The following is a 115,343-nucleotide window of genomic DNA, read 5'->3' on the forward strand; positions in this document are numbered from 1 at the left end:
GGCCGCCTTGAGCTCCGCCTGTACGATTGCCTTGAGAACGGCCGCCTTGAGCCCCGCCTGTACGATTGCCTTGAGAGCGGCCGCCTTGAGCCCCGCCGGTCCTGTTACCTCGTTTCCCGCCGCTTCGGTTGTTTGCTTTTTTATGAGACATATAATCTCCTCCTTATCTGGTTACTACAAGCTATGATCGAATTCTATTACTCGTATGGGTCATTCACTTAATCTCAAATAAATAGATAGTAATCTAGTACCCTGCATATCAGAGATACATATAGATATATTACATATCGTCTCCCATGACAGATGAACCCAATCAAGTATTGGAGGGATGCAAGCTTAGAAAGTAGAGAGGCATTGGTAGATTTCTATCGTTCTGAATGCTAGTTAGGCCGATCAATCAAATACAAGATTACCGGAGGGATTTACTAATGAGAAGTTTTTACCATCACCCGTTTGCAGGTCAATTCCAAATTCAAAGCAACGAGCACAAAAGCAATCAGCACAAAAGCAACCAGCATAAAAGCGGCAATCAAAACAACAGCAATGACCGGGACTGCTTGAAAGACTTGGAAGGGAAAAACGTAAAGATCAATCGCGGAGGACCTGAATCCTTCGAGGGCAAATTGCTTTCTGTTCAATCCGATTACCTCGTATTGCGTACGAAGCAAGGCATCGTCTATGCGGCTACCGAGCATATTAAAAGCATCGCGGAAGAAGGAAACTGCCATAAGAGTGAAGGGCGCACTAATAACTTCATTAAAGCGGCAAACTTTAGAGGCGTTATCAGAGCGTTGAACCAAGAGTTTGTTCAAGTGAACATGGGCGGACCTGAGAAGCAAGAGGGCTTCCTTGCTGAAATCTGCAGAGATTCGATTAAACTGGTGAATGGCAGACAAGTGGTTCAAGTGTTAACTGATCACATCAAAACTATTAAAAAAGAAGGCAAGTCTTGCGGATCCCAAGGGAATCGTACGGGCGGAGCTAACGAAAACAACAATAACAACAAAAGCGGCGGCAACAAAAACAAAAACGAAAACAAGAATGAAAACAAGAACGAGAACAAGAGCGAAAACAAAAATGAAAATAAAAGCAAAAATAAAAACGAAAACAAAAACCGCAGCAACAGCGGCGGCAACAATCGTACGGGGAACGCTCGTACTGGAGGAAACAACCGCACGGGCGGCAACCGCAAGTCTAACGGCAAAAAAACGGGCAAATAACTTGGATTGCAAAGTGGAGTCCGGGCTCGGCATTAGCCGACGCCCGGTTCTCCTATCTTTGCGATGCAAGCGATCGATTCGGATGAAAGGAGGTTGATCGCATGAAAAACCGGCATCCGCTGCTCGAAAGGCAGGTTGAATTAGAAATCTCCGGGAAAATGACGCCAATCCGCGGCAAGCTTATTGAATGCGGCCCGGACATTCTCGTTCTTCACAACGGGGTTCAGTTTCTTTATGTGCCATTGATCCATTTGCAGCAATTAAGACTCTCCTCTCAGGGGGAAGGAACGTTTGAAACGCCCGAGAATCCTTTCGAACCTATTAGTGATCCGATTTCGTATCGGAAAATATTAATGAACGCCAAAGGGATGTTCTCCGAAATTTATATAACCGGCAATCAGTCTATTCATGGATACGTAACGACGGTTATGAATGATTTCTTCGTTTTTTACTCCCCTGTATACCATACCGTCGTCATTTCACTCCATCACTTGAAATATTTGATTCCATACAACCCGAACTCGACGCCATACACTTTGACTGCGGAGCAATTTCCATTGAAGCCTTCACCCCTCACGCTTGCGCGCACGTTCGATCAACAACTGAGGAAATTAATTGGCGAGTTCGTCGTGCTCGATCTTGGGGAGAATCCAAATAAGACAGGCGTGCTTAAAAATGTCGATCAAAGTATGATTGAGCTGGCAAATGCGAGCGGGAACAGTGTTTATCTCCATTTTGACCATGTCAAAACGGTTCATGTTCCTTAGGCAAAATACGTCCTTTCTACTTGCCTCACGGCATGTCGGAGGGCGTTTTTTGTTTGCCTTTCCCGATGCATGACTTTTCTAATCAAGGGGAAAACTGGATCGAAAGGATGTGACTGCTATGGAGCCAACCGCCCTCAAACCTTTTTCTTTATGGCCAGTTGTCATGATGACACTGCTGTCAGTCGGACTCGTCAATCACGTTATTGTCGTTCCCTTGCTGCTTGATGCGGCGAAGCGCGACGCCTGGTTAAGCGTTCCAGTCGCTTTAATTGTTGCCTTGCCCGTCGTTGCCTTGCCGTTGCATCGAGTTTTGATCAAGCTTAATGGCGAACGGATTGACACCTGGTTGAAAAGACGCATGCCGCGTTTTTTCGCTTGGCTGCTAATTGTCTTTTTTATTGCGATATCTTTGCTTGTCGCTTTCGGCACCATGGTCGATGTTGTCAGGTGGACGTCGGCTACCTATTTGCCTGACACGCCGCAGCTCATCGTTTGCTGCATTTTTGGCGGGCTTTGCTTATACGCGGCCGTCTCCGGCCTGCGGGCGATCGCTTATATTTCCTGCATTTTGCTTCCTGTCGTCGTGCTGCTGGGCGACTTTGTCATGTCCGCCAACATGCCGGCCAAAGATTATCATTACTTGCTGCCCATGCTGGAAAATGGATTCTCCCCGGTGCTTCGAGGCGCGCTCAACAGCTTAACTTCGTTTATGGAAATTACGTTTCTTCTGCTCATCCAGCATCACTTCAAAAGCCGGTTCAAAGCATGGCATCTTATGCTGTTGACAGTTGTACTTGGCCTTCTTACATTGGGGCCGACTATCGGAGCCATTACGGAATTTGGACCGGAAGAGGCATCCAATATGCGTTACCCTGCTTATTCGCAGTGGCGCATGGTTAAAATCGGCGATTACTTTGAGCATGTCGACTTTTTTGCCGTTTTTCAGTGGCTGTCCGGCGCTTTTATCCGCATCGCTGTTCCCATATACATAGTGAATGAATTAGGTCCCTTCAGACGTTTGAAGCGGCAATGGATCGGAATGTCCGTTGCTGCGGTGCTCATCGTAACAGGCACTTATGTGATGCTTAAGCATATGCGTTATTACCGGGCGATGCTGGAATTTTATTTTTCCTTTGCGTGGATAGCCTTGCTTGCAGTATTGCTGCTCCTCTGGGCTATACCTGCCAAGGCGGACAGGAAGAAAGCCATTTCGACAGGAGGCCGGAGAAGATGAGCGAAGGATGGACGGGAGAAGGAACAAAGCTGCATGACATCATGCTCACGTTAAAGGATTCCGAGGATGTCCTTATTCAGGATTTCATGACGGATGGCGAGCGGCGGCATAAGTTCAAAATTGTTAGCTGCGGTGGCATGGTGGACATGCAAACGCTGTTTATTGCTTTGCCGCCCAATTTGGACCGGATTGCAATGTGGATTGAGGAAGGGAGAAAATCCGAAGAAGACGATTCGGATGATTTCAAATGGTCAGCCGGCGTTATCGGAATGCGTTTACCGCTTAGCAGCGATAAAGATGTTGAGGGTTTGTATACCTCGTTGTTTTCGGGAAGTGTCATAGCCGTCCATAACGAAAGCGGAATGGTGTTCGGATTTGATTTGTCTGACCAGCCGGGAAGACAGCCCGAGGAGTCGACAATGGAGCTGTCGCTTAAAGGACCGAGGGACGGTTTTATTGAAAAGATTGGTACGAACATTGCATTAGTCAGAAAAAGGCTCCGCACGCCTGATCTGCATTGCCAATATTGGTCGATCGGCAGAGAGACGCACACCGAGGTTGCACTATTGCATATCAAGGGCAAAGCGGAGCCTGGTCTTGTCGAGGAGGCCAGGAGGCGTCTGCACAATATCGATATTGAAGCACTGAACAGTGCTTCACAGCTGGAAGATTTAATTTCCGACCGGCCGTATTCCTTATTCCCGCTTGTCGAGTACATCGGGCGTCCCGACTATGTGGTGCAATCGCTTTTGAAAGGCAAAGTAGCTTTTCTCGTCGACGGTTCGCCTTCCGCGATTATCGCACCAGCGAATTTGCTGCTGCTGACCAAATCGCCGGAGGATTTCCATTTGCCGTATTACTTCGTGTCGCTTGAACGGCTGCTGCGCATTGCAGGTTTGATTCTCGCACTTTGTCTGCCCGGATTTTGGGTGTCGCTATCCGCCTTTAACATTGATCAGATCCCTTTTACACTGCTGGCGACCGTTACAATATCCCGCATCGGGCTGCCTATGTCGGCAACGATGGAAATGTTTCTTATGCTGACCATATTTGAGCTGTTCAGAGAAGCAGGCGTTCGTCTTCCGAGAGCTGTAGGACAGACCGTATCGGTTGTCGGAGGACTGATCGTCGGCGATGCAGCGATTAGTGCGGGATTGACATCTCCAACTATGCTAGTGTCTGCGGCGATAACGGCGGTGGCCACCTTTACGCTCGTCAATCAGTCGCTGAGCGGAACGGTGAGTATTTTGAGGTTCGCTATTCTTGCCTTGTCTTCGATGTTTGGCATTTTTGGTTTTTTTGTCAGCGTATTTGCCACCTTAACCTATCTGTGCTCGCTGGAATCCTTCGGCAGGCCTTATATGGCGCCTGTTGCACCGATAAGCTGGAAATCGCTAATTCCAGCGATTTTGATCAGGCCGTTTAAAGCTCAGGCCAAGGAGGAGTAGCATGGCTGCAACAACCCTTTGGCGAAAATCATCCGTTAAAGCTCCTCTGCTGCTAAAGCTTGTTTTACCTTTAACGATACTCTTTACTGCCACAGGCTGCTGGGATGAGGTTGATCTGCAAAAGGTCAGCTATGCAGCTGCGCTCGGCATTGATTATGTCGATGACAATTATGTGGTATATACGCAGCTGTTGTCGTTTGATTCTATCGCCAAGCGGGAAACTAGTGCAGCCAGCGAGAAGCCGATTTGGATCGGAGCGAAAAAAGGTGATACCCCGCTTGGCGCCTTGTTTAACTTGATGAATACCTCGCAATACAATCTGAGTATGGATCATCTAAAAACGATTGTCATTCATGAGAGGGCCTTTGCACATGTGAAGACGATTCTGGATGGAATTAACCGCATGAGGGCAACACGTTATACAACTTATATCTATGGCACACAAGAGGATCTGGAGAAGCTGTTCACCATCGACAATTTTTTCTCCTCCTCTCCGTTGAACAGCATACTGTACAGCCCGCAAATTACTCACCGGGAGAACAGCTTTGTCTTGCCGATGAGAATGCAGGATGTAGTGAGGCAAGGATTGGAGCCGGGCATGACGACTCTTTTGCCAAGTATAAGAACGAGCAATACGGAATGGAAGAATGACGGAAAGCAGATGGATCTGGACGTAATCGATGGTGTATTTGCCTTCAAAAACTCGCGGTTTGCCGGGTTTTTGCCGCGGAAGGAAATCTCTGGTCTCGCTTGGGGGACTGAAGGCTTCGAGCGTACAATTGTCTCTGTAACTCCAAAAGAGAATCAAGAAGCTACAGTAATCATCGACAATAGCAAAATGAATGTAACGTGGGATCCGCAAACCTCCATTTTCCATCTCCAGACGAATATGCAAGGGCATATCGTCGAGTGGGATACGGATGTAGACCGGGTTCAATTTGTAAAGATGGTGGAGGAGAAAGTAAAGAAAGAGATAAGAGCGACTATTGTGAAGGGGCAGGAGATCGGCGTTGATGTGTACCCGCTGGAGCATGTTTTGTATCGTTATCACCTCAAGCAATGGAAGGAAATTCGAAAGAAGGGCGTATGGAAGCCGAGCATCGACGAGATAAGAATCGATGTGAATTTTACACTGAAATATTCCGGCGAAGTTGAGGTTTTCAAATAAGCCGGGCGCATACATAAATGTGGAAGATAGCGCGGATAATACGTAATGGCTTGGCATTACAGGAAGAAGGAGGAGAGGAAATTGTTACAACCAATTACTGCGAAAGAACTGGAGTATATTGCAGATTCCTTGTCCAATGAAGACTTGCTGATGAAGCAGAATGCCCTTCTGGCTGCTTCGGCCAGCAATCAGTCATTGCGGCAAATCGGTCAGCAAATGCTTCATACACATCAGCAGCATTACCAAACGCTGATGCAATCGTTTCAGCAGCATCAATCCATAGCGCCCACTCAGCCACAGCAATAATAAAGGAGGATGACGACATGTATCAGCAACAACAACAGCAGCAGCAAGCGTTGCCGGACGAGGATCTGGCTTATACGGTATTGTCTGATCTAAAGCGTGTCGTTCGCGAATATGCGACCGCTGCGACGGAATCGACATGTCCGACGGTACGCCAAATGTTCACGAATTTGCTCAATAGCACGCTGAAAATGCAAGGCGATCTGTTCCAAGCGATGCAGGCACAGAACATGTACAGCACCGCTTCTCCTGCCTTGCGCCAGGAGCTGGACAAGCAGATTAAGGAATACTCGCAGACGCAGCAAAAAACGTCGCAATGGCTGCAGCAGCGCCTGAGCGGTTCACAGCAAGGCTTCGGCTCGTTTGCGCCATATCAGCAACAGTCGCAGCAGCATCAAGCGAACCAGCACCAGCCTTACTATAGCTAAGACCTTGCAAAAGGCTTTGGGCTGTCGAGAATGTTTCGGCAGCCTTCTTTGATTTATATGTGGCAATTTTATGCGTTCATACCTCGGGCCCGCTGCGCGTTTCGGTTCGTGCTGCCATTCTTGATTCTAGATTCTTCATCGTATACACGATGAGAAAGGCATAGAATCGGCGAAAAGTCATCCCGAACTCGAAACGCTCCGCTTCCTCTAAATATCGCATATATCGCACAATACATACTGTACAAAAATTCAATCTGTAGTATCGGGCTGGCCGCGTTAGCAAACGACTTTGCTCGTGATTTGACCTTTTAACGAACCGGCTTCGCTATTTAGCGAAGAGGGCTTCGCAAATTTTACGCAGAACGGGTGGATTTAAGCTGTTGTGCGGCATTAACGAAGAGAATTTCGCTGTTGGAGAAGCTAGGTTCTCGAATAGCGAAATTTAGTTCGTTGCAGCCTTTGCTGTGGTGATTTAATGCTCTTATAGCGAACTTTGATTCGCTCTTTAGCGAGGCAGGTTCGCTATAGGCCAAAGCTGCAGTCTGAGGCTCCATTGGGATCTTTTGTTTTTTTCTTTGCAGGAAGTTTCAATTCGTTGTAAAATATTTTTTATAACTACAGGCGCGTTGGAAGGAGTAGGGCGATGAACGAACTGCAATTGAAAGTGCTTGAACTGCTTAAGGAAGACGCTAGACGGGACGCGGAGCTGATCGCGACGATGCTGGACCGTTCGATTGAAGAGATCAAGCAAGTAATCGCTGAGCTCGAGAGCGACCATATCATCGTGAAATACGCGACAGTGGTCAATTGGAGCAAGGTCGACGACGAAAAGGTGACCGCGCTGATTGAGGTACAAATTACGCCGGAACGCGGACGCGGATTCGAAGGCATTGCCGAGCGTATTTATTTATATCCGGAAGTGAAATCGGTTTATTTGATGTCAGGCGCATATGATCTATTAGTGGAGATCGAGGGTAAAAACTTGAAGGAAGTTGCCTCGTTCGTATCGAATAAATTGTCTCCAATCGACAAGGTGCTGTCGACGAAGACGAACTTTATTTTGAAAAAATACAAACAAGACGGCATTATCTTCGAGGAGCATGAAGATGACCATCGTTTGATTATTTCGCCGTAAGATGGGTGATGGCTATGATAAAAGATAAAGAAACTACGACATCGATCCCTCGCAAGGAAATGGCCGATTATTTGTCACCGATGGCCAGAGGGATAAAGCCGTCCGGAATCCGGCGTTTCTTCGATCTGGTCAGCGCACGCAAAGACGTAATTACACTTGGTGTGGGTGAACCGGATTTTACGACGCCTTGGCATGTCCGCGAGGCAGCGGTCTATTCGCTGGAAACCGGCAAGACGCAATACACATCCAATGCCGGTATGCCGGAGCTTCGCGGTGCGATTGGCCAATATTTGAACGATCAATTTGCGGTGGAATATAATCCGGCCGATGAGATTCTCGTAACGGTGGGAGGCAGCGAGGCGATCGATCTTGCGCTTCGGGCACTCATTACGCCTGGAGATGAGATTCTAATTCCTGAGCCTTGCTATATTTCCTATTCGCCGATTACGACGTTAAGCGGCGGAGTCGCGGTAGGCATCGAAACCTTCGCGAAGGATAATTTCAAGCTGAAGGCCGAGTCGCTGCAAGCCGCGATTACACCTCAATCCAAAGTACTTATTCTTTGTTATCCGAGCAATCCGACAGGCGGCATCATGACGTATGAGGACTGGCTGCCAATTGCAAAAATCGTCGAGGAAAACGATCTGATCGTTATTTCCGACGAAATCTACGCAGAGCTCACTTACGGCTCCAAGCATGTCAGCTTCGCGTCTATACCAGGAATGAAGGACCGGACGATTCTCGTCAGCGGTTTTTCGAAAGCTTTTGCGATGACCGGCTGGCGTATGGGTTATGCTTGCGGCCATACTGATCTCATTGCCGCAATGCTGAAAATCCATCAATATACCGTAATGTGTGCCCCGGTTATGGGACAATACGCTGCGCTTGAAGCGTTGTCGCCTCATGGCCTAGAAGAGAAGGACCGGATGATGGAATCCTACAATCAGCGCAGAAGGCTTGTCGTTAAAGGCTTCCGCGAAATTGGTCTGGATTGCCATGAGCCGGAGGGAGCCTTCTATGCGTTCCCATCCATTCAGTCGACGGGTCTGACGTCGGAGCAATTCGCGCAGCGTTTGCTGGAAGAAGCGAATGTCGCTGCTGTTCCCGGAGGCGTATTCGGCCTAGGGGGCGAAGGACATCTTCGTTGCTCTTATGCGACATCCGTCGCACAGCTGACTGAAGCGCTGGACCGGATCGGCAATTTTGTAGCGAAAGTGAAGCAAGGTTCGTAAAAGGACCTGAGGAAGAAAAGGCGGCGCCTCAGTATCGAGGATGCTGCCTTTTTTGCGTCTTCGCTCATAGAGCGGGTCAAAGGAAAATAGAGCCGGAATGCCGAGTGAACGGCTTTTTATGATATAGTAGAAACAGTGAATACCGAAGCGGCCAGTCGCTGGCCGAGGACAGAAAGGGTGGCGAAAGCCAATGAATTTATATACGAGAACTGGCGATAAAGGCGATACTTCTTTAATCGGAGGCCGGGTTCGGAAGGATGATATCCGAGTAGAAGCTTATGGCACGCTTGATGAGCTGAATGCTTTTGTTGGGCAAACGGCAGCCGAGGCGGAGAAGCATGAAGTGCTTCAGGAGCTGGTGGAGGAGCTGATCGTCATTCAGCATGAGCTGTTCGATTGCGGAGCAGATCTCGCTTATGCGCGGCCGGGAGCTCCGCTTAAAGTGAATGCAGAGCCGGCAGCAAGGCTGGAAACGCAAATTGACCGCTATAGCGCGGAAGCGCCGGAGCTGACCCGTTTTATTTTACCGGGAGGAAGCTCTGCTGCAGCTCTGCTTCATGTTTGCCGTACAGTGTGCCGCCGTGCGGAAAGGCTCGTCGTGACGCTTGCTTCAGAGCATCCGGCTAATCCTGAGGTGCAAATCTATTTAAACCGTTTATCGGATTATTTCTTTGCTGCGTCCCGAGTTGCTAATGCGAGACTTGGCGTATCTGATGTCGAATATGTCCGGAGCGCAGAAGTGTTTCGCAAGCGGGATCCAAAATGAGCTTGAATATTGAAGATTACTATAAACCGCTAACGGTTATCGTGGGCCCGGCTGACGAAGGTAAACCTGTGCGCACCGTGCTGGAACGCAGACTTGGTGTTTCCCGCAAGCTTCAGTCACGCATAAAGCTGACTGAGCATGGCATCGCGCTGAACGGGAAGCGGGTTTATACGTCCGATATTGTACATGAGGGCGATGAATTGACGATTCGGATGGAGAAGGAAACGTCGGATGATATTTTGCCGGAACCGATTCCGCTGTCGATCGTTTATGAAGATGATGATCTGTTGATCGTGAACAAGCCCGCTGGTATCGTCGTACATCCTACCCATGGGCATTATACCGGCACGCTGGCGAACGGTGTCGTCCATCATTGGCTGATGAAGGGGGAGCGGGTCCGCTTCCGTCCGGTTCACCGGCTGGATGAGGATACTTCCGGACTTGTCGCCATAGCGAAGACGCCGTACATTCACCAACAGCTGTCCGAGCAGCTCCAAGCGAACGGAGTGATGAAGCTTTATCGCGCTTATGTTTACGGACATCCTCCAGAAGTGGAAGGGACAGTTGACGCTCCAATCGATCGTAATCCCGATGCGCCTCATATTCGTATTGTCACTCCTGAAGGCTATCCTTCTGTGACTCATTACGAGACGGGAGCTGTGTTTGGCGGAGGATCGGCCGCCAGTGTGAGCTTGAAACTGGAAACCGGAAGGACCCATCAAATCCGAGTTCATATGAGGCATATCGGTTGTCCGTTAATTGGCGACGGTATGTACGGCCCGGATAACGGAGGCAGAGCGGAATGGGAAGCTGCGGCAGGCCGGCAGGCGCTGCACGCCGAGACGCTAGGGCTTACGCACCCGATTACGAAACAATGGATGGAATGGAAGGCCGGGCTGCCGCCGGAGCTGATCCGGCTTGAATCGGTGCTGGGCAGCAATACGGAAGAATGAATGATTAGTAAAAGGAGTTTGACTTATACATGGCTAAATTAACGATTTATCAATATCCGAAATGCGGAACTTGCCGCATGGCTGTCAAATCGCTTCAGGCTAAAGGCAATGAGCTGGAGCTTAAACATATTGTCGAGGAAACGCCAACGGCTGCTGAACTGAAAAGCATCGTGGCGAATAGCGGACTTGAGCTCAAGAAGTTTTTCAATACGTCAGGCGAAGTGTACAAGGCGCTTGGACTAAAGGACAAGCTTGGCGCGATGAACGAGGATGAGCAGCTTGCTCTGCTTTCCTCCAACGGCATGCTCATTAAAAGGCCTATCGTGACCGATGGAAGCAAAGTAACAGTAGGCTTTAAAGAAGAGCAATATGAGCAAATATGGAACGGGTAACGGGTGAGGCACAAATGGCGAACAAGGGTTGGAGATCGAAAAGGCTGGAGCAATTAGGTTCCTCGATTTTTACCGAGGTTGGGGCGTGGAAGCAAGCGGCGATAAAGGCGGGCCGAGACGTAATCGACCTCGGTATCGGAAGTCCGGATAAGCCTCCAACGGCTGCTGTCCGGCAAGCGCTAAGTGAAGCTGCTCTAAGAACGGATATGTACGCTTATCCGGGAACGCATGGCAGCGAATCGTTTCGGCAGGAAGCGGCGAAATGGATGGAGCATCGCTTTGGCGTCAAGCTCGATGCCGATGCCGAACTCGTTTCCTTGATGGGCTCGCAGGATGGTCTATCGCATTTGGCGATGGCGATTTGCAGCCCCGGCGACGCAGCACTCGTACCGGACCCAGGCTATCCGATTTATACAGCTGCACTGGCGCTTGCGGGCGTGGAGCCGGTGCTGCTGCCGCTTAAAGAGGAGAACGGCTTTCTCCCGGATCTCGAGGCGGTTCCGAACGAGGTTTGGGATCGGGCAACATTCATATTGCTCAACTATCCGAGTAATCCGGTATCCGCTGTGGCCGATGTTGCTTTCTTCGAGCGGGTATTGGCGAAAGCGCGCAAGCATGGCGTGCTTGTCGTACATGACGCCGCATACTCGGAGATGGCTTTCGACGGATTTGAGCCGCCTAGCATCCTGCAGGCGAAGGGTGCTTTGGATAGCGCGGTCGAGTTTCATTCGTTATCGAAAAGCTTTAATATGGCGGGCTGCCGAATCGGTTTTCTGGCAGGCAACCGGGAAGCGGTCGGCGCATTGCGCGAGCTGAAGGGCAATATCGATTACGGTGTATTCAGTGCCGTTCAGGAAGCGGGCGTCGTTGCACTGCGCGAAGCGATGTCGGAGCAGGCTCCGCCTAAGGCAGGCGTGCTGTACGAGCAGCGGCGGGACGCCTTTGTTGCCGCATTGCGAGCGGAAGGCTGGCATATCGATAAGCCGAAGGCGACGATGTTTCTGTGGGCGCCGCTGCCGAAGATGCAGTGGTCATTGTCGGAAGCGTGGAATTCGCGTCGAATTTCCCAGGAAATACTCGAACGGACGGGCGTCGTTGTGATCCCGGGTGAAGCTTTCGGGGCAGAGGGCGAAGGTTATGTCCGCATTGCCCTTGTCGAAGAGGAAGCACGGCTGCTCGAAGCGGCTAGCCGTATCGGTAAATTTATTCGGGGCGAATTTTAGCTGTCATTTTTTACTGCGCAACTATTGAGCTGCAAGGCAGTCAATAGAATAGAGCCGATAGCTAATTAATTGACCATGACAGATAAATAGAACGAGCAAGGAGGGAAAGCGATGAATAACAATAAAGTGCTGATTGTCGATGGCATGGCGGTTTTGTTCCGCGCCTTTTATGCAACATCCTACAGCGGTTATATCCGCAAGACAAGCGCGGGACTGCCGACCAATGCGATTTATGGCTTTATCCAATATTTTTTTGATGCGATTACAACGTTTCAGCCTACGCATGTCATCTGTTGTTGGGATATGGGGAGCAAGACATTCCGTACGGAGCAGTTTGCCGATTATAAAGGAAACCGGGGAGAGCCGCCGCTGGAGCTGATTCCTCAGTTTGATCTGGTTAAAGAGGTAGTAGCCGAGATGGGAATTCCGAATGTCGGAATTGTCGGCTATGAAGCAGATGACTGCATCGGCACCTTGTCCAAGCAATTGCGCGATGAGGCGGAAGTTTACATTTTAACCGGCGATCATGATATGCTGCAGCTTGTTTCCGACAAAGTGAAGGTTGTCATTATGAAAAAAGGCAAGCTGAATTACGCGGTTTACGATTTGGCTTATCTGCTTGAGGACAAGCAGCTGGCCCCGCATCAAATTATTGATATTAAAGGTTTTATGGGCGATACGAGCGACAACTACCCTGGCGTTAAAGGTATTGGCGAGAAGACGGCGCTAAAGCTGCTTCTCGATTATGATACGGTGGAAGGTGTACTCGAAAATTTGGACAAGCTGCCTAAGGGCGTCCGGACCAAAATCGAAGCAAACCTCGATATGCTGCATCTTTCGCGGGATCTCGCAACAATCCGATTGGATACGCCGGTAGCCTGCGGTTTAACCGAATGCGTATGGGAATTGCAGCTGGAAGCGGCTGTCCGTAAGTTCGAGGAACTGGAGTTTGGCGGGCTGGTTAAGCTTCTTGAGTCTCATGCGAAAACAATAGAAGTTGATTTATTTACGATTTAGAATCGCCTTAATAATTGTCTAGCTGTCGAGAAGTTTCGGCAGCTTTTATTTTGCCTATTCATCAATATTTGCCAATTAACCGATATAGTTAGTTATTATCGACTTCAAGGAGGAAACAAAAGAAATGATTAAGGCATGGAATCAAATTTTGAAAAAAACGGTTCTTGGCACGGCTGCAGCTGCGCTTCTGCTCACGGCGGCATCTACGGGAGCAGAAGGCGGACTCAGGAAGGCTGCAGCAGCAGAAGCTGCAGCTGCCGATAAGCAAGTTAAGATAAGCTATCCCGCTGCTTCGGCGTCGGTGGCGCTGGACAAGCGTCTGCCGCTTGAGAAACAGCTTAAGCTCTCGGAGGATGTTGCTCTCCGTTATGAATCGGGGAACAACGCGGTAGCTCGCGTCAACAGCAGCGGCGTTGTCGTTCCTGTTGCGCCAGGTACGACGAACATAAGAATGCATGTCATTTCGCAAGGTTATTCCGGCAGCTTGACACTTCCCGTAACGGTCAAAGCCGGAACGGCTTCTTATAAAGTAGTTACAGCTGTGAAGAAAGTGACGGTTGGAGGCAAATCCTTCTCCGTACAGACCGTTACGATTCCGAAAGGCATGCCGGTTACGGCTGCTCTTGCTGGAAGAAGAGTAGGGGCGCTTCAGCAGTTGCAGGAGATCGCTCAGTCTTACCGGGCCGATGCAGCAATCAATGGTACTTATTTCGAGGCATATGGCGGCGTGCCTGATCCATATGGAACGGTCATTAGCGACGGTGTCGTCGAACATATCGGCAATACAGGGACAAGCGTCGGCTTCAAATGGGACGGAAGCGCGGTTATGGATACGCTTCGCATTAAAGTTACGGGCGCTACTGACGGATCCTACAAGTTTCCGAACAACTGGTATGTCTATTTCGTTAACCGGACTCCAACGGCGGGAATTGCATCCGCGGTTATGTTCACGCCAAAGAGAGGGAGCAAAGTTGGTTTCAGCTATGGCAAAGCAGTTACCGTTCGTAAAGGAATTGTGACGAAGACCGGCAGCAACCAGAACGCGGACATTCCGAGTGACGGTTATGTGCTCGTGTTTAACGGCTCCGAGGCTAAGCTGGCCGACCGCTTTAAAGTAGGAACGAAGGTGGAGTACAAAGTATCGTACACGAATGCAGCGGGTCAAGAAATCGATTGGAGCGATGTGCATACTGCGATTGGGGCAGGACCGCGGCTAGTGAAGGACGGCAAGCTGGCCGTCGATCCGGTCAAAGAAGGATTCAGCAGTCCGAAAATTTTGACAGACGGCGGGGCGCGCAGCGGCATTGCAATTAAAAAGGATGGAACTGTCATTCTCGCGACCGTGCCAGGGGCAACAATTAAACAGTGGGGCAATATCATGCTCAGCCTTGGCGCCTATCAAGCGATGAATTTGGATGGCGGTGCATCATCCGGCTTGTATGCATCTGGTAAAATTGTGACCATTCCAGGCCGGCAAATTAGCAACTCGCTTCTATTCAGCAATAAGATGAAATGGTAATCGTTGAGCTTTTGCTAGATCCGGTTTAGTAAAAAAAATCCCCATGAGCCTGCTCGATGCCGAGTCAGACGCATGGGGATTTGCTTTGTCATATTCCGCTATTAAGGCTCATCCATTGCATCGGGTATGGAGAGATCTTCATCGTCTCCCGGATAGTGCCTTCCATTCCCTTGGTGAAGGGACTTGTTCTCATAAGAAAAGGGGCCGTTTTGCCGCTGCCCGCTGCGCCAAGGCGTGCTTTTGCCAAGTGACTCCGACTCTATCGTCGCGCCGAGCGGGCCTTCCGGGAACTCTTCACGGGCCAGATCATTGCGCTGCGATTCTACTGTCGACAACTCCGAGTATTCGGCGCTATCCTCGTCTATAAACCGACTCAACTTCTATCGCCTCCTGATTAGGGTAGCCTGCAATCGGCTTGCCTTCTCAGTTTGCCCGCTTTAATCGGTAAAATTCACCGTTCCTACCACAAAATATAAAAATTGTGCCAGTTCGGCTGCTTCCTCTTCCTCCAGCTTGAAGACATGCTCCAGATAGCCTTCTTCTTCGAGATCATCCGCTCCGATGATAGCCGTCTTTCCGGCCTGCAAATCGGTAATGAGCTTTTTCCCGTAAAAGCGGTTCGTATTGGTGATAGCAAGATCAAATCGCTTCAAGCTCGGGGAGATGAAGGTTACGAATCGGGTAGATGTTTCTTCCGTCGTATCGGACATGAAATCAAATTCGGGCAACTGCATACGGTGTAGCCTCCACTCCATTGGTTTCGACCATTATACACCAACAAAACGCTTGTAATAAAGAGACGGTTATGCTAGATTTAAGCTAATCGAATGATCGAACGTAGAGGAAGCACCTCTCTTGCCAACCGGCAGGAGGGGTGCTTTTTGTCGTTTGCGGCCATTCGTCCAAATTTCGGAGTATGGGAGGAGTCAGCAGCATGCATATCGTTTTTTTGAATACGTTCGAGAGACCGGCAGAAGGGGGGCAGATCACCAGCGCCCAGCTGTCCATTTGCGAACGAGAGGGTGTCTGGTCGGTACTATGGGTAGAAGGAGAAGAGCAGCCAGCCGTCTTGTTCGAGGGCACTTCATGGGAGGAGATGATTGTCGCATTTCGCCATGGCATAGCGGTGAGAATGGGAGAGGGCTTTACCCCGGTTATCGATGGCATGCTGGAGGAAAAGCGGGGAGGCGCGGGCAGCTTATTGTCGATGCTGCAATGCTATGGCGAGCTTCATGCCAATGCCGAGCTGTTCGAGGCGTTGCGCGAGTGGCGGAGGACAAGAGCGGGACAGGACAGAAAGTCGGCGTACTTGATTGCGACGAACCGGATGCTGTGGATGATCAGCGCTTACGTCCCGCAGACGCCCGAAGAGCTGCTGCAAATTCCTGGCTGGGGTGAGAGCAAGCATAACGCCTACGGCGAAGAAGTACTGGAGGTAACCGGTAAAGCGTCCCGGACGACCGGTTTTCCTTTGCAATGGGTAGCGGATGAGCTTGACCCTGCCGCCTTCAGACAATGGCTTTACAAGCAGAAGGAAAATAAATATAAAAACGATATGGTGCGTCAGCATCAGAAGAAGAAAATTTTGCATTTCGTCATGGAGGGCGGCTCGCTGGAGCAGCTGCAAACGGAGCTTGAGCTGCCGCGCCGGGAAGTCATGGACCGTATCGAGCAGTTGGAGACGGAGGGCTATGATTTTGAGCCGTTGATCGACCGGGAATTGTCCGATATGCCCGATGAGGAACGTGAACTGATCTGGAAGGCATTCCAGCAGACGGGCGATCGTTATTTGAAGCCGGTGCTGCAGCAAGTTTATGGAGCTGAAGGTGTCAAGGACAGACAAGCCGATGTGCTCTACGAACGGCTCCGGCTCGTTCGTCTCCGGTACCGGAAGAACAGCAAACGGGAAATCTCCTAATAACGCCGCGCAAGAGCGCTCTGGGTACGTAGTTCCAGAGCGCTCTTGCATGCCGAGGGGGTAATTACAGTTTTCCCCTATTTATGACAAAGGTGGTGTATGAAACGCGACTAAGCACATAGGTCTAAAGTTTCAATAATGGCATAAATAGTATACTTGTCCTACAGAATTAAGTATAATAGCAATTAAACAAGACCATGCGCGAATTTTGTCGAAAAGGAGCGTTTCCTCTTTATGAAGGCAGAATATATTAATCCGTTTCTTGAATCCGCAAAAATCGTGATCGAACAAGTGATCCAAATCCGCCCGTCAACGGGTCAGCTTGGCTTGAAAGATATTAAATTTGTCGAAAACTATATTTGGATCCAAATTGGATTGAACGGGCAAATGAACGGTGATATTGTATTCGGTCTCAGTGAGGAGGTCGCGCTTAAGATGGTGTCGGCGATGATGGGCGGTTTCGTGATCTCCGAGATTGATGAGATCGGGCGAAGCGCGATATCCGAGCTGGGCAATATGATCAGCGGAAATGCCAGCACGATGCTGTTCAATCAGGGTGTGCGCGTCGACATTACCCCGCCGAAAGTGATCCATTCCGCGACTGCAGCCGGATTTGTGGCTACGCAAGCTTTAACGGTTCCGCTTATTATGGAAGGAATCGGAGTTTTGGACATTCAGGTACTAGTCGCATCGTAGCTTAAGATCAGGCTCCTTCGGGAGCTTTTTTTTTGCTTAAAGAGACCGAATAAAGTACACTAGACTGGGTGATATGGATGTTGAAAGATAAGGTTGTGCTCCTATCCGGAGCTTCAAGCGGAATCGGCGCGGTGACGGCCAAACAGCTGGCGGAACGGGGAGCCATCCCGGTGCTGACCGGACGAAATTTGGATAAGCTTCGCGAGAGCGCTGAGGCGGTCGCAGGTCCATGCTCTGTGTTTCCGATGGATGTGACGGACATGGATCAGGTGACGGAAACGGTCGAAGCTATCATCGCCAAGCATGGAAAAATCGATATTTTGCTCAACAACGCCGGTTTCGGCAAGTTTGAGAGTTTTATCGATGCACCGATCGGCAGCTTTGAATCGATGATGGATACGAACTATATGGGGATCGTACGCTGTACAAAGGCGGTATTGCCCTATATGCTCAAACAAGGTGATGGCCATATCGTCAATATCGCATCGATGGCCGGCAAGATTGGCTCTTCCAAATCGACGGGCTATTCGGCGTCGAAGCATGCGGTGCTTGGATTCACCAATTCGCTGCGGATGGAATTGAAGCCGCTGGGCATTCGGGTATCGGCCGTTAATCCGGGTCCGATCGATACTTCTTTTTTTGAGCTTGCCGACCCTTCCGGTTCCTATGTGAAAAATGTAAGCTGGTTTATGATGAAGCCTGAATATGTCGCCAAATCGATTGTACGCGTAATGGAGCGCGGAAAGGCAGAAGTAGATTTGCCGAAATCGGCCGCGGCGGGCATTAAGCTGTATCAGCTGTTTCCCCGTGTAGTAGACCGGTTTTTCGGAAACCTGTTCAATCGAAAATAGCGTTATTATAAGTGAGGAATCGACAATGAGTACGATGAATTGGAATGAAATGGGATTATTAAAGCCGCTTGTTGACAAGCTGGCAGCTAGCGATATTAATGAACCGACGGTTATTCAGGCGGATGCCATTCCTGTGCTGCTCGAAGGCAAGGATGTTTCGGCGCGTTCACAGACTGGCACGGGTAAAACGCTTGCTTATTTGCTGCCGATGCTGCAGCAACTGAAGCCATCTTCGAAAGCGGTGCAAGGCGTAATTCTTGCGCCTACACAGGAGCTGGCGATGCAAATTGTTCGTGTAGCGGAAAGCTATGCGGAGCCGCTTGGACTGCGTGTCCAGCAATTGATCGGCGGAGCGGCGCTCAAACGGCAGGTGGAGAAGCTGAAGCTTCATCCGCAGCTTGTCATTGGAACACCGGGACGTATTCACGAGCTGCTGAAGCTGCGTAAACTGAAGCTTCATGACGTACGCAGCGTCGTCATCGACGAGGCCGACCAAGTGTTCGAGCTGGGTTCTACGCGCGAGGTCGAAGCGATTTTATTTGCCATGGGCAGTGAACGGCAAATTGCCTTTTTCTCGGCAACCTATCCGGATCAAATGGCCAGATTTGAAGGACGCTGGATGAATGATCCGATAAGGATTCAAATTGCGCCACAGCACCGGGTATCCGAGACAATTGAGAATTACTTTCTCGTAAGCGATAAACGCGATAAGACAGATACGGCTCGCCGGCTCCTTCGGCTGCTGAATCCGAAGTCGGCGCTGCTGTTCCTGAATGCGACCGATAATATCGCCAACTGGGAGTCGAAGCTCAGCTATGAAGGCTTTAACGTCGAGACGCTTTACGGCGATGCGGATAAACAACGACGTTCCGCGACACTGGCACGCTTCCGCGACGGCCGCTGCCAGCTGCTGCTTGCGACGGATGTCGCTGCTAGGGGTCTTGACATTGAAGGATTGCCGCTCGTTATCCAACTGGACCCTGCTGTTGATGCCGACCATTATGTGCATCGCGCAGGCCGGACAGGGCGGATGGGGAAATCGGGTACGGTCGTATCGATCGTAACGCCGCAGGAACTGTTCATTATGGACAAGTTCCGCAAGCAGCTGGGCATTGAGCTTCCGGAGAAGGCGATGTACCGCGGCAAGCTGACGACGCCGGAAGAGGCGCGAAACGCTTCGGCAACGAGCAGAAGCAGCAAGCCTGACAAGTCCGAATTTGCTTCAGCTGCGAAGAAACCGGTTAGCCGCGAGGCGGCCGCTCCAGTTGAGCGGGACAACGTCCGGAACGAGCCAAAAGCGCGGATTGGAGTTGCTGATACGCAAAAAGCGGCTGTCAGCCGTGCGCCAAAGCAGCCTTCTGCAGCTAAGCAGAAGCAGGAGAAACAGCGTGACAAGAAAAATAAAGGCGCTCCGAAATGGTTGAAAGCGAAGCGTGAAGAGAACGAAAAGCAGGACTAGGACGATTTTCCTGTTTTCCGAAAATTAGACGAGCCACCCTCCCAAAGCGATTTGCCTTCGACGAAACGTATTAGCGAAGGTCAAGCGGAAGCATTTCCGTACAATCGCGATAAGGAGAGTGGCTTTTTTGATGAATACACCGGTTTGGAAAAAGACGATCATTACTTCCATGGCTTTGCTGATGCTCGCAGGAGGCGGGACTTCGGCATTCGCGCATGGCAATAACAATGGCGGGAAAAATGGCAGCCAGCATCAAAATCAAGGCAAGGATGATAAAAAGAAAGAGAAAGAGAAAGAAAAAGAGAAAGAAAAAGAGAAAGACAAGAATAAAGAGAAAGACAAAAATAAGGATAAGAACAAAGTGACCTGGAAATTTGAAGACGAGGATGAGCTGAAATGGGCTCTGGAATACATTATGCGCCTCGCTTCGAAGGGCGTGTTCACAGGCTATGAAGACGGAACCTTTAAGCCGAATCAAAAAATTTCCCGGATCGAGACGCTGGTTGCGGCCGTTCGCTTAATGGGCCTCCGCGAGCAAGCGGAATCGCCGGATAAAATGAAAACGAACCTGAACTTCAAGGATTCCGATAAGCTGAACAAAAAATATCCTTGGGCAGTTGGTTACGTCGCAGTCGCATTGGAAAATGATCTGTTTACAGAGACCGAGTCGGAGATCAATCCGGAGCAGAATGCATCCCGGTTGTGGGCGACGACGATTCTGATCAAAGCGTTGAAGCTTGAGGATGAAGCGAAAGCGTTGAACAATGCGAAGCTGGACTTTAAAGACGCGAAGAACATTCCGGCCGGTTCTGTTGGTTATGTCGCTCTTGCGATTAAGAAAGGCATTATTACCGGATACAACGATCAAACGTTCCGTCCGAACCAGCCGGTATCGAGAGCCGAGCTTGCAGCGCTTCTGGACCGTACTGATTCGGAGATGCCGGATCATGATGCTCTGGCGATTACGGGCAAGCTGAAGGCAGCAGCATCGGGCAACAAAATTACGGTCGTTAAAGCGGACAATAAAGAGCTGACGCTTGATCTGGATGCCAACGTATTTATTTTCCGCGAGGATAAAAAAGCAGCCGTCAGCGCGCTTCGGGCTGGAGATGAGGTATTAGTCCGCACTTATCAAAACCGTGTCGTCTTCATCGAAGTAACGAAAGCCGCAACGCCTCCGGCGTCTACGGCATTCACGGAGCTGGGCAATGTAAATACCGTAACGCTTAATGCGCAGGGCCGGCTTGCAACCATTTCCGTAACGAGAATTTCCAACAATCAGACCTACACGTTTATTTACAACATCGATCCTAACGTTGTAATCACAGGCAATGCATCTTTGCTTACACAAGGCCAACTGGTCGAAGTGAAAGGCGAAAACGGAACGGTCAAAACGATTACAATCAAGTAATAGGTAGTAAAAACTTATAAACAGCTGATATGCATCTTGGGAAGGGCGCATATCGGCTGTTTTTTTGAGTTTTGAGGAAATTTTAGGTATGCTGATAGAAGAAGCATTTCATTTATGGAATTTGAAGGTGAGAAGATGACCGAACCTATATTAAAGGTAGAGAGTTTAACAGGTGGCTACAGCCCAAGGCGGCCGGTGCTTCATAACGTCTCGTTCGACATCCGGCCGGGAGAAATGGTTGGCTTGATTGGATTGAACGGTGCGGGCAAAAGCACGACGATAAAGCATATTTTAGGCTTAATGAAGCCGCATGATGGCGGAGTTCAAGTGAACGGAGTGGCGCTGGAGGAAAACCAGGAGCGATACCGCTCGGCATTCGCCTATGTGCCGGAAACGCCTGTCTTGTTCGATGAACTGACCGTGGAAGAGCATTTGAAGCTGACCGGGATGGCTTACAATGTGGATGGCAGCGTCTTTGAGGACAGAAAAGAGCGGCTGCTGGCGGAGTTTCAGATGACGGCCAAGCGGGGAGCGTTTGCCTCCCATCTGTCCAAGGGGATGAAGCAGAAGGTCATGATCATGAACGCGCTTCTGTCTGAGCCGCCGCTTTATATTATTGACGAACCCTTCCTCGGTTTGGACCCGCTCGGTATCCGCTCCTTGCTGGAGCGTCTTGTCGAGGTGAAGCAGAAGGGCTCGGCGATTCTGATGAGCTCCCATATCCTCGCGACAGTGGAAGCCTATTGCGATCGCTTTATCGTCATGCATCATGGCGTCGTTGCCGCGCAAGGCAACTTGGAGGAAGTGTGCGCCGCAGCCGGAACCGAGATGCGCAGCGGCGGTCTGGAGGACGCATTCTACAAGCTCGTAACCGGTGACCGGTCATGAAGTCTCCGCTTCAAGCTTTGGAAGCGATGTGGGTGAAGCGGGCTGCCGATTACCGCAAGGAAATCCTCCCTTATCTCGGTTATATGGGTCAAAGCGGTTTTTTGCTGGTCTTGTCCTTTATTGCAATTACGTCGGGATTCGGATATATTAAGCTCCTTCGCGATGTGCCGCCTGATTTTCCGTTTACGCTGGTTGGCGTCATTGCCCTAGTTCCGGTATTATGCTGGAGCCCTCTGCGGACATGGCTTGTATCGGCTGATATTGTCTTTCATCTGCCGCTTGAGGCGAGAATGGGCCATTACCTGTTCCGCTCCTTCCGCCGCAGCCTGCTGCTTACTGTTGTGATTGCAGGTCTTGTGCTGCTCTTATACTGGCCGTTATACCGGCATGGAGACGGTTTGGCAGGCGGCTGGTGGCTGCTGCTGTTCGCTGCGGGACTTCGTGCCGTTAATACGTGGGGCGCTTGGCAGGAACGTCTGCTGGCATGGCCTGGCATGCGCGTACTGCTCCGGCTGCTGCGCTGGCTGGCAACAGCCGCTGCTTGGACGGCCATGCTCTCACGCGAGCCGTGGATGGCTGTTGTGTTTGGTGTTCTGATCTTTGCTTTATTAGCTCTCGTGTACCGGATTCCGGCCCGGCATGCCTTCCCTTGGGAACGGTTAATCGAGGAAGAGGCGAGGACGAGAAGAACGACTTATTTATTTTTCGGATTGTTTATCGATGTTCCCTCAATGGCATCCCGTTCGACGCCGCGGCGTTACCTCAGCTGGGCGCTAAGATGGATCCGTTACAGGCATGCGAATACATTCGTATATTTGTACGCTGCTTCCTTGATCCGAACAGAGCTGGGCGGCATTATAGTGAGACTAGGACTTCTCAGTGCTCTCATCGTCTATTGGTTTGCCGAAGCCGTATGGCTGAGCGGCTGGGGCGCTGCTGCCGCGTACGCGGTTCTAATGCTGATCTTAGCGGTTCAGCTTGGCGGACTTCGCCGTGTTCATAGCTTCACAGTGTGGAGACATGTCTACCCGCTGCCGGATGCGAAGAGAACGGAAAGCATTGTACGTGTCGATTCTGTGGTACTGGCCATCGCAGCCTTACTCGTCTGGCTGCCAGCAGGCATTACGCTGCTGATATCCGGCTGTCCGCTGCCGGCGGCCGCTGCTCCGGTAATCATGATTGCGTATGCATGGCTACTTCGCCCGGGCCGGATGAAACGGAAAATCGTCCGCGAGGATGATGAGGAATGAAAAAAGGCTTGGCTGATTCCATGGAATCAGCCAAGCCTTCTTCAATTGCGGGATTAGCGGCTGCTTGTAATTTCCGTTACCGCTTTGTAGATCGTATCGAACAGCTCTTCCAAATTCGGCTCTTCAATGCAGGAGAATGCGACGCGCAGATCGGTTTCGCCAAGAGCAATGGTACCGACGCCGTATTGGTCAAGCAGTCTCGTACGTACTTCCTCAGCCGACACGCCGTTCAGCTTCAGACACATGAAGTAACCGGAGTTGAACGGATAGTAGCCCCATACATCGCCGTAGCGTCCGCTGTCGAGCAGCGACTTCACGCGGTTGGCGCGTTGTTTCATAATCTCGTATTTCTCTGCTTTTTGCGCTTCGAACTCAGGCGACTGCAGCGCGTGAAGGACAAAGGTTTGCGATGGATGCGGGCCGCTTGAAATCGTGGCGCGAATAATGCCCGTCGTTTTTTGTTCCAGCGCAGCCAGCGTTTTATCTGATTGCGATGCATACGTAATGAAGCCTACACGGAAGCCCCATACATATTCCTCTTTCGTCGCGCCGTCTACTTTAACGGCAAGAACGCGGGGATGAAGTTCGGCAAGCTTGCCGAACAGCGATTCATGGACTGAATCTTCAAAGAAGAGACCGAAGTATGCATCGTCAGTAACGGCTACAACGTTGATGCCGGCTTCAGCAGCTTCACGGATGACAGCGACGATTTCATCGCCCTCCTCCGGTCCAGGTGTATAACCCGTCGGATTGTTCGGGAAGTTGAGAATAACGATCGCTTTGCCTTTACCCTTCTGTGCAAGCAGCGCTTCGCGCAGTCCAGCAGCGTTGAAGCGGTTGTTCTCGTTATACAACGGGTATTCTACGATTTCCGCACCGCGGCGGATGCCGAAGGTGAGCTCATAGTTTTCCCAGTTTTTGTTCGGGATAATGACAGCGTCTCCCGCATCTGCGAACAGATCGGCAACGATACTCAGGCCATGTGTCAGTGCGTTCGTCGCAACGGGATTGCTAATTTTTTTGCCTTCAACCGAAGGGTTTTCCTTCAGCATTTTGGCCTTCCATGCCGCACGGAGCTCCGCTTTGCCGGCAGGAGGCGCATATTCATATATATCTTTCGGATCGTATGCACTCAGCGTATCTTGAATGACCTTCAAATGCATCGGCTTTCCGTCTTCGATTGCGATACCGATCGTAGCGTTATATTTCTTGGCTTTTGCCTTCGCTTCTGCGGATTGGCTCAAGATGCCTTCCTTCGGGAAATAAATCGCCTTTCCTAATCCGGACAACATCGCGTAAACGTCTGGGCTTTCCGCTTGTAAAGTCTCGTTCAACTGCCGAGCAAGTGGGTTCATGGACCTCATTCCATCCTTCCGATAATTCAGTTCATTATAGTATTATTTCCTATAGGGATTGCTTATCGGGAGCTATTATAACATTTTTTGCACGGTTCAAACCATCCGAAATTAAATAAATTTAACAAATCACTGAACGGTATGCAGGAAAATGCAAATCGCTCCGTACAGGCTTGCGAAGTCGTTTGGCGCTGTTGTATGATGACGGCAGATGCTTTTATTTCCTCACTTTTAGTTGATTTTTAGAAATCGAAACGGACAGGGTTCAAGCTAAGGCCAGCAGGCTTTTAGACAGCTGATGATTGACGTAATATCATCAATAACTGCAAGCCTTATATCCCTGCAATAAATCGTACAAGCATAGGAGGACTGCCCATAAATGCTGCATATCACTCCGGAATCGCTTATTTTGCTGCCCCCGCTCGCCAAAATCGTATGTGAACCTGGCTGGAGATGGGCTCCGCGAGAAAAGCCAATGCCCAATTTCGATTTATTTTACGTGTGGAGCGGAGAAGGGGAAGTGGAAGTAAACGGGACGATATATCCGGTCGGCAAAGGAAGCTGTTTTCTGTTCCGCCCCGGCGACTTCACCAGCGCAACCCATAATCCGCAAAAACCGCTCGTATTAACCTATATTCACTTTGATACAAAGGATCCTGTGGAGCGGGTGCCGGGACGTTACCGGCAGTTTGTCGACACCGTCGAGTTTGAGCATATGCTTTCCCGTTACGTACGACTTTTCCTTGTGAAGACCTATGCTGCCGAAGAAGAAGCCCAGCTTGTGCTTAAGCAGCTTATCATTCATCTCCTTCGTGAAGATCTGGATCTGCAGGTGCCGCTGGAGAAGAAGGCGAGCAATCAGCTGACGGAGGCAATTCATGAAATTGCCAACTATGTCCGCCAAAATCCAGGTGTTCCGCACAGGGTGGAGGATTTGGCCCATCGCGCCCAGCTGTCGCCACGCTATTTTTCGATGAAATTTAAAGAAATGATTGGAACGCCGGTACAGTCGTATATGATTCAGACACGGATCGAGCGTGCTCAGCACTTGCTGATGTATGAAGGAATGAATGTGACAGAGGTGGCCGACGCTCTCGGCTATCGGGATATCTTTTTCTTCAGCCGGCAGTTCAAGCAGTATACGGGAAGAAGCCCTTCGGAAATTCGTTAGTCGATACGGTGCATGACTTATTATTGTAAAAAAGAACCTCCTTGCCAATCCTCGCTTACTGAAGCGGACCTGGCCGGAGGTTCTTGCTTTTTATTCGCTGCTCCCGTTGTGATAGGGGCAATACTTCTGCATCAGCCCGATCGTCTCGCTGTCCAGCTCGCCGCCGCGTTCCCGAAGTCCTTCCACAATCGGCGCTTTTTCTTCCTCGTTCTTGTTCTGGGCGAATTTGAATTTGGCGGTAAGGTGTTCAACATCGATACGAACGACTGCAACCCCTTTAACATTGCCGCGATAAGCCGGATCATCCGCCAAAATCGGCTTATGGCCGCCTTCCGGTTGAAGCTTAACCATCAACGCTTGCAGGGCTGCTGCCTTTTCTGTTATATCTTCGACGAGTGATGCTCGTCCGGCGATAACGACCGATTTGAAAAAAGCGGTCGCGGGACAAGCCAGCTCCGGATCGGTGAAGTAGGAAGGAATAATGGCATATTCTTTGGCTACACAAAAAGTGACATAGGGCTGTGCTTTTAAATTAGCTATTTTTTCGCCAGCCCGGCTGCCGTGAAAATAAATGTTTCCGTTCGTGTACACATAGTTAAGCGGCGTAGCAGAGGGATAGCCGCTTTCGGCTACCGTGGCGAGAATGCCAAAGCTCATCTCACCCAGAAACTGATCAATCTCCTGCTGCTCGTCGACAGCGAATTCTTTCCTGCGCATGCAGTTCTGCCTCCTTTGGCTATCTATAGGGAATAAAGCTATGTTAGACTGAAGTCTGACAACTCAAAAGATCCAATTTCACTTGTTTTTAATAGACCAATTTATAGAGCGGGACAAGGGAGGCAAGCAGAATGGAGCAGTTAATTACAGCCGCTTATGAAAAGCTTGCCGTTGCCGCACGGGCTGGCACAAAAACGGAGGCTTTGTTTTTGGCGGTGCGGGATCTGATCATAACCGGTGCTCTGCACGGAAGCGAGCGTCTTCCTTCCAGCCGGCGGCTGGCAGAGCAGTTGGAGCTTTCGCGCGGCCTCGTGAACCAAGTGTATGAAATGCTTGTTGCCGAAGGCTTTGCCCGAACCGAAAGAGGCAGCGGTACTTTCGTCGCTTATGTACGGCCGTCCTTACAACATTCCGCTTCCCCGTCTAAGGCAGCAATTCCATTGTCTTCTTGGGCGAAGCGCCTCAGGTCTGAACAGCTAACTACCGGTTCTGGGGAAAAGGCGCACAGCAGGGCGGAGATTGATTTTTCGAGCGGTCAATCGGATGTGTCACTATTTCCTTGGGATGACTGGCGTACGCTCATGTTCGAGCAGGTTCGCCGTCTCTTCGAGCAGGAACGCTATGAACCCTCAGAGCTAGAGGGCAGCCGTTCACTGCGTGAGGCCATTGCGCAAGAATTACGACGGGAGAGGGGAATCGTCGCATCGGCAGGTGACATTGTTATTACTAGCGGCTCCATGTATGCAATCGCGCTGCTGTCGATGCTGCTGATTGAGCCCGGAAGCAAAGTCGTGGTGGAGAATCCTAGCTATGACGGGATACGCCGGGCTGTGGAAGCGGCGGGCGGCCGTCCTCTATACGCGGCTGTCGACGATTATGGTATTGTACCAGAGCCATGGGATGCCAGATTGTTGTTCGTTACACCAAGCCGTCAGTTCCCGACCGGAGTGGCCCTTGATCCTCAGCGCCGAAAACAGCTGCTCGAGTGGGCATCCGCTCATGAGGCCGTCATTATTGAAGACGATTATGACAGCGAGTTCCGCTGGGGCGGCCGCCCTTCCGAACCGCTCAAGGCGCTCGATTATGAAGGCCGGGTCGTATACGTCGGGACCTTCTCGAAGACGATGTTCCGGGAGCTGCGGCTGGGCTATGCCGTCGTGCCGGAATCGCTCAGAGAGCCGATGCGATTGGCCAAGCATTGGCTGGAGCCGCATTCTAGCGGCGTTGCGGAGCAGCGGGCTTTGGCTGCCTTTATGGCAAGCGGCCTATACTCCAGGCATCTGCGGCGTCAACGGCGGTTGTATGGCAGACGGCTGCTGAAGTTTCGTGAGGAGGCTGATCGCCATTTAGGCGGGCTGTTCCGCTTCAAGCCTTCCGACGCCGGGCTGCATCGTTATGCAGAATGGACCGGAGCTGCGGCTGACTTTGAACGGCTGCGGGCAGCATGTCTCCAAGCTAGTGTTAAATGGAGCAGCTGTGAGCCTTATTGGATTGCTGAAACCAAGAACGGGATTAAGGCGAGTGGTGGAAGGCTTGGCGCATTGTTCACCTTTGCCCATTTGGATGAAGCAGACATTGCGGAAGGCCTTCGACGAATCGGGGACTGCTGGCGGAAGCTGGCTGAAACCGGAGAGTAGACCATAGCTGAAAATAAAAGGACCGTCCATTCTCTTCGCGTTAGAGAGTGGACGGTCCTTGCTTATACTTATTAGTCTTGAGGAATCAGTTTGCCCAGACGTTCGCCCATGCGAACCTTGAGACCGACTTGTAAATCGGCGCGGGGCTCGAAGGTGTCGTCCTCAAGCAGCAGCACGACAGTTGATCCGAACTCGAAATAGGCGAGTTCGCCGCCTCTTTCCGCCGTTGGCCGAATAGGTTCAACGTAACGAATGCTGCTTACGTTCATCGCTCCGACCTTCACGACAGCAGTTTCGCCGGCATTATGCTGAATGTAGGTGATTAGACGCTCGTTGCGGCTAAGTACCCTGCGCATGCGGGTGAGACCGAAATCGTTAACCGGATATACTTTGCCGAGCACATGCTCCCGCTCGACGATGTGTCCGCTTACCGGAGAATGAATGCGGTGATAGTCAGTTGGGCTTAAGTAGAGCACGATGTAATAGCCATGTTTGTAATTTTCCATGCGGGGAGAGCGGTTCAGCAGCTCCTCAACCGTATAGTCCTGTCCTTTTACATTGACGATCGTTCCGCTTGTAATAGGACCAGATCCGGTAATGAGAGCATCAACCGGACTGATTAGCGCAGTCGTATCAGGCTCCAGTTCGCGGGCTCCAGGCTTCAGTCTGCGGGTGAAAAATTCATTTAACGTTTTGTATTCTTGAAGCGGCTTCTCGGCCTCTTCTACCTTTATGCCGTACATGCTGGCGAATTTAGCGATAAATAATCGGCTTCCTCTGGATTGCGCGAACCTTCCGGTCACTTTGGAAATCCATTTGCGCGAGCTTAATTCCGTCATGGCACGAAAAAATCGGTCTTTCATGACTCGTACCGCACGTCCTTTCATACTTCGTAGGTTGTTGCTTTTCTCGAACAGTGTGCCATAAGAAGCTGTACAAAGCAATAGAAACTAAAGCGCCTCGAGCCTCATTGGCCCATGGCAATCAAGAGCTGGAACGCGTATGCTAGTGCATCAAGGCTTATGGCAGGAGGTTTCCATAGACAAATGGCATCACCAAAGGTCGCATTCGTTACGCCGGGTTCCTTTCCCATTCCTTCCGGAAACAGCAGCTCTGTTGAGCGTGTCGTTGAAAAATTTGTTCCGCTTTTAAAACCGCATGCAGAGCCTCGAATCTATGGAAAGAGCATGCGCAAGCTGGCAAGAACCGGTTTTGTTAATGGCGTTTATTGCGAAAGATTCAACGCGGTGAACAAGGCATCTTATATTGCGGCAGCCGGGCGGGCGATCGGACGGTTTGTCCCGTCTCATATTCAAGTAGAGAACCGTCCCTTATACGTATTGGCCTTAAGGAGGAGGTTTCCGGGCAAGCAGATTTGGCTAAGCCTTCATTCTTCTACTTTTATAGGAGGTAAATATTTGACTCGGTCCAAGCTGCGGCAATGTCTGCGTGCAGCCGATAAAATTATCGTAAACAGCGAGTTTTTGCTGAGGACCGTCGCTTCACGAGTTCCGGAGGCAAGATCGAAGCTGAAGGTCGTTTACCCCGGAGTCGAGCCTGAACGGTTTCCGTCCCGGTTTTCGGATGAGGGAATGTCCATGCGGTCTTCGATCCGGGATAAAAAAGGGTTAAGCGGCCGGAAAGTTGTTATATTCCTTGGCCGGTTAATTCCGCTCAAAGGGGTGCATCATTTGCTCCGCGTGGCCCCGAAGCTCGCTCAAATCGATCCCGAGCTGCTAATCGTCGTGGTAGGGAGCCCCTTTTACGGCTCGCATCGGACGACAGCGTACTCCCGCAGCCTGCATAAGCTAGCCCGCAAATGTCCACGCAACGTGCGCTTCGTTCCTTATGTGCCGTATACGGAAGTGCCGAATTGGTTCATTGCTTCCGATATTGCTGTCGTTCCCTCCGGCCAGCGGGAAGCGTTTGGCCTCGTCAATGTCGAAGCGATGGCCTGCGGTTTGCCGGTTGTTGCAACGAGTGCCGGAGGTATGAAAGAGATTATACGTGACGGGGAGACCGGGTTTCTCCTTGATCCGGGGCGGGTAGAAAGCGAGCTGGTCGATAAATTGAGACTGCTTCTTCTTGATAAGGAGCTCCGCGACCGGATGGGAGAGGAAAGCCGGAGGCGCGTGGAGCAGATGTTTACCTGGCAGCATACGGCCGACCGCTGGCTGAAGCTGCTTCAAGAAGCTCAGCAGAAAGCAGTTGAAATAACGGATGCCGGGCTCGAATTAGAGACGGAAAATTTCTGAAAAAGCAGTTGGCTGATTCAATAAGAAGGCCGTTCGCCGAGCTTGCCTGAGCTTGACCCGGACGGCCTTCTACTAATTAGCACTTCGTATGGAAAAACAAAGCGGATAATTTGAATTGAATTTGGAATCAAACTTTGATATATTTGAAAACGAGAATCGTTATCAAGTGAATTTATAAGTTACATACAGAAAGGTAGTTGCATCAATGGCACTCAATAATGGAACGGAAGCCAAGCCTTCCGTCAAGCTGCATGCCAGACCGGTCGTTGCGACGATCATCCTCATAGGCGGCACAGCAGCACTCCTGCTTTCCATGGCGCTGGCGATTTCGGTCGGAGCAGCCAACATCAGTCTGGAAACGGTGTGGGAAGCCGTATTTAAATTTAATCCTGAGTTAACGAGTCATCAGATTATTCGTGAGCTTCGTATGCCTCGTGCAATAGCTTGTGCCGTTGTTGGAGCAGCCTTTGCCGTGTCTGGCGCGATTATGCAGGGGATGACGCGAAATCCGCTTGCCGATCCCAGCTTGCTTGGTCTGAATGCGGGCGCAGGTTTTGTTTTGGCGATTTGCTTCGCTTTTTTCCCTAGCCTTTCGTATATGAGCATTATGTTCTTCTGTTTCGTAGGCGCGGCGCTTGGCGTCGCTATCGTATACGGAGTCACCTCTATGGCTAAAGGCGGCTTGACGCCGGTCCGGCTGACGCTTGCAGGCGCTGCGGTCAGCGCATTGTTCGTCGCCCTTAGCTCAGGTATTCAAATTCATTATAAAGTGGGCCAAAACATGGCCTTCTGGTACCATGGCGGCGTTGCCGGCATCAACTGGCAGCAGATTTCCATCATCGCACCTTGGATCGGCGGAGGACTGATCGGCGCGATTATTATATCCCGTGCGATTTCTTTGCTAAGCTTGGGCGAGGATATTGCAGTCTCGCTGGGAACGAGAACCGGTTTAATTAAAATACTAGGTTTGGTCTTTACTCTGGTGCTCGCGGGTGCAGGTGTATCGGTCGCAGGTGCTGTAGGCTTTATCGGACTTATCATTCCGCATTTTGCCCGTTATCTGGTTGGCGTCAATTATCGCTGGATCATTCCGTGCTCGGCGGTGCTTGGCGGTTTGCTAGTCGTGCTTGCCGATATCGTAGCGAGAACGATGAATCCGCCCTCTGAGTTTCCAATTGGCGCGTTGATTGCTTTGATCGGTGTACCGTTCTTCCTCTATCTTGCAGTGAAACAGAGGGGAGAATTGTAATGAATCCAACAAATATATCCGTAACGGAAAGCAGAAGAAGAACTCGTGCCATAATCGTCATGCTGATTTTAACGATATTGGTTATTACAGCTTTTATTATTAGTATGAATACCGGCCATATCCGGCTGTCGCCGCTTGATGTGGTGAAAACGATGTTTGGCGGGGGAACTGACAAGCAGCATCTGATCCTGTTCGAATTCAGGCTGCCGCGAATCATTATTTCGGTCCTGATCGGTGCTGGTTTTGCCGTGTCAGGTGCTATTCTGCAAGGGCTTTTCCGAAATCCGCTTGCTGATCCTGGTCTCCTAGGTATTAATGCGGGTGCCGGTTTGATGGTAACGCTGTACATTTCCTTCTTACGCGACAATTCGTCGGCCAATCTGTTCCTCCTGCCGTTATTGGCGCTTGGAGGGGCGGCAAGCGCAGCGGTTCTAATCTTTATGCTCGCTTATAAGCGTCACAAAGGGTTGCTGCCGACACGAATGATATTAATTGGGGTAGCGGTTCAAGCGGGTATTAATGCGGCGATGGTCGTTTTGACACTCGCACTAGATCCGGAAGACTACCAGTACGTATCGATCTGGCTGGCAGGCAGCATTGCTGGATCCAACTGGAAATATGTTATCGCCTTGCTTCCCTGGATCATTGCGCTTATTCCGTTCGCAATGATCAAATCCCGTTCGCTTAACATTCTTAATCTGGGCGACCAGATGGCGAAAGGCTTGGGTACGCCGATCAATCGTGATCGGATTTGGCTGCTGGCAGCAGCGGTAGGCCTGGCTGGGTCTTGCGTTGCGATCGGCGGCGGCATTAGCTTTGTAGGTCTCGTCGGACCGCATTTGGCCCGTCGACTGGTTGGCCCTCAGCATCAGCTGAACATCCCGACCGCAGCGCTGCTTGGAGCATTGCTTGTTCTTGTGGCGGACACGATTGCGAGATCTTTCTCTTCGCTGCCGACAGGCATTATCGTGGCGATTATCGGAGCGCCATACTTCTTGTATTTGCTTTCCAAAACAAAATAAAAAGGTCATACCCGAATACCCGTTAACGCGGCGGTCCGCGTTAACGGGTATTTTTTGCGCTGTTTTTTAAAGCAGGCCTTCCTGCTCCAGTAACGAGCCTATGGGTAGATGCATATATTACGTATGACATTTCAGGTGGAAGAAGGAGAGGACAATGGCTAAAAGCAAAAAACCGAGAAGCGCCAAAGGGCGAAGACCGCTCTTCTATGTCGACAATCCGAATGCTTCCGAATTAAAGTGGCTGGACGATTTGAATAAAAGAAAAGTCGCACAGCCGTCTAGTCAGGCAATAAATACGCCGGCACCTGCACAAGCAGCTCAGCAATCGCAACCCGTACAGCCGACGCAGGAAACGAGAAGCGTCAGCATTAACGCGATTGGAGTACCGATTGTACCAGAGCCTGTCGATGCAGTCGAAAATGAAACGCCGCCAGCACCAGTCGTTTCACTTCCGATTACTGAGTTTGCACAAACAACAGCAGAAACGAACAGCAGAACTGCCGAGCCGAGCTATGATCAAAAATTAGAGAAGCTGGTGGAGAAGCAGGACTTGTATGAGCCCGTTCCGTTCATCTATACCGATGATTTGGTCGATGGTGCCATTACAGGCGACAAAATAGCTACAGGGGCAGTTGAGGGCGAGCATTTGCGAGCTGGCAGCATCGATTCCAAGGCGATAGCCGACTTTGCGATAGACAGCATACACATCATCAATGGCGCGGTGAACGGAGCGAAAATTAAGCCTGATTCGATTCATACCACTCATTTGATGAATAATTCCATTACCGGGGATAAAATATTGGATCAATCGATCTCCGGCAGCAAGCTTGCAGATGACAGCATTACGTCTGATAAGCTTGCCGACCGGACGATCAGCTCCGATAAAATCGCAGAGGGTTCCATTGAAGCGAAGCATCTGAAGCAAATGATCATAACAGAGAAATTGCTGGACAATCAATCGGTGACGTCTGACAAAATCAAGAGCGGGGCTGTCCGTCCGGAAAACATTGCGAATGAGTCCATCAATAGCTCCAAGCTCGCTGACGGCGCGGTTACCCGTTCCAAGCTGCGGGACGGGGCGGTGGGCAGTGATAAAATCGCAGCGGAGACTGTCGATTCCGTACATTTGAAGCCGGGGCTGATATTAGCTGAACATGTAGCGGTAGGTATTGTACAGGGAAAGCATTTGGCCCCGGGCGCAATCGCAGCAGAACATTTGGCCGAAGGAGCAATAGGGGCAAGGGAGCTGCAGTCCGGGGCGGTAACATCCGGGCATCTGGCGCAAAGCGCAGTAGACGCGTCACATCTTCAACCGTCGGCCGTCCTTGGTACCCACATCGGCCAAAGGCAAATCGAAAGCGGTCATCTCGCTGAGCAGGCCGTCACGTCGGCTAAGCTGCTTGATCAATCGGTGTCCACCATCAAGCTGGTTGATCATGCCGTAACGGTTTCTAAGCTTGCAGAGCAAAGCGTGACTGCTGTAAAGCTGGCGGATGATGCGGTGCAAACCCGGCATTTGAATCGCGGCAGCATCGTAGCGGATAAAATCGCTGATGAACAAATTCAGCAGCGCCATCTGGCTGAAGGGGCTGTATCCGGAAAGCAGCTCCAGTATGAATCGGTTGGCAATGAGCATTTGCTGGATAGCGCGGTAGATGACACGAAGCTTGCAGCAGCTTCTGTCCAGATGAAGCATATTGCAGGCGCCTCGGTGGGAGGCGAGCAGCTTGTAGAGCAATCTGTGTCTGAGGGTAAGCTTGCTGAAGGTGCTGTTAGCGAATCGAAAATTGCTAGCGGAGCTATTTCCACCCGGCATTTGCAGGATGAGCTCGTCACTTTCGAAAAAATCGGACTGGAAGCTGTTCGATCTTATCATCTATCGGCCGGATCAGTAACGGAAGAAGCAATTTCGCCTGAAGCGGTAAATGGACAGCATTTGCAGCAGGCAATCGTGGAGCAGCAGCATTTAGCCCGCCAATCGGTTGGTACGGAAGCGCTGCAGGATGGTTCGGTGACGAGCGGCAAGCTGGCTATCGGAGTCGTGACGGAACGGTATTTGGCCCCGGGCGTAGTGTTCTCGCATCATTTAGCCGACTATGTTGTCAATTCATTGAAGTTATCTCCTGAGGCTGTGTCGACGGATAAAATGGCAGACAGCAGTGTAACGGCTTCGAAATTGGCGGACGGCAGCGTCGGCCGATCCAAGCTGCAACCGGGAATCATAGATGCCTCATTGCTTGCAGATGGCTCGGTTGGTGTGCAGCACCTGCAGACGAAATCATTCGGAGGCGAGCATTTAAAGGAGGGAACCATCGGGAGCCAGCATCTGAAAAAAGCTGCGGTTGGCAGCGAAGAGCTGGCTGACGGATCGGTTGGCTCTGCAAAGCTGGCTTCTGGTGCAGTGCTGACGAAGCATATTGAGGACGAAGCAATTCAGAGCCGCCATATATTGAATGCCTCGGTGCTAGGCATCCATATTGGCGAGAGCAGCATTCGCGACGGACACATTGCCGATGGGGCAGTGAATGCGGCAAAGCTTGCGGCAAATAGCGTCGGATCGGGACATCTGCGTGAAGGATCTGTCAGCAGCTTTCATCTGCAGCCAGACTCTGTTGGAACAGCGCATATTGCAGATTTTTCTGTAACGGAGAGCAAGCTTGCGGAGCTTTCGGTAGGCTCTATCCAATTGCAGCCGTTGTCGGTAAAGGGCGAACATCTAACGATTAGCAGCGTGTCCGAGGACATCTTGCAGGATGAATCGGTAACGTCCGCCAAATTGTCGGCAGCAGCGGTGTCCGGTGAGCATATTCAATTGGAGACAATTGCGGGCAAACATTTGAAGGCGGAGACGGTGCAAGGCTACCATATCCGTAAAGGTTCTATTACATCGGCTCATTTAAGCGGAGAAGTATGGCGGTCGGATAAGGTTGCAGATGAGAGCATTGGCGGAAGCAAGCTGGTGGAGGGTTCAGTAGGTCAACGCCAGTTGGCAGATGCGAGCGTGACGGAAGCGAAGCTGGACGATGCTAGCGTAACGGAGTCGAAGCTGGTCGATGCGAGCGTGACGGAGTCGAAGCTGAGTGATGTGAGCGTGACGGAATCGAAGCTAGGCGATGGAAGCGTGACGGAAGCGAAGCTAGGTGATGCGAGCGTGACGGAGTCGAAGCTGGGCGATGCGAGCGTGACGGAAGCGAAGCTAGGTGATGCTAGCGTGACGGAAGCGAAGCTAGGTGATGCTAGCGTGACGGAGTCGAAGCTGAGTGCTGCAAGCGTGACGGAGTCGAAGCTAGGCGATGCAAGCGTGACGGAATCGAAGCTGAGTGATGCGAGCGTGACGGAAGCGAAGCTGAGCGATGCAAGCGTGACGGAAGCGAAGCTGAGCGATGCGAGCGTAACAGAGTCGAAGCTGGGTGATGCGAGCGTGACGGAAGCGAAGCTTGGTTATGCGAGTGTGACGGAAGCGAAGCTTGGTTATGCGAGTGTGACGGAAGCGAAGCTGGGCGATGCGAGTGTGACGGAAGTGAAGCTGGTCGATGCGAGCGTGACGGAGTCGAAGCTGAGCGATGGAAGCGTGACGGAGTCGAAGCTTGGTTATGCGAGCGTGACGGAGTCGAAGCTGAGCAATGCAAGCGTGACGGAGTCGAAGCTAGGCGAAGCGAGCGTGACGGAAGCGAAGCTTTGTGATGCGAGCGTGACGGAAGCGAAGCTGAGCGATGCAAGCGTGACAGAAGAGAAGCTGAGCGATGCGAGCGTAACAGAGTCTAAGCTGGGCAATGCGAGTGTGACCGAATCAAAGCTGAGCAATGCGAGCGTGACGGAAACGAAGCTGGGTGACGCAAGCGTAACGGAAGCGAAGCTGGGTGCTGCAAGCGTGACGGAAGCGAAGCTGAGTGATGCGAGCGTGACGGAAGCGAAACTTGGTGACGCAAGCGTAACGGAAGCGAAGCTGGGCGATGCGAGCGTGACGGAATCGAAGCTGAGCGATGGAAGCGTGACGGAGTCGAAGCTGGGCGAAGCGAGCGTGACGGAGTCGAAGCTAGGCGATGCGAGCGTAACGGAATTGAAGCTGGGTGACGGTAGCGTAACGGAAGCGAAGCTGAGTGATGGAAGCGTAACGGAAGCGAAGCTGAGTGATGGAAGCGTAACGGAAGCGAAGCTTGGTGATGCGAGCGTGACGGAGTCGAAGCTGAGCACTGCAAGCGTGACAGAAGTAAAGCTGAGCGATAGAAGCGTGACCGAAGCAAAGCTTGGTGACGGAAGCGTAACGGAAGCGAAGCTGAGTGCTGCAAGCGTGACGGAGTCGAAGCTAGGCGATGGAAGCGTGACGGAAGCGAAGCTGGGCGATGGAAGCGTGACGGAAGCGAAGCTGGGTGACGGAAGCGTTACGGAAGCAAAGTTGACTGAAGCTAGTGTAACAGAGTCAAAGCTAGGCGATGGAAGCGTAACGGAAGAGAAGCTGAGTGCTGGAAGCGTGACAGAGTCGAAGCTAAGCGAAGCTAGTGTGACGAAGACGAAGCTGAGCGATGGAAGCGTAACGGAGTCGAAGCTGGGCAATGCGAGCGTGACGGAGTCGAAGCTAAGCGCTGCAAGCGTGACGGAGTTGAAGCTAAGCGCCGGTAGCGTGACGGAGTCGAAGCTGAGCGCTGCGAGCGTGACGGAGTCGAAGCTAAGAGATGGCAGCGTGACGGAGTCGAAGCTGGGCGAAGCGAGCGTGACGGAAGCGAAGCTGGGCGATGGAAGCGTGACGGAGTCTAAGCTGGGCGAAGCGAGCGTAACGGAAGCGAAGCTTAGTGATGCGAGTGTGACGGAAGCGAAGCTGGGCGATGGAAGCGTGACAGAGTCGAAGCTGAGCGATGGAAGCGTGACGGAGTCGAAGCTAGGCGATGGAAGCGTGATGGAGTCAAAATTGAACGACGGAAGTGTGACAGAGTCGAAGCTGGGCGATGGAAGCGTGACGGAGTCGAAGCTGGACGCTGCAAGCGTGACGGAGTCGAAGCTGAGCGATGGAAGCGTGACGGAGTCAAAGCTGAGTGATAGAAGCGTAACGGAGTCGAAGCTTGGTGATGCCAGCGTAACGGGATCGAAGCTGAGTGATGCGAGCGTGACGGAGTCGAAGCTTGGTGATGCGAGTGTAACGAAGTCGAAGCTCAATGATGGAAGCGTGACGGAGTCGAAGCTGGGCGATGGAAGCGTGACGGAGTCGAAGCTGGGTTATGCGAGCGTGACGGAGTCAAAGATAAGCGCAGCAAGCGTGACGGAGCTGAAGTTAGGCGCAGCAAGCGTGACGGAGTCGAAGCTAGGAGCCGGGAGCGTAACGGAATCGAAGCTGAGTGATGCGAGCGTGACGGAAGCGAAGCTGAGCGATGGAAGTGTGACGGAAGCAAAGTTGGGTAATGCGAGTGTGACGGAGTCGAAGCTAGGAGCCGGGAGCGTAACGGGAGCGAAGCTGAGTGATGCGAGTGTCACGGGAGCCAAGCTGAGTAATGCGAGCGTGACGGAAGCGAAGCTGAGCGAAGGAAGCGTGACGGAAGCAAAGTTGGGTAATGCGAGTGTGACGGAATCGAAGCTAGGCGATGGAAGCGTGACGGAATCGAAGCTGGCTGATGTGAGCGTGACGGAATCGAAGCTGAGCGATGGAAGCGTGACGGAATCGAAGCTGGCTGATGAGAGCGTGACGGAGTTAAAGTTATGCGATGAAAGCGTAACGGAATCAAAGTTGAGCGACGGAAGCGTAACGAAGTGGAAGTTAGGTGACGGAAGCGTAACGGAATCCAAGCTAACTGCAGACAGTGTCACAGAACCGAAGCTGAGCGATGGAAGTGTCACGAAACGGAAGCTAGGCGAAGGAAGCGTAACGGAATCCAAGTTAGCCGAAGCCAGCGTGACAGAGTCGAAGCTGAGCAATGGAAGCGTGACGGAGTCGAAACTGGCTAATGAAAGTATAACGGAGTCGAAGCTATGTGATGAAAGCGTAACGGAATCGAAGCTGAGTGACGGAAGCGTAACAAAGTGGAAGTTAAGTGAAGGGAGCGTAACAGAAACGAAGCTGGCTGCAGCCAGCGTGACGGAGTCTAAGCTAGGCGATGCAAGTGTGACAGAAACGAAGTTAGCTGCAGCCAGCGTGACAGAGTCTAAGCTAGGCGATACGAGTGTAACGGAAACGAAGCTAGCTGCAGCCAGCGTGACAGAGTCGAAGCTAGGCGCTGCAAGCGTAACAGAAACAAAGCTAGCTGAAGCAAGTGTGACAGAGTCGAAGCTAGGCGCTGCGAGTGTAACGGAAACAAAGCTAGCTGAAGCAAGTGTGACAGAGTCGAAGCTAGGCTCTGCGAGTGTAACGGAAACAAAGCTAGCTGAAGCAAGTGTGACAGAGTCGAAGCTAGGCGCTGCGAGTGTAACGGAAACAAAGCTAGCTGCGGCCAGTGTTACAGAATCGAAGCTTGCAAGAGCGAGCGTGACGACGGATGCAGTGGCGGACGGAGCCATTACGCTGGAGAAACTGGCCCCGGGCATTATTCCTAGCATCTCGGATATAGGTATCAATGAGGAATATTTCGGACTGTCGAGTCTCACCTTTAACCCCATTACTACCCCGGCTAGCAACGGAACTGTGAAGCAGCAGTTTGGCTTATGTCCGTACAGCTTTACTTCGCAGCGGGATCAGCTCGACATTCTGATCGAGTTCGATGAATCCTTCGAGAACGATGCTTATGTCGTAACGGCGACGAGCGATCATCCTGCCTGCTATGCAGTTGTCCGTTCCAAAACAGCCAGCAGCGTTGTAATCGGTCTAATCCGTACGCGGATTAGTGATGATCCAAGCGGGAGCATCAACTGGATCGCCATCGGAAGATAATGATCAGCGGTCAAACACATTATTAGGCTTTCCTTACGGTCTCCATCGACCTGCGGGAAAGCCTTTTTACTGTGAAATTACAAAAACCAATAGAATAATCCAATGATTCGTGCCTCCAAATCCGTTCATAAACAGGTCTGTACATAAATTTGTTGATTTATCCAAGAAGACATAACTGCCTGCATGTAGATTGCCGGAAGGCTGAAATATAATGTTGCTATAAAGAAATAGAGAGGAGAAACGCCAGCATGACATCGCTTACAGTTAGTCAATCGCAGCCGGTCAAAAAGAAAAAAATCAGCAGGGATGGCAAGCTATTGTTCCTGTTATCCATTCCGTTCGTCGTCTGCATGCTCGTATTCAACTACTTCCCCGTATATGGCTGGGTTTACGCCTTTTTTGACTATAAGCCGGGCATTCCGCTGTCAGCCACGCCATTTGTCGGATTGGAGCATTTTAAAGAAATATTTACTTCCTCCTCCGATTTGGTCAACGCTTTCATTAATACGTTAGCTATGAACCTGCTGAATCTATTGTTCTCGCCGCTAGCCATCGTATTTGCCATCATGGTCAACGAGGTTTCGTCAGGGAAGTACAAGAAATTTGTCCAAACCTTCTCTACGCTGCCCAACTTCATTAGCTGGGTACTCGTTTACTCGCTGGCTTTTGCTTTCTTCTCCGGCGAAGGCCTCATCAATATGGCGCTTGGCAAGCTTGGGTTCGACTATACCGTTCAGCCAATGGCTCACGAGAGCTCAACCTGGATGTTCCAAACCTTCCTTACCATTTGGAAAACATTAGGATGGAACGCCATCATCTATATTGCTGCCATTGCCGGCATTGATTCGGAACTGTATGACGCTGCCAGAGTTGACGGAGCCAGCCGACTGCGTACAATTTGGCATATTACGATTCCGGGCGTTTTGCCGACTTTCCTCGTGCTTACGCTGCTGAACATAAGCAACATGCTGTCCAGCTCGTTCGATCAGTATTTCGTATTCTATAATCCATTGATAGCTGGAAAAATAGAAGTGCTGGACTATTATGCCTATCGGATGGGCGTCATTGTCGGGGATTATCCTTACGCTACGGCAGTTGGCATATTCAAGACGGCAATCAGCATTATTCTGCTGTTCTCGGTTAATAAAATTTCTAAAAAATTACGCGGTGACAGCCTGATTTAAGGTTCTATGGAAAGGAGCTGCTCTGGCATGCTGATAGCAAAAAATCGGACATTCGATATTATCAACTATTCATTATTGGCGTTATGTGTCATTATTTGCATCTATCCCTTTTATTACGTGCTTATCTATTCCATCAGTGATCCGGCGAAGGTGGCGCAAGGCATTTTCTTGAAGCCGGCGGGTCTGGATTTCACAACGTATCAAAGTATTTTGAAATTGCCCTATATGACTAATTCCTTCTTCGTCTCGGTTGCGCGGACGGTGATTGGCACGACGCTTACCGTCATCTGCTGCAGTTTTTTCTCTTATTTGCTAAGCAAACGGGAAATGATGCTGCGCAAGGTCGTATACCGGCTGCTCGTTGTCACGCTCTACATTAATGCGGGTCTTATTCCTTGGTATATTACGATGAAGATGCTTAATCTGAACAACAACTTTCTGTTGTATGTGCTGCCTACTGCGATTTCCGGTTATTTTGTTATTCTCATCAAAACCTATATTGAGCAGCTGCCGGCTGCGCTTGAAGAGTCGGCGATGATGGATGGCGCCGGCTTCCTCACCTTGTTCTGGTCCATCGTATTTCCGCTCTGCAAGCCGATTGTTGCAACCGTGGCGATTTTTGCAGCGGTGAATCAGTGGAATACTTGGATGGACAATTACTTTCTGGTTCAAAATCAAAGCTTAAAAACGCTGCAGCTGATTTTGTATGAATACTTAAATTCAGCAAATGCGCTGGCGACGATGGATGCTTCCAGCATTACGAAAAACGCGCAAAATATCGTGTTGACGCCGGAATCGATCAAAATGTCGACTACGATGCTCGTCGCGCTGCCGATTCTGCTCGTATATCCGTTTATGCAGCGTTACTTTGTAAAAGGAATTATGATGGGCGCGATCAAAGGATAGCTTCCCAAACTGCGATATGCCGCCTTGCTAAAGGTTGTATATAAGAAATAAATATAAAGAGGGGATGATAGACATGAAAAAAAGAAAGTTCACGTTTGCTGCGCTGCTCACGACAACGCTTAGTTTGACGCTGCTGCTGTCCGCATGCAGCGGAAACACAGCCGGAACGAATCAGCCGGGCAATCAAAACTCGGCGACGACCGACCCGGCATCGACGGGCGGAAAAGCGCCAATTACGCTTAAGATCAGCACGGACCAATTGTTCTCGTCCGGAGCGCCGGGTATTCAAAAGAACCCTGTTGCGGATGAAATCAAGAAAAAGCTTGGCGTGACGATGGACATTATTAGCAGTGATCCCGAGAAGATTAACGTCATGCTTGCTGGCGGCGACCTTCCCGACATTATGATCGTTCCGCCTGAGCAAGGCAGAGCGGCTATGAACGGCAAGCTTGCGATGCCGCTGAAAGAGCTTTTGAAAAGCAATGGCCCTGATATTATGAATTTTCAATCTGCTCTGGACGTCATTAACAAGCGTCTCGGCAATACGGATGGCGAATACTACTTTATCCCCTACAACGTCGTATCTGACGCGAAGGAGTATATCAACTATTCGCCATGGATCGGCTGGTTTACGAGATGGGATTATTATAAGGAAGCCGGTTACCCGGAGCTGAAATCCTATGATGATATGATTCCGATGCTGGCGGAAGAATTGAAGAAGCATCCGAAAACCGATGAAGGCAAGAAAGTATACGGCTTATCCGGTTGGACCGATTGGGGTCTGTGGATGTATCACGTTCCGTTTATTTATGCGGAGGGCTGGACGGAAAACACGAAAAACACCGTTACGAAGCCAGATGGCTCGTATGTACACCGTTTTGCAGCAGACGGTCCGCTCTGGAGAGGCGTGGAGTTCTACAACAAAGCGTTCCGCGCAGGTATTTTGGATATGGACGCCTTTACGCAAAAGTACAGCGACTATCAAGCCAAGCTGAAATCCGGACAATTGCTGACGCTTCATATGGGCTGGGAGCTGGATGGTGCGAACGCGTACTTTAAGGCAAAAGGGCAAGAAGACAAAGGCTTTGTCGCTCAAGTCGTTGACGGAGCAACATCTCAAGCTTACGCTCTGCAATCGATCGTTGGCGATAACGACCCGTGGGTCATCATTACAAAAAGCTGTAAAGACCCTGCGCGTGCGATGGAATTCCTGAATTACTTCCGTACGTATGAAGGCGCACGACTGTTGACCAGCGGTGTTGAAGGCCAGCACTGGGATCTGGAAGACGGCAAGCCTGAGCTGAAAGACGAAGTCATTAAAGAAATGACGACAGATACGAACTTTGCAGCCAAAACAGGTATCGGCCTGTATGGCAAATTGAGCGGTCTTGGCGGCAGCGCGATCGATCCGAAGGACGGCGGTTATGTCGACCTGAGAAGATCCGATAAATTTATTACAACGAAGCTTACGCCTCTGGATAAGGAATACAGCGAATATTATGGCGGCACCTACCCGGGCGACGCATGGGATAAGCTGGTTCAGCAGGGCAAAGCGAAAAAACTTAGCGACGCCTACATTCCGGCAATGCCTGCACTGCAGCCGCAAGGCGACGAGGAGCTGGCGAAGAAAGAAAGCAACATCGAGCAAATTCTCATCCGCGAAATTCCGAAAGCGGTTATGACGAAAGACGATGAAGCGTTCCAAAAACAAAAGGACCGTATTATGGAGATGATCAACAAAGCGGGCTTCGAGGAAGTTGACGCTTTCTGGAAACAATCCTACGAGCAAGGTCTCCAAACGTACAAAGAGCTTACAGCAAACGCAAAATAATCTTTTCCGCTGTGCGAAATTGCCGGCCTGTTCCCGTGGAGCAGGCTGGTCTTTTCGTTCATTTTTACGAATGAGCATGGTAATATATTGGGGACATCAACGAGGCGGTGAATCTCTTGTATAAAGTAATGATAGTAGAGGATGAGCTGCTCGTACGAGTAGGACTGAAAAATTCAATCCCTTGGCACCAATATGAGATGGAGGTTGTGGCTGATGTCTCCAACGGACAAGAAGCGCTGGAGCTGTTCCGAAGCCATGAGCTCGATTTAATTATTACGGACTTGAAGATGCCGGTTATGGACGGTTTGGAGCTGATCTCTACCGTACGTGCCGTTAATTCGGATATTAAAATATTGATTTTGTCCTGCATTGAGGAATTCGAGTATGCGCGCAGGGCCGCAGGACTTAATGTATCCGGCTATATGCTGAAATTAACGATGTCACTTGAGGAAATGGGCAAGGTGCTGGAGACGGTTCGTCAGGAGCTATCAACCCGCAAGCCGGTCATTCCCGGTCCTTTGAATCATCCGCTCACGATGAAGATGCTCAAAGGAAAGCTTATTAAGGACAATATTTTTTATGGCGTACACTCTTCAGGCGGTTTTGAAGCTGCCTTAAAGCAATTGGACGGCCGTATCCAAACGGGGAAAATTGGACTCGCGCTGCTGGAGACCAATCAGTACTCGCGTCTGTTAAAGCGGTTCAATGATGAGCGGGGCGAGCTCATTCATTTTACGATCTCCAACATTTTGGACGAAATATTGAATAATCACCATGCAGGGGAAGCTTGGCATGACAGCGATAACCGGTATTTGATCGTATTTTCCTACCCGGCAGAGCTGCCGGATGAGCAAATTTACGATAAAATCAGCGAAGTGTTCGCTCATGTGCAGCGCGCGATGAACGCCTATCTCGACATTCCAGTGTTTATGGGCGTCAGCACAGTGAACGAGAATTGGTCGTCAATGCGGAGTATGTACGAGGAATGCAAATCAATGCTGGAAAACCGCTTTTTCATCGATTCCTCTATTCAGTTCGCCTCCCATCGTGAGCAGAGGAGTCCGGAGCCGTATTGGAAGCGGAGAATGCTGTTGACTTGCGATGTCTGGAAAGGCTTGGGCGAGCTTTATTGCAAGGATCTGCAGGCCGAGATGAGCCGCAGACTGGAGCAGCCGATTCATAATGAATCGGAATGGCGGCGTTTTTTCATCGATATGCTGAACTGGATGTTCGCTTATCTCGGCATTCCTAAGGAGCATGCAGAATTGCTGGAGCTGTCGGGCCTCGAGCGGATTAATGCGGGCTATACGATGGAAGCTTGTGTAGAAGCATGGGAGCAGGAGCTCGCTGAGGCGGCGAAAATGAAAGATATGATCAAGACGGTCAGCCAGGAAGTGGAAAAGGCTGTTCACTATATTCATCAGCATTACGATGAGGATATTTCACTGAAGGACATTTCGGAATATGTACAGCTTAGCCCGAACTACTTGAGTCTGCTGTTCAAAAAAAGCATGGGGCGGAACCTGACGGAATATATGACGGATTACCGGATTGAGAAAGCGAAGGATCTGCTGCTGAATACGACGCTGAAAACGTACGAGGTAGCCGAAAATGTCGGGGTCCCCGACAGTGCTTATTTCAGCCGTATTTTCAAAAAAATGACCGGCATATCTCCGCTTGAATTCCGTAAGAAAAAGGTGCTGTACCGGAGAGTGGATGCCAATGAAGATCATTAAAATTTTTACCGACCGGAACTTCAATCTCAAATTGAAGACACAGCTGACCGCTTCTTTTCTCATTATGATCCTGTGCATCATAACGGTGTTTTCCTATGTCATCTACAGCAGCGTTTTATCGATTCTTAAAAATCAGTCGGAGGAGCTCGTCATCCGGCAATTCCGCCAAGCGGAGTACAACGTACACAATGTCCGCGATCAAATGGAAAAGGTAGCGGAGCTGCTTACGACGAACAAGGATATTCAGAGCTTTCTAGACTATCCTAGCAGCCCGAATAATGCGGAACGGGTTATATTGGCCAATGAGGTTATCAAAACGTTCGACAGCATTCTAGGCACCTATCCTTACACTTATTCGCTGTCGTTATACTGTCTGAGCGGAGAAGCGCTTTCGACAACAGGCAGCAACAGCTGGTACACGACAAGGAAAGAGGATGTCCCTTTTTTCGCTTCCGAATTATACGACAGCATAACGGCTAAGCGCTCCGGATTTACATGGAATGGAGATTATGATTTCTCCTTATTCAATACCGCGGACCGGACGTATGCCTTCATGAAACAGGAGCCGCTTATGACGATGGCCCGTAATTTGAACCTGTTCGGAAGCAGCAGCAAGTCGGCTGTGCTGGTCATCAATATGAAGCAGTCGGATTTCGGCACGATCTATACCGGCGACTGGAACAATAAAGGCTCGCAATATTTGATTAACGATGAGGGCCATATCGTGTCGAGTCTGGATGCCGGATCAATCGGTTCCACCGTTCAATATGCCTCATCCATTGATCGTGACCGGCAATTCGGCAGCTTTGCAGCAAGCAGCGATGGACAAACGAAACAAATTACCTATTACCGGATACAAGGAACAGGCTGGCTCCTGATTAATGAAACGCTGGAAACGGAGTTTATCCGAAATACATCAATTTTGAAAAAAAATATAAGTCTATTGATGGCGATCAGCATCGTGCTCGCTTTCTTATTATCCGTATACTGGATTTATCGGATTACTAGGCCGTTCTCCTATCTCGTTCATGCGATGCGGGAAATGGAGATGGGCAAGATGGGCGTCGTGCTGGACGAAACGCCAAGTACAGAGCTGGGCATTATCGGCAGACGGTTCAACAAAATGTCGCTAAGTCTGGAAGATTTGATGGAAGAGAACAAGAAGATTGAAGCCGAAAAAAGGCAGCTCGAGATGGAAGCGCTTCAGTTTCAAATCAATCCGCATTTTTTGTACAACGCGCTTAATACGATCAAATGGATTGCCATGGTTCGCAAGGAACCTGGCATTGTGGACGCAATCACGACACTTGGCAATATGCTGCGATCCATTTATAAAGAAAATTCACTGTTTACGACGCTTCAGGAAGAGCTGGCCTACCTGGAAAACTATCTTAAAATTATGAACATCCGCTATGGGGAAGGCGTTGACGTCAAATTCGACGTTCCGGAGCAACTGCTATCCTACAAAATTATACGGTTCATCCTTCAGCCAATCGTGGAAAATGCGTTTGTACACGGCATGAGCTCCATTAGCTATAAGGGCAGCATCACGATATCGGTAGAGAAGCTGGAGGAAGACTTGTATATTTCCGTAGCTGATAACGGTAAAGGAATGAAGCCGGAGAAGGCGGAAGAACTCCGCGCGTTTCTGAAAATGAATTTGCCGGTCAATGCTTCCCGGCAAGGCAGCATCGGGCTGGCCAACGTCAACCGGAGAATTAAGACGCAGTACGATGTCAGCTACGGCATGTCGATTCATAGCGAGCCGGAAAGAGGAACGACCGTCGTTATTCGCGTTCCTGCCGTCAAATAACACGGAAATGGCTGCGTATTTACAAGTATCAAGAAAGTAATAAACAAGAGGAATCCGTGAGGAACCTCTTGTTTTTTTATGTTATCATTCCGTTTTTTGATGAAAAGTGTGGAATAGTACATAAAGTCATAGATATATCTATGGGTTTTCGGACTGCGCTTTTTTATACTAACTTTAGCTTTGTGTATTTGAATGAATGGAACAGACGGATATAAGAGACAGGGGGAGACGAAATGAGAAAGCTGCATTTGCTCAGCAACGCGCATTTGGACCCGGTATGGCAGTGGGAATGGGAAGAGGGCGCCGCGGCGGCCGTATCCACGTTCCGCGCAGCAGCCGATTTTTGCGAGGAATACGACGGTTATATATTCAATCATAACGAAGTTATTTTGTATAAATGGGTGGAAGAATACGAGCCTTCGTTGTTCAAGAGAATCCAAGAGCTTGTAAAGCTCGGCAAATGGCATATCATGGGCGGCTGGTATTTGCAGCCGGATTGCAATATGCCTTCGGGAGAGTCCTTTGTCCGCCAGATTTTGTTGGGGCGCTCTTATTTCTATGAAAAGTTCGGCGTGAGACCAACGACAGCCATCAACTTTGATTCCTTTGGCCATACGCGCGGACTTGTGCAAATTATGCAGCAGGCCGGCTATGATTCCTATGTATTCTACCGTCCGGAAAATCTGCCGCAGCTGCCGGCTCACGACTTCGTCTGGAGCGGGTTTAATGATTCCAAGGTGATGGCGCATAAAGTTGCCGACAGCTATTCCTCTTTACTCGGGAAAGCGCATGAGAAAATCAGCAAATGGCTGGATGAAAACCCGAAAAAGGATATCGGCTTGCTTCTATGGGGAGTAGGCAATCATGGCGGCGGCCCTTCCCGTATCGATCTGAATGCGATCGGCGAGCTGATGAAAGAGACGTCTGACATTGAAATTTCGCATTCGACGCCAGAGCAGTATTTCGCTGAATTGAAGGAGCGCAAGTCGCTTCCGGAATTTGCCGGCGACCTGAATCCGCGGTTTGTCGGCTGCTATACGTCGATGATCCGGGTGAAGCAGAAGCATCGCCAGCTGGAGAACGAGCTGTTCATGACCGAGAAAATGCTGGCCGCTGCAGAAGCGCAAGGGTTGCTGACGTATCCGAAGGCGGACCTGCATGAAGCGGTGTGTGATTTGATGACGGCGCAGTTCCATGATATTTTGCCAGGCACGTCGATTCAACCGGCTGAGGAAGCGTCGCTCCGCCAATTGGAGCATGGACTCGAGATTGCCGCGCGGCTTCGTACACGGGCGTTCTTCGCATTGTCGGCGGGACAGCCAAAGGCTGCCTTGAAGGAATATCCGGTACTGGTCTACAATCCGCATCCTTATCCGGTGAAGCACACGGTGGAATGTGAATTCATGCTGGAGGATCAAAACTGGGCAGCGGAGTTTTCGCTTCCAGTGGCATACCGTAATGGCGTTCGTCTGGCCTCCCAGCCAGAGAAGGAGCTAAGCAACCTCAATCTCGACTGGCGCAAGCGAGTCGTCTTTGAAGCTGTGCTTGAACCGTCTTCGATGAATCGCTTCGACTGCCGCATTGAAATGCTCGGCAGCAAGCCGGCTCCGCAGCTCAAAGAAGAGGGAGGACGCTATACGTTTGAGAATTCCAGGCTGCGCGTCGTTATTAACAGCAGCACCGGATTGATGGATGAGTATACGGTGGATGGTGTTTCCCTGCTGCAGAAGGGTGCTTTCCTTCCGCTCGTTATTCAGGATAACGAAGACCCTTGGCGTATGGATACGAATTCATTTAATCAAGTCATCGGGTCGTTCTCGCTGCTTGATCCCGGCCGGGGAACGGATTTCTCGGGCGTTAAGGGCGCACTGCTCCCATCCGTGCGAGTCATTGAAGACGGGGAAGTACGGACCGTTATCGAGGCTGTATTCGGCTACAAGGACTCTTTCATTTGCCAGACCTACAAGCTGCCGAAGAACGGTACGGAAATCGAAGTGCAGCTAAGAGTGTACTGGAATGAGAAGGACAAAATGCTCAAGCTGTCGGTGCCAACGACGCTTACAAACGGTGTTTACCGTGGACAGACGGCCTTCGGCATCAACGAGCTGGCGACGGATGGGACAGAGACGGTTGCGCAGCGCTGGGTTTCGGCTGAAGAGACGGCGGGCCATGAGACAGGCGGCGGACTTGCAGTTACTTGCATTAACAACGGCATCTATGGCTCGGATTTCCGCGATGGCGAGATGCGCTTCTCGCTGCTTCGCGGAGCGGGCTATTGTGCGCATCCGATCGGAGATTTGCCGATTATGGTGCAGGACCGTTTCCTTCCGCGGATCGATCAGGGCGAGAGAAGCTATACGTTCTGGCTGAACGGCGGAGAGCGGAACGACCGGCTGGAGAACGTGGACCGCGAGGCCATGGTGAAAAACGAACGTCCTTATGCGCTGTCCTTCTTCCCTTCGGGCGACGGAGAGCTGCCAGGCTCCTTCATCCAACTAAAAGATGATGTCGTTCAGATGAGCGCCTTGAAGAAAGAGGAGCAAGGTGATGATTATATGATTCGTTTGTTCGAGCCAACCGGTTCGGAACGCTCGACTATCATCGAGATTCCTTCGCTGAATATCGCCAAGGAAGTGCGCTTGAACGGCTTCGAAATTAAGACGTTTGTGCTGCGCCGGGCATCTCGGACGCTTGAAGAAGCTTCCTTATGCGAAGGGCTCTAATTCGCAATCCTGAAAATATAGTTAAAATTGAGAAGGCTGCCGAGAACGTTTCGGCAGCCTTCTCTTATTACATCGAAGTCTATCAACAGCTTGTCAGCCAAACAGTCCGTTTTCCCTCGGAAACGGGCTGTTTGATTTGTTTTGCAAGCCTATCATTATCTTAATGGAATAAAAGGTTGGGCAAGCATCATGGGAGTTGTACATTTGCCGTTGCGCTAGTTAGAGAGACACATACAATGTGATGTAATTCCTTATAGAACTATACCCTTGCAGGGAAAATTTCGAGGTGATTGAAGCGGATGAAACGGGCAAGCCGCAATAAGGATACAGCACCGGTCCCGGCTACTGACGCGCAACCGCTCGTATCGGTCATTATTCCGGTGATGAATGAACGGGCTACGATCCGCCGCGTCATACGGGAAGCCGCCCGCGTCCATCCTCGTACCGAAATAATCGTCGTGGCCAATGGTTCGACGGACGGCTCCGCGGCGATTGCATCGCGGATGGGGGCAAAGGTGCTGCAATTCGCAAAACCGCTGGGACATGACGTGGGAAGAAGCGTAGGCGCCTCGGCGGCAAAGGGAGATATTTTGTTATTCATAGACGGAGATATGGTCATACCGGCCGCCAAGCTTCGTCCATTTATACGTTCGGTGATGGGGGGCGTTGATGCGGCGTTGAATGACTATTCAGGTCCCGTCCGCAAGCAAGTCGTCCATAGCGTCGTATTAGCGAAGCATGCTTTGAATGCGGTACTGCAAAGGCCTGATTTGAAAGGCGTATCGTTTACCGCAGTGCCTCATGCGATCAGCCGGCGCTGCTTGCAGGCGATAGGCGCAGAAGCCTTGTCTGTGCCGCCGCTCGCACATGCAAAAGCGGTCAAGCATGGGCTTAACGTTGCGGCTGTCTATCCCGTCAACGTCGGCAAGATCAACAAGCCGAGACGGCGGAGGGAGAAGCATAATCCGCTAGAGCGGCTGATCATCGGCGACCATCTGGAAGCTGTGCATTGGCTCATCTCCCAGACGGATGAGCGGGGCGGCTACAAGGATCTTTTTCGAAATCGCGAAATGATATTTTGACCGCTATCGGTACGCGCCGAATCTGCTTCGATCTTACCCGTGAACGGAGGCAATCCATCAGTGAAGGCAGTTATTTTGGCCGGGGGAACGGGGACGCGGTTAATGCCGCTTACCTCGCTAATGAATAAACATATGCTCCCGGTGGGCAAGCATCCTATGATTTTTTATGGTATCAACAGCTTGAAGAAGGCCGGCATCCAAGATATTTTACTCGTGACGGGGAGACATGCTCTGGGCATGTTCGCGCAATATTTGGGCAGCGGCTCGTCATTTGGCGTCTCCATTACGTACCGCGTCCAAGAGGAAGCTGGCGGCATTGCGGATGCGCTGCAGCTGGCTCGCCCCTTTATCGCAGAGGGAGAGAAATTCGTCGTGCTGCTTGGTGACAATTTATTCGAGGAGGAGCTGCGGCCTTACGTTGAAAGCTATGCGCTGCAGCCTGGCGGAGCGATGGTGCTGCTGAAGCAGGTAAACGACCCGGAACGGTATGGTATACCGTCATTTCATTCCTCTGGCATTATTGAGCGAATCGACGAGAAGCCGAAAGAGCCGAAAAGCGATCTTTGCGTTACGGGCATCTATATGTACGACTCGCATGTATTTAAATTAATCGAACAAATTACGCCGTCTGGCAGGGGCGAACTGGAAATTACAGATTTGAACAATATTTACGCGAAAGCCGGTCTGTTGACTTATCGCAAGCTGACGGGCTGGTGGACGGATGCAGGTACGTTCGAATCCTTGCAAGAGGCTGCCTCCCAGCTATCGGGGAAATATGAGTAGACAGGAGAGATCAGCGCGATGAGACGAAAGCTGCGGCGTGTCCGCCGTCTCAAATCCAGAGCCTCACGTTCGACGGCAAGAACGCGAAGGCCGGCTGCCAGCGGTTATCAGGCTGGAATGGAAGCGGGCTACAATCAAGGACTGCAAAGCGGATACAGCTGTTACGAATCGCTGTTTGAAGGAACAAGCATCATTATTCCCAGCTACAATCAAGTCGGCTACTTAAAGTCTTGCTTGGAAAGCATCGCCGAAAATACGGAGCTTCCCTATGAGATTATCGTAGTAGATAATGCTTCAACCGATGAATCGGCCGCTTATTTGAGCAGTCTTGGCGGGCAGGTGCGCTATCGCATTTTATCCGAAAATTACGGGTTTGCGGGCGCGGTCAATAGAGGGATGATGATGGCCAAAGGGACGACGATGCTCGTCTTGAATAATGATACGCTCGTGACGGAAAACTGGCTGGAAAATTTGATGGCCTGCTTGAACAGTGATCCGCATATCGGAATGGTAGGGCCGGTTACCAACTATATTAGCGGTGATCAGCAGATCAGCGTCCCCTATCACGATGTCGCCGACATGCCGGAGTTTGCTAGAATGAACAACGTTTCCGATCCGAAGAAATGGCAGCCTATCGATCGTCTTCCAGGTTTTTGCCTGTTGTTCCGCAGAGAGCTGTGGGAGAAAGTCGGCTACTTGGACGAAGGCTTCGAGATTGGCAACTTTGAGGACGATGACTATAACGTTCGGGTCCGCATGCAAGGCTATTCATTGGTCATTGCCCGGGACTGCTTTATTCACCATTTCGGGAGTGTCAGTATGAAAGCGCTAGGCGACCAGCTGGCAGAAGTGAACAATCGCAATATGGTGTTCTATATGAATAAATGGAGCAATCCGTACGAGTGGATCCATCAATTGCGAAGCGGGACGCTGCAGGGCGGCACCCAGCATCCGGAACGGGGCGAAGCATCCTTCTACCCGGAGGGCGTTGCGGTGCAAGGGACTGGCGAGACCGTCTATTGGATCGAAAATGGCCATCGCAGACCCATTGAAGGGGAGTGGCCGGGTCCTGTTATCCGTCTGTCACAGGTTAACATGAAGCGGTGGACGATTGGCGAAACGTTGAGCGAGCAGGAAGCAAGCGCGAGATGGCTAGGCGTACAGGAGACTGCGCAAGGCCTTGATCAGCATGGGAAAGTAGCAAGTGGTCTTGATGGTTTTCTCTATTATATTGAACATGGCTCCAAAAGGCGCATCGTTACTGAAACAGCCGCTAAGGCTTGGGTGCTCCATGAGCGGCCGATAGCTGCAATTACGCGCGAGCAGCTGGCTGATATGCCGGATGGACTTCCCTTGATCTCGCCAGTGAAGCTTCGCCAGCGATTGTAAAGTGTAGTATCAGCTTTCTGAATAGCGCATATGCTGTTACGAAAGGCTCAGGCAGAACGGAGGGAAGGCCATGCAGCATCTCGTAACGGAGATCATGGCACACTTATCGCATTCGCATAGTCAGATGGCAAGAATTGTAGAGTCCAAGCGCGATGTAGCGGTCCGTATGGCTGAGGTAGTAAAAGCAATTCCCGACCAGCAGCCTAATTTTGGAGGCACGGAAGGACTGCTTTCGAATTCGCAAGCCGTACTCGGAAGCGTGGTTTCCTATTTGAATAGCATTGCTGACTTGGAAGAAACGCTGGCCTCTCAGTTGACGTTCATGCTTCGCGAGCTGAGCGCCGAAGATGAAGAGTAATTAGAAGCGGCGAAGGAGGCGGAAAGCGGTGGATCGTGAGCAGGCTTACATGCGCATGCTTGGCGCAACCGCCAACATGCAGTGGAACGTCGCGATTATGCTGGAAGCAAAAGCAGAGGAAGCAGAGAAAGCGCGCAACTGGATCTGCAACCATATTACAGCAGATTCTTTTAACGGCGATCATTTGCAGCTAAAGCAGTCTATTCTGATGCATGATCAGATTATCGAAGTGCTGGATGGCGTCAACAAAATGAGCCAGGGAATTGTTTCAATACTCCGCGCCGTATTGCCTCAAGATTCCAATGATGATGATTCCATGGATTACGGCGGATACGGAGGTTCCGATTGAGCCGCCTTGACATCGCAGAGCGAGAGGTAAAGCTGGAGCTAATCGCTTCAATCGCGAAGAGCCAGCATGCTTTATCCCGTATTCTCAGTACAGTTGCAGATTTTACCGACTGGTCGCCTGAGGCGGCAAAGCATATCGGGGAAAACGTGAGGCTGCTGACCCAATTGCAGGAGTCGATGGCGGGAGCAGTTACCGGGTGGCCGCTGCGGCGAAGTACAAGAAAAACCGGTGAACCGGCTCCCCCTTGGCTGAACACGCAATTGCATTCGGATGACAAGACACGTCAATGAAAAAGCCATCATCGACGGGAGGCGAACAAGATGAAGAAGAAGCGGGGCTCCGTCATCCGCAAACGCCGGACGAAACGCAAGATACGCACCCGTAAAGGAGTGCGCTCGCCGCTAAGAAAACGCGTATCCGGCAGGAAGAGTGGCAAGAGCAGCTTATCCAGACGAAAAGCGTCCAGCCGGAGGAGAATTGCGGCACCGCCGTCCGGGACGTATTTGGAGGGCTTTAATCAGACGTACAATGACGGCTATCACGCCGGATTTGCAAAGGGGTTTGAGGATGGCCACCAGTTGGCCTATGAACAAGCTCCATAAGAAAAGAAGAAGAGTCCAGTTTCTAATCCCGGTTCGATGAACACGCGGATAGGGAACTGGACTCTTTTTTTACAATTCCATTAGCTCAGAAAGGGCCAACGCCAATTTTTATCGACCGTGATAGGTGACGATGTGCGACTGACAGGCCAGGCATATACTGATAGGAATGAAGAGCATCTGAACAAGCGGCAAATGGCCGGGATAACGAAGGAGCTGTCGATTGTGGCTAAAAAATCGCCTTCGCGAAGAAGGCTTACGGAAAATTCATTGGAAGTCGGGCAGGCGGACGGTTTCCGAACCGGCTATGACCACGGCTACTGGTATGGACAATGTGATGCGGTACGCAACAGTATTCAGAAGATTTCGGCCGTATGGCCACAGCACGTTATGTTTGTCGAGACGGGGAAAGGCTTCCCTTACTCTCCCCTTGATGAGGCTGTAGGTTCTACGCTATCCCAAATGGTCGCCAAGCTAACCATCGTCAATGCTGAGCAGCCGGTTGCCGAAATCGCATTGCAAGTAAGACCGGATATCGTCATCGTTCTGGACGGCTTGCAGTTTGATATCAAGCAAGTGATTGCGATGAAGGAAGCGGGCATCCGGACGGCGATTTGGATGACAGATGATCCTTATTACACCGATATGAGCGTCACGCTTGTGCCTCATTATGATGTCGTTTTTACGCTGGAGCGGAACTGCGTCGAACTGTACCGGCAAATCGGCTGTCCATCGGTTCATTATTTGCCATTCTGCGCTTCACCTGAGCAATACCATCCGATAAATCCCGAAATGTCCAGCCGGAAGGAGATTAGCTTTATCGGCTCGGCCTATATGAACCGGGTTCGCTTCTTCAACGGCGCGGCGCAATATCTGGCTACTCGTAACACGCTCATCTCCGGCATATGGTGGGACCGGCTGGATAAATTCGATTTGCTGCGCGATAAAATCAAGCTCGGCAACTGGATGGACCCGAATGGCACTTCCCTCGCTTATAACGCCTCAAAGATCGTAATCAATATGCATCGTGCGCATGATGACCCGGATTTCAACCGGAACAAGCTGGCGATTACGGCGGCTTCACCAAATCCACGTACCTTCGAGATCGCCGCTTGCGCTGTCTTGCAACTATGTGATGTCAGGGATGACCTTGCTTCCTTCTATACGCCTGGCTCTGAAATCGTCACGTATACGTCGCCACAGGATCTTATTGAGAAACTGGATTATTATTTGCATCATGAGCAGGAGCGGCGAGAGATCGCTATCCGGGGCATGTGGCGCACGCTGCGGGAGCATACGTATGCGAACCGGATTCACACCATGCTGTCCGTATTGTTTCCTCATTCGATTCCCGTTAATTAAAATTACAGCGACCAGCGGAGTATGACGCCTACCTGTGTTAACCCGCCGCCAAAACCGTACAGAAGCATGGTGTCGCCCGTTTGGATTTTATTTTCACTTACGGCATCATCAATAGCAAGCGGTATCGACGCAGCCGATGTATTGCCGTATTTGGCGATGCTGCTAAGCGCTTTGTCGGGAGAGATGCCGGTTTTGTCGCACAGTGCGTCAATAATACGCTGGTTGGCGTTGTGAGGCACGAACCAGTCGATTTGAGCGGCCGAGAGGCCGCTTTTGTCGATAAGATCATGGACTCCGGCAGCTACCTGGCTGATCGCCCAACGATAAACTTCCCGGCCGTTCTGCACCAGATTGCTCGTTGCGATAATTTCCTGGCTATTGATGGTGGGGGACAAGCTGCTGCGATAAAGCAGATGGCCGCCCGATCCTTCCGTGCTTGAGCTTGCGGCAATCAGACTGCCGCCTGTGTTCGTCGTATCAGCAACGGCTTCCATCAAGAAAGCGCCAGCACCGTCACCGAACAAGATACATGTAGTGCGATCAGTGTAGTCCGTTACTTTAGACAAGGTTTCTGCGCCTAAAACAATGATTTTACGGTATACGCCTGACAGCAGCAGGCCGTTGGCGAGCTGGATAGCAGCAGTAAAGCCTGCGCAGGCTGCTTGAATATCGACAGTGCCGCAATTTTCGATGCCGAAGGCATCCTGTATGCGCGATGCAACACTTGGCACGAATGAATCAGGAGTAGAGGTGGCGACGATAATATAATCGACGCTGGATAGATCGACAGCATAACGGCTTGCCATGTCACGAACCGCTTCAATGCATAAATCGCTTGTAAATTGCAGCTCGGCTGAAATCCGGCGCTCGCGGATGCCGGTGCGCTGAACGATCCATTCATCAGAGGTCTCCACCATTTTTTCTAAATCAGCATTGCTAAGTATACGATCGGGAATATAGGATCCAATTGCAGTAATGGCAGCATTCGAACGAAGCGTTTGCGTTTGGTTGAGGACTTGTGTCATCGGTAACACTCCCTTAATTTCAAATTTGAAATATTATTAGTACCTGATACTAAGACTTGATAATAAAATACTCCTCTTCATATAAGTTGTCAAGGCTCTTTCGAATAGCTGAACCCTCATCCGTGAAGGCTATAAGAGGGTGCAAAGAGCCTAGGCTGACCAAATTTGAATGCGGAGGAATGCGAAAATTATGCGTAAACCCTTTATTTTATTGTCGGCGGCAAGTATTGCAGTAACGGCGATGTTAGCCGGCTGTGCAACGAACCAAGGTGATTTGGGCAACCGCAATATTCGGCCAAACAGCGTTCGTTATGATGCGAATGGAAACATTATTTCGAATACCGGAATGAACGGCAATTATACGGCAAAACGATTCGCCAACGATCAAATGAATGAAATGAACCGCATCGATGGACGCCGGCTTAACAGCAATAACATCGTAGGCAGTCATAAAAATTATAAAATGGAAATGAGTCAGGAAATCGCGGACCGCATTACCAAATTAGGCACTGTGAAATCGTCTCACGTTTTATTGACGGATGACAATGCTTATGTAGCGGTATCGTTTGAGGATCATTTCAACAAGACGAGCCCAAAAGCTTTAAGCCGTACCCATATGGGCTATACGTCAAACAATCCGGTGGCTGAGACCCATAAGAAATATAGTGCAATGTCGACGGGCGAAACCGCTCTGACAGCCAAATTGAAGCAAGACGTTGCCGATGAAGTGAAAAAATTGCACCCGAACGTTAAAAACGTCTACGTATCCGCTAATCCGGATTTCGTAACCCGTATGAACAGCTACGCAAACGATGTGAAACTAGGTCATCCGATCCAAGGCTTTGTAGCGGAGTTCAACGCCATGGCGGAACGGTTATTCCCGGCAAACGCAGCTCGGATCAACACAAACAATCAGTACCGGAACAATGCGTATAAAGGCATGCAAAGCAAGACCTACAAAAACGATAATCTGATTTATGACGATAATCGTTAATCTAATCGCTTTTTCCGGCTGCATCATAGATGCAGCCGGTTTTTATTTTATTTGTGTAGTATTTTCCAGTTCATTATTGACCGGTCATGACGATTCCATTAAAGTGTTATATGACGGATTGTTATGGAAGGCGGGTCTTATTACATGCGAAAATTATCCTATTTTTTAATTATAGTTGGCATATTGGTTTTAGCTTACCCCAAAGGAAGCGAGTGGTATGCGAATTGGCAGCAGGACAAGCTAATGGAGCAATGGGAGCAGCAAAGCTTGGATGAAACAGCGGAAAATAACGTCATTGACCGCTATGCGCAGCTTAACGATTTGTTCGATCAAGCGAACACAGATACAAACACAGAGCCGATGGCAAGCGAAGCGCCAAAGAAAGAAGAGCCTGAACTGGAGACAATCGGAACGATCTCTATTCCGTCCATTAAAGTTAAACTTCCGATACTGGAAGGGGCTACACAGCATAACATGAAGTATGGTGCCGCTCATCTTAAGGAGACGGCAGCCATCGGAGAGATCGGTAATGCAGCCATTGCGGCGCACCGGGCCAAAACGAAGGGCAGATTGTTTAATCGGCTGAACGAGGTCAAAGTCGGAGATAAAATAACGATCACACAGCAAAACAAGACATTTACATATAAGGTATATCAGACCACTGTCGTGAATCCGACCGACGTATCCGTTCTAAATTATAACAAGAAGGATAAGCTGCTGACGCTCATTACATGCACGCCGCTTGGCAAATCGACGCATCGGCTCATTATTCATGCGAAGCTTCAGGAATAAAAAAATGGACGGTCTGCAGGCCGGTGGCGACCTGACAGACTGTCCATTGACCCGCATGGCTGCGGGTCTGTCCTAGAATGGTATCAACTGTGGGGTTGATATCTTTATTTTAATCAGCAAACCTTAATTCAATATTAAATGTATTTGTCGAATGCTTGTCAAAACCATGACTAAACCGTGAAGACAACAATCCCCTCATTCGCTACCGGAAACGCTTCCTTGTCAAATTATCGGAAACGAACCTCACAACAGCCTCGTTCAGCGCCCATTTTCCCCGCATACAGCACCATTGCAACAGCCCCTTCATACTATAAGTTGACTGTATCCCTTAACCTTGTTAAACCATAAAAACCCGAGCAAGGAGGGGTGACAAACTTTGAAGGGTAGCGACCATAAGAGCAAGTTTTTATTGACTCATCGTGAACGCGAGGTATTCGAGCTGCTGGTGCAGGACAAAACAACGAGAGACATTGCACAGCAATTGTTCATCAGCGAGAAAACCGTTCGCAACCATATTTCGAATGTCATGCAGAAATTGAACGTAAAAGGTCGTTCGCAAGCGGTTGTCGAGCTGATCAAGCTTGGGGAGTTACAAATCTAACATATATAAATCCTCTCCATCCTTGTTGTTTAACCATTTCAAAGCACCTAACTATAACGCGAAAGAGACAGCATAGTCGTCCATGCTGCCTCTTTCGCGTTTTTGTTTTTGTTTGGGAAGGATTAATCAGAAATCTGTATCCTGCAGCTGTTGCTCACCGTTTATTATTCTTGTTTGCTCTGATTTTGAATAGCCTAGGCGGTATGTCTTTTGGCTGCACCACCAGCAGGAACAATGGATTTTTCCTTTGGCTAAGCTGCCAGTATGTTTGACAACCCAACCAAGCTGTAAGGTGAGCAGCTTTTTGCGTTGAATGATTCGCCTTCTGTGATGGCGAATATAGGCTTGCTTTCGATTTGTTCGATAAGGTTTCATAATCATCACGCTCCCTTGGAAAAAGGCTCAGCCCGCAGCAGCATCAAGGGATGAAACTTCTACGGGCAGAGCGTGATGTTTCGTTCATGAAATAAGGGCAGGTATATCACCTCATATAGTAAAAATAATGGCTAAGTGGAGTAATGAATTTGCATAGACTCAAAGTCAGCTTTTAAATTAGCTTCCATCATGAAATCAATGCCCAATATGCCATCAAATCCATAAGGTTCTTCTACTGATCCGAGCTGTATAGGAAATGATCCTAAATGGACATGATCAACTGTCAGATGTGGAATGATTTGTTCGTAACAAATTTCGCTGGTTCCGCCTATTCCATACATTCGTTTGGCTCTGCCGTGAATAAAATCAATGTGGATGCCAATCGGGGCAAGCAAATCTGTATCAAACACAGTTGCCGCACATCCTGTATCGAACAGTACATTAGGCAATAGTACAGATTGGTTATTATACGTTAAGGTTAAAGAGACGATGGGTAAGCCGTTATGAAGACGAATTTTCATACGCGTTGCCGTACACCAGAGAACAATTCTTCGACAACCTCTACATCGGTTCTGCTGGTGTGAAAAACGTATAATTCACGCATTGGAGACATTTTGTGAAAATACTTATAACCGCTCCAGGCTTCTTTAGGATCGTCATAATCTTGAATAACTGCCATATCTTCAAGATTTCGTAATCCGTTGTTGGAACTCGCCCTAATCGCCTCCACTAACACAAAGCGGCTCGGATGCAGTTGCGCGATTTCTTCCCATTTCATCGGCTTCACCTCGCTTGAACGCTTTATTTGTATTATAACATATACAAAATTTTAACAGCGCTTCATCTACCGTTCCTTTTCCCCCAAGCCTTCGACTTTGACAAGCAGCGAGCCGATAGCGGCTATGGCCGCATCCGCCTGGTCACCTTCGGCCATTACAGTAATGGTGTCGCCGAATTTGGCGCCTATGGAGAGAATATGTACGAGGCTTCTGGCGTTGAAGCTCCGTCCCTCTTTCACGAGTGTAATGGAGCAAGGGTAGCCTTTTGCCGCCTCAACGATTTTGCGGGCAGGTCTTGCATGAATGCCCAGCGGATTTCGAATTATGTAGTCATGTTGCATGGTTTCCGCTCCTTTTCCTAAAGCTCATCGCTACAGCAGCTTCATAATATCATCTTTTATCGTCTCTGATCGGGTTCCAAACACAATTTGCACGGCCCCTCCGCCAAGCCGGATAATGCCTGCTGCTCCAAGCGCCCTCAACTGCTTGTCATCAACTGCTTTTTCATTCGTGACGACGAGACGCAGCCGGGTGATGCAGGCATCGATGCCGGTTATGTTGGAAGCCCCGCCAAGAGCCGCCATAATACGGTCAAGCTCGCTGTCGGCTTCAGGTAAGGTTCCATCGGCAGGGGTGACATCGGCAATGTCGTCATCCTCACGGCCCGGCGTTTTGAGATTGAACTTAAGAATAGCGAACCGGAACAGAAAGTAGTAAACGACGGCAAAAGCGAGTCCAACAGGAATAATCAGCAGCGGCTTTGTCGCCAATTGAAAATTGATCACATAATCGATAAAACCAGCAGAGAAGCCAAAGCCATGCTTGACGCCAAGCTCCATCATAATATAGCCGGATAGGCCCATCATTAGAGCATGAAGGCCGTACAGCACGGGAGCGGTGAACATAAAAGCAAATTCAAGCGGTTCGGTAATACCGGTCAGAAAGGAAGCGAAGGCCGTGCCGATGAAGACGGATGCGATCATTTTCCGTTTGGCGGGCTTGGCGGTATGAATGATAGCTAGAGCTCCTGCTGGCAGTGCAAACATCATGATGGGGAAAAAGCCGGTCATAAACATGCCCGCCGTCTTGTCTCCGGCAAAAAAACGCCATAGATCGCCATTGACGATACGGCCTGTCTCATCGGTAAAGCTGCCGATTTGGAACCAGGCAATGGAATTGAGCACATGGTGAAGACCAAACGGAATTAACAGCCGGTTCGCTACGCCGAATATAAAGGCGCCGATACCGTTAAGAGCGACGACATGGTTGCCCATAGTGTCAAAGCCGTTTTGCACCGGTCCCCACACGAGGCCAAGTGCAATAGCGACTACGACCATTACAAGGGAAGTAATAATGGGGACGAATCTTTTGCCGCTGAAGAAACCAAGCCAGTCCGGCAATCGAATGCGATGAAAGCGGTTGTACAAATAAGAGGCGATAAAACCGGCGATTATGCCGCCCATCACCCCCATATTGAGTTCAGTATCGGCACCTACAATACCGCTGAATACAAGGGGTACCTTAGCTTGTACGGTAACCATCACTTGATAGGCGATGACGGCAGCCAAGGCTGCAACTGCATCGCCCGCCAAGCCGATGGCAATGCCGACAGCAAAAATAAGCGGCAAATGGTCGAAAATGGCAGATCCGCCGGCCTCGAGGAAAGGGGCAACATACTGATTCAGCCAGCTGCCAGTACTGCCCATTCCGAAATCTTTCACATAGTCGATCTTGCCAAAGCGCTGCAGCAATGCCGCAGCCGGCAGGGCCGCGACAGGCAGCATTAAAGACTTGCCGATCTTTTGCAAAAAAGCGAGCATCATAATCCTCTCCTCGAGCCGCTCGGGTATCCGTCTATATGTTCATTACGGCGCTTAGGAGACTGTCCCTGCCTGCCGTCACATAATCCTGGGACTCCACTACGATATCGAGCTGCTTGACTTCCTCTTCGTTTGCGATAACGATTGGACAAACGATTGAGAAGCCTGCCTCGGCGATCGCTGCGGAATCGAATTCAATCAGCGTCTGACCCTCCAGGAAAGCATCGCCGGTTTGAACGTGGACGTTGAAACATTCCCCATTCAAGGCAACGGTGTTGATTCCCAAGTGAATAAGAAGCTGCAGTCCGGACGGATGCTCGATGACGATCGCATGATGCGTATAGATCAGATGAGCAACCGTTCCGTCAAATGGTGCAATGAGCTTGCCATCGGCAGGCATGATCGCAATTCCGGCTCCCATATGCATGCCTGCAAAGGCCTCATCCGGAACATTTGCGAGCGGGATGACAGATCCTGTCAGCGGCGAGCGGATTTCAACGGCGTCTGTATCCGCTCCTCTTTTTTTGAAAAACTTGGTTAGCATGCCCAGTGGTTCCTCCTTGCTCCCCAGATGTCGATTCTATGATGATACCGCTCTCATGAATTCTGCTCGGTCTGCTTGACCAGTTGTCCTACCGGAACGTTGTAAATAGCGGAATAGATATGAAAGGTTAAAAAGCCGATTTCGTCTTCAGGAATATCTACTTCAAACTGTTCATTGATCCATTCAGCCAACTGGCAAGCGATATCAAATTCAATAGGAAAGCTTCTTTTTGTTTCATTTAACAGGGGATTAACGATGTCCATACCGTTTCGCAGCCGAAAGACGGCGAATTGAATGTGGCTTGGCAGGGCGAAGTACACTTTAGGACTGACTGCAGCTCCGGTCCGCTGTTTGATTTGCTGAACGGTCTGCTCCGTAATCCGAATAATGGCGGGATCGATATCCTCCAGCAGAGACTGGAAATGCTGAACTTGCTCGGTATCGTCAAGACGGAATTTCTTCTCTATTTTTGGATCCTTGCCATCGATTAACATACCGCTTTTAGCAGTAAAACCGAGGCCCTTGCCGACGAGTACATATTCTCTCTCTGTCTGACTGTCAACCGTTAATAGAACATTGTTGCCAATGACGCGTTCTATCCGAAAAGCACCTGCCATGATGCGATCCCCCCTGTTCAGTAATAGAATACCAAATTCCGACAAAAAGAGCCAAGAAAAGAGAACCGTACCGGCAGTGCCGGCCGGCCGCTCTGTTCTTGGCTCATGCCTTCAAGTTAACATTGAAGTAACACGCCGTTATCATAGGCTGGATACCTTCAATGATAGTAACGTAAAGCTGCTTCGTCAAGGAAAAGGTTAGTAGCCGTCTGTCCGTTGTCCTAACTCTTCGGACAGCTCCATCCCTTCGCGGGCTGCTGGCGTACCTTCATGACTGGACATGGCTTCCGCTTGCTTGATCGCTTCTGCAACGAGCCGTCCATATTCTGGATCGGCTTGCGTGCAATTGGCGGTCATCGCTTGCTGAATGACCGGACTGCAGGTCGCCAGTGCTTCGCCCAAATTGCGGATCAGCTCCTCGCGTTCCCATGGCTCGAATTTACGGAAGGTATCGCCGGCTTGGCCGAAATCATTCGTTCGTTCGATTTTTTGCTTCACCAGGCTGGCGTTGTAGGATGGCTGATGGGGCTTGCCGCCTAGTTCAGCCTCCCGCAAGCCGTTCAGCGACGATGGCTCGTAGTTGATATGCGGGTTTTGGCCTGGCGCAATGTCGACGTAGAAAGCCATTTGACCGTCGCGCTGATTGGTGGCAACGTTCTTCTTCGGCGCATTGATCGGCAGTTGCAAGTAGTTGCTGCCTACACGGTAGCGCTGCGTATCCGAATAGGAGAGCGTGCGTCCCTGCAGCATTTTATCATCGGAAAAATCGAGGCCGTCGACGAGGACGCCCGTCCCGAACGCAGCTTGCTCCACTTCGGCGAAATAATTCGTCGGATTTTGATCCAGCACCATTTTACCGACCGGCACCATGGGGAACTTGTCCGGGTCCCATAGCTTCGTATCGTCCAGCGGATCGAAATCAAGCTCGGGATGCTCGCCATCCTCCATGATCTGAACGGCCAGCTCCCAAGCTGGAAAGTCGCCGCGTTCGATCGCTTCGTACAGATCCTGCGTCGCATGGTTGAAGTTTTTGCCTTGAATTTGTTCGGCTTCATGCTGCGTCAGATTACGAATTCCTTGCAGCGGCTCCCAGTGATATTTGACCAGCACCGCCTGCCCCTCGGCATTGACCCACTTGTATGTATTGACACCGGAGCCTTGCATTTGCCGGTAATTGGCGGGGATGCCCCACGGGGAGAACAGAAAGGTGATCATATGTGTCGCTTCCGGCGTATTGGATACGAAGTCGAAGAAGCGCTCCATGTCCTGCACGTTCGTTACCGGATCGGGCTTGAACGCATGGACCATATCAGGGAATTTCATAGCATCGCGGATGAAAAATATTTTCAGATTGTTGCCGACCAAGTCCCAGTTTCCATCCTCGGTGTAAAACTTAGTGGCAAAGCCGCGGGGATCGCGCAGCGTTTCAGGTGAATGCCCGCCATGGATAACGCTGGAGAAGCGGACGAAAACAGGCGTTTTTTGCCCTTTTTGCTGAAACAGCTTGGCCCTAGTATACTTGCTGATTGGCTCATCGCCATAGGTGCCATAAGCTTCGAAATAGCCGTGAGCGCCAGCGCCTCTGGCATGAACGACGCGCTCTGGCACACGCTCCCGGTCGAAATGCGTGATTTTTTCAATGAAATGATAATTTTCCAGCGTTGCGGGACCCCGACTGCCAACAGTTCTCATGTTTTGATTATCTGACACCGGATGGCCTTGACGGTTCGTTAGCGTTTGTTCCTCATCATCTTGGCGGTTCGTTGACATTATCGAGAAGTTCCTCCTCAATTTTCAAATTCAGGCTGAAATACTTCCGTAATATTCCACGAAACCATTTATTTTATGAGTTTGAGGGAGCATTGATTATTCTCACAAACGTGCCGGTATGCTATTATTAATTAAGATTTACAAAGCATTTTCAGGTTTCCTTATCTAAGTAGGGGGAATATGGATCGATGTCTAAAGTACTGCTTTTCGTTTTTTTAACCTGGCTGACAGGTAATCCATTCATAGCCATTATCGTGCTGCTCGTTATTTTGTATGCGCTCGACCGCCGGTTCGTGGGGCTGACTCCGAGCTTTATGAAACCGCTGCGCAGATCGAGCCAACTGCGAAAGCTGAAGCGTCATATTGCGTTAGCTCCGAATGACACTTCTTCCAAGCTGGAAGCAGCACGCATTCTAATAGAAAAGAAGAAATACCGTGAGGCGCTGGGGCTGCTCGAGCCGATGGAGAGGATGCTGGAGGATTCTGCAGAGTACTGGGATGATCTTGGCCTATGCTGCCTGGAGCTCGGACAACATGAACGTGGTGAAACCGCCATTCATAAAGCGTTGGAAATTAACCCTAGAGTGAAATACGGAGCCCCCTATTTGCGGCTTGCTACCTACTATTCCAGAACAAATACGGAAAAAGCGCTATCTTATATTGCTTCGTTTCAGAACATTCAGTCCTCTTCCTGCGAAGCTTTCGAACGGCTTGCTACGATTTATAAACTAATGGACCGTAAGCAGGATGCCGCCGAAGCGATAGAGGAAGGGCTGCGCGTATATCGTGCTTTGCCGCGTTATAAAAAACGGACCGAGAGAAAATGGGCCATTCGATTGCTCATCAAACGGATAGCTGGCTGAGGGGAAAATATATACATAGAGAAGGAGCTCTTCATGCAGCGCAATATATGGTTTATGGCGATTAGCATCATCGTAGTTATCATTTTATTAAATAATACAGCCTATTATTTTTTGACGAAGCGGTCGCTTGAAGCGGCAATGAATCACGAGATGCAAGCTGTAGCCAAACAAATCGAGCTGTCCGTGGAGCAATCGCGTTTGGGGGCGGAGAAGTTTCAAGAACAAATCGGCCGGGAGCTGAGGTCTGTTGCCGTTGCCGCTCAATATGCGCTGGACCCCGACGTGGAGAAAGTGACGAACGAGGAGCTCCGCGAGCTGAGCAAAAAGCTTGCGGTCGAACATATTACGCTGCTGAAGCGAACCGAAGACAACATTATTATGTATAAATCGTCCGATCCGAATGAACAGTTGGGGAAAGGGACCAAAACATGGGATCCTTGGTACATCGCATTCAACCAATTGTTCGATGATAAGAATGTAAGCATCAAATGGCTCGGGCAAACACTGCCGAATTTCTGGAGCGGACCGTACGAGGTAGCATCCTCCGATCCGAGCAGTATTTACAAATGGGGCTACTACCATGATGGATCAACGAACTATATAATCGATCCTTATGTCAGCTATACGATGCTTGCGGATTACGAGAATTTGACTGGCGTCAATTCGATGATCGAGAAGTCACTTGCAAGCAGCGAATCGCTTCTGGAAGTGACGGTAATCAATCCGAGTACGTTCAGCAAAGGACCATTTGAGACGGTTAATGATGACGGCGAATTGCAGGAGCATATTTTGCAGAAGCCGATTATGTACGGAACCTACGAGTACAAGCTGAGTAAGGACGACGCTAATGTAGCCAAGGCTTATAAGTCGGGCAAAATCGTAACGGTAAACGAGCACATTAGCGGTCAGCATGTGATGAAGATGTTTATCCCTGTTTTCACAGAAGACAAGGGGATTAACATCGTAGATGAGAACGGAAATCCTATTAATAGCTATGTGCTAACGTTGGTGTCCGATTACCAAATTATTCAGAACCAGCTCGACTCGCAATTTATTAATATCGGCCTCATTATTATCGTTGTAACGGGATTAAGTCTGGCGATTGCAGCCATTGCAATGAATTATTATCGTCAATCACGGGAAAAAGCGGTACAGGTGGCGCAGCAAACTTACGTAGATGAAATTAATTCGATGTTTCAGGCGATCCGGGCGCAGCGCCATGATTTTCTGAATCATGTTCAGACGATCCATTCGCTGGCTGAGCTGAACAAATCGAAAGAGCTCATTGCTTATACGAAGGAACTCACTGGTGAGATCCGGTTGATGAACGATATTATCAATATCGGCAATCCGGCAATCGCGGCGTTGATCCGCTCCAAGATTTCACAGGCTGAAAGCTATCGTATTGAGTTTGCTTGTACGTTTAATGGCTTGAACCGATTGGAAATGGGGATCAAGACGCTCGATATGAACCGGATGCTCGGCAATCTCATCGATAATGCGTTTGATGAAGTGTTGAGCTATGTGGAGCAGCGCCGGGAAGTCGATTTAGTTGCCCATCAGGCTGATGGACATTTGGAGTTCAAGATCAGCAACACTTGTAAGGATGCTTCTACTGTGTCGGAGAGCCCCTTGTTCGAAGCCGGATTCTCGACGAAGGACGACGACCATCAAGGCCTTGGCTTGTATATTGTAAAGTCGATCGTGGACAAGTATAAAGGAACGATCCAAGTGTACGCGACCGAGATGGAGCGCATCACATTCGTTATTCGCATTCCGCTATAGCGTTGATAGGACCTGCCGCAGATGAGCGGCAGGTTTTTTTGTTGTGTTTGCGGTGGTTTGGTGGACAGAACGTCGAGATGGTGGGCAATTGCGAAGAGAACTTCACTAAATAGGGGACGTGCTTCCTAGTGTAGGCTGATAGGAAGGCGGACCCCGAATTAGCGATGCGGGTTCGCAAATGAGCGAACCTAATTTCGCAAAAAAGATGATGAGCTGTCTTGCCATGGGCTACAGCGAAGCGATCTTCGCTAACCGAGAACTTAGGTTCACGGATAGCGAAGTTAGGTTCGTAAATTGCAGGACGTAGCTGAAAATGGCAAGCTACAGCGAAGCCAGCTTCGCAAAATAGCGAAGGTGCTTCGTTGTGCGATTGGTTGGATGGCAGGACGCCGAAATGGTGGGCAATCGCGAAGAGAACTTCAGTAAATAGCGAAAGTGCTTCCTTGTGTAGGCTGATCGTAAGGCGGACGCCGAATTAGCGAAGCGGGTTCGCAAATGAGCGAACCCAATTTCGCAAAAAGGATGATGAGCTGTCTTGCCATGGGCTACAGCGAAGCGATTTTCGCTAATCGAGAACTTAGGTTCACGGATAGCGAAGTTAGGTTCGTAAATTGCAAGATGTAGCTGAAAATGGCAATCTACAGCGAAGCTAGCTTCGCAAAATAGCGAAAGTGCTTCGTTGTGCGGTTAGTTGGAGGGGGACGCCGAAATGATGGGCAATTGCGAAGAGAACTTGGGTAAATAGCGAAAGTGCTTCGTTGTGTAGGCTGATTGTAAGGCGGACGCCGAATTAGCGAAGCGGGTTCGCAAATGAGCGAACCCAATTTCGCAAAAAGGATGATGAGCTGCCTTGCCATGGGAAACAGCGAAGCGATTTTCGCTAACCGAGAACTTAGGTTCACGAGTAGCGAAGTTAGGTTCGTAAATTGCAGGACGTAGCTGAAAATGGCAAGCTACAGCGAAGCTAGCTTCGCAAAATAGCGAAAGTGCTTCGTTGTGCGATCGGTTGAATGGCAGAACGCCGAAATGGTGGGCAATTGCGAAGAGAACTTGAGTAAATAGCGAAAGTGTTTCGTTCTCACGGTGGGTTGGGTGGCGGAACGCCGAAAGGGGCGAATAATTAGCGAAATGAACTTCGCTAATTGTTCGCCCTGCTCATACAGGGGGAGTACAGCATTATTGTAAAACCTATAACTTTTGCGCTCCCAAACGGTTCAGGATGAAGCTGAGCTGATGCACATAGGGTCTCAAATCGCTGACGGCATCCAGGAAAGTGATGTATACCCGCACGAGGGTGCTGTTTGGCGCAGATTGCTCAAGCTCGCGCTGAAGCAGACCCATGACTTCAAGCTGCTCATCACGGATACGGTCAGGCTGAGGCAGTTCACGGATTTTGCCGGCAAAAAACGTCAAAAACTCCCCGAGGTTTGTCTGCCGCGTATCTTCGTCTAACGGATTGATATCGTTGAAATAAGCGCTCGATGCCTTGAGTATAGGCTTTGCCCCGCTGGCGATCATATCGCCGATAACCGTATCCATTCGATCCGCAATGAATCCGGCTAAATCTCCCATTGGCACTGCAATGATGGCTTGAACGGTATGCGATAAATATTCTTTCATTATGCCCCGGAAAATGGCTACGGTATCTCCGAGATAAGGAATAATGGGCCCGCCATACGCTTCAGTGAAGCAGTCATGATGCATGGTAAGGAGAGTGGCTCGTTTTTTACGCCATTCCATAAGAAAACTCTCGTTGCTTACGATCGGTAAATTTTTGAATTCACTTGTGAAAAAGTAGTTTTCGAGCATGAATTGCAGCTGAAACGCAATCTTGCGGCGCAAAATTTCTTTGGGCGGAAGCTCTTCTAGTCTCAAACTGCGGTCAAGCGCTGCGGCATCTTCGAATAAGGTCTTGTGAACGTCGACAAAGATACCGGTAAATAAGTCCTCCTTTGAAGGAAACACTTTGTAAATGCTTGCTTTGGCCATGCCGCATGCCTCTGCGATGTCTTGCATAGAGGCGGCGAAATAGCCTTTTTCCTTGAAAATATGCATGGCGGTATCGATAATTTGACGTCTTTTGAATTGTTCCATTTGCATCATCACCTGTACACATTCTGACATGTCCGAATGGGATGGTCAATAAAGGAATTGACGAAAAAACCTATGGGTCATATAATGAACTTACGAGTTTTATTCATCGTCATCGTCATCATTATAACTATTTAGGAGGTGAGCCAGAGCATTAGGCTTTGGCACAACATGAAAATTAACCCCTATATTGAAATGCTGAACATTACCCTTCAAATGGGCGAGAACCAAATGGTCATTCACCCGACGGTTATCCGCGATGAGGATGGTTATGTATTGGTGGATACCGGAATGCCTGGCTGTTACGGCCCTATTACGGAGCTTTTGACCCAAGCGGGTATCGATCCGTCGGCTCCTCATTCCATTATTTTGACCCATCAAGATCTCGATCATGTAGGCGGCCTGCCGGAGTTTAAGGACGAAGCCGTAAATGTGTATGCGCATGAAGACGACCAGCCTTATATCGACGGTTTAAAGCCAATGATCAAGTTAAGTGAAGAATTCAAAAAAGGGCTAATCGCATCTCTGCCACAAAACCTTGCTTCTACATTCGAGACCGCCTTTTCGGGCAGCGTTAAAAATGTAACCCACTCGCTGGTAGATGGAGATCAGCTACCGTTTGGCGGAGGACTAACGGTAATCCATACACCTGGGCATACGCCAGGACATATTTCTTTGTACCATGAAGCCAGCAAAACGCTCATTGCTGGAGATGCCATGGTCGTTGTGAACGGGAAGCTTCAAGGACCTAATCCGTCCGTTACACCGGAAATGGAAACGGCGCTTGCGTCACTCCGTAAATTGAAGGCCTATCCGATCGAAAACGTCATATGCTACCACGGAGGCTTGTTTCAAGGCGACGCTCAAGCCATACACGAATTGATCGAGCGTCTGTAATGGACAGCACAGGGCATTCACCGCAAAGCCTTACTTGGAAGGAAAATAAGTGGATCCGGTTTTTGGTGACTTGCGTCATTGCTGTTCTGGGAGGCTTCTTCTTTCAACTCATCCATATGCCTATTCCTTGGCTGTTGGGCTCTATGGTTTTTGTCTTGATCGGCTCCAAATTGTGGAGGGGTATTTCATTCTATTGGCCTGCACAAATCCGCAATACCGGAATGATTATTATCGGGTATACGTTAGGACTGTCGTTTACGGCATCGACTTTGGTCCAAATTGGACAGCAACTGCCAACAATGATTCTGTTTACAGCCCTGTTACTCTTGTGCGCTGGAGGCATCGCGTTTGTCGTGTCGAAGATCTCCGGCATTCCTTATCCGACCATCCTGATGGGAAGCATTCCTGGCGGGCTTAGCCAGATGGTCTCATTGGCTGAAGAGATGAAGAGCATCGATCTGACGGTCGTCACCTTTTTGCAGGTGTCCCGGCTGATTATGATCATGTTCAGTGTACCGCTGTTGATCTTCAGCCCGTTGTTTCATGTGACCGGCAGCCACAGCGCGGCAATCTCTGACGCAGCCGGAGCTTCGGGCTATGCCGCTTTGTTCCCGCATATATGGCTTTTCGCAGCGGTATGTATACTGCTAGCTGTTGTTGGCCAAAAAATTAAGTTCCCGACGGCATTTCTGCTTGGGCCGATGATCGGCACCATACTGCTGAATTTGTCGGGGTATGAGGGCCATTCCTTGCCGCCGCTCGTACTTGAGTTTTCACAATTGATGATGGGGAGCTATATCGGGCTGCTGCTGAAGCCGGAAAACCTGAAAAATAAGGTTAAAATCGTCCTGCTCGCGCTGCTGAACGGGGTAGCGCTAATCGGTTGCTCGATTATCCTTAGTTTGCTGCTAGAACAACTGCATGACATTACGCTCGCTACCTCTTTCCTAAGCCTTTCTCCGGGCGGCATGGATCAGATGGCTTTCATCGCCAAGGAAGTGAACGGAGATTTATCAGTTATTACGAGCTATCAGCTGTTCCGTACGTTATTTATCTTTTTTGCAGTGCCGCCTTTGTTGAGATTGATCTTTCGGTCGATGTTGATGGGAAAAGAAAGGGCACATTAATGGCATACAATACAAGTCGCATTCAAAGGCGCTGCTCCTCATGGGGCAGTGCCTTTTTGTCTTGGCTGATTCCTGATCATTTCGAGATAGCATTTGCAATCGGCATACCACCATCAGCGCTCCTAAACAGGTGCCAAAAAAAGGACAGGATTGTAGTGAGAATTATTATCAGTTATGATTGGTATATATAAATAACGCATGAGTGGAGAAATTGCAATGCCTACTGAAATAAATATGCTGCATAAGAGCGGATGGGACTATTTGAGTCATGCATGGCTAAAGCTCATCTATGTGGAAAAAGTAGAATACAGCGGGCAAGAATGGACGTTCCGAAAAGATCAACTGGAGCGGCATCGGCTTGTCATTTGCGCATGTCCTTGCCGGGTTATTGTAGATGGCGTTCGAATTTCTGCTGTTTCCGGCACGGTTATCCTTTGCTATCCTGGACAGTGGATCGAGACAGGCGGACCTTCAAAAGAGAAACAGGCCTTGTATGTTCTCGAATTTGAGCAAGGCTCTTTACCAGCCGGAAAAGGGCAGGAAAATATACCAGCCTCATTCCATCTAGACATGCTTGAATACCGGATTGCCGACTCCGTTCGTCTAGGCGATAAGATTCACGAGTATTGGGAGCGATCCCTATCGTTTGCACCGTCGGCATCAGCTGATCAAATGCGGGTTCAGGCAAGCTTTTATGAATTGCTGGCATTGTTAATCGAACAACGACAGCATCGTGATACGGAAGCGTCTGAGATTGTGAAGAAAGAGATCGATCTCCGTTATAGGGAAGGTCTCTCCGTCGATGAGCTGGCTGCGTTGTCGGGAGTGAGCCGTTATCACCTCATGCGCGGATTCAAGGAACGCTACGGCAAGAGCATCGTTGAGTATTTAACGGAGGTGCGGCTGCAGCATGCCAAAAAATTAATGCTGGAGAGCGGCTTGCCGGTAAGCGAGATTGCCGAACGGGTTGGTTTTCGGAGTGAATCGTATTTCCGGACCGTATTCAAAAAGGAGGTTGGCATTGCACCGGCGCTCTACCTTCGCAACCGAAGACGCAAGGTAGCCGCTTACAGCTGGCCGGTGCTTGGACAACTGCTGCCGCTGCAGGTCGTACCGCATGCCGCTCCGCTTGATCATTACTGGACCGATGAATTCAGCCGCAAATATAGCGGCGACATCGAAGTGCCGCTTGGCCATCATTACGAGTTCAATCATCGCGCGTTGCAGCAAGCGAAACCGGATTGCATCATCGGCTTGGACAGCACGATTTCGAAGGAAGAAGCGGCTCAGCTTGGTGAAATTGCGCCAGTCCTGCTGCTGCCTTGGATGGAAGCGGGCTGGCGGCAGCATCTGCGAATGGTAGCTGATTTCCTGGGAATGAAGGAAGACGCTATTTCTTGGCTCGAACATTATGAACAGAAGGCGAAGCTTGTGCAAGAACGAGTTCATAATAGCGTTGGCGATGAAAAAGTGCTGGTACTCAAGGTAGCTGGGAACGAGCTGCAAATATGGGGACGTAAAGCCATGACCGTTCTTTATGATGATCTTGGGATGAAGCCAGCTTCACTGATGGATAACATAGAATGGTACGCACCTGTGGAGCTTGAACATCTTTCCCATTGCGAGGAGGACTGCCGGTTCATCGTTAGCGTGAATGGCGATACCCAATCTCAGGCATATTGGAAGAGGCTGCAAGCGGACAAGCAATGGAGCGGACTTCGGCAAGTCCAAGAGAACATGGTTCACTTGCAGCAGGGGCATCAGGCATGGGTATATCCTTGGTTTGAAAATTCTGCGCTCTATCAAGAACGACAGCTGGAGATGCTGGAGCATCTGATTTTGTGCACCCATCAGTAAACATTCCGCATGATTGTGGATATACAGATGAATAGCTGCTCGCTATACTCAATACAGTAAGAATGATTATCAATTTCAGGGGGCAGCGACTACATGCTTAATGTTAAATCAAACACAAACTATTCAGATGAAAGGTCCCGAAAGCCTCGCATCTTCACGATTTTATCGATAATTACTGCACTAATGCTCGTGCTTGTTCTTGGAGCTTGCGGTAACAATGGCGGCAATGTTTCGGAAGCCACACCGCCTGCGACAGAACAGGCTTCTCCATCACCTGATGCCAACGAATCGGGCAATGGCAGCGAGCAGACAGCAGTGACCGTCAAGCATGACTACGGCGAAACGACAGTTCCGGCAAATGCCAAACGAATCGTATCCATCGGAATGGAAGATATGCTGCTTTCACTCGACGTGCCGCTCGTTCAGGCATTCAGCACGGATGGCTATTATTTGGATGCGCAAATTAAAGAAAAAGGGATTCCGGTTAACAGCTCCTTCGATATCAACCTGGAGGCTATTGCAGCCGTTAACCCTGATCTTATTATTATGAATACGTATATGACCGATCAAGCCGGTTATGAGCAGCTTAGCAAAATTGCTCCAACGATTGCTTTTGTCCGGGATAACTGGCAAACCGGCATTGTTGAAATTGGAAAAGCGCTAGGTAAAGAAGAACAGGCTAAGGCGATAGTTCAAGCGTATCAGGATAAATTGAAGAAAGCGAAAGAGGCCATCGTACAAGCAGTTGGTGAGGATAAAACGGTCGCTTTCGTTCGTCCGGCAACGAAGGATGTGGAATTGGATTTCCCGGAATATGTTTGGACATCTGTGCTCTATAACGATCTGGGTCTGAAGCCGGATCCTCAGGTGCTGAAATTCCAGAAGGAAACCAAGGATACATGGGGAGGTACGATGATCTCACTGGAAAAGCTCCCTGAGCTGACAGCGGATTACTTATTCATGGATTACGGAGCTTCCATGTCTTCCGAAACGGATTTCCAGAAGGATGTCGCTAAAGCGTCTGAGGTGGAGCAAATGAAGGTGTGGAAGGCTATACCTGCTGTTGCAAAAGGAAATGCTTTCAAGGTTTCTGCCCGCCACTGGGCACTGAATGGTCCAATCGCCGATGCGAAAAAGATCGATGACATTGTACAAACGTTGACGGCGCTCAAATAAATAAGTTTTTTTCTGCGCAGCAGTGTCCCTGATAGGGATGCTGCTTTTATATTAGCGGCAAAAAGGGGCTCATGCGAATAGGCATGGGTCTCTTTTTTGCGCTGCAGCATGGGTCTGATTTGGTTCAGTGCGCCATCGTTCCAAAATGTAAAATAGCGGAAGCCACTTGACGAACGAAGAAATCCAATATACGATTAAGCAGTAATTTAGTAAATCAGTAAATTAGTAAACAAGTGAAAGGGACGGAAAACAAGATGAAAATACCGGCTGCATTAAAACATAAGCCTGTTGTCGTAGCAGAAAAATACGAGAAGGTTGACGGCCGACTGGCCAGAAATTCGGACGCAAAAGGTCTTTCTTTAGGACTTGCCCAATGGAACGATAGAGGCAAGATCGATATTTCGGCTAAGGTGTGGAGATATACCGGAGAAAAGTGGTCCAGGCAATCTGAAGAGCTGCCTATCCATCGTGTACTGGACTTGTCTATTCTCATTTGCCGGACTCTGGAACATTTCAGCGAAGCTTATCGCTATGAGCATTTATATGATCCGCAGGCGTCCGTCATTGACCGGATAGGTCTTCAAGGAGATGCGATGACCGTAGCGATATGTACGGACAATGAAAAAATCAATGATGATATCAAACTGTTTAGTCAAGCTCTAAGCGACGACGATGAAATGATCGGCGAACGTTTGCGCGCATTATCAAAAATTTTACAGGATATGGGGTATTGAAGATGTTTTCCAATCGTTATGTAAGAACTATTATTTTCTCCCGGGTGCTGCTGCAATTGGGCATTTGGATCCGGAACTATTCGGTTCTTCTCTATGTTACCGAGTTGACGAATAACAATTCGGTTTACGTATCACTCATATCGGTTGCGGAATTCGCTCCGATCTTTATTTTCGGCTTAATTGGCGGCACCTTCGCCGATCGGTGGCGGCCGAAGCGGACGATGGTCTGGAGTGATTTATTGTCTTCCATATCCGTTATGGCTGTATTGCTTACCGTTATGAACGGGGGATGGATCGCACTTCTAGTCGGATCGTTTATTTCCGCGAGTTTGTCGCAATTTTCTCAGCCTTCGGCCATGAAGCTGTACAAACGGCATGTGCCAGCTGAGCAGCTGCAAGGCGTGATGGCAATGTCCCAAACGATCGTCGCTGTCTTTACGGTTTTGGGTCCGGTCGTTGGTACGTTTATCTTTATCCGATTTGGCATTAACGTCTCTCTGATCCTTACCGCTATTTTGTTTCTCGGCTCTTCGATTATTCTATCGTCGCTGCCTCGTGATGCGGAGGAGAAAAAATCCGCCGATGGTGGAAGCTTCATGAAGGAACTGACGGACGGTTTGCGTTATATCGGGGCTAATAAATCGTTAAGAACGCTCAGCATGACTTTCGCCGCTGTCGGATTAGCTTCCGGTTTGATTCAGCCGTTGCAAATCTTCCTAGTCATCGAGAAATTGGGACAGGACAAACAATTTCTGCAATGGCTCGTTATGGCCAATGGTGCGGCAATGCTGGTAGGCGGGGCCTTCATCATGGGAATAGCCAAAAAAGTGAAGCCGCAGCTGCTGCTTTTAATCGGGCTAATCGTTACGGCTGTCTGTACGATTGGAATCGGTGCATCCTCGAAGATCTGGCTGACTATAACGCTTCTGGTGTTCAGCGGCTTGGTATATCCTTTCATTCAAGGCGGAATTCAAACCCTGCTTGTACGGAACACCGAAGGGGCCTTTATTGGCCGGGTATCTGGAGCGATTATGCCTGCATTTATGGGGATGATGGTAACCGGCATGTTCATAACCGGCTATTTGAAAGAATCATTCTCCTTGTTGTCGGTATATATGGTGAGCGGTTGTTTGACGATTGCCGGTGCGGTCCTGCTGCTTCCTATTATTTTTGAGAAGAGAAAGAAAACGGAGAAAGGTCAAGCATTATGACAGACAGGAGGAGAAAGGCATGACGGAAATGGAATCATATCCATTGTCTCCGGCAAGGCAGCTGACAGAAACGGAAATGAAGCGTGTATGGCAGAAACCGGCATCTCATAAAATCAGCGAAGAAGAACGGCGCATTAGTAAAGAGGTCAGGCGCAATTGGAATCGCGGGGAAATGAAAATCGCCAATATTTTGCTGGAGGGGGATGCGGGTTCTGGTAAAACGCAGCTCGCAAAAGCATTATCGGCAAACTTCGGGCTGCCGTATACGAAAGTGACTTGTTTTGCCGATATGGATAAATCCGATATAATCGGCGCGATTTTACCGGTCATTTCTGCTGAACAATTAGAGAAGCTGGAGCCAGCGGAGCAAACGGTGTTGAAAGCCTTATATGAGAGCGATGGATTTCAGAGCGCTATTGAAATTTTGGTGGATGTATTAGAGATGACGCAAGAACAAGCCGCCGTAAAAATAAAACAATTGCTGAAGCTTGCTTCGGAAGAGAGCGACAGTGTGGAGTATCGCTTTTACCCGTCGGAGATCGTTAGAGCTTATCAGCAAGGATACTTGCTGGAAATACAAGAACCTAACGTGATTCGTGATGCTGCGGTGCTGATGGCATTGAACTCTGCTTTGGAGCTGGATGGCAGCATCAATCTTCCGACTGAAATGATCCGCAGACATCCGGACTTCATCGCGGTCATTACAACAAACCGCAGCTATGCAGGGTCAAGGCCGCTTAACGAAGCGCTGCGCGACAGAGTTCAACATTCAGAGAAGATGGATCTGCCGACCAAAGAAATGATGATGGAACGTGCAATGTCCAAAACTGGTTATCAAGATGAAGAGGTACTAAGTACTCTGGCGGACAGTATTATCGTCTTGGATAAAACAGCCCGGGCTAATGCGATCAAAGGGGTGGCGGGCATGCGTTCGCTTTTCTACTGGACAGATGCAGTAGCCGGCGGAGCCTCCGCCAGTGAGTCTCTATATCATAAGGTCATCTACAAGATCACAACCGATCCAGAGGAAATTAAGATTTTGGAGGACGCTCTCGAAAAGCATGGTTTGATTGCTGGATTAGAAGACATTGCGAATGAAGTAAAAAAAAACGGAAAAATAACGATGCCTTAGAAATGAAGATATGGGGAGAAATAGACACAGCTGATTATGACAATGACGGTCTTGATGATGAAACTGGTATCGCATTGAAAAAATCAGCGGATAGTGAAGAAAGTACTTCCCTAGTATCCGAAGACTCGACCGATATGGAAAGCTCGGATACGGGGGAGGTCGGCTCCCCCCGATATCATCAGTCTAATCCCGAACCTATGCCTGAGGATGTGAAACACAAGGAGCGAGAGTTCCGCAAAAGGCTGAATCGTAACGCAAGGGAAATGGCAGCGGACACTATTCATGCAAAAGTAAAGCTGATCGTACACCGTCCCGATTACGACCAAGGCCATCAACAGGAATACGTCAGTTTGAGCAAGGGGCTGATGCCTGTCGTGAGAGAAATCGCCAAAAAGACGCTTCCGCTCTTGGAGCATGATGTTTCCTCCGAATTTACAAGAAACCGTTACTATGGCAGCAAGTTTCAAGCAGACAGCGTTGCATATAGGGATTACAGGTATTTTGCCAAAAAACGGCCTCCTACGGAATCTCCTTCGTTGATGGTTGGTCTAAGGGTTGATGAATCGGCATCGATGTCCGCTTTCGGAAGATTGGAAGCAGCCAAGCGAGCCGTCATCGCGGTATATGAATTTTGTCAAATTTGTCAAATTCCAATCTCGATCTATGGCGATACGGCGGATGTATCCAGGCTGGAGCAAATGTCGATCTTTGCTTATGCAGATTACGATAAACCGGATTCCAACGACCGTTTCCGGCTTATGGGGATTCAGGCAAGAAGCAATAACCGGGATGGAATGGCGCTTAGAATTTTAGCGGAACGGTTAGCCGCTTCTCCGCAACAGACGAAGCTGCTGATTAGCATTAGTGACGGTCAGCCAAAGGCAATGGACAATTATACGGGAAGCTATGCCGTTGCAGATATGCAGCAAACGATAGAGGAATATGAACGTAAGGGTGTTACCTTTCTTGCAGCTGCAATCGGCCAAGATAAGAACGTCATTAGTGAAATTTACGGTAATGAGCGGTTTTTGGACATTACAAATTTACAGGAGCTCCCTGCAAAGCTAGTACGCATTATCGCCCGGTATTTGTAAGGCTGCTAAACATTCATTAGCCAAGATAAGGAGAGCAACGACATGGATAAGAATAAGCGAAGAGAACTGGTTGAAGAATATAAGAAGATCAAGGTCTATATGGGCGTCATTCAGATTAAGAACAAAGTGAACGACAAAATTTTCATCGACAGTTATCCTAACTTGAAGAACAAATGGTTTACCCTGCAGATGCAGCTGGATATGGGCAAATTTGCAAATGCCGGGTTGCAGAAGGAGTGGAAGGAATTCGGAGCCGATGCGTTTGATTATGAGGTGCTGGAGCAGAAGGATACCGAGAAGGTGACGGATATACGCTGGGAAATGAAGCAAATCTTGAAGCCATGGTTTCAGAAGCTGCAGCCCTTCGAAGATAAAGGATATAATAAGCCGCTCAAAGAATTCAATTAATGAAGCTGAGTTAGAATAAGGTTGAAAAGAAACCCGTCAATTAAAAAATTGGCGGGTTTCAGTGCTTGTTCGCCTATAAAAAAGCCGTAGCATTATGTACGGATTGACTACAGATGCAATCCAAGATAAGATGAAACCGTCTTTAGTAAATTAGTAAACGGGTTAGAGGAAAGAGGGGAACAGATGAAAATACCTACTACGTTAAAACATAAGCCAGTGGTCGTGTCCGAAAATTATGAGAAGGTTGACGGCCGAATGGCCGGGAACACGGATGCGAAAGGCCTATCCCTGGGATTGGCCCAATGGAATGATAGAGGAAAGGTCGATATTTCGGCCAAGGTATGGAGATATACCGGAGAGAAATGGTCCAGGCAATCCGAGGAGCTGCCTCTTCATCGTGTGCTTGATTTGTCCATTCTCATTTGCCGGTCCTTGGAACATTTCCGCGAAGCCTATAGATATGAACATTTATATGACCCGCAAGAGCCTGTCATTGACCGGGTTGGTCTGCAAGGGGATGCGATGAACGTGTCGATCTGTACAGACAATGATAGAATTAATGAAGATATTAAGCTGTTCAGCCAAGCTTTGAGCGACGACGATGAAATGATCGGCGAACGTCTTCGCACGTTATCTAAGATATTGAAGGATATGGGCTACTAATCCATTTCTGCTGGGCTATCAAAGAAACCCGCGAAACCCCTTGATTGTACAAGGCGTCTCGCGGTTTTTTTGAATTTCTCCGTTTATGAATCATGAATGTTGCACAGCCTATATACTCGGCTCCCCTTCCTGCACGAGAAACAAAATGTAAAAGTGCAGGCTGATGAGCTCCAAATGGTCCAAAACGGCGTTCAAAATGTAAAAGTGCATTTGAAATCGCTATATTTCATGCAAAAGGCGGTTTTCGAGCCAATCAACCTGCACATTTGCATGTTGAAGGGGTAAATCGCAGAAAAATTGGCCAACAACCTGCATTTTTACATTTTGACCGCTTTTAACTGGATGCAAACCGGGCAGATAGAGTGAGTAGTAATGTGCAATTCTTCCTAGCGGTTAGCGCTATCAACCGAAAGCGAAATCCCCTTCAACAGCAGCTTGACCGCATTAACATGCAGAGCTGCATATTCATCCCCGCTTAATTTTGTTGACATCGCCAGGCAGAGATGCGTCGCTCCAACCAAGGCAGACATCACACTAAAACCCAACGTTTCCATATCTTCATTGATGAAAACGCCCTGGCTGATCCCTTTTTGCAGCACTTGTCTTATTGCATCATTTGCTATCTCTGTGATTTCCCTTAACGTGGTCAATGCCTCCGATTCACTGGAAAGCGTCTTGGCGTACTCTTCGAGTGCTTGGATCAGCGGGTTTTCACAATCTCTTCCGAATAAATCAGCCATTTCAAGCAATTGTTCGCTGGGAGACGAACCGTTCTTCTCGACGGTGAGCTGCCATTTTTGTGAGGTTTGTTCTGCATGCTGGCTAAGCAAGTGGAGAAAGAGCACTTCTTTATTTTTAAAATGATGGTACAGGTTGCCCTTACTCATCTGTGTCGACGTACATAGGTCATCCATTGTGGCCCGGTCATAGCCTTTTTCAATAAATAACAGCTTGGCATGGTTTAAAATAATCGATTTTGCTTCTTCGGCCGGCAATCGCCTTCTCGTCATAAGCTCCTCCTGGGAACCTTACAGACGGTTCCTTTTATACTTGTAAAATTGAAAAGCGCTATATGAGATAACGATAGCAAAAATCCCGAAGAATGCAAACGGCATATCCAGCGTGTGCCGGGAAACGATGCTTTGCAGCCCCATGTTTTCCACCGTTGATTCCCCGTAGGCCCAAATCGTCATATTAAAAATGTTTGTCGCAAAATGGATTCCGATAGTAGCGGCTATACCATTGGTATAGTAAGCAACGAATCCGAGAAAGAATGCGCCTATCAGGTAATACAACGGTCCCCAGATTCCGTAGTTCATCATTTCAGGGTTTAAGCCATGAACGATAGCAAAGGTCAGGGAGGAGATGAAGACGGACCAGAACGCCCCACCCTTTATTGAACGAAACATCCGGTACATATAACCTCTGAACAAGATTTCTTCAGCTGCGCTTTGCACAAAAATTATAGGTGCGGCAATCAGTAATACTCCTAACCACGGAAGCGGGTCAAAGTGAAACGTAAAGGCTTGAGGATGTACAGTGATATCGAGAATTAAGTACAAGATCAGGGCTAACAGGTACAGCGAAAAATAAATCGCAAACTTGCGGAATTCGGGCCTTCTTCCTTCAAACAAAAAGGTTCGAAAAGGAATTTTAAAGAAAAATTTGGTGATAAGAAAGACACCAAGAATGAGGAACAAAAAAGATGAAAAAAGGGCAACAAAACTAGGAAATCCTGAGGTAGTAGCGGGAATCAGCGTATTAAGCAGCTTTAGCCACACTAATGAGCCGCCTTGCCAAATGACGAAGATGAGAATGAAGCCTGCTATTGATTTGAAGCTGAGCGGTATCCGCGGTTGAAGACCATAATTTTTTTCCATGACACGCACCTGTCTCTCTTAAGAATTATTACCGACTATGTAGTCGGTAGTTAAAATATAAGGTTCGACAATCGATTTGTCAACACGAGCTATGACATATTGACTGAGAAAACAGTAAAGCCCGCGAAAACCTTTGAATTTACAAGGTTTTCGCGGGCTTAATTAAAGTTAAGTCCCTATTTATTATACAGAGTGGTTATTCTGCTTTCTAAGAGGTCTGTAGAAGGCACGAATTTCGTTGGCCATAGCCTCGGGTTCTTCCATAGCCGTAAAATGTCCGCCGGAAGGCATTGTCGTCCAGCGCGTTACATTGAAATGGCGTTCCGTCCACGATCTAGGCGGCGGCAATATATCCTCGGGAAATAGAGCCAGACCGGTCGGAACCTCAATAGGGCCGAGAGGCGGCAAGGAATGTGAATTTTCGTAATACCTATTGGCAGCTGATCCGATTGTGTTCGTCACCCAATAGATCATAATATGAGTCAGCAGTTCATCCATGCTGTACCTCTGGCTGAGATCGCCTTTACAATCGCTCCATGCCCGAAGCTTCTCAATGATCCAAGCAGCCAGACCAGCAGGGGAATCGGAAAGTCCATAGGCCAGAGTATGAGGCTTCGTCGATTGAATGGACATATAGCCTCCCTCACCAGCAATCCACTCAGCTGCTTTTTTCTTATATTGCAGCTCTTCCTCCGACAAATCTGACTCATTCTGTGAAGCCATGAGACTATTTATAATGCCAACATCCGTTAAATGGATACCGACTAAAAGCTCAGGATAATGCGCGGCCAAGTACCTTGTCACACCGGAGCCCATATCTCCGCCTGCAGCGGCAAATTTGTTATAGCCTAATTCTTGCGTCATCAGCTTAGCCCACATCTGAGAGACAACAAAGTTGTTGATGCCAGGGCGGTTAGGGCGGCTGGAAAATCCGAATCCAGGCAAAGAAGGGACAATCACATCAAAGGAATCCTCCGCATTGCCGCCGTAATGGGCAGGGTCTGTCAGGAGCGGAATGATTTTTTCATACCGAAGGTAACTGTCAGGCCATCCATGGGTAAGAATAATAGGCATAGGATCAGGTCCTTTGCCGCGCTCATGTACAAAATGTACGTCTATCCCATCAATGTAGGAATGAAACTGGGAAAAGCGATTTAACTTAGATTCCTGTGCGCGCCAGTCGTACTGATCTCTCCAATAGGCAACGAGTGATTTTAAAAAGTCTAAGTCTGTTCCTCTCTCCCAGCCTGCGTCTTCTAATTGTTCGGGCCAGCGGATATGTTCCAGCCTGTATTGCAGATCGTTAAGGATATCATCGGAGACGTGGATATGATACCGTTCAACAGTCATTATGATTTCCTCCTTTTTTGTTCATTTACCCCCTCATTATATCCGTTGGACTTGTATGTTACACTGGAATAAGTGAAGCAACCAACTATACTATTTGATAGGTGATCGATATGCCGCAAGCGGACAGATACAAAAAACGCATGGTGAATATAGAGTTTGCAGCAGTGGAGGATTTCAGTTGTTTGCCTTATCCGGAACGGTTCACGCTGATTTTTATAACGTCTGGAAGGATAAAGGGGATATTGAACGAGCGTCCCATATCGATTAGTGCTCCCGGTGTTCTCTGCTTGGCAGAAGACGCTCAATTGCGGCTGGATGAAAAGATAAACGTATCGGCGCAATCCTTTCGTTTTCACCCCGAGTTTCTGAACACCGTTAAGCTTTCCGAAACGAAGGATTATTTTCCTTCAGCGCCTAGAATACAAATAGGACTTTCATTATTCGACAGCAATAATCTTTATGCCGGAGTGCCTCGTATAACAGACAAAGCATTCCCTTTGCTGCTGGAATGGTTTTTCCTGCTTGGCATGGAAGTGCTGGCGCAAAGCGATGCGCTTTGGGCGTGCCGAATTAAGAAATACCTCATTCAAATTTTGGGGCTGCTGGAGGAGTTGAATCGCAATCGCGAGCATTCGCCTGTCGATGAGGCGTTGGACTATATCCATACTCATTATTCGCAAAAGATAGCTTTGGAGGATTTGACGAAGTATGCGCATTTGAACCGGGTGACGCTCAACAAGAAATTTCAGGACAGATGCGGGAGTACAGCGATTGGTTACTTGCAGGCCCATCGCTTGAAGGTGGCGTGCGAGCTGTTGACCCATACCGATATGAGTCTGAACGAAATTGCGCTCGCAACCGGATTTGAATACGATACGTACTTCATCAAGCAATTTACAGCCAAGAAAGGGTTGTCCCCGACGACGTACCGGAATATGTCCCGTAAATACTCAAGTGCTCAATAATAAGATATGGAACAAATAGAAATGCAGAAGCGGGTGCTGTCCTGATTAGAGGATAGCACCCGCTTCTGCGTTTATTTATACTTTTAATCCCCGTATTGCAGAGAAATTACTTCGCGATTTTGGCGAAGTATTCCAATGTCCGAACTAATTGAGAGGTATAAGACATTTCGTTATCGTACCAAGCTGCGGTTTTCACTAGCTGCTGGTCGCCAACCGTCAGAACTTTGGTTTGAGTGGCATCAAAAAGGGAACCGAACGTCATCCCCTTAATATCGGAAGATACGATTTCGTCTTCCGTGTAGCCGTAAGTTTCCGGATCAGAGGCTTCTTTCATGGCGGCGTTAACTTCCTCAACCGTTACCTTTTTGTTCAGAACAGCAACCAGCTCCGTTACGGAGCCTGTTGCAACAGGCACACGTTGAGATGCACCATCCAGCTTGCCCTGCAATTCGGGAAGAACTAGACCAATAGCTTTAGCGGCACCGGTTGGATAGGGAACGATATTCTCAGCAGCAGCCCGTGCTGCACGGTAGTCGCCTTTAGGATTAGGAGCGTCAAGTGTATTCTGGTTGCCTGTATAGGCATGAACGGTTGTCATTAACCCGGAATGAATGCCGAACTTGTCATGAAGAGCTTTAGCCATGGGCGCCAGACAGTTTGTTGTACAGGAAGCGCCCGATATAACGGTTTCCGTTCCGTCAAGCGTGTCATGATTCACATTGTAAACGATGGTTTTCATATCGCCTGTTGCTGGGGCGGAAATGACGACTTTTTTGGCGCCGCCCTTTAGGTGAAGTTCCGCCTTTTCTTTGCTGGTAAAGAAACCTGTACATTCGAGAACGATATCTACGCCAAGCTCGCCCCAAGGAATTTCTTCAGGGTTACGGTTAGCCAGCACTTTAACCTCTTTGCCTTTTACAGTGAAGGTTCCGTCATGAACTTCAATGTCGCCCTGAAACATGCCTTGCGTCGTATCATATTTGAGCAGATGAGCCAACATTTTCGCATCGGTAAGATCGTTAATCGCTACAACCTCGATACCTTCGAGCTCTTGAATACGGCGAAAAGCGAGTCTGCCTATCCGTCCAAAACCGTTAATGCCTACTTTTACGCTCATAGTAATCCTCCTGGAATCATTATTTATTCCAAACAGGCAAAAGCCTGTCTTGAAATTAAAGAAAGCGGACTGTACATGTTGCATAAATAAAAAAAGAGACCGATCGGTACTTTTATTGTATCATGAAATTATAGATTGGCAAGGCTTCGGTTGTCTTAGTTTTGATATAATGTTGAATTATAATACGATCATTCGGAGGAACTCATGAAAAAAGGAGATCGGACACGAGAACACATCATTATGAAGTCAGCGGCTATCTTTAATCAGAAAGGATATGCCGGAACTTCCCTAAATGATATTATTGCAGATACTGGAATTAAGAAGGGGGGCATATACCGGCATTTTGTCAGCAAAGATGAGATTGCGATTGAAGCCTACAATTATGCTGCCAGTCTGGTCAGCAGTAAATTTAATGAGGCGGTCGATCAAGAGCAGTCCGCGTCAGGCCGGTTAATTGCTTTTTTTCGTGTTTATGGAGATGTTGTACACAATCCTCCCTTTATTGGCGGATGTCCGATGCAGAATACGGCAGTGGAAAGTGATGATACGCACTCAGAACTTCGTGATCGAGCAAGGCAAGGGCTGCATAATTTCTTGGATTTGATGAAGAGTATTATTGACGACGGAATTAAAGCAGGGGAGTTTAAAGAGGATTTGGATTCCGAGGCCCTTGCTTCATTTGCCTTTTCACTGCTGGAAGGCGGTATTTTGCTGAGCAAGCTGGATGGAGACAACAAGCACATGCAAATGAATACAGCCATCTTCTCGTCCTATTTGCAGCAATGCTGCTTAAAGAGCAACTAGCCTGAGGTGTGGGCATATGCAAATTTGCAATGAAGATAACGGATAGTGTGGACATAGAAACCCGCGAAGGCCCTTGATTTTATAAGGTTTTCGCGGGTTTTATATAGTTGTGTAGAATAGATCATCTTTTTATTGTTCAGTGCATGTATTTCGCTCTCTCCACTGTATAACATAAACCTATCACCTTGCCTCGAAAAATTAGACAGCTATTAGCTACAACCACTGCACGACTGCCATTCCATCATGAGTTTATCCCAAACTCTCAGAATACATAATCAGCCTCCTGGGTGCACGAGTTCAGTTTATCGATTGCTTCTATTCATCACCCCGTTTACAAGTTACTGAAATATAAGTTTATGACACTTGATAAGGATGGTCATTCTTTTAGATCTGATTGTAAGCGTTTTCTTGACTGGAACAGAGTAAAGGAGGTGAGCCATCGTTTAATTTCCTTTCAATAAACTTGTATACGCTTTCGAATGAAGGGGGAATCCCAATCCGTATTTTGTTTTCTAAGCAGGACAATTGAAATAAATAATCCACGGGAGGAATCTTAATGTTAGCCATCAAAATCAAGAGGTTGTCGTTAGTACTCTTACTCATTACTTTGACGGTTTCAGGTTCGTTAGCTTCCTATATTAGACAAGCTCAAGCAAACACCAGCACTTATTTCTATGTCGCTGAAGATGGAAATGATTCGAATCCAGGTACATTGACTGAGCCATTCGCCACACTAACCAAAGCACAATCTGCGATTCGAGCCTTGAAAACGACAAGCGGCCTCCCGGCAGGGGGAGTTACCGTATATTTGCGAGGCGGAGAGTATAATCAATCCGCGACATTTACATTAACACCGGAAGATTCAGGCAGCACAGGCTCGCCGATTGTCTATCAGTCTTATCCAGGAGAAACCGCAATAATTACAAGCAAACAGGAAATATCAGGGTGGAGCTTGCTAGGCAGCTCTTATCCTGCAGGTCTGCCTGCTTCTGCTCACGGTCAAGTGTTTGTGGCGGATATAACGCCTGGATGGAGATTTCACTCCATGTTTGTTAATGATGTTGGACAGCCAGTGGCGAAGTCGGTCCAAAATTCAGATTGGACAGCTTGGCCGAGACTTACTGCAGCGGGCAGTCCAAATCCGTCCGGAAGGTCCATCACCTTCCCGGCAGGAGCACTTAATCATATACCAAGTAACCGAGATGCCGAGATTGCGATGACGACCGCATGGTGGTGGAATATTGTCTCACCTATCGATTCAATTAACCCGGTTAACCATACCGCTAAGCTTCAAAGCAAGGCTCCCGTGCAATATGCGGATCTCCTCTCGCTAGATGGCGGTCATTATAATATACGCAATGCGCTGCCAGTTCTTGATCAAGCAGGAGAATGGGTAGTAGACTCCGCTGCCGGGAAAGTGTACTACTGGCCAACGGATGGAACCATGAGCGGGAAAACCGTCTTTGCACCCCAGTTAAATGAAATTGTACGTTTACAAGGGGATGAGGAAGCTCAGAACTGGGCGAAGCAAGTGGAGTACGTGGAATTCCGCGATCTTCAATTCATGTATTCGGATCGTACCCCGGAAGATCAATACAATCCGGATTGGCTGGTAAGAAACGCAGAAAACCCGGATGCTATGATCTACATGCAAGGCGTAAGCCATATTGTGATGGATAGCAATCTGATTGCGTACTCAGGTTCGCAAGGCATCGCGCTTGATCAGTATGCACAACATGTAACGTTAACCCGTAATGAGATCGCTTATTCCTCTTCCGGCGGCATTCAGATAACGGGTTACGGTCCCGGCGACGTAGATGTAAATAAAAATCATGTAATCGAACGCAATCATATCCATGACATGGGACTAGATTATATGCATTCTGGACCTTTATCCATTTATGGCAGCAATCATAATACAGTGCAATACAACTATTTCCATGGCAGCCCTTACGCGAGTGTCTCCATTGTGGGAATGCCGCATTTTCAAATGAATGATCCCTCAGATATAGACACTACAGACTCGTATGGGAACAATCAGGCGATCTATCAAGCGAGATGGACAGAAGTAGCCGCACATCGGCCCTATGACCAATTTTCGAACATTCCTTATTTGCACTCAGGCGACAATACGGTTCAATACAATATCCTCGACAACTACATGGAATCCATGCATGATGGAGGCGCTCTCTACACTTGGGCAGCTGGGGCGAATAATTTATGGGATCATAACGTAGGTACAAGTCCATTAAACAAAGGGGTTTCTCTTTATTTCGATTTGGCTACCGCCTATCTTACCGCAACGAATAATATCTTCTGGAGTCCTGGTGACTTGCTCTTGGACATCTCCGGAAATTCTACGAATACGTCTGCTAATAATTCGATCATGGCGACGAATAAGCCAGCCGGCTATGATCTGCTGCGAAATTCGATCATTAATGCCGGAAACGCTGCAGGGGGCTGGTTAGGTGCAAATTTAACACCTGTAGATATTCCTGCGTCCGCGACATCGATCATCGAAGCTGAAAGTTATAGCGCTGCACAAGGCATTCAAACAAATAGCGGGGGTGCTGGGACGTATGTAGAGTCGATCGATAGCGGCGATTGGCTGAAATACGACAATATCGATTTCGGTACGGGCCATTCAATTAATCAAATTTATGTGAGTGCGGCTGTTGACCCTGCTGAAGCAGGCAAGCAGCTTGAATTGCGCCTTGACAGCATAACCGGTACGTTAATCGGCACAATCACAATGAACAGCACTGGAGGCTGGAGTACATTCACAACGCAGACAGCATCTATATCCGGCGCTAACGGCGTGCATGATCTGTTCATTGTCCCTAAAGGCAGCGGAGCGGGGTTTGCTAATATAGATTGGTTTACGTTTGCAACAACAGCAACCTCGACAATTCAAGCGGAGAATTACAGCACATCACAAGGTGTCCAATCCGATAATGGCGCTACAGGGAGATATTTAGGCTGGATTGATGGAGGCGACTGGGTAAGCTACAGCAATATCGATTTTGGCAGCGGAGAGCTCAGCCAATTCCAAGCCAGCGTATCCGTTGATCCAGGGTATGCAGGTAAACAAATCGAATTGCGATTAGACAGCACAACTGGTCCGCTGATTGGTACGATTACATTTAGCAATACCGGAGGATGGACAACGTTCCAGACGCAGACCACAGCTGTATCGGGTGCCAGTGGTGTTCATCATCTATTCCTTGTTGCCAAGGGCAGTGGTGTCGGTTATGGGAGTATCGACTGGTTCAGTTTCAAGAAAGGGACCCGATATGAAGCAGAGGATGCCACATTGAACGGCGTCATTATTGAAGATCTCGCTTCCGCATCGGGCGGGCATAACATTGGCTACTTCGACAATATTGGCGATTATGTCAGCTTTACTCCTGTTGAATCAGGAAGCACATTAACGGTCCGGTATTCAAATGGGAATTCATCTGCCAAACAAGCCAGCCTGTACGTAAATGGCAGTAAAATTCAGTCCATCACCTTTCCAACGACAGCGAACTGGGCGACCTATAGTACAGTAACGGTTAATGTACCCGTAAGCGGGAGTGTGAAGTTTCAAATTGACAGTGCGGACCGGACAGTAAACGGAGCGCATTCATGCTGCAATATTGATTATATAGAGATAAGTTAATCCGGCCGGAATCATCGCACCAAGCAGCCCTGTATGTGCTGCTTGGTGCGATTGGTTTTCTTGCAGCCGATGGAGGGGCGAGTTTTATGAGTATCATCAAACAAAAGAGGCAGAGAAAGTTTTTACGAAGCATGTATCTGGGCATTATGCTCGCTATGCTGTTGTTGTTAAGTCTATTTGCCATCGTTACTTACTTCAGCGCTGGGAAAGCTATCTTGAATAATGAATATCAATCCAACAAGAAAATTTTGACGCAAGTCAAATTCAATATCGACTACATGGATGAGATGATTCGCAATTTAGTGTTGTCTCTTTTTTATAATCCAGATGTGCAGACGATTCTATATAGTAATCATTCGGAAATGAGCGAGACGATCAAAGGGATTAATACAGTCAGAACTTCGATTGTGAATACAAATCCATTTCTTCATTCCATCTACCTCTATAATAACTATTCAAAAACCTATTATACGACGGGAGAAGAGCTGCTATTCCAAGACATGAACCTGGATACAATGCTTCGATCCAAAGAGGTATTGCCCATACTGAAGCCTGTCCCGAGACAAATTGAATATTCCACGATTGGCGATAAAAAGAGGTATGAAAACGTCGTTACTTATTTCATGTATGACTTTAAAGATGATCAAAACTCGCCTAACGGTGCTCTAGTCGTTAATGCTAGTGCAAATTGGATCTTAAATAATATCAGGACCATCAATAATACGGATTTAGGCAGTCAGGATCAGATTATCATCTTGGATGGAAACGGGGAGTTAATCGGTGATAGTGTAACAGAAAATCCATTACGATCCCGTGTCAGAGAGACCTTTCTGCGTCAGCATAACGAAGCGGAAGTGAATGCTGCTCAAGAAACGACGGGCTTTTATACAAGTGATATTGAAGGGAAGAAATATCTGATTACTTACGCTTACGTCGAGAACATGAATTGGACGCTGGTGAAAGCTCAATTATACGACGAAGTGTTTCAGAACATTAGCAAACTAAAATATACCTATTTCTTAATCACCGCTGGAACGTTGCTGCTAGCCTTCCTTATCTCTCTGTATTTGTCTCGCAGATTTTATAAACCTATCGATCAACTGGTTAGTCAATTCATTAAGGTTGATGAAGAGAATGGGAGGAGGAATGGAAAAGATGAATTCTCATACTTGAATGAAGTATTCCAGCACTCGATCGACAAGATGAATCAATATAAACATAGAAGTATTACCTCTCAAGAAGTGATGAGAGCCTATTTATTAAGAAAGCTGCTCGTAGACAGCTCTTCGGTGTCGTTAGAAGAATTCAAGCAAGCGCAATCGGATTATCATATTTGGTTAGATAAGGGGTCGGCGTTCCTCATCTGTATTGTAAAGATTGATGATTACGGCCAATTCAAGGAGAAGTACAGTTCGAGGGATCAAGCGCTTTACTTATATGGAATCGAAAACATATCGATGGAATGTATGTCTGAGCTTTCCCGGTGCGAAGTCGTGGAAATGAAAAATGAATATATCGCTTTTATATTGCATGTAAATCCAAATTCCGATTACAAGTCTATGATTATGGAGAGATGGAAGCAGGCGCAATTGACTGTTATGAACTATTATCACATTTCTTTTTCCGTATGTATTAGTGATCCTGTTGAGAGTTATACGGACTTGTCCGAGCAGCATTATGAAACATTAAATAATTCGCTGTATCGTTTGATTTACGGCAATTCCTGCATTTTAACTAGTGAAATGATTAAGACAAATGCGGAAAATCCGCAGCTTGGGTACTCAGCAACGCTGGAGAAGAAGCTGGTTGATGCGCTAAAAAGCGGGAGTCTTCCAGTAGCGGAGGAGACGCTAACCAAAATTTTCCGGGAAATCTCTAATTTGAACTATAACAATGCGCTGTTATCGGTCATGAGCCTGGTCAACATGCTGAAAACGGTAGTCGAGGAAATCAACCGGGCAAAGGTAGAGCCGATCCGTGTGAATTTCAACTTGATTACCAAACGATTATTCGCACTGGAAACCTTAACCGAGCTATATGAATCTCTAGTTCAGTTGATCCGGGACATGATAGCAAAGATGGAAAACGTAGAAAACGATAAACAGTCTATTCTTGTAGAAACGATTAAGGAGCTTGTCGAAGCGAATTATACGGACCCCGGACTATGTCTGCAGTTTGTCGCCAGCAAGCTGAACCTTTCTCCTAAGTCTGTGAGCAAATTATTTAACACCAAGATGAATATGTCGGTTGCCGACTATATAAACGATGTCAGATTAAATAAAGCCATCGGATGGCTAGAGCACTCGGGACTGAATATGAAGGAGATTTTAGTCAAGATTGGCGTTGAAAATGAGAGCTATTTCTATAAGTTATTTAAGAAAAAGTATGGAGCTACACCAAAAGAATACATGTTAAGCGAAAGCATAAAGCAAATATTAAACAATGAATAGCCTGTAAATGGATCATTATGGCCGGGCGTGCACTGTACTTTGCGTAAAAGTACAGTGTACGCCCTTTTTTACAGTCAAAAATGAAGTAATCGGCTCCATTTACACTATATCTCTGTCTTCATCTTCCATAACATGAAGTCATGAGCGGGTGGGAGAACAAAAACTTGTGAATGAAGGAAGGAGACAACATTTAATGGAACATACGTCGCATCGTGCCGTCCGCCGATCCAACAAGAGCGGTGGTTTCTGGCGGGAGCTCAGCCGTAAAAAAGGATTGATTTCGTTAGCCGTCCCCGGCTTGCTATTCGTCACCGTATTTTACTATTTACCGATGTTCGGATTAGTACTTGCATTTAAAGATTTGAATTTTACGAAAGGTATTTGGGGAAGCGACTGGGTGGGCTTCAACAATTTCAAATTTTTCTTTACATCGGATGCGGCATTGCAGGTAACCCGCAATACAATCGTGCTAAACCTCATCTTTATTGCACTAACGAATATCGTCTCTATCGCTCTTGCTCTCTTATTATATGAACTGAGCCGAAGGGCAGTGAAGGTCTATCAAACCACCTTGTTTTTTCCTTACTTCCTGTCTTGGGTAACCGTTAGCTATGTGACCTATGCGTTGCTGAACCCCGAGCTGGGCGTAATCAATCATATTTTGAACCGGCTTGGCTGGGAGAGCATTAACTGGTATTTTGAATCGAAATATTGGCCTTCTATATTAAGCCTAGCTTTCCTATGGAAAAATGTCGGGTACTCGACCCTTATATTTTATACAGGCCTCTTGGGAATTGATAAATCGTACTATGAAGCAGCAGCTATTGATGGAGCCTCTAAATTTCAGCAAATCCGCAATATCTCTCTTCCTCTAGTTACACCCTTAATTATATTGATCGTTCTCTTGCAAGTTGGGCGTATCTTTTATTCCGACTTTGGCTTGTTCTATTTCTTACCTGCCGATTCGGGAGCGCTGTACAGTACAACGGACGTTATTGATACTTATGTATTTCGTGCCTTGCGTGTATCCGGCGATATCGGAATGGCGACCGCAGCAGGGCTGTATCAATCGATCGTTGGGTTTGTGCTTGTTGTGACGGTTAATTTCATCGTACGAAAGGTCAATAAGGAAAATGCAATTTTCTAAAGAGAAGGGAGAAAAGCAATCATGATTTCGCAAAGAAAAAACCAATTATCCCATTGGCTCATCCATGCTTGGTTTATCGTGTTCTCTCTATTCTGTATCATTCCATTTTTATATATCATATCTATTTCTTTCTCAACAGAATCGGATTTGGCGAAATACGGCTATCAGCTCATTCCCAAAACATTTACTACCTTTGCTTATGAGTATATGATTGGCAGCCCTAAGGCGTTAATCAACGGTTATTTGGTTTCTATTACTGTAACCGTATTAGGCACGATACTCAGTCTCGCTGTTACTTCAATGCTGGCTTATGTGTTATCGCGTAAAGACTTTCGCGGTTCGAATTCCTTGTCTTTCTATGTGTTCTTCACCATGTTATTCAGCGGGGGATTAGTTCCGTGGTACATCCTTATTAAAAAGTATTTACACATCGACGATTCGCTGTTCGCCCTGATTTTACCTTATGTGATTATGCCGTGGCATGTTTTGTTGATGAAAGGCTTCTTATCCGATGTTCCGCTCGCCTTAATTGAATCGGCAAAAATCGACGGGGCCGGTGAATGGAGGATTTTTTATAAGATTATATTGCCGATTGCCAAGCCTGCCCTTGCGACACTGGCTCTATTCATCGCATTTGTCTACTGGAATGATTGGTATTTGGCGCTGCTGTATATCGATAATCAGGATTTAACCCCATTGCAATATATGCTGTATCGGATTATGAACAATATTCAATATTTGTCCACTTCCTTGCAGACGGGGAACATCTCCATCGATATCAGTAAAATGCCGAATGAAACGGCACGGATGGCTATAGCTGTTTTGGCGGCAGGCCCGATCCTATTGGTATTCCCGTTTTTTCAGAAGCATTTTATTAAAGGTTTGACGGTAGGGGCAATAAAGGGTTAAAGCGTTGCCTTCTTGACGGTTGTAATCGGCACTGCCGATTCAATATTGATATATACCATACAATAGGGAGGTTTTATTTGTGCTAAAAAGATCAAAAAAAGCAATACCAGTCGTCCTTGCCGGGATTCTCTCGCTTTCGATTTTGTTGTCGGGCTGCGGCAATGCAAATAATAAAGGGGGGAGTTCATCAACACCAGAGGCAACCAACACAACAGAACAGACAACCTCTTCACCTGAGAAATTAGAGAATGTGGATTTAACCTGGTATTTTAACGGAACGCCTCAAGCGGATGTTGCTTCGGTTGAAAAAGCGATAAATGAATATTTGAAGGACAAGCTTAATGTAAATATTCACTTGAAAGCGACGGACTGGGGCAATTTTGACCAAAAGATGCAAGTGCTGAATGCTTCCGGTGAAAATTATGACCTCGCCTTTACGGCGAACTGGGCAAACAACTACTATCAAAACGTGAACAAGGGAGCCTTCCTGCCTCTCGACGATCTTATAGCCAAATATGCGCCAGACATCATGCAGGTTATGCCCGCAGGAGGCTGGGAGGCAGCCAAGGTAAACGGAAAAATATATGCGGTTCCCAATTATCAAATATGGGCAAAAACAGATGTACTCTGGCCGATGAAAGAGATGGCTGATAAATACGGTTTGGATGCTGCTAACGTGAAAGGGTGGGAGGATCTTACGCCATTCTTGGAAAAGGTCAAAGCCGGTGAGCCCAATCTTATTCCTATAGAAAGCAATAAAACAGGCCAATTCGGAAATGTAATTACGCATTATCGATTTGATGAATTCGCGGGCCGCAATGTTCCGGGTGTAGTGAAATATGATGATGCAAGCTTGAAGGTTCTAAATCAATTCGAATCCCCGGAATACAAATCATTTGTAGCACTTATGAAAGAGTGGAATGATAAAGGATTTTTCAGAAAAGATGCGGCTACCTTGGCTGATTCTACACCTGACCGTAAAGCAGCTAAATTGGCCGTTATTGTGGGAGGCACTGTGAAACCCGGCGGCGATACGGAGATGAAAGCATTAACAGGCAAAGATACGCTGATGCTCGGCACGTCCGAATCCGTTCTTACGACATCTGGAATTATTGCTACTATGACTGCAATCAGTAAAACTTCTAAAAATCCGGAAAGAGCGATGATGCTGCTGAACTTGCTTTATAAAGACACAACGCTTTACAACTTAATCGCACATGGTATTGAAGGTAAACATTATAAAAAAATCGATAATCAAACGATAGAAGCGATTAAAGACGGCGGCTATGAGCCGAACTCGGATTGGGAATTCGGCAATCAATTTAACGGTTACTACCGCGCTGGACAAAAAGCCGGCGATTGGGAGGAAACCATAAAAATTAACGAAAGAGCGGTTAACTCCGTATTGCTTGGCTTCAGCTTTGATCCAACGCCTGTAAAAACAGAAGTCGCGCAAATCGCTACTGTAACCGCGCAATATGTGCCATTGCTGGAGACCGGCGCGGTTGATCCGGAGAAATTTCTTCCTGAATTCATTAGCAAGCTGAAAAAGGCCGGCAGTGATAAAGTCATTCAGGAAGAGCAGAAACAAATTGATGCGTGGAAGGCTTCGAAATAATAGCACAAAATATAGCCATTATTAATAATGGCGTATGATATCGAATAAACGAAAGACCCTTCCTATGTGAAGGGTCTTTTATTATATTAACAAAAAGTAAATCAGAAAATCCCAACTTAACTATTAACAGTATTTTACCGATAATTAATTAGTAGAGACAGCAGTTTATTTACATTGGAGGGATAGAATGAACTATTCACAGCTAAGACAACAATTTATAGGCGGGGAATGGAGAGACGGCAAGAGCACTAACACGCTAACTGATATCAATCCCTATAATAGTGAGGTTATCGCATCTTTTCAAATTGCCAATATCGAAGATATAGATGATGCTTATCAAGCTGCACATAAAGCTAAGCTGGAATGGGACAAGGTTAACGCATACAAGAAACGTGATATTCTTGAGAATGCTGTTAAATATATTGAAGCACATGAAGAGGAAATTGCATCTATTATTGTTCAGGAGCTCGGAGGAACTCGGCTGAAGGCTGCCTTTGAGATCGGACTCGTGAAAAATATGATTAAAGAAGCGGCGACGTTTCCGCTTCGAATGGAAGGTAAAATATTGCCTTCTACAGAGGACGGGAAAGAGAACCGGTTGTATCGGATTTCGGCCGGCGTGGTCGGGGTTATCAGTCCGTTTAACTTCCCTTTCTTCTTATCGGTCAAGTCAGTAGCTCCAGCACTGGGTGCCGGGAATGGCGTGGTGCTGAAGCCGCATGAGGATTCACCGATTACGGGAGGCACGCTGATCGGCAAGATTTTTGAAGAAGCGGGTGTACCTAAGGGCCTGTTGAATGTAGTCGTGACAGATATTAAGGAGATCGGCGATGCCTTCGTTGAACATCCGATTCCTCGAATCATTTCCTTTACGGGTTCCACTAAGGTCGGCAGCCATATTGGCCAAATCGCAATCAAGCATTTCAAGAAGCCGCTGCTGGAGCTCGGCGGGAATAGTGCATTCATTATTTTGGAGGATGCCGATATCGATTACGCCGTACAAGCTGCGACCTTTAGCAGATTTACGCATCAAGGCCAGATTTGTATGTCTGCGAACCGTATCCTCGTACATAAGGCGATTTATTCGAATTTTGTGGACCAATATAAAGAGAAGGTCTCTGCCCTTACAACAGGTGACCCAAGCGATCCGGAGACCATTATTGGACCAGTCATTAACGACCGTCAAGCAGTGACACTGGAGAACCTGATTGCCAAGGGGATTGAGCAAGGCGCTGTTCCTCTCGTACAAGGAAAGATTACCGGCAGAATGGTAGAGCCTACGGTGCTCGTCAATGTCACATCTGACATGGATGTAGCGCAAGATGAGTTGTTTGGCCCCGTCGTATGTATAATCCCCTTTGAGACAGAAGAGGAAGCCATCGCGATTGCCAACGATACACGTTTTGGACTTAGCGGAGCCATTCATACGTCTAATATTGAACGTGGCGTAGAAATGGCGAAGAAGGTTCACACCGGTATGATTCACGTCAACGATGTTACGATTAATGATGAGCCGATCGTAGCGTTTGGCGGGGAAAAACAGTCAGGTCTAGGCCGCTTGAATGGACAATGGAGTTTAGATGAATTTACGACGCTGAAATGGATTTCGGTTAACTTTGGTCAAAGGAAGTTTCCATATTAAGGGCTGGGGGATAGAGGATGAGTAACGTGGAAAATGAAGAGCAAACACAGCATGCGTTGATTGCAGCCTTTGTAAAGGTAGCTCCACTGCTGAGAAATCTTACGAATGATGATATTACAATCGGTATTTATGACACGGAAAAGCTGATCATCAACATTCCAGGAAGAACATTTTCGCTGAATGTCAGCCCTGGAGATCCGCTAAGAGAAGGGGACATCGTGAACGATGCGATTAACCATAATAAAACGTTGTCTGCTGTCGTTCCGAAAGAATTGTTTGGATTCCCGCTTGCTGCACGTGCCATCCCGCTGCATGATGAGCAGGGGAAAGTCATCGGCGGCGTAGGCATGGGGACAAGCCTCGAGAAAGCGAATAAGCTGTTTGAGATGGCCGAGAGCTTCTCTGCTATTGTTGAACAGACAACAGCTTCCATTGAGGAAATCAGTCAGTCCGTCACTCATCTTACTAACTGTGTGACTGATGTGTCCAATCAAATGAAGGATGTTAGCTCCAGTGCACAGGAGATTGACCAGATATCTATGGTTGTAAAGCAAATTTCGGATCAGAGCAACTTGCTGGGGCTTAATGCTGCTATCGAAGCAGCAAGAGCGGGGGAAGTGGGCAGAGGCTTCTCCGTCGTGGCTGATGAAATCCGGAAGCTCGCCACAAGCTCGAAAGAAAATGTAAACCAGATTAACGATATTACCAGCAATATTCAGGACCTCCTGCTCCGGTTAAATCATGCTTTTGCCGACATTAACAAGCTGACGGACAGCCAGTCAGGGGCCATTCAGGAATTTGCAGCTACGATTCAAGAGATTAGTGCCAAGTCAGAGGAATTAGCACAGGTTGCGGAAGAATCACTCTATGCAAAACAAAGCAATGAATAGGAACGAATAGGTTAGAAATTGAATAGGCAGAACAAAAAAGAAGAAATACAGGTATGCTGTATTTCTTCTTTCTTCTTTTTCGTGTTCCTCTATTTAAACTTTACCGGAATTTCCTTAAGGCCCCGAACAATCATGCCAGGTCTCCATTCGAGTTCATGAACATCCTCCTGAAGCTGCATATCAGGGAAGCGGCGAAGCAGCGTGCTGATGGCAATCTCGCCTTCCAGACGCGCAAGAGGTGCTCCCAGACAGAGATGAATGCCTTTGCCAAAAGCCAGATGCGGACTTTTCTCCCGAGTGATGTCAAAGACATCCGCATCCTTAAATTTCTGCTCATCCCGATCGGCTGAATCCAGCGCGACGATAACAAGCTCGCCCTTCGCTATTTGGTGTCCATGGAAATCGATATCCTCGGATGCCCAGCGGGATGTACTGAATTCAACCGGCCCGTTATAACGCAGCATTTCTTCAACAGCGTTATGGATTAACTCCGGCTTGCTGATGAGCAGATCGCGTTGCTCGGGGTGCTCCAAGAGGGCGAGTACGCCATTGCCGATCAGATTAACGGTTGTTTCATGTCCGGCTATGATTAGCAGAGCAACAACACTGATCAATTCCTCCTCTGTTAGTTGTTCACCTGCTTCCTCTGCCATCACAAGCTGGCTGATCAGATCATCACCCGTTTCTACACGCGTTTTGGCAAACCAGGCATTCAAGTAATCCGTGAACTCTTGGATATGTTGTTCAAATACTTCGACAGGCACATCGCTTGTCGCATCGATGATGGAGTTGGACCATAACCGGAATTTGTCCTGATCTTCGACCGGTACACCGAGGATCTCACTGATGACAATAATCGGCAAGGGGAAAGCGAACTCATCGATCAGATTCATTTTGTCCGGGGAATCCAGATTATCCAGCAGATCGTCGGCAATTTGCTGAATATGGCTTCTCATGCCCTCAATCGTCCGAGGTGTAAAAGCTTTCTGTACGAGCCCGCGCAGCCGGCGATGATCGGGCGGATCGGCAAACAGCATATTATGCACAAATATGTTTTGTTGATCTGGACCAAAAAGCTTGACCATATCCTTACTGAAGCGATTGTCCTTCAACACTTCTACCGCATCCTCATATCGGGTAATCATCCAGCCGAATTCACCGTTAGGGAACATAATTTTGAAAATGGGATTGTTTTCTCTCAATTTCTCATAGACGGGGTAAGGGTTTTGGGTAAACTCTTTGGTGAATAGCTCAGGCTGTGAAGTTTCATTTGTACGCAACATGGTTTAACTCCTCTCATCACAAGCTCTTCCTATCAGGCATCCTTCTTAGAAGAAGGATGTTCCTGTTCATATATATGCCTATATTAGTAAAAGATTAATCGTTCGATGTGAGCATTCTATGGCATTTTGTCCCATTCATACGATTAAACATAGAGAGCGCGGCTGAAACACTCCTGGTATTTATGAAGGTCGATATCGACCAGCTAGCTAGCTCATGCGCAGTTCTAGAAACAGAAAAAACCCGCGAAAACCTTGGTTGACAAGGCTTCTCGCGGGTTTTGAATTTTACTTGGAGTAATCATCACTCTCTTGCGACGTTCTTAGTAAGCTGCAGCGAATCAAAATGTAAAAATACATGTTGTAAGCTGCTTTTTCGGTCATTTATCGCTTCAACATGCAAAAGTGCAGTTTGATTGGCCCGAAAAGCCTCTATAGAGTGAAATCTGGTGATTTCAAATGCACTTTTGCATTTTGATAGCTGTTTAGAGCCTTTTGAGGCTCATCAGCCTGCACATTTACATTTTGTTTTGACTTAGCACGAGGGATAGCATGTGAGGATGCTTTCACACCGGAAGGGGGCTCGATGTATCAACGCTCAGCAGGCAGCAGAATCTCAATTTTTGTGCCTTGGCACATTTTGGATTGGACATGAATTTCGCCGTCATGCGCTTCCACGATGGATTTGGCAATACTCATCCCAAGTCCGGAGCCATTCGTTGATTCTAAAGTATTCGTTCCCCGGTAGTAGCGCTTGAACAAATGATGCAGCGTTTCCTCATCCATTCCTCTTCCATTATCAATGACCCGGATGTATGCCTTATCGTTGACCATGCCCGCCGAAACGGTGATACTCACGCCTGGCGGGTTATGCTTCACGGCGTTGGACAGCAGATTGTCCATCAGCCGCAGCAGCCAGGTTTCATCTGCCTTGACCAGAACGGCACGCTCCTCTCCAACGTAGAGGAACTGATATTCGGACAGCGTGGCGTCGTTGATATACTTCAATAAGGAGCAGCGAACCAGCTCATCCAAATCGATCTCCCTAAGCTCCATAAGCGAATCGCCCTGCTTGAGCTGATGAACCATGGAGAAATCGGAGATCAGCTCCAGCATATAATCGCCTTTCTCCCTTATCGTCGTTCCCATGATCCGCATCTCCTCTTGGCTCCATTCCTCGGGCAAGCTCTCCAGCATATACCCGTAACCTTGAATCGTGGACAGGGGCGTGCGCAGATCATGGGATATCCCCGACATCCACTCCGCTTGCGATTTCTCCAGTCTCTCGCGTTCCTTCTCGGTTTGTTCCAATTGATGCGTCATCTGATAAAAGGATTCTATAACTTCCCGATAGAGCTTGTAGCTGGGCCGCATCGCGCCATCGCGGCGGAACACCTTGCGCATATCCTTGGCGGTTAACACTTCGTTGTATTGCCCCTTGCGCATGCGATCGAACCAGCCTGCGAACAGAATGAGCGGTTGACCGTAACGGTAGCCATGCCAGATGGAGATTGGAATTGCTAGCAGCAGAATTAGACCTACAAACCAGATGAGTCTGCGGGTTGCCGTATCCATCAGAGGATGCTTCAGCGGACCTCCAGCATCTTGAGCGGTATAGAGGATCCAAGTCATTCCGCTCGGCTTGTCCCGGTAGGTGACAATATTCGTATCATAGTTGCCCGGTGATTGTTGGATGGCCAGAATGTCCAGTGAACGATAAGCCTTCTTTACGTAGGCATCATCCCCGACTCCTTGCACAGCATGACCGGCAGGGTCGATAATCTGCAAATAGCTGCCGGCTTCACGAAGCTTCTGGTCCAGCAGGGAAGTCGCAGCGCTTTGCACCATCCCCTGCTGCCCGTAGGTGCTGAACAAGTTCATAAGCTGGTCAAGATCAGCGTTATGGTAGCCCAGCATATACAGCAGCGGTTCGTTGAACGTAAAATTCAGCTGTGTGTAGACGGCATACTTCCCTAACGCCCGTGTCTCCTGAATATCGAGAAGCTCAGCCGTGGAGTAAGAGGATGGAAGCGCATGGTGAGTTATCGTATTGACCGAGTGGATGACCTCGCCTTCAGCATTGACAACCTGCATCCACATGCCTTTCTCTTCAATGAAACGGTCCCACTTGGAGGAGATCTTAATCACTCCGTCCTTGGAGCTCGCTTCTTGAGAAATGAATTGCAAAGCGCCAACTGGAAAGTTCCGGCGTAATTCATTGTTTTTCGTGTTCTGAAAGTATAGGATGGAGGCGATCAGCGTGAGGGCCACCATGACCAGGGCATAGAAGATCAACTGATACGTAAAGTGGAAAGCCATCCGTTGTTGGATCTTCATTGCTCCTGCGACTCCTTCGCCAGCTTATAGCCGAGACCGCGTACCGTAAGCAGCAGCTTCGGGTTGCCGGGATCGATCTCGATCCTCTCCCGTATGCGCCGGATATGTACCATCACAGTCGCGTCATCGCCCAGGCCATTGATTCCCCATACTTTGTCGTACAGTTGTGTTTTAGAAAAAATGATACCGGGATACTTGCAGAAGTGCAGCAGCAGATGGAACACCTGCGCAGGACAAGGAACAAGATGTCCATCTACGAGCAGTTCACCTTCCGCCTCATTAAGGGTGAAGCGGCTGAACCGGTAAATACCTGATTCTGGCCGTTTCACCGGAGCGGCCGCAGCGGTTGCGGCTTCCGGCTCCAAACGGCGGATGCGGGCCTGAATTCTCGCGGCCACCTCTAGGGGATTGAAGGGCTTCGTAATATAATCATCCCCGCCCATGGAGAAGCCTCGAAGAACGTCGAGGTCAGAAGTTTTGGCCGTTAAGAAGAAAATATGCGGATTCCCGTATTCGCGGAGCTTGGCGCAAAGCTCGAGTCCGCTGCCGTCGGGAAGCATAATGTCGAGCAGAATCATATCAGGAAGGATGCGCTTCGTTAAGTCGAGCGCCTCTGCACAAGTGGAAGCTGAATGCAACTGCTGAAACCCTTCTCTGCGAAGCACCATCTGTAACATGGTAACAATGGAAGGCTCGTCGTCCACGATTAATATTTTTATATCCGATAGATTAGTCATTGTTGTTTTCACCCATTTTCATAGTAGCATTTTCACTTTAACAGAACCTAAACGCGGGAGCAAAATCCAGCTCAGATTCATCAAATCGTTTAGGCTCCGTTTCAATGGGGCTGTTAGGATAGAAAAATGAGCAAGGTAACTTGCATGATTTTCAACAGCCATACCAAACTTCTTCATTAGGAGAGTTTTGGCTATGGCTCTTTTTTTATGATTATTATTGACTGAACGATCTGGAATGTGTAATATAGGGGGGGAAGGAGGCTAACCTCATGGCAAGAAACAAGGAATTTGATACGACCGAGGTTTTGCATAAGGCGATGAAAGTTTTCGGCCATTATGGCTTCGAAGGCACATCCCTTCAGAACTTGCTGGATGGTTTAGGCATTGCTCGTCAAAGTCTTTATGACACTTACGGGACGAAGAGAGATCTATTCATAAAGGCTGTAAAGCATTATGTCGATGAGAAATCGTCAGCAGCGGTTGTCTATTTGGATCGCACAGAGCCGGTTAAAAAAGTGATCGCCGAAATTTTTCAGACCATTGTATCTGCGCTGCAGGATGATGAGCGGCGAGAGGAATGTTTGATCTTGTATAGTGCGATCGACCAGATCCCTCACGATTCTGAAATCGCAGCAATTTTTGAACGGGATCGCATGCTGCTCGAAAAAGCCTTTTATGAAGCGCTAGTTCGTGCTCAAAGCCGGGGAGAGATCGGTCAAAATCAGGACTTGCATGTCCTTGCACGGTATTTATATCATGCACGGTACAGTATGACGCAAGCGGCGAAGCTGTCTAATGATCCTAAAGTTTTAGAAGATGTTGCAGCAGTTGTACTCTCTACGCTCGATCGTTATTAATGAGCGTATGCCTGTTTATTTTAGACTGTTTGGTCTGTAATTTTATATTGGACTGAAAAGTCTGGAAAACGTTGAATATGAAATAGGAGGGTATGAGCAGGGCATTCAAATCAATTAATCTGTAGTTATTGCAAAGCGATCTTTATTTTTAACCATAATAGACTGTTTAGTCTATAAAAAGAAAGGGCGATTCAACTATGAATGTTAGTCAACGTAAAGGCATTGCATTAATGCTTCTTGCTGTATCTCAGTTAATCTTGGCACTTGATTACACGATAATTTTTGTAGCCTTGCCTTCGATAGGAGAGGCTTTGGGGTTTTCCGCAAATAATTTGCAGTGGGTTGTCAGTGCGTATTCCCTTGTTTTCGGGGGATTTCTGTTAATTGGAGGACGATTGTCTGACTTGCTCGGGAGGCGTAAAATGTTTGTCGTTGCGATGAGCTTGTTCGGACTAGGTTCACTGCTCGGTGGTCTTGCAACCTCACAAATGCTCCTGATCATTGCCAGGGGGCTGCAAGGGCTTGGCGGTGCGCTGTTGTCGCCATCCACATTGTCGCTAATTATGTCCAATTTCGATGAAGGCGCCGAGCGCAACCGGGCAATGGGAATATGGGCTGCTATGGGCGGTGTAGGTTTATCCATCGGATTGCTGCTGGGCGGCGTGTTAACCAGCTACATGGGCTGGGAATTTACGTTCTTTGTTAACGTACCGATCACGATAGTCGCAATCATTCTTGCCCCTATTGTACTTGTGGAGAGCAAAGTTCAATCGGGTAAAAGGCACTACGATGCAGCAGGAACGATATCGGTGACGGCTGGTATGATCCTTATCGTGTATTACTTGATTCAGTCTCCAGTAGCAGGCTGGGTAAGTGCAGGGACACTCCCGTTCGGAATCATCGGTGCCGCTTTGCTGCTTCTGTTCGTAATAATTGAGAATCGTACGAAAGAACCGTTGCTTCCATTCAGATTGTTTCGCAATCGCAACCTGACAGGTGCTGCTTTGGTGGCGGCATTGTTCTCGGCTTCGTTCGGTACGCTGTACTACTTTTTGACGTTGTACACACAAGGGGTATTGCACTTATCGGCGATTCAATCCGGCTTAAGCTTTTTGCCACTGACGATTAGTGCGTTCTTTGGCGCAAAGCTTGTTAATAAAATGCTGTCGGCCGTCGGGGCAGCCGGTACGATTGCTATCGGAATGGGGCTTGGCGGTATCGGATTCATGCTGCTTAGCGGGCTTTCCGTGTCGGGCCATGCATGGGGAATCATTCCAGGCACCGTCATAATCGGTCTCGGTCAGGCGCTCGTCTTTACGACTATGTTCATTGCAGGCAGCACGGGTATCGATCCGAAGGAGCAGGGCGTGGGCTCAGCGATGATTTCCACAGGCCAGCAAATCGGCGGTGCGGTCGGCTTGGCTGTTATTATGGCGATCATTTCTGCCAGCCTAGGATCAGATGCATCGCTGGAATCGATGGCAGCCGCTGACTTGAATCAAGCGATTCATACGGCATTCGTTATTGCCTCCAGCGTTACGGCACTGGGCATTGTTATCAGTTTTGCGATCCTAAGAAGGAAGAAGAATTCCAGCGTCGATACAAATAAATACGCATCGCATTAATCTAACTCATTCATAAAAGATCTGCAATCGTCTTAATTCCTTCCGTTATTTGCGCTTCCGTAACGTTGCCGAACCCCATAATAAGACTCTCTTCATACTTGCCTTTGGCGATAGTATACTTTTCGGCGGGATATATCTTAATATTTCGTTCTTCAAGCTGAGCAGCTTTAATGGAGTCGAATTTACGTCCGGACAATTTCGCAATCAGATGCAAGCCTGCAGCGTCACCGGAAATATTCACCCCGCTGCCAAACGCTTCTGTTAAAGCGGTGATGAGACGAATTCGTCTTTTCCCATAAATCCGCTTCATACGAGATATGTGACGTTCCAGATGGCCGTCAGCAATAAAGTGCGCCAATGTGACTTGGGACAGGGTTGGGCACTGCATATCCGTCATTCGCTTTAAGCGCAGCAGCGGATCCAGCAGTTCCTGCGGAACGACCATATAACCGAGCCGCAGTGAGGGATATAAGTTTTTGCTGAAGGTTCCGACATACACCACTCGCTCGGAATCGAGCTCTCGAAGTGCATGAACCGGCATTCCGGCATATCGGAACTCACTGTCATAATCGTCTTCGATGATATAGCCTCCGGTTTGCCGGGCATAGTCCAGCAATTGAATACGTCTGGAAATGGACAGGATGCTGCCGAAAGGAAATTGATGTGATGGTGTAACAAAGACGCATTTAGGCTGCAAATGAGTCGGCAATTCATCGACACACAAGCCGTGATCATCGACGGGAACGGGTACGATGTCGGCACCTGTCGATGCAAAAATGGCATGGATGAAGTTTGCGGTGGGGTCCTCTATGGCCACGGCGTCCCCGGGCTTCAATAGAAGCCTGCATAACAGGGCGATGGCTTGGGTCGCTCCCGCTGTTACGACAACCTGTGAAGGAGAACATTGAATTCCTTTGACATGGAGCAGATACCGGCAAATGTTGTTGCGAAGCAGCCAATTGCCTGCCGGATCTTCATCATAGCCAAACTCCGAGGAGTGGGCATGGTCATATACGCTCAGCGTTACTTCTTTCCACTTCTTATGGGGGATTTGTTCGAGAGCTGGAAAGCTCGGACGAAAATCAATACCTTTGAAACGAGCTGCTTCAAATTCTGGTGAAGTCATTCCCGCTGAAGCGTCTGCAGCCATGAACTGCGCTTGAATTGGTCTGCTTCTTCCCAAATCCAATACATAGGTACCGGATCCCCGGCGGCCTTCCAAATAGCCTTCAGCTATTAGCTGTTCATACACTTCTACTATAAGCGCCCGTGATACGCCAAGCTCGCTTGCCAGATCTCTCGTTGAAGGAAGGCTGCTTCCTGCTTCATACCTGCCTTGAAAGATACGAGCTCGAAGCAGCGCATAGATCTGTTTTGTTTTCGTATCAGCAGCTGTAAAAGGATCTGACGGATTCGGCATACAGGTTGCCCCTTTCCTGCTCTTAAATTGGTATGCCTATATTAGCATAGAAGTGGTACTTATTCACACCAATCTCTCGTGCTAACATAACATAAAGCTTGCCAAGACAAGATTATCTAAATAAAGCTGAGAGCTGATGATTGGGCTTACGACGGTATGGGACAATTCAGTATGGGGATATTAGGAATAATCTTGGTTTCAGTGTTGCTGGCAGTGATTCAATTATTCATAGTCCCGCGAAGGGGATTATCGGCTTTTGCTTCCGATTCATGATATGGCAAAGCCGCAATAAAATCATAAGTTTCCGGAGGTTTTTGATATGAAAATATTCGTAGCTGGTTCAACGGGTGTAATTGGCCGTTCTCTGCTTCCTAAGCTAGTGAAGGCAGGTCACGAGGTGATAGGAATGACTCATAATTCGGAGCAGCTGCAGGTTATTGAAGCGTTAGGCGCAAAGGCAATTGTTGCAGATGTCTTTGATCGTGAGGGAATGATTGCAGCAATGGGGGAGATCAGGCCGGATGTCGTTATACATCAGCTTACATCGCTCAGCAATTGGAATTCAGCTGATAACGCCAAGATTAGGATGGAGGGCACCCGAAATTTGGTGGATGCCGCTAAACAGGCAGGTGTTAAAAAAATGATTGCTCAAAGTATTTCTTGGGCTTATGAGCCGGGTGATCAGCCTGCTGCGGAAAAAGTACCACTGGATATACGTGCAGCTTCGCCGCGGAAAACGACAATCGATGGCGTTGTCGCCTTGGAAGAAGCGGTGGCAGAAATTCCGGAATACGTTATTCTCCGATACGGCACGCTGTACGGGCCGCATACCTGGTATGACAGCGAGGGCGCTGTGGCAGAAAAAGCACGGAATCGCGAGCTTCCGGCAACGGAGGGTATTACTTCTTTCCTGCATGTTGAGGATGCGGCGAATGCAGCCCTGCTGGCATTGGATTGGCCAACCGGAACATTGAACATCGTTGACGACGAGCCAGCCCCGGGCACGGAATGGCTGCCGGTTTATGCCGATGCGTTGCAAGCTCCAGCGCCAGAAAATCAATCGGGCAGCAATAGCTGGGAACGTGGTGCTTCCAATGCCAAAGCACGGAATGAGTACGGCTGGGTACCGAAATATCCGACTTGGAGATCGGGATTTGCGCAGTCTTTAAGTTAAGTTAAGCGTTATGAATGGACCCCGGCTGTCTTCATCAGAAAAATAAATAAAAGCGATTGTTTCTTCCAGCCAAGATTGGCTAAAGAAACAATCGCTTTATGCTTGAGCAACGCTATTTGGCGTCCACCGTTTTGACAGAGGTCCAATTCTCAATCTCATGTGCTGCCTTTTTTAGATTCCACTTAGCGGGATTCGAACCATCAGCAATTACACCATCCATGATGTTAAGGTAATACTTCGTCTTAGCTTCCATATAATCCGCTCTGTTTTTTGCTTCCTGCAATTGAAGAAGGGCACGTTCTTTTTGTCTCACAATAATCTCATAACGTTCACGAATGGTAGAATCACCTTCTAAACAAAGATCTACGTAGGCTTTAATATCTTCAATCGACATCCCGCATTGTTTTAAAATTTTTACACCTGTAAGCCAATTGATCGATTCCTCGTTGAATAGACGGGCGTTATTTTGATCTCGCAGTAAGGTTGGAATTAATCCTTTATCTGTGTAAAAGCGAACCGCATGCTCCGTTAAGTCGAGCATTTGTGCCACTTCTTTTACCGTGTACATACAATCCCTCCTCATCTTATCTATTACTAACACAGAAGAATGACGAATGCAATAAAGTAACCAGCCCAATAATATAGCTTATAAATAACGTTTGACTTCGTGTAACACGAATGCTGTAAGCTGTTAATTGTAGTATGAACAAAGCCTGATATTTAGGAGGAATTGAAATGGAATATGTAACCTTGAATAATGGAGTAAAGATGCCGATTTTAGGCTATGGCGTTTATCAGATTCGGGATCAAGAGGAATGCGAAAGATGCGTGCTTGATGCGATCAGTGTAGGTTATCGTTCCATTGATACTGCACAGGTTTACCAAAATGAAATTGCGGTAGGTCATGCGATCGAGAAAAGCGGCGTGCCTAGAGAAGAGTTTTTCATTACCACTAAAGTGTGGATTTCCAATGCCGGTTATGATAAAGCAAAAGCTTCTATTCAGGAGTCGATGGACAAGCTCCAGCTTGATTATTTGGACTTAGTGCTGATTCATCAGCCCTTCAATGATTATTACGGAACGTACCGCTCGATGGAGGAGCTTTATAAAGCAGGTAAAATTAGAGCGATCGGGTTAAGCAACTTCTATCCGGATCGATATATCGATTTGGTGGAGTTCACCGAAATCGTGCCTGCTGTGAATCAGGTGGAAACTCATGTCTTCAATCAGCAAGTAAAGGCACATGAATTTATGAAAAAGTACAATACACAAATTGAATCATGGGGTCCATTTGCCGAAGGGAAAAACAATTTTTTCACGAACCCGGTCTTACAAGAAATAGCTGATAAATATAACAAATCTACAGCCCAGGTTGCTTTGCGCTTCTTGATTCAGAGAGACGTAGTCGTTATTCCGAAAACGGTCAATAAAAGCAGAATGGAAGAGAACTTCAACGTATTTGACTTTCAATTGACAGCCGGGGATATGGATAAAATAGCTGTACTGGATACAGGCGAAAGTTTATTTTTCTCCCACTATGATCCGCAAACCGTAGAGTATATCATTAATCTCGGCAAATAAAAGGTTGAAAACCCGCGCTAGGCGCGGGTTTTTTTCAATAATGACTTTATTTAGTTATATATTTAGAAGAGGTATTTCTCCAAGCAGGCTCTTCAAGTTAATCGCATCCCATGGCATATGCTCTGTTATCCCTAATCCAACGACATCTGCTTCTTCCGACAGCTCTTTAATCAGATGAAGGAGCCCGGATATTGGCATCGTTCCAGCAGCGGAAAAATCATAAGGAGCTTCTGGATTGGCGAATAATAAAGAACGAAATGCTTTAGGGTCAAGCACATCCAGATCTAGGTGAATGGCCAGGTGTTTAATGTTGCTTTGTTTAATCCAATCCTTTATAGATGCTGTGCTGTTCATTAATTCTTTGGTGCCAGCCGCTTGAATACCCAGTCTCTGAATGATCTCAGTATCTTGTTCGGTAGGAATATCGAATCCGGCGATGAAGACATTTTCAGGCTTGAGAGGAACTTTCACATGCATGGCGAACTCTTCATCGCCTTCTCCCAGAAGATTTCCGAGCGGCAAAGTATGTCCGTTGTCATATCCGACAATTCTAACTAAATCGCTGTGGGCATCGATCCAGACTAAACCTAATTCCCCGCCGTATCGTTCGTTCAAGTAGGCAAATGGCGCTTGTTCGACCAGGCAGTCACCGCCAAACATGACGATACGATCCGGTTTATGCGCATTTATAATATGCTGAGCAGCCTCTAACTGCTGGAGCAGTTGTTTCCTTCCGTAGATGCCATCCTCGTTTTCAAGCGGAACTCCGTCATAAGCTTGAACGGGGACATGAATGAGGGGCTGGTCATTATCAGGAGCTAGCCAAGCAAGCAATTCAGCTCCAAAAGAATAGTTAGGGTTGTTTCCGCCTTGCCATTGGGGCATCAGCAAGCGTATCGTTTGTTTAGCCATTTTTTTCTCTCCTTTACTTAAAGTAAAGCTAGTATAAAATGTATACATACGAAAAAACAGTACGCACTTTATAGGTAGGTACTTTCAGAAAGGATAGTGCAAACATGAGTATGGCTGAATATAAAGGCAAGGTTAAACATATTCAAGATACGCCTTTTGGTTATACCTTATCGATCATTGGAGGAAAGTGGAAAATGGTTCTTATTTACCTTCTGGCCGAGAATCAGCCGGTTCGCTTCAATGATCTGAAAAGACAGGTAGGGGCGATCACTTATAAAATGCTGAGCTCGCAGCTTAAAGAATTGGAAGCGGACGGCATGGTGACACGGACAGAATATCCTCAGGTGCCTCCTAAAGTCGAGTACAGGCTTACAGAGAGAGCGGAAAGCTTATTGCCCGTGTTGGAGCAATTATGCGAGTGGGGCGTAAAGAACCAGAATAGTCATATTCGACATAAAGAGCAGGGCTAACCTCATGGTTAGCCCTGTAGTGTTATGAAAATTAAGCATCAAATTGTTGCTGTTTTACCACCTAAAAGCCTTAATTACCGACCTCTGAAGTTAATAGGTTATAAAAAAAGCTGTTGGCACTTTCTCGAAAGCCAGAATAAAAATTCACCAGTTAGATGGGTTTTTATTGTTCATTTTAAATTTGTTTAATGAGCTTGGAAAGATGTTTTTAACGGATTAAATGAGCTATGAATTGTAAAGTTACCTTCATTTGTATGTGAAGATGTTCTTGGTATAGAACTTGTCCAATTTGTATACACACTTCCACTTGCATTTGCACGAAGAACGATGTCTTTCCATTCTGCATTGTTATATCTAGTTGTTCCATTGAAATCTGATGTAATATGCATAAATTTTACTTTCGTAGTTGCAGGAAGGGAGGTGTAAACTGGCAGATTGCCCCAATCATATCCATTAAACACGGATGTACCATTAAGGAAGTAGCTAACTGTATTATTTCCATTATTAACAATTTTTAAATTTAGAACATCACCTGCTGCTGGTTGCGTCGTTAATGGAACGGATCTCCAATATTTACTGCAAAAAACTTCAGTATTATTGGAATTTGCTTTGCATGCATGATAACCAGTATTGATAAATATCTTCCAACCAGCTGAACTAAATGAAACGCCTGCTTCCACAGTATCAGCCAATCCTAATTGGAAATTGATAACATTCCCATTTGCTGCACTAACATTTGAAGGGATAACTAAGGAGCCGCCAATACCGTAATATGAATTAACAGTATAGTATTTAATGATAGAATCACCAGTGGCTGCAATAGCATTAGTAGAAAGAGAGAAAAACATAGTAAATACAAGGAATAAAGCGATTGATAGGTTTTTTTTCATTATTTGTTTACCTCCAATTTAGTTCTAAAATAATATTCCTCAAAGATCCATATTAAGACTGTTTCTGCTTATAAAATGCAAACGAAAAAACGATTAGAAACGATATATTCAAGGTTTACTTGAACAGAGGTTCAATAAAAAAACGTATTAATTTTCTTGAACGCTGCGCAGCATTCCGTTTTAATTTACTGATTATTTCCTCTTAAATTAAATTTTAACAAATATATGTAAATTATAATATAGTACAAAAGATACAACTAGAAGATAAAATAATTGTAGAAATTTTTGGTTTTTTGTATTTTTTTTTGGAACTATAGTTGCATTAAACTTCTCTGAATTTTCATAACTTTCTATAACTACTTGATTTAAACGAAAAAAGATCCCTTACAATGGAATGGAAGGTGATTCCTTTCCATAATCAAATTAAAAGGACCAATCTCAAAATGGAAACGTTGATTGACGAGAAAACATGACTTACGTGTTCGATCGTGGGATTTAAGGTCAATATATGATGGAGCCGGAATAAATCCTCATCGGAATAGGAACGATGTCCCCTCTCATTCAGGTTCTTGGCTTGAGCAGACGAATCTCCCAGAACATGAAGAAGACCGCCAACCATCTGGATAAGCTAGATGGTTGACGGTCTTTATGGTTACTAGTTATAACGGATGAATTACGCCCATTAGACTAAGGGGTTGGAAAACGCATCACAAACGCCGCGCCGCCGCCAGGCTCATTATGGGCCGAAATACGGCCGCGGCACCGCTCGACGATGGCGCGGGAAATCGCCAGGCCAAGTCCTGTTTCGCCGTTTTTTCCTTTCGCGAACCGTTCAAAAAGCTGGGATAACAGCGGTTCGGGAATGCCTTCGCCGTCATCGGTAATGCCGATGTCGATCCCTTCGGCATTAGCGGTAGTTTGAATGTGAATCGTTTCCTTCGCATAGCGGGCTGCGTTGCCAAGTATGTTGATGAGTGCTTGCAGTACTTTCTCGCGGTCGGCATAGATCGACCATTCTTGGCCGCTGTCAAATCCGTCCAACTCAACGCGCAAGCCGTTCTTGACGAGCAGCGGATTGATGCGCTCGAGGGTCTCCGCAATTAATTCCCGTACCGGCACCTGGTCCATTTGAAAAATGCCTTCCTCGCTTTCGAGCTTCGCAAGAAGAATCATTTCGGTCACAATCTTTTTCAGCCGCTCGCATTCCTTGACGATGACATCCAGCCCTTTATTGGCAAGATCCCCTGTAAAGACACCGTCCTTGATGCCTTCGGCATATCCTTGGATGGACATGAGCGGTGTCTTCAATTCATGCGAGGTGTTCTGGAAAAACTGCTTCTGTGTGCGCTGATATTTCTCTAATTCACCGGCAAGATGATAGACGGCTTTCGCGACCTCCCCGATCTCGCCCCCCGTTTCGACGAGCCGGACTTCAGAGAAACGGCGGTTTTCCACCTTGTTCAATTCCTTCGTCAAATCACCCAGCGGTTTAACGAGTCTTCTCGTAATGACCATGCTCAGCAGGAAAGCGACGATCCCTCCGGCGGTCAGAATAATCATGAGTCTTCCAAACAAGGCGAATTGCATCTCTTTGATCTTGCTTAGCGGTGTTGTCATGACCGCCGTAACAGCCGGAACTTGCCGCTCCGCTTGGATTCCAGGGATAGAGGATAATGTTTCTACGATATATTGATCGTCTTTCCCTTTCCAAATTTCCCCGGATGCAAGCTTGCCTTGCTTTGATAATTCCATCAGCTCGCTTGCGGCTTCACCCGTCAGTGTGCTGTAGACGACCTGCTCCGCAGGTGTGAACAGCACCGCGTTCGTGAGCCCGCTCATCGGCACAAACGACTCGGCATTTTTCTGAGCAACCGATCCTTGAGCCGGTATAAGCGGCATGACCGGAGTCAACTCCATGAGCAGATTGGCTTGAACCTGCATTTCCTTTCGCTGGCTGTCCACTAGTGTGTTGAGCAGCAGCGGATGAATGAGCACGGCGGTAATTACGAGCGTACAGATCAGCAGAAGTGCAAATGAAAGATGAAGCCGATAGATCATTTTCATATTATAGCCCCGTCCTTTCCGTACGCAGCCGATAGCCGTGCCCTCTTACGGTATCGATCGGGAGCTCTTTAATTTTTCTGCGCAGCCGCTTCACCAGATCATCAATTGCCCGGTCGTAGCCGTAGTAATTGTCTCCCCAAATTAACGTAAGCAGCTCATCCCGGGTGAATGCCCGGTTCGGCTGCTCGGACAACAGCTGCAGCAGTTCAAATTCCTTCAGCGTCATCTCGATTTCTTCCTCACGCCAGAACACGCGCCGTTCTTCCAGAACGAGCCGCAGCTCGCCAACTTCGATAGCGGTATGCCCGGGCTGCGAAGAGGCAGCATTTTCCCGAGCCTCGCGAATCGAGCTGAGCCGGTGGAACAAGCGGTTCACGCGCGCGACCAGTTCTCTCGGACTGAACGGCTTCGTCATGTAATCGTCACTGCCGAGCTCAAGCCCGAGAATGCGATCGACCTCATCATCGCGTGCCGAGATCATGACGATAGGAACCTCGGCTTCTTTGCGGATTTTTTTGCACAGCTCAAACCCGCTCATTCCCGGAAGCATGATGTCCAGAATCCACATATCGGGCGGATCATTTTTCCACAGCTCCCACGCGGCTTCTGCTGACGATAATGTCAATGTACGGTATCCCTCTTTATATAAATATGCCTCCACGATCTCTAGTATTTGAGCATCGTCGTCGACTACAGCAATTTGATAGGACTTCATGCGGAACCTCCTAATCGGTTATCGAGGAACATTCTATCATAAAAGATTCTGCAACGGCCCGATTCCACAGTTTTTCCACATTGCTTTCATATTTACTCCCCAGATTGATAGGTACACTAGTCGATGTAAGGCCGAACCTATATGTTTACCGGCTCCCGATTGGAGGTTTCATCATGAAATTGCAACGTCTATCGCGTAAGGAGCTTCTAGCTGCCTTCGGTTTTCTCGCTCCGAGTCTGGCCGGATTCTCCTTATTCTATCTCATTCCGTTTGGTCAGAGCATTCAGTACTCGTTCCAAGACCGGCTCGTTGGAAGCTTCACGCTGTCTAATTACAAGGAATTGCTCCTTAGTTCCTCGTTTCAGAAAGCGGCATCCAACACGTTCTGGTTTACCGCGATCAGCGTACCGATCCTCGTTGTCGTATCGCTATTGCTAGCACTGCTTCTGAACCAGCGGGTGTTTTTCCGAAACTGGCTGCGCACGGCTTATGTTCTGCCGCTTGTCGTGCCAGTCGCTTCAATTGTGCTTGTCTGGCAAATTTTATTTGATTGGAATGGCACATTGAATGCCGTAATGGAGCATTTCGGCTTTAGCCGTCAAGACTGGATGAAGTCCGAGTGGGCAGGCTTTGTCATTGTGCTGGTCTATGTATGGAAAAACATCGGCTACAACGTCATCTTGTTCCTGGCCGGTTTGCAGAACATTCCGGATCAATATTATGAAATTGCCGGTCTGGAAGGGGCAGGACCCGTCCGGAAGCTGTTCGGAATTACGCTCACCTATTTAACACCAACGACGTTTCTAGTCGTGCTTATGTCCGTACTGAATTCGTTCAAGGT

Annotated in this window: 100 protein-coding genes (1 of these 100 running past the window's edge); 72 read left to right on the top strand and 28 right to left on the bottom strand. The window is 48.3% G+C overall.

Annotation, left to right across the window (positions count from 1 at the left end; genetic code table 11):
* Window positions 1–428 precede the first annotated feature (428 nt).
* The 15 genes from IEX98_RS00010 (at window position 429) to IEX98_RS00080 (ending at window position 14,805) form a co-directional block, all read left to right on the top strand.
* Window positions 429–1,220: a hypothetical protein gene (locus IEX98_RS00010; protein ID WP_188886907.1), complete on the top strand. Its 792-nt coding sequence runs from the start codon at window positions 429–431 to the stop codon at window positions 1,218–1,220.
* A 101-nt stretch (window positions 1,221–1,321) separates the two neighbouring features.
* The gene (locus tag IEX98_RS00015; RefSeq protein WP_188886908.1) at window positions 1,322–1,987 is read left to right on the top strand and encodes a DUF2642 domain-containing protein; all 666 of its coding nucleotides are present in this window, start codon (window positions 1,322–1,324) and stop codon (window positions 1,985–1,987) included.
* Between the two features lie 118 nt (window positions 1,988–2,105).
* On the top strand, window positions 2,106–3,221 hold the full coding sequence (locus IEX98_RS00020) for a GerAB/ArcD/ProY family transporter (protein WP_188886909.1): 1,116 nt from the start codon (window positions 2,106–2,108) through the stop codon (window positions 3,219–3,221).
* Entirely contained in the window at window positions 3,218–4,669 is a 1,452-nt protein-coding gene (locus IEX98_RS00025) for a spore germination protein (RefSeq protein ID WP_229691911.1), read from the top strand. Before IEX98_RS00020 ends, IEX98_RS00025 begins: the two co-directional genes overlap by 4 nt.
* A gap of 1 nt (window position 4,670) precedes the next feature.
* Window positions 4,671–5,837, top strand: coding sequence for a Ger(x)C family spore germination protein (locus tag IEX98_RS00030; RefSeq protein WP_188886910.1), 1,167 nt, complete (start codon window positions 4,671–4,673; stop codon window positions 5,835–5,837).
* A gap of 81 nt (window positions 5,838–5,918) precedes the next feature.
* The gene (locus IEX98_RS00035) at window positions 5,919–6,143 is read left to right on the top strand and encodes a hypothetical protein (RefSeq protein ID WP_188886911.1); all 225 of its coding nucleotides are present in this window, start codon (window positions 5,919–5,921) and stop codon (window positions 6,141–6,143) included.
* Window positions 6,144–6,160: 17 nt separating this feature from the next.
* A complete protein-coding gene (locus tag IEX98_RS00040; RefSeq protein ID WP_188886912.1) occupies window positions 6,161–6,568 on the top strand; it encodes a spore coat protein in 408 nt (135 codons plus the stop codon).
* Between the two features lie 643 nt (window positions 6,569–7,211).
* Window positions 7,212–7,703, top strand: a complete 492-nt coding sequence (locus IEX98_RS00045; RefSeq protein WP_188886913.1) for an Lrp/AsnC family transcriptional regulator — start codon at window positions 7,212–7,214, stop codon at window positions 7,701–7,703.
* A 14-nt stretch (window positions 7,704–7,717) separates the two neighbouring features.
* Window positions 7,718–8,935, top strand: coding sequence for an aminotransferase class I/II-fold pyridoxal phosphate-dependent enzyme (locus IEX98_RS00050; protein ID WP_188886914.1), 1,218 nt, complete (start codon window positions 7,718–7,720; stop codon window positions 8,933–8,935).
* A gap of 190 nt (window positions 8,936–9,125) precedes the next feature.
* Window positions 9,126–9,701, top strand: a complete 576-nt coding sequence (locus IEX98_RS00055) for a cob(I)yrinic acid a,c-diamide adenosyltransferase (RefSeq protein WP_188886915.1) — start codon at window positions 9,126–9,128, stop codon at window positions 9,699–9,701.
* Window positions 9,698–10,654, top strand: coding sequence for an RluA family pseudouridine synthase (locus tag IEX98_RS00060; protein WP_188886916.1), 957 nt, complete (start codon window positions 9,698–9,700; stop codon window positions 10,652–10,654). Before IEX98_RS00055 ends, IEX98_RS00060 begins: the two co-directional genes overlap by 4 nt.
* Before the next feature lie 29 nt (window positions 10,655–10,683).
* Window positions 10,684–11,046 carry an arsenate reductase family protein gene (locus IEX98_RS00065; RefSeq protein ID WP_188886917.1) on the top strand — a complete coding sequence of 121 codons (363 nt, stop codon included), beginning with the start codon at window positions 10,684–10,686 and terminating at the stop codon, window positions 11,044–11,046.
* A 14-nt stretch (window positions 11,047–11,060) separates the two neighbouring features.
* Window positions 11,061–12,269 (top strand): aminotransferase class I/II-fold pyridoxal phosphate-dependent enzyme, encoded by a 1,209-nt coding sequence (locus IEX98_RS00070; RefSeq protein ID WP_188886918.1) that lies wholly within the window; start codon window positions 11,061–11,063, stop codon window positions 12,267–12,269.
* A 111-nt stretch (window positions 12,270–12,380) separates the two neighbouring features.
* Window positions 12,381–13,286 (top strand): 5'-3' exonuclease, encoded by a 906-nt coding sequence (locus IEX98_RS00075; protein WP_188886919.1) that lies wholly within the window; start codon window positions 12,381–12,383, stop codon window positions 13,284–13,286.
* A gap of 124 nt (window positions 13,287–13,410) precedes the next feature.
* Window positions 13,411–14,805 carry a phosphodiester glycosidase family protein gene (locus IEX98_RS00080; protein WP_229691912.1) on the top strand — a complete coding sequence of 465 codons (1,395 nt, stop codon included), beginning with the start codon at window positions 13,411–13,413 and terminating at the stop codon, window positions 14,803–14,805.
* Between the two features lie 101 nt (window positions 14,806–14,906).
* Here IEX98_RS00080 and IEX98_RS00085 read toward each other — a convergent pair whose 3' ends face one another.
* Together IEX98_RS00085 and IEX98_RS00090 are read right to left on the bottom strand one after the other, a co-directional pair.
* The gene (locus IEX98_RS00085; protein WP_188886920.1) at window positions 14,907–15,182 is read right to left on the bottom strand and encodes a hypothetical protein; all 276 of its coding nucleotides are present in this window, start codon (window positions 15,180–15,182) and stop codon (window positions 14,907–14,909) included.
* A gap of 60 nt (window positions 15,183–15,242) precedes the next feature.
* The gene (locus IEX98_RS00090; RefSeq protein WP_188886921.1) at window positions 15,243–15,539 is read right to left on the bottom strand and encodes a DUF3055 domain-containing protein; all 297 of its coding nucleotides are present in this window, start codon (window positions 15,537–15,539) and stop codon (window positions 15,243–15,245) included.
* Between the two features lie 200 nt (window positions 15,540–15,739).
* On the opposite strand from IEX98_RS00090, the gene IEX98_RS00095 reads away from it, so the two are divergent.
* The 7 genes from IEX98_RS00095 to IEX98_RS00125 all read left to right on the top strand — a co-directional run bounded on the left by IEX98_RS00095 (window position 15,740) and on the right by IEX98_RS00125 (window position 23,278).
* Window positions 15,740–16,723: an HRDC domain-containing protein gene (locus tag IEX98_RS00095; RefSeq protein ID WP_188886922.1), complete on the top strand. Its 984-nt coding sequence runs from the start codon at window positions 15,740–15,742 to the stop codon at window positions 16,721–16,723.
* A 234-nt stretch (window positions 16,724–16,957) separates the two neighbouring features.
* Window positions 16,958–17,419: a chemotaxis protein CheX gene (locus IEX98_RS00100; RefSeq protein ID WP_188886923.1), complete on the top strand. Its 462-nt coding sequence runs from the start codon at window positions 16,958–16,960 to the stop codon at window positions 17,417–17,419.
* 77 nt (window positions 17,420–17,496) lie between these two features.
* Window positions 17,497–18,270, top strand: coding sequence for an SDR family NAD(P)-dependent oxidoreductase (locus IEX98_RS00105; protein ID WP_188886924.1), 774 nt, complete (start codon window positions 17,497–17,499; stop codon window positions 18,268–18,270).
* A 25-nt stretch (window positions 18,271–18,295) separates the two neighbouring features.
* A complete protein-coding gene (locus IEX98_RS00110; protein WP_188886925.1) occupies window positions 18,296–19,729 on the top strand; it encodes a DEAD/DEAH box helicase in 1,434 nt (477 codons plus the stop codon).
* Window positions 19,730–19,859: 130 nt separating this feature from the next.
* A complete protein-coding gene (locus tag IEX98_RS00115) occupies window positions 19,860–21,140 on the top strand; it encodes an S-layer homology domain-containing protein (RefSeq protein ID WP_188886926.1) in 1,281 nt (426 codons plus the stop codon).
* Window positions 21,141–21,254: 114 nt separating this feature from the next.
* Window positions 21,255–22,028 carry an ABC transporter ATP-binding protein gene (locus IEX98_RS00120; protein ID WP_308421726.1) on the top strand — a complete coding sequence of 258 codons (774 nt, stop codon included), beginning with the start codon at window positions 21,255–21,257 and terminating at the stop codon, window positions 22,026–22,028.
* A complete protein-coding gene (locus IEX98_RS00125; protein WP_188886927.1) occupies window positions 22,025–23,278 on the top strand; it encodes an ABC transporter permease in 1,254 nt (417 codons plus the stop codon). Before IEX98_RS00120 ends, IEX98_RS00125 begins: the two co-directional genes overlap by 4 nt.
* Window positions 23,279–23,331: 53 nt before the next feature.
* On the opposite strand, the gene IEX98_RS00130 is transcribed toward IEX98_RS00125, so the two are convergent.
* Window positions 23,332–24,633, bottom strand: coding sequence for an aminotransferase class I/II-fold pyridoxal phosphate-dependent enzyme (locus tag IEX98_RS00130; RefSeq protein WP_188886928.1), 1,302 nt, complete (start codon window positions 24,631–24,633; stop codon window positions 23,332–23,334).
* A gap of 379 nt (window positions 24,634–25,012) precedes the next feature.
* Here IEX98_RS00130 and IEX98_RS00135 point away from each other — a divergent pair, with 379 nt between their 5' ends.
* Window positions 25,013–25,804, top strand: coding sequence for a helix-turn-helix domain-containing protein (locus tag IEX98_RS00135; protein WP_188886929.1), 792 nt, complete (start codon window positions 25,013–25,015; stop codon window positions 25,802–25,804).
* Window positions 25,805–25,894: 90 nt separating this feature from the next.
* Here the strand turns inward: IEX98_RS00135 and IEX98_RS00140 are convergent, their stop codons facing one another.
* Window positions 25,895–26,521, bottom strand: a complete 627-nt coding sequence (locus IEX98_RS00140) for a pyridoxamine 5'-phosphate oxidase family protein (protein WP_188886930.1) — start codon at window positions 26,519–26,521, stop codon at window positions 25,895–25,897.
* A gap of 131 nt (window positions 26,522–26,652) precedes the next feature.
* Between IEX98_RS00140 and pdxR (IEX98_RS00145) the strand changes: the two genes are divergently transcribed.
* Window positions 26,653–28,158, top strand: coding sequence for a MocR-like pyridoxine biosynthesis transcription factor PdxR (gene pdxR / locus IEX98_RS00145; RefSeq protein WP_188886931.1), 1,506 nt, complete (start codon window positions 26,653–26,655; stop codon window positions 28,156–28,158).
* Window positions 28,159–28,229: 71 nt separating this feature from the next.
* On the opposite strand, the gene asd is transcribed toward pdxR (IEX98_RS00145), so the two are convergent.
* Window positions 28,230–29,021, bottom strand: a complete 792-nt coding sequence (asd, locus tag IEX98_RS00150; protein ID WP_188886932.1) for an archaetidylserine decarboxylase — start codon at window positions 29,019–29,021, stop codon at window positions 28,230–28,232.
* Between the two features lie 183 nt (window positions 29,022–29,204).
* Here asd and IEX98_RS00155 point away from each other — a divergent pair, with 183 nt between their 5' ends.
* The 18 genes from IEX98_RS00155 (at window position 29,205) to IEX98_RS00240 (ending at window position 55,652) form a co-directional block, all read left to right on the top strand.
* On the top strand, window positions 29,205–30,413 hold the full coding sequence (locus IEX98_RS00155; RefSeq protein ID WP_188886933.1) for a glycosyltransferase family 4 protein: 1,209 nt from the start codon (window positions 29,205–29,207) through the stop codon (window positions 30,411–30,413).
* A gap of 205 nt (window positions 30,414–30,618) precedes the next feature.
* Window positions 30,619–31,662: a FecCD family ABC transporter permease gene (locus tag IEX98_RS00160; RefSeq protein ID WP_188886934.1), complete on the top strand. Its 1,044-nt coding sequence runs from the start codon at window positions 30,619–30,621 to the stop codon at window positions 31,660–31,662.
* On the top strand, window positions 31,662–32,684 hold the full coding sequence (locus IEX98_RS00165; protein ID WP_188886935.1) for a FecCD family ABC transporter permease: 1,023 nt from the start codon (window positions 31,662–31,664) through the stop codon (window positions 32,682–32,684). Before IEX98_RS00160 ends, IEX98_RS00165 begins: the two co-directional genes overlap by 1 nt.
* Before the next feature lie 154 nt (window positions 32,685–32,838).
* Window positions 32,839–39,537, top strand: coding sequence for a pentapeptide repeat-containing protein (locus IEX98_RS29605; protein WP_188886936.1), 6,699 nt, complete (start codon window positions 32,839–32,841; stop codon window positions 39,535–39,537).
* A gap of 248 nt (window positions 39,538–39,785) precedes the next feature.
* Window positions 39,786–40,721 carry an ABC transporter permease subunit gene (locus IEX98_RS00175; protein WP_188886937.1) on the top strand — a complete coding sequence of 312 codons (936 nt, stop codon included), beginning with the start codon at window positions 39,786–39,788 and terminating at the stop codon, window positions 40,719–40,721.
* Between the two features lie 27 nt (window positions 40,722–40,748).
* The gene (locus IEX98_RS00180; protein ID WP_229691913.1) at window positions 40,749–41,627 is read left to right on the top strand and encodes a carbohydrate ABC transporter permease; all 879 of its coding nucleotides are present in this window, start codon (window positions 40,749–40,751) and stop codon (window positions 41,625–41,627) included.
* A 73-nt stretch (window positions 41,628–41,700) separates the two neighbouring features.
* On the top strand, window positions 41,701–43,458 hold the full coding sequence (locus tag IEX98_RS00185; protein ID WP_188886939.1) for a hypothetical protein: 1,758 nt from the start codon (window positions 41,701–41,703) through the stop codon (window positions 43,456–43,458).
* 116 nt (window positions 43,459–43,574) lie between these two features.
* Entirely contained in the window at window positions 43,575–45,194 is a 1,620-nt protein-coding gene (locus IEX98_RS00190; protein WP_188886940.1) for a response regulator, read from the top strand.
* The gene (locus IEX98_RS00195) at window positions 45,181–47,007 is read left to right on the top strand and encodes a sensor histidine kinase (protein WP_188886941.1); all 1,827 of its coding nucleotides are present in this window, start codon (window positions 45,181–45,183) and stop codon (window positions 47,005–47,007) included. The genes IEX98_RS00190 and IEX98_RS00195 overlap by 14 nt, the downstream gene beginning before the upstream one ends.
* Window positions 47,008–47,240: 233 nt before the next feature.
* Window positions 47,241–49,730, top strand: a complete 2,490-nt coding sequence (locus IEX98_RS00200) for a glycoside hydrolase family 38 N-terminal domain-containing protein (protein WP_188886942.1) — start codon at window positions 47,241–47,243, stop codon at window positions 49,728–49,730.
* 299 nt (window positions 49,731–50,029) lie between these two features.
* Entirely contained in the window at window positions 50,030–50,812 is a 783-nt protein-coding gene (locus IEX98_RS00205) for a glycosyltransferase family 2 protein (protein ID WP_188886943.1), read from the top strand.
* Between the two features lie 60 nt (window positions 50,813–50,872).
* Window positions 50,873–51,595, top strand: coding sequence for a sugar phosphate nucleotidyltransferase (locus IEX98_RS00210; RefSeq protein ID WP_188886944.1), 723 nt, complete (start codon window positions 50,873–50,875; stop codon window positions 51,593–51,595).
* 18 nt (window positions 51,596–51,613) lie between these two features.
* Window positions 51,614–52,984 (top strand): glycosyltransferase family 2 protein, encoded by a 1,371-nt coding sequence (locus IEX98_RS00215; RefSeq protein WP_188886945.1) that lies wholly within the window; start codon window positions 51,614–51,616, stop codon window positions 52,982–52,984.
* 70 nt (window positions 52,985–53,054) lie between these two features.
* Window positions 53,055–53,342, top strand: coding sequence for a nucleoside-diphosphate sugar epimerase (locus IEX98_RS00220; RefSeq protein WP_188886946.1), 288 nt, complete (start codon window positions 53,055–53,057; stop codon window positions 53,340–53,342).
* 28 nt (window positions 53,343–53,370) lie between these two features.
* Complete coding sequence (locus tag IEX98_RS00225) at window positions 53,371–53,691, top strand: restriction endonuclease subunit S (RefSeq protein WP_188886947.1); 321 nt, start codon at window positions 53,371–53,373, stop codon at window positions 53,689–53,691.
* Window positions 53,688–53,981, top strand: a complete 294-nt coding sequence (locus IEX98_RS00230; protein WP_188886948.1) for a hypothetical protein — start codon at window positions 53,688–53,690, stop codon at window positions 53,979–53,981. The genes IEX98_RS00225 and IEX98_RS00230 overlap by 4 nt, the downstream gene beginning before the upstream one ends.
* Before the next feature lie 30 nt (window positions 53,982–54,011).
* Window positions 54,012–54,293: a hypothetical protein gene (locus IEX98_RS00235; protein ID WP_188886949.1), complete on the top strand. Its 282-nt coding sequence runs from the start codon at window positions 54,012–54,014 to the stop codon at window positions 54,291–54,293.
* A gap of 222 nt (window positions 54,294–54,515) precedes the next feature.
* Window positions 54,516–55,652, top strand: coding sequence for a CgeB family protein (locus IEX98_RS00240; RefSeq protein WP_229691914.1), 1,137 nt, complete (start codon window positions 54,516–54,518; stop codon window positions 55,650–55,652).
* 2 nt (window positions 55,653–55,654) lie between these two features.
* Here the strand turns inward: IEX98_RS00240 and IEX98_RS00245 are convergent, their stop codons facing one another.
* Complete coding sequence (locus IEX98_RS00245) at window positions 55,655–56,677, bottom strand: ketoacyl-ACP synthase III (RefSeq protein WP_188886950.1); 1,023 nt, start codon at window positions 56,675–56,677, stop codon at window positions 55,655–55,657.
* Window positions 56,678–56,867: 190 nt separating this feature from the next.
* Between IEX98_RS00245 and IEX98_RS00250 the strand changes: the two genes are divergently transcribed.
* From IEX98_RS00250 to IEX98_RS00260, 3 genes are all read left to right on the top strand, one after another.
* Window positions 56,868–57,671, top strand: a complete 804-nt coding sequence (locus IEX98_RS00250) for a YhcN/YlaJ family sporulation lipoprotein (protein WP_188886951.1) — start codon at window positions 56,868–56,870, stop codon at window positions 57,669–57,671.
* A gap of 144 nt (window positions 57,672–57,815) precedes the next feature.
* Window positions 57,816–58,463 carry a class D sortase gene (locus IEX98_RS00255; RefSeq protein WP_188886952.1) on the top strand — a complete coding sequence of 216 codons (648 nt, stop codon included), beginning with the start codon at window positions 57,816–57,818 and terminating at the stop codon, window positions 58,461–58,463.
* A gap of 376 nt (window positions 58,464–58,839) precedes the next feature.
* Window positions 58,840–59,064 carry a helix-turn-helix domain-containing protein gene (locus tag IEX98_RS00260; protein ID WP_006040330.1) on the top strand — a complete coding sequence of 75 codons (225 nt, stop codon included), beginning with the start codon at window positions 58,840–58,842 and terminating at the stop codon, window positions 59,062–59,064.
* Between the two features lie 126 nt (window positions 59,065–59,190).
* Here the strand turns inward: IEX98_RS00260 and IEX98_RS00265 are convergent, their stop codons facing one another.
* The 8 genes from IEX98_RS00265 to IEX98_RS00300 all read right to left on the bottom strand — a co-directional run bounded on the left by IEX98_RS00265 (window position 59,191) and on the right by IEX98_RS00300 (window position 64,969).
* Entirely contained in the window at window positions 59,191–59,439 is a 249-nt protein-coding gene (locus tag IEX98_RS00265) for a hypothetical protein (RefSeq protein WP_188886953.1), read from the bottom strand.
* Window positions 59,440–59,570: 131 nt separating this feature from the next.
* Window positions 59,571–59,960 carry a retropepsin-like aspartic protease gene (locus IEX98_RS00270; RefSeq protein ID WP_188886954.1) on the bottom strand — a complete coding sequence of 130 codons (390 nt, stop codon included), beginning with the start codon at window positions 59,958–59,960 and terminating at the stop codon, window positions 59,571–59,573.
* Entirely contained in the window at window positions 59,957–60,217 is a 261-nt protein-coding gene (locus IEX98_RS00275) for a hypothetical protein (RefSeq protein ID WP_188886955.1), read from the bottom strand. Before IEX98_RS00275 ends, IEX98_RS00270 begins: the two co-directional genes overlap by 4 nt.
* 66 nt (window positions 60,218–60,283) lie before the next feature.
* Entirely contained in the window at window positions 60,284–60,559 is a 276-nt protein-coding gene (locus tag IEX98_RS00280; RefSeq protein WP_188886956.1) for an HPr family phosphocarrier protein, read from the bottom strand.
* 30 nt (window positions 60,560–60,589) lie between these two features.
* Window positions 60,590–62,038 (bottom strand): PTS transporter subunit EIIC, encoded by a 1,449-nt coding sequence (locus IEX98_RS00285; RefSeq protein WP_188887900.1) that lies wholly within the window; start codon window positions 62,036–62,038, stop codon window positions 60,590–60,592.
* 34 nt (window positions 62,039–62,072) lie between these two features.
* Window positions 62,073–62,582 (bottom strand): PTS sugar transporter subunit IIA, encoded by a 510-nt coding sequence (locus IEX98_RS00290; RefSeq protein ID WP_188886957.1) that lies wholly within the window; start codon window positions 62,580–62,582, stop codon window positions 62,073–62,075.
* 53 nt (window positions 62,583–62,635) lie between these two features.
* A complete protein-coding gene (locus IEX98_RS00295; RefSeq protein ID WP_188886958.1) occupies window positions 62,636–63,199 on the bottom strand; it encodes a PRD domain-containing protein in 564 nt (187 codons plus the stop codon).
* A gap of 198 nt (window positions 63,200–63,397) precedes the next feature.
* Window positions 63,398–64,969 carry a catalase gene (locus IEX98_RS00300; protein ID WP_188886959.1) on the bottom strand — a complete coding sequence of 524 codons (1,572 nt, stop codon included), beginning with the start codon at window positions 64,967–64,969 and terminating at the stop codon, window positions 63,398–63,400.
* Between the two features lie 188 nt (window positions 64,970–65,157).
* On the opposite strand from IEX98_RS00300, the gene IEX98_RS00305 reads away from it, so the two are divergent.
* Both IEX98_RS00305 and IEX98_RS00310 read left to right on the top strand, forming a co-directional pair.
* On the top strand, window positions 65,158–65,832 hold the full coding sequence (locus IEX98_RS00305) for a tetratricopeptide repeat protein (RefSeq protein ID WP_188886960.1): 675 nt from the start codon (window positions 65,158–65,160) through the stop codon (window positions 65,830–65,832).
* Window positions 65,833–65,865: 33 nt separating this feature from the next.
* Window positions 65,866–67,617 (top strand): sensor histidine kinase, encoded by a 1,752-nt coding sequence (locus tag IEX98_RS00310; RefSeq protein ID WP_188886961.1) that lies wholly within the window; start codon window positions 65,866–65,868, stop codon window positions 67,615–67,617.
* Window positions 67,618–68,805: 1,188 nt separating this feature from the next.
* Here the strand turns inward: IEX98_RS00310 and IEX98_RS00315 are convergent.
* Window positions 68,806–69,711, bottom strand: a complete 906-nt coding sequence (locus IEX98_RS00315) for a TetR/AcrR family transcriptional regulator (RefSeq protein WP_188886962.1) — start codon at window positions 69,709–69,711, stop codon at window positions 68,806–68,808.
* A 168-nt stretch (window positions 69,712–69,879) separates the two neighbouring features.
* Here IEX98_RS00315 and IEX98_RS00320 point away from each other — a divergent pair, with 168 nt between their 5' ends.
* The 10 genes from IEX98_RS00320 (at window position 69,880) to IEX98_RS00365 (ending at window position 80,007) form a co-directional block, all read left to right on the top strand.
* The gene (locus tag IEX98_RS00320; RefSeq protein WP_188886963.1) at window positions 69,880–70,605 is read left to right on the top strand and encodes an MBL fold metallo-hydrolase; all 726 of its coding nucleotides are present in this window, start codon (window positions 69,880–69,882) and stop codon (window positions 70,603–70,605) included.
* A complete protein-coding gene (locus tag IEX98_RS00325; protein WP_188886964.1) occupies window positions 70,605–71,732 on the top strand; it encodes an AbrB family transcriptional regulator in 1,128 nt (375 codons plus the stop codon). Before IEX98_RS00320 ends, IEX98_RS00325 begins: the two co-directional genes overlap by 1 nt.
* Window positions 71,733–71,948: 216 nt before the next feature.
* Window positions 71,949–73,589 carry an AraC family transcriptional regulator gene (locus IEX98_RS00330; protein WP_188886965.1) on the top strand — a complete coding sequence of 547 codons (1,641 nt, stop codon included), beginning with the start codon at window positions 71,949–71,951 and terminating at the stop codon, window positions 73,587–73,589.
* Between the two features lie 93 nt (window positions 73,590–73,682).
* Window positions 73,683–74,765, top strand: a complete 1,083-nt coding sequence (locus IEX98_RS00335; RefSeq protein WP_188886966.1) for an ABC transporter substrate-binding protein — start codon at window positions 73,683–73,685, stop codon at window positions 74,763–74,765.
* Between the two features lie 254 nt (window positions 74,766–75,019).
* Window positions 75,020–75,499, top strand: coding sequence for a DUF6530 family protein (locus IEX98_RS00340; RefSeq protein ID WP_188886967.1), 480 nt, complete (start codon window positions 75,020–75,022; stop codon window positions 75,497–75,499).
* A gap of 2 nt (window positions 75,500–75,501) precedes the next feature.
* Window positions 75,502–76,710 (top strand): MFS transporter, encoded by a 1,209-nt coding sequence (locus IEX98_RS00345; RefSeq protein ID WP_188886968.1) that lies wholly within the window; start codon window positions 75,502–75,504, stop codon window positions 76,708–76,710.
* Between the two features lie 19 nt (window positions 76,711–76,729).
* Window positions 76,730–77,842 (top strand): AAA family ATPase, encoded by a 1,113-nt coding sequence (locus tag IEX98_RS00350; protein WP_188886969.1) that lies wholly within the window; start codon window positions 76,730–76,732, stop codon window positions 77,840–77,842.
* A gap of 2 nt (window positions 77,843–77,844) precedes the next feature.
* Complete coding sequence (locus IEX98_RS00355) at window positions 77,845–78,936, top strand: vWA domain-containing protein (RefSeq protein ID WP_229691915.1); 1,092 nt, start codon at window positions 77,845–77,847, stop codon at window positions 78,934–78,936.
* A 42-nt stretch (window positions 78,937–78,978) separates the two neighbouring features.
* Window positions 78,979–79,344, top strand: coding sequence for a GIY-YIG nuclease family protein (locus tag IEX98_RS00360; RefSeq protein WP_188886970.1), 366 nt, complete (start codon window positions 78,979–78,981; stop codon window positions 79,342–79,344).
* 183 nt (window positions 79,345–79,527) lie between these two features.
* On the top strand, window positions 79,528–80,007 hold the full coding sequence (locus tag IEX98_RS00365; RefSeq protein WP_188886971.1) for a DUF6530 family protein: 480 nt from the start codon (window positions 79,528–79,530) through the stop codon (window positions 80,005–80,007).
* A 386-nt stretch (window positions 80,008–80,393) separates the two neighbouring features.
* Here the strand turns inward: IEX98_RS00365 and IEX98_RS00370 are convergent, their stop codons facing one another.
* The 3 genes from IEX98_RS00370 to IEX98_RS00380 all read right to left on the bottom strand — a co-directional run bounded on the left by IEX98_RS00370 (window position 80,394) and on the right by IEX98_RS00380 (window position 83,237).
* On the bottom strand, window positions 80,394–81,017 hold the full coding sequence (locus tag IEX98_RS00370) for a TetR/AcrR family transcriptional regulator (protein WP_188886972.1): 624 nt from the start codon (window positions 81,015–81,017) through the stop codon (window positions 80,394–80,396).
* Window positions 81,018–81,035: 18 nt separating this feature from the next.
* Window positions 81,036–81,887 (bottom strand): CPBP family intramembrane glutamic endopeptidase, encoded by an 852-nt coding sequence (locus IEX98_RS00375; RefSeq protein ID WP_188886973.1) that lies wholly within the window; start codon window positions 81,885–81,887, stop codon window positions 81,036–81,038.
* Window positions 81,888–82,070: 183 nt separating this feature from the next.
* Window positions 82,071–83,237, bottom strand: a complete 1,167-nt coding sequence (locus tag IEX98_RS00380; protein ID WP_188886974.1) for an epoxide hydrolase family protein — start codon at window positions 83,235–83,237, stop codon at window positions 82,071–82,073.
* Window positions 83,238–83,347: 110 nt separating this feature from the next.
* Between IEX98_RS00380 and IEX98_RS00385 the strand changes: the two genes are divergently transcribed.
* On the top strand, window positions 83,348–84,202 hold the full coding sequence (locus IEX98_RS00385; RefSeq protein ID WP_188886975.1) for an AraC family transcriptional regulator: 855 nt from the start codon (window positions 83,348–83,350) through the stop codon (window positions 84,200–84,202).
* Window positions 84,203–84,308: 106 nt separating this feature from the next.
* On the opposite strand, the gene gap is transcribed toward IEX98_RS00385, so the two are convergent.
* Window positions 84,309–85,319 carry a type I glyceraldehyde-3-phosphate dehydrogenase gene (gap, locus tag IEX98_RS00390; RefSeq protein WP_188886976.1) on the bottom strand — a complete coding sequence of 337 codons (1,011 nt, stop codon included), beginning with the start codon at window positions 85,317–85,319 and terminating at the stop codon, window positions 84,309–84,311.
* A 204-nt stretch (window positions 85,320–85,523) separates the two neighbouring features.
* Between gap and IEX98_RS00395 the strand changes: the two genes are divergently transcribed.
* The 8 genes from IEX98_RS00395 (at window position 85,524) to IEX98_RS00430 (ending at window position 98,440) form a co-directional block, all read left to right on the top strand.
* Window positions 85,524–86,123 (top strand): TetR/AcrR family transcriptional regulator, encoded by a 600-nt coding sequence (locus IEX98_RS00395; RefSeq protein WP_188886977.1) that lies wholly within the window; start codon window positions 85,524–85,526, stop codon window positions 86,121–86,123.
* A gap of 556 nt (window positions 86,124–86,679) precedes the next feature.
* Window positions 86,680–89,784, top strand: a complete 3,105-nt coding sequence (locus IEX98_RS00400) for a carbohydrate-binding protein (RefSeq protein ID WP_188886978.1) — start codon at window positions 86,680–86,682, stop codon at window positions 89,782–89,784.
* An 86-nt stretch (window positions 89,785–89,870) separates the two neighbouring features.
* Window positions 89,871–92,234 carry an AraC family transcriptional regulator gene (locus IEX98_RS00405; protein WP_188886979.1) on the top strand — a complete coding sequence of 788 codons (2,364 nt, stop codon included), beginning with the start codon at window positions 89,871–89,873 and terminating at the stop codon, window positions 92,232–92,234.
* Between the two features lie 193 nt (window positions 92,235–92,427).
* Window positions 92,428–93,381, top strand: a complete 954-nt coding sequence (locus IEX98_RS00410) for an ABC transporter permease (protein WP_188886980.1) — start codon at window positions 92,428–92,430, stop codon at window positions 93,379–93,381.
* 21 nt (window positions 93,382–93,402) lie between these two features.
* On the top strand, window positions 93,403–94,290 hold the full coding sequence (locus IEX98_RS00415) for a carbohydrate ABC transporter permease (protein WP_188886981.1): 888 nt from the start codon (window positions 93,403–93,405) through the stop codon (window positions 94,288–94,290).
* Between the two features lie 79 nt (window positions 94,291–94,369).
* Window positions 94,370–95,908, top strand: a complete 1,539-nt coding sequence (locus IEX98_RS00420) for an ABC transporter substrate-binding protein (protein WP_188886982.1) — start codon at window positions 94,370–94,372, stop codon at window positions 95,906–95,908.
* A 187-nt stretch (window positions 95,909–96,095) separates the two neighbouring features.
* The gene (locus tag IEX98_RS00425; RefSeq protein ID WP_188886983.1) at window positions 96,096–97,550 is read left to right on the top strand and encodes an aldehyde dehydrogenase family protein; all 1,455 of its coding nucleotides are present in this window, start codon (window positions 96,096–96,098) and stop codon (window positions 97,548–97,550) included.
* A 17-nt stretch (window positions 97,551–97,567) separates the two neighbouring features.
* Window positions 97,568–98,440, top strand: coding sequence for a methyl-accepting chemotaxis protein (locus IEX98_RS00430; RefSeq protein ID WP_188886984.1), 873 nt, complete (start codon window positions 97,568–97,570; stop codon window positions 98,438–98,440).
* Between the two features lie 89 nt (window positions 98,441–98,529).
* Here IEX98_RS00430 and IEX98_RS00435 read toward each other — a convergent pair whose 3' ends face one another.
* The 3 genes from IEX98_RS00435 to IEX98_RS00445 all read right to left on the bottom strand — a co-directional run bounded on the left by IEX98_RS00435 (window position 98,530) and on the right by IEX98_RS00445 (window position 102,794).
* Complete coding sequence (locus tag IEX98_RS00435; protein ID WP_188887902.1) at window positions 98,530–99,720, bottom strand: cytochrome P450 family protein; 1,191 nt, start codon at window positions 99,718–99,720, stop codon at window positions 98,530–98,532.
* A 591-nt stretch (window positions 99,721–100,311) separates the two neighbouring features.
* Window positions 100,312–102,057 carry a HAMP domain-containing sensor histidine kinase gene (locus tag IEX98_RS00440; protein WP_188886985.1) on the bottom strand — a complete coding sequence of 582 codons (1,746 nt, stop codon included), beginning with the start codon at window positions 102,055–102,057 and terminating at the stop codon, window positions 100,312–100,314.
* Window positions 102,054–102,794, bottom strand: coding sequence for a response regulator transcription factor (locus IEX98_RS00445; protein ID WP_188886986.1), 741 nt, complete (start codon window positions 102,792–102,794; stop codon window positions 102,054–102,056). Before IEX98_RS00445 ends, IEX98_RS00440 begins: the two co-directional genes overlap by 4 nt.
* A 269-nt stretch (window positions 102,795–103,063) precedes the next feature.
* Between IEX98_RS00445 and IEX98_RS00450 the strand changes: the two genes are divergently transcribed.
* Together IEX98_RS00450 and IEX98_RS00455 are read left to right on the top strand one after the other, a co-directional pair.
* A complete protein-coding gene (locus IEX98_RS00450; RefSeq protein ID WP_188886987.1) occupies window positions 103,064–103,651 on the top strand; it encodes a TetR/AcrR family transcriptional regulator in 588 nt (195 codons plus the stop codon).
* A gap of 230 nt (window positions 103,652–103,881) precedes the next feature.
* A complete protein-coding gene (locus IEX98_RS00455; RefSeq protein WP_229691979.1) occupies window positions 103,882–105,276 on the top strand; it encodes an MFS transporter in 1,395 nt (464 codons plus the stop codon).
* Window positions 105,277–105,286: 10 nt separating this feature from the next.
* Here the strand turns inward: IEX98_RS00455 and pdxR (IEX98_RS00460) are convergent, their stop codons facing one another.
* Window positions 105,287–106,696, bottom strand: coding sequence for a MocR-like pyridoxine biosynthesis transcription factor PdxR (gene pdxR / locus IEX98_RS00460; protein WP_188886989.1), 1,410 nt, complete (start codon window positions 106,694–106,696; stop codon window positions 105,287–105,289).
* A gap of 319 nt (window positions 106,697–107,015) precedes the next feature.
* Here pdxR (IEX98_RS00460) and IEX98_RS00465 point away from each other — a divergent pair, with 319 nt between their 5' ends.
* Window positions 107,016–107,870 carry an NAD-dependent epimerase/dehydratase family protein gene (locus IEX98_RS00465; protein ID WP_188886990.1) on the top strand — a complete coding sequence of 285 codons (855 nt, stop codon included), beginning with the start codon at window positions 107,016–107,018 and terminating at the stop codon, window positions 107,868–107,870.
* A gap of 112 nt (window positions 107,871–107,982) precedes the next feature.
* Here IEX98_RS00465 and IEX98_RS00470 read toward each other — a convergent pair whose 3' ends face one another.
* Entirely contained in the window at window positions 107,983–108,438 is a 456-nt protein-coding gene (locus IEX98_RS00470; protein ID WP_188886991.1) for a MerR family transcriptional regulator, read from the bottom strand.
* A 167-nt stretch (window positions 108,439–108,605) separates the two neighbouring features.
* On the opposite strand from IEX98_RS00470, the gene IEX98_RS00475 reads away from it, so the two are divergent.
* Window positions 108,606–109,451, top strand: coding sequence for an aldo/keto reductase (locus IEX98_RS00475; RefSeq protein WP_188886992.1), 846 nt, complete (start codon window positions 108,606–108,608; stop codon window positions 109,449–109,451).
* Between the two features lie 54 nt (window positions 109,452–109,505).
* Here IEX98_RS00475 and IEX98_RS00480 read toward each other — a convergent pair whose 3' ends face one another.
* The gene (locus IEX98_RS00480) at window positions 109,506–110,363 is read right to left on the bottom strand and encodes an arginase family protein (protein WP_188886993.1); all 858 of its coding nucleotides are present in this window, start codon (window positions 110,361–110,363) and stop codon (window positions 109,506–109,508) included.
* A gap of 104 nt (window positions 110,364–110,467) precedes the next feature.
* Here IEX98_RS00480 and IEX98_RS00485 point away from each other — a divergent pair, with 104 nt between their 5' ends.
* Entirely contained in the window at window positions 110,468–110,833 is a 366-nt protein-coding gene (locus IEX98_RS00485; RefSeq protein ID WP_188886994.1) for a winged helix-turn-helix transcriptional regulator, read from the top strand.
* A 185-nt stretch (window positions 110,834–111,018) separates the two neighbouring features.
* Here IEX98_RS00485 and IEX98_RS00490 read toward each other — a convergent pair whose 3' ends face one another.
* From IEX98_RS00490 to IEX98_RS00500, 3 genes are all read right to left on the bottom strand, one after another.
* Complete coding sequence (locus IEX98_RS00490) at window positions 111,019–111,723, bottom strand: hypothetical protein (protein ID WP_188886995.1); 705 nt, start codon at window positions 111,721–111,723, stop codon at window positions 111,019–111,021.
* Between the two features lie 687 nt (window positions 111,724–112,410).
* Window positions 112,411–113,787 carry a sensor histidine kinase gene (locus tag IEX98_RS00495; protein WP_188886996.1) on the bottom strand — a complete coding sequence of 459 codons (1,377 nt, stop codon included), beginning with the start codon at window positions 113,785–113,787 and terminating at the stop codon, window positions 112,411–112,413.
* 1 nt (window position 113,788) lies between these two features.
* The gene (locus IEX98_RS00500; protein WP_188886997.1) at window positions 113,789–114,502 is read right to left on the bottom strand and encodes a response regulator transcription factor; all 714 of its coding nucleotides are present in this window, start codon (window positions 114,500–114,502) and stop codon (window positions 113,789–113,791) included.
* Window positions 114,503–114,675: 173 nt separating this feature from the next.
* Between IEX98_RS00500 and IEX98_RS00505 the strand changes: the two genes are divergently transcribed.
* Window positions 114,676–115,343: the 5' portion of a carbohydrate ABC transporter permease gene (locus tag IEX98_RS00505; RefSeq protein ID WP_188886998.1), read on the top strand. 199 nt of this gene lie beyond the right edge of the window; 668 of the gene's 867 nt are visible here — the first part of the coding sequence; it begins with the start codon at window positions 114,676–114,678; the stop codon falls past the right edge of the window.

Source organism: Paenibacillus radicis (ex Gao et al. 2016) (genome assembly GCF_014641555.1).
GTDB classification, from domain to species: domain Bacteria; phylum Bacillota; class Bacilli; order Paenibacillales; family Paenibacillaceae; genus Pristimantibacillus; species Pristimantibacillus radicis.

Coding starts and splice junctions, on each gene's coding strand:
- IEX98_RS00010 (WP_188886907.1), top strand. CDS start 429: ATGAGAAGTTTTTACCATCACCCGTTTGCAGGTCAATTCCAAATTCAA.
- IEX98_RS00015 (WP_188886908.1), top strand. CDS start 1,322: ATGAAAAACCGGCATCCGCTGCTCGAAAGGCAGGTTGAATTAGAAATC.
- IEX98_RS00020 (WP_188886909.1), top strand. CDS start 2,106: ATGGAGCCAACCGCCCTCAAACCTTTTTCTTTATGGCCAGTTGTCATG.
- IEX98_RS00025 (WP_229691911.1), top strand. CDS start 3,218: ATGAGCGAAGGATGGACGGGAGAAGGAACAAAGCTGCATGACATCATG.
- IEX98_RS00030 (WP_188886910.1), top strand. CDS start 4,671: ATGGCTGCAACAACCCTTTGGCGAAAATCATCCGTTAAAGCTCCTCTG.
- IEX98_RS00040 (WP_188886912.1), top strand. CDS start 6,161: ATGTATCAGCAACAACAACAGCAGCAGCAAGCGTTGCCGGACGAGGAT.
- IEX98_RS00045 (WP_188886913.1), top strand. CDS start 7,212: ATGAACGAACTGCAATTGAAAGTGCTTGAACTGCTTAAGGAAGACGCT.
- IEX98_RS00050 (WP_188886914.1), top strand. CDS start 7,718: ATGATAAAAGATAAAGAAACTACGACATCGATCCCTCGCAAGGAAATG.
- IEX98_RS00055 (WP_188886915.1), top strand. CDS start 9,126: ATGAATTTATATACGAGAACTGGCGATAAAGGCGATACTTCTTTAATC.
- IEX98_RS00060 (WP_188886916.1), top strand. CDS start 9,698: ATGAGCTTGAATATTGAAGATTACTATAAACCGCTAACGGTTATCGTG.
- IEX98_RS00065 (WP_188886917.1), top strand. CDS start 10,684: ATGGCTAAATTAACGATTTATCAATATCCGAAATGCGGAACTTGCCGC.
- IEX98_RS00070 (WP_188886918.1), top strand. CDS start 11,061: ATGGCGAACAAGGGTTGGAGATCGAAAAGGCTGGAGCAATTAGGTTCC.
- IEX98_RS00075 (WP_188886919.1), top strand. CDS start 12,381: ATGAATAACAATAAAGTGCTGATTGTCGATGGCATGGCGGTTTTGTTC.
- IEX98_RS00080 (WP_229691912.1), top strand. CDS start 13,411: ATGATTAAGGCATGGAATCAAATTTTGAAAAAAACGGTTCTTGGCACG.
- IEX98_RS00090 (WP_188886921.1), bottom strand. CDS start 15,539: ATGCAGTTGCCCGAATTTGATTTCATGTCCGATACGACGGAAGAAACA.
- IEX98_RS00095 (WP_188886922.1), top strand. CDS start 15,740: ATGCATATCGTTTTTTTGAATACGTTCGAGAGACCGGCAGAAGGGGGG.
- IEX98_RS00100 (WP_188886923.1), top strand. CDS start 16,958: ATGAAGGCAGAATATATTAATCCGTTTCTTGAATCCGCAAAAATCGTG.
- IEX98_RS00105 (WP_188886924.1), top strand. CDS start 17,497: ATGTTGAAAGATAAGGTTGTGCTCCTATCCGGAGCTTCAAGCGGAATC.
- IEX98_RS00110 (WP_188886925.1), top strand. CDS start 18,296: ATGAGTACGATGAATTGGAATGAAATGGGATTATTAAAGCCGCTTGTT.
- IEX98_RS00115 (WP_188886926.1), top strand. CDS start 19,860: ATGAATACACCGGTTTGGAAAAAGACGATCATTACTTCCATGGCTTTG.
- IEX98_RS00120 (WP_308421726.1), top strand. CDS start 21,255: ATGGAATTTGAAGGTGAGAAGATGACCGAACCTATATTAAAGGTAGAG.
- IEX98_RS00125 (WP_188886927.1), top strand. CDS start 22,025: ATGAAGTCTCCGCTTCAAGCTTTGGAAGCGATGTGGGTGAAGCGGGCT.
- IEX98_RS00130 (WP_188886928.1), bottom strand. CDS start 24,633: ATGAACCCACTTGCTCGGCAGTTGAACGAGACTTTACAAGCGGAAAGC.
- IEX98_RS00135 (WP_188886929.1), top strand. CDS start 25,013: ATGCTGCATATCACTCCGGAATCGCTTATTTTGCTGCCCCCGCTCGCC.
- IEX98_RS00140 (WP_188886930.1), bottom strand. CDS start 26,521: ATGCGCAGGAAAGAATTCGCTGTCGACGAGCAGCAGGAGATTGATCAG.
- pdxR (WP_188886931.1), top strand. CDS start 26,653: ATGGAGCAGTTAATTACAGCCGCTTATGAAAAGCTTGCCGTTGCCGCA.
- asd (WP_188886932.1), bottom strand. CDS start 29,021: ATGAAAGACCGATTTTTTCGTGCCATGACGGAATTAAGCTCGCGCAAA.
- IEX98_RS00155 (WP_188886933.1), top strand. CDS start 29,205: ATGGCATCACCAAAGGTCGCATTCGTTACGCCGGGTTCCTTTCCCATT.
- IEX98_RS00160 (WP_188886934.1), top strand. CDS start 30,619: ATGGCACTCAATAATGGAACGGAAGCCAAGCCTTCCGTCAAGCTGCAT.
- IEX98_RS00165 (WP_188886935.1), top strand. CDS start 31,662: ATGAATCCAACAAATATATCCGTAACGGAAAGCAGAAGAAGAACTCGT.
- IEX98_RS29605 (WP_188886936.1), top strand. CDS start 32,839: ATGGCTAAAAGCAAAAAACCGAGAAGCGCCAAAGGGCGAAGACCGCTC.
- IEX98_RS00175 (WP_188886937.1), top strand. CDS start 39,786: ATGACATCGCTTACAGTTAGTCAATCGCAGCCGGTCAAAAAGAAAAAA.
- IEX98_RS00180 (WP_229691913.1), top strand. CDS start 40,749: ATGCTGATAGCAAAAAATCGGACATTCGATATTATCAACTATTCATTA.
- IEX98_RS00185 (WP_188886939.1), top strand. CDS start 41,701: ATGAAAAAAAGAAAGTTCACGTTTGCTGCGCTGCTCACGACAACGCTT.
- IEX98_RS00195 (WP_188886941.1), top strand. CDS start 45,181: ATGAAGATCATTAAAATTTTTACCGACCGGAACTTCAATCTCAAATTG.
- IEX98_RS00200 (WP_188886942.1), top strand. CDS start 47,241: ATGAGAAAGCTGCATTTGCTCAGCAACGCGCATTTGGACCCGGTATGG.
- IEX98_RS00205 (WP_188886943.1), top strand. CDS start 50,030: ATGAAACGGGCAAGCCGCAATAAGGATACAGCACCGGTCCCGGCTACT.
- IEX98_RS00215 (WP_188886945.1), top strand. CDS start 51,614: ATGAGACGAAAGCTGCGGCGTGTCCGCCGTCTCAAATCCAGAGCCTCA.
- IEX98_RS00220 (WP_188886946.1), top strand. CDS start 53,055: ATGCAGCATCTCGTAACGGAGATCATGGCACACTTATCGCATTCGCAT.
- IEX98_RS00235 (WP_188886949.1), top strand. CDS start 54,012: ATGAAGAAGAAGCGGGGCTCCGTCATCCGCAAACGCCGGACGAAACGC.
- IEX98_RS00245 (WP_188886950.1), bottom strand. CDS start 56,677: ATGACACAAGTCCTCAACCAAACGCAAACGCTTCGTTCGAATGCTGCC.
- IEX98_RS00250 (WP_188886951.1), top strand. CDS start 56,868: ATGCGTAAACCCTTTATTTTATTGTCGGCGGCAAGTATTGCAGTAACG.
- IEX98_RS00255 (WP_188886952.1), top strand. CDS start 57,816: ATGCGAAAATTATCCTATTTTTTAATTATAGTTGGCATATTGGTTTTA.
- IEX98_RS00265 (WP_188886953.1), bottom strand. CDS start 59,439: ATGAAACCTTATCGAACAAATCGAAAGCAAGCCTATATTCGCCATCAC.
- IEX98_RS00270 (WP_188886954.1), bottom strand. CDS start 59,960: ATGAAAATTCGTCTTCATAACGGCTTACCCATCGTCTCTTTAACCTTA.
- IEX98_RS00275 (WP_188886955.1), bottom strand. CDS start 60,217: ATGAAATGGGAAGAAATCGCGCAACTGCATCCGAGCCGCTTTGTGTTA.
- IEX98_RS00280 (WP_188886956.1), bottom strand. CDS start 60,559: ATGCAACATGACTACATAATTCGAAATCCGCTGGGCATTCATGCAAGA.
- IEX98_RS00285 (WP_188887900.1), bottom strand. CDS start 62,038: ATGCTCGCTTTTTTGCAAAAGATCGGCAAGTCTTTAATGCTGCCTGTC.
- IEX98_RS00290 (WP_188886957.1), bottom strand. CDS start 62,582: ATGCTAACCAAGTTTTTCAAAAAAAGAGGAGCGGATACAGACGCCGTT.
- IEX98_RS00295 (WP_188886958.1), bottom strand. CDS start 63,199: ATGGCAGGTGCTTTTCGGATAGAACGCGTCATTGGCAACAATGTTCTA.
- IEX98_RS00300 (WP_188886959.1), bottom strand. CDS start 64,969: ATGTCAACGAACCGCCAAGATGATGAGGAACAAACGCTAACGAACCGT.
- IEX98_RS00305 (WP_188886960.1), top strand. CDS start 65,158: ATGTCTAAAGTACTGCTTTTCGTTTTTTTAACCTGGCTGACAGGTAAT.
- IEX98_RS00310 (WP_188886961.1), top strand. CDS start 65,866: ATGCAGCGCAATATATGGTTTATGGCGATTAGCATCATCGTAGTTATC.
- IEX98_RS00315 (WP_188886962.1), bottom strand. CDS start 69,711: ATGGAACAATTCAAAAGACGTCAAATTATCGATACCGCCATGCATATT.
- IEX98_RS00320 (WP_188886963.1), top strand. CDS start 69,880: ATGAAAATTAACCCCTATATTGAAATGCTGAACATTACCCTTCAAATG.
- IEX98_RS00325 (WP_188886964.1), top strand. CDS start 70,605: ATGGACAGCACAGGGCATTCACCGCAAAGCCTTACTTGGAAGGAAAAT.
- IEX98_RS00330 (WP_188886965.1), top strand. CDS start 71,949: ATGCCTACTGAAATAAATATGCTGCATAAGAGCGGATGGGACTATTTG.
- IEX98_RS00335 (WP_188886966.1), top strand. CDS start 73,683: ATGCTTAATGTTAAATCAAACACAAACTATTCAGATGAAAGGTCCCGA.
- IEX98_RS00340 (WP_188886967.1), top strand. CDS start 75,020: ATGAAAATACCGGCTGCATTAAAACATAAGCCTGTTGTCGTAGCAGAA.
- IEX98_RS00345 (WP_188886968.1), top strand. CDS start 75,502: ATGTTTTCCAATCGTTATGTAAGAACTATTATTTTCTCCCGGGTGCTG.
- IEX98_RS00350 (WP_188886969.1), top strand. CDS start 76,730: ATGACGGAAATGGAATCATATCCATTGTCTCCGGCAAGGCAGCTGACA.
- IEX98_RS00355 (WP_229691915.1), top strand. CDS start 77,845: ATGAAGATATGGGGAGAAATAGACACAGCTGATTATGACAATGACGGT.
- IEX98_RS00360 (WP_188886970.1), top strand. CDS start 78,979: ATGGATAAGAATAAGCGAAGAGAACTGGTTGAAGAATATAAGAAGATC.
- IEX98_RS00365 (WP_188886971.1), top strand. CDS start 79,528: ATGAAAATACCTACTACGTTAAAACATAAGCCAGTGGTCGTGTCCGAA.
- IEX98_RS00370 (WP_188886972.1), bottom strand. CDS start 81,017: ATGACGAGAAGGCGATTGCCGGCCGAAGAAGCAAAATCGATTATTTTA.
- IEX98_RS00375 (WP_188886973.1), bottom strand. CDS start 81,887: ATGGAAAAAAATTATGGTCTTCAACCGCGGATACCGCTCAGCTTCAAA.
- IEX98_RS00380 (WP_188886974.1), bottom strand. CDS start 83,237: ATGACTGTTGAACGGTATCATATCCACGTCTCCGATGATATCCTTAAC.
- IEX98_RS00385 (WP_188886975.1), top strand. CDS start 83,348: ATGCCGCAAGCGGACAGATACAAAAAACGCATGGTGAATATAGAGTTT.
- gap (WP_188886976.1), bottom strand. CDS start 85,319: ATGAGCGTAAAAGTAGGCATTAACGGTTTTGGACGGATAGGCAGACTC.
- IEX98_RS00395 (WP_188886977.1), top strand. CDS start 85,524: ATGAAAAAAGGAGATCGGACACGAGAACACATCATTATGAAGTCAGCG.
- IEX98_RS00400 (WP_188886978.1), top strand. CDS start 86,680: ATGTTAGCCATCAAAATCAAGAGGTTGTCGTTAGTACTCTTACTCATT.
- IEX98_RS00405 (WP_188886979.1), top strand. CDS start 89,871: ATGAGTATCATCAAACAAAAGAGGCAGAGAAAGTTTTTACGAAGCATG.
- IEX98_RS00410 (WP_188886980.1), top strand. CDS start 92,428: ATGGAACATACGTCGCATCGTGCCGTCCGCCGATCCAACAAGAGCGGT.
- IEX98_RS00415 (WP_188886981.1), top strand. CDS start 93,403: ATGATTTCGCAAAGAAAAAACCAATTATCCCATTGGCTCATCCATGCT.
- IEX98_RS00425 (WP_188886983.1), top strand. CDS start 96,096: ATGAACTATTCACAGCTAAGACAACAATTTATAGGCGGGGAATGGAGA.
- IEX98_RS00430 (WP_188886984.1), top strand. CDS start 97,568: ATGAGTAACGTGGAAAATGAAGAGCAAACACAGCATGCGTTGATTGCA.
- IEX98_RS00440 (WP_188886985.1), bottom strand. CDS start 102,057: ATGAAGATCCAACAACGGATGGCTTTCCACTTTACGTATCAGTTGATC.
- IEX98_RS00445 (WP_188886986.1), bottom strand. CDS start 102,794: ATGACTAATCTATCGGATATAAAAATATTAATCGTGGACGACGAGCCT.
- IEX98_RS00450 (WP_188886987.1), top strand. CDS start 103,064: ATGGCAAGAAACAAGGAATTTGATACGACCGAGGTTTTGCATAAGGCG.
- IEX98_RS00455 (WP_229691979.1), top strand. CDS start 103,882: ATGCTTCTTGCTGTATCTCAGTTAATCTTGGCACTTGATTACACGATA.
- pdxR (WP_188886989.1), bottom strand. CDS start 106,696: ATGCCGAATCCGTCAGATCCTTTTACAGCTGCTGATACGAAAACAAAA.
- IEX98_RS00465 (WP_188886990.1), top strand. CDS start 107,016: ATGAAAATATTCGTAGCTGGTTCAACGGGTGTAATTGGCCGTTCTCTG.
- IEX98_RS00470 (WP_188886991.1), bottom strand. CDS start 108,438: ATGTACACGGTAAAAGAAGTGGCACAAATGCTCGACTTAACGGAGCAT.
- IEX98_RS00475 (WP_188886992.1), top strand. CDS start 108,606: ATGGAATATGTAACCTTGAATAATGGAGTAAAGATGCCGATTTTAGGC.
- IEX98_RS00480 (WP_188886993.1), bottom strand. CDS start 110,363: ATGGCTAAACAAACGATACGCTTGCTGATGCCCCAATGGCAAGGCGGA.
- IEX98_RS00485 (WP_188886994.1), top strand. CDS start 110,468: ATGAGTATGGCTGAATATAAAGGCAAGGTTAAACATATTCAAGATACG.
- IEX98_RS00490 (WP_188886995.1), bottom strand. CDS start 111,723: ATGAAAAAAAACCTATCAATCGCTTTATTCCTTGTATTTACTATGTTT.
- IEX98_RS00495 (WP_188886996.1), bottom strand. CDS start 113,787: ATGAAAATGATCTATCGGCTTCATCTTTCATTTGCACTTCTGCTGATC.
- IEX98_RS00500 (WP_188886997.1), bottom strand. CDS start 114,502: ATGAAGTCCTATCAAATTGCTGTAGTCGACGACGATGCTCAAATACTA.